This is a genomic window from Aquisalinus luteolus, assembly GCF_009712425.2.
Taxonomy (GTDB): Bacteria; Pseudomonadota; Alphaproteobacteria; order Caulobacterales; family Parvularculaceae; genus Aquisalinus; species Aquisalinus luteolus.
Genome location: NZ_VCJR02000001.1, coordinates 1,206,897 through 1,320,581, shown reverse-complemented (window position 1 = coordinate 1,320,581; position 113,685 = coordinate 1,206,897). Strand labels below are relative to the sequence as shown.

At 59.5% G+C, this 113,685-nt stretch carries 112 protein-coding genes and 2 tRNA genes (1 of these 114 cut by a window edge); 49 read left to right on the top strand and 65 right to left on the bottom strand.

Going from position 1 to position 113,685, the window contains the following annotated elements; genetic code table 11:
• On the bottom strand, window positions 1-2,559 hold the 5' portion of the coding sequence (gene gyrA, locus FF098_RS06195; protein WP_229714523.1) for a DNA gyrase subunit A. 225 nt of this gene lie to the left of the window's left edge; only the first 2,559 of its 2,784 coding nucleotides appear in the window; it begins with the start codon at window positions 2,557-2,559; its stop codon lies off the left edge, out of view.
• Window positions 2,560-2,705: 146 nt separating this feature from the next.
• Between gyrA and FF098_RS06190 the strand changes: the two genes are divergently transcribed.
• From FF098_RS06190 to FF098_RS17840, 4 genes are all read left to right on the top strand, one after another.
• Window positions 2,706-3,311 (top strand): superoxide dismutase family protein, encoded by a 606-nt coding sequence (locus tag FF098_RS06190; RefSeq protein WP_155138491.1) that lies wholly within the window; start codon window positions 2,706-2,708, stop codon window positions 3,309-3,311.
• A gap of 14 nt (window positions 3,312-3,325) precedes the next feature.
• Window positions 3,326-3,748 (top strand): DUF1801 domain-containing protein, encoded by a 423-nt coding sequence (locus FF098_RS06185; protein WP_155138490.1) that lies wholly within the window; start codon window positions 3,326-3,328, stop codon window positions 3,746-3,748.
• Window positions 3,749-3,780: 32 nt separating this feature from the next.
• The gene (locus tag FF098_RS06180) at window positions 3,781-4,176 is read left to right on the top strand and encodes a secondary thiamine-phosphate synthase enzyme YjbQ (RefSeq protein WP_235925588.1); all 396 of its coding nucleotides are present in this window, start codon (window positions 3,781-3,783) and stop codon (window positions 4,174-4,176) included.
• 100 nt (window positions 4,177-4,276) lie between these two features.
• Entirely contained in the window at window positions 4,277-4,408 is a 132-nt protein-coding gene (locus tag FF098_RS17840) for a hypothetical protein (RefSeq protein ID WP_268235254.1), read from the top strand.
• Between the two features lie 6 nt (window positions 4,409-4,414).
• On the opposite strand, the gene FF098_RS06175 is transcribed toward FF098_RS17840, so the two are convergent.
• A complete protein-coding gene (locus FF098_RS06175; RefSeq protein ID WP_155138486.1) occupies window positions 4,415-4,645 on the bottom strand; it encodes a hypothetical protein in 231 nt (76 codons plus the stop codon).
• Between the two features lie 62 nt (window positions 4,646-4,707).
• Window positions 4,708-5,196: a single-stranded DNA-binding protein gene (gene ssb / locus FF098_RS06170; protein ID WP_155138483.1), complete on the bottom strand. Its 489-nt coding sequence runs from the start codon at window positions 5,194-5,196 to the stop codon at window positions 4,708-4,710.
• 248 nt (window positions 5,197-5,444) lie between these two features.
• Here ssb and FF098_RS06165 point away from each other — a divergent pair, with 248 nt between their 5' ends.
• Window positions 5,445-6,290 (top strand): sulfotransferase family protein, encoded by an 846-nt coding sequence (locus FF098_RS06165; RefSeq protein ID WP_166426355.1) that lies wholly within the window; start codon window positions 5,445-5,447, stop codon window positions 6,288-6,290.
• Window positions 6,291-6,448: 158 nt separating this feature from the next.
• Window positions 6,449-9,361: an excinuclease ABC subunit UvrA gene (uvrA, locus tag FF098_RS06160; protein WP_155138479.1), complete on the top strand. Its 2,913-nt coding sequence runs from the start codon at window positions 6,449-6,451 to the stop codon at window positions 9,359-9,361.
• A 29-nt stretch (window positions 9,362-9,390) separates the two neighbouring features.
• Here uvrA and FF098_RS06155 read toward each other — a convergent pair whose 3' ends face one another.
• From FF098_RS06155 to FF098_RS06140, 4 genes are all read right to left on the bottom strand, one after another.
• Entirely contained in the window at window positions 9,391-9,768 is a 378-nt protein-coding gene (locus tag FF098_RS06155) for a hypothetical protein (protein ID WP_155138476.1), read from the bottom strand.
• Window positions 9,769-9,791: 23 nt separating this feature from the next.
• Window positions 9,792-10,058: a UBP-type zinc finger domain-containing protein gene (locus FF098_RS18025; RefSeq protein WP_166426421.1), complete on the bottom strand. Its 267-nt coding sequence runs from the start codon at window positions 10,056-10,058 to the stop codon at window positions 9,792-9,794.
• A gap of 8 nt (window positions 10,059-10,066) precedes the next feature.
• Window positions 10,067-11,053, bottom strand: coding sequence for a hypothetical protein (locus FF098_RS06145; protein ID WP_155138474.1), 987 nt, complete (start codon window positions 11,051-11,053; stop codon window positions 10,067-10,069).
• 62 nt (window positions 11,054-11,115) lie between these two features.
• Complete coding sequence (locus tag FF098_RS06140) at window positions 11,116-12,156, bottom strand: hypothetical protein (protein ID WP_155138472.1); 1,041 nt, start codon at window positions 12,154-12,156, stop codon at window positions 11,116-11,118.
• Between the two features lie 197 nt (window positions 12,157-12,353).
• On the opposite strand from FF098_RS06140, the gene trmFO reads away from it, so the two are divergent.
• Window positions 12,354-13,787 (top strand): methylenetetrahydrofolate--tRNA-(uracil(54)-C(5))-methyltransferase (FADH(2)-oxidizing) TrmFO, encoded by a 1,434-nt coding sequence (gene trmFO, locus FF098_RS06135; protein ID WP_155138470.1) that lies wholly within the window; start codon window positions 12,354-12,356, stop codon window positions 13,785-13,787.
• Window positions 13,788-13,791: 4 nt separating this feature from the next.
• On the opposite strand, the gene FF098_RS06130 is transcribed toward trmFO, so the two are convergent.
• Window positions 13,792-14,238 (bottom strand): YiiD C-terminal domain-containing protein, encoded by a 447-nt coding sequence (locus tag FF098_RS06130; RefSeq protein WP_155138468.1) that lies wholly within the window; start codon window positions 14,236-14,238, stop codon window positions 13,792-13,794.
• A gap of 138 nt (window positions 14,239-14,376) precedes the next feature.
• Here FF098_RS06130 and FF098_RS06125 point away from each other — a divergent pair, with 138 nt between their 5' ends.
• Entirely contained in the window at window positions 14,377-15,093 is a 717-nt protein-coding gene (locus FF098_RS06125) for an endonuclease III domain-containing protein (RefSeq protein WP_155138466.1), read from the top strand.
• Window positions 15,094-15,099: 6 nt separating this feature from the next.
• Here FF098_RS06125 and FF098_RS06120 read toward each other — a convergent pair whose 3' ends face one another.
• The 4 genes from FF098_RS06120 to yajC are packed head-to-tail and all read right to left on the bottom strand — an operon-like array spanning window position 15,100 to window position 18,994.
• On the bottom strand, window positions 15,100-15,951 hold the full coding sequence (locus tag FF098_RS06120) for a squalene/phytoene synthase family protein (protein WP_155138464.1): 852 nt from the start codon (window positions 15,949-15,951) through the stop codon (window positions 15,100-15,102).
• A 3-nt stretch (window positions 15,952-15,954) separates the two neighbouring features.
• Complete coding sequence (secF, locus tag FF098_RS06115; protein ID WP_155138462.1) at window positions 15,955-16,962, bottom strand: protein translocase subunit SecF; 1,008 nt, start codon at window positions 16,960-16,962, stop codon at window positions 15,955-15,957.
• Window positions 16,963-16,978: 16 nt separating this feature from the next.
• Complete coding sequence (gene secD / locus FF098_RS06110; RefSeq protein ID WP_155138460.1) at window positions 16,979-18,592, bottom strand: protein translocase subunit SecD; 1,614 nt, start codon at window positions 18,590-18,592, stop codon at window positions 16,979-16,981.
• A 57-nt stretch (window positions 18,593-18,649) separates the two neighbouring features.
• Window positions 18,650-18,994, bottom strand: coding sequence for a preprotein translocase subunit YajC (gene yajC, locus FF098_RS06105; protein ID WP_155138458.1), 345 nt, complete (start codon window positions 18,992-18,994; stop codon window positions 18,650-18,652).
• Between the two features lie 145 nt (window positions 18,995-19,139).
• Between yajC and FF098_RS06100 the strand changes: the two genes are divergently transcribed.
• Together FF098_RS06100 and FF098_RS06095 are read left to right on the top strand one after the other, a co-directional pair.
• Window positions 19,140-19,508: a DUF4345 family protein gene (locus FF098_RS06100; RefSeq protein WP_155138456.1), complete on the top strand. Its 369-nt coding sequence runs from the start codon at window positions 19,140-19,142 to the stop codon at window positions 19,506-19,508.
• Between the two features lie 100 nt (window positions 19,509-19,608).
• Window positions 19,609-19,968, top strand: coding sequence for a hypothetical protein (locus FF098_RS06095; RefSeq protein WP_155138454.1), 360 nt, complete (start codon window positions 19,609-19,611; stop codon window positions 19,966-19,968).
• Window positions 19,969-19,971: 3 nt separating this feature from the next.
• Here the strand turns inward: FF098_RS06095 and FF098_RS06090 are convergent, their stop codons facing one another.
• On the bottom strand, window positions 19,972-20,457 hold the full coding sequence (locus FF098_RS06090) for a YajQ family cyclic di-GMP-binding protein (protein WP_155138452.1): 486 nt from the start codon (window positions 20,455-20,457) through the stop codon (window positions 19,972-19,974).
• A gap of 98 nt (window positions 20,458-20,555) precedes the next feature.
• Here FF098_RS06090 and FF098_RS06085 point away from each other — a divergent pair, with 98 nt between their 5' ends.
• The gene (locus FF098_RS06085; RefSeq protein WP_155138450.1) at window positions 20,556-20,729 is read left to right on the top strand and encodes a DUF1328 domain-containing protein; all 174 of its coding nucleotides are present in this window, start codon (window positions 20,556-20,558) and stop codon (window positions 20,727-20,729) included.
• 51 nt (window positions 20,730-20,780) lie between these two features.
• On the opposite strand, the gene FF098_RS06080 is transcribed toward FF098_RS06085, so the two are convergent.
• A complete protein-coding gene (locus tag FF098_RS06080; RefSeq protein WP_155138448.1) occupies window positions 20,781-21,245 on the bottom strand; it encodes an acyl-CoA thioesterase in 465 nt (154 codons plus the stop codon).
• Window positions 21,246-21,502: 257 nt separating this feature from the next.
• Between FF098_RS06080 and ctrA the strand changes: the two genes are divergently transcribed.
• Window positions 21,503-22,198 (top strand): response regulator transcription factor CtrA, encoded by a 696-nt coding sequence (gene ctrA / locus FF098_RS06075; RefSeq protein WP_155138446.1) that lies wholly within the window; start codon window positions 21,503-21,505, stop codon window positions 22,196-22,198.
• Between the two features lie 71 nt (window positions 22,199-22,269).
• Here the strand turns inward: ctrA and FF098_RS06070 are convergent, their stop codons facing one another.
• Together FF098_RS06070 and FF098_RS06065 are read right to left on the bottom strand one after the other, a co-directional pair.
• Entirely contained in the window at window positions 22,270-22,671 is a 402-nt protein-coding gene (locus FF098_RS06070) for a response regulator (protein WP_188544066.1), read from the bottom strand.
• Between the two features lie 107 nt (window positions 22,672-22,778).
• Window positions 22,779-23,432, bottom strand: coding sequence for a histidine phosphotransferase family protein (locus tag FF098_RS06065; RefSeq protein WP_155138442.1), 654 nt, complete (start codon window positions 23,430-23,432; stop codon window positions 22,779-22,781).
• A gap of 279 nt (window positions 23,433-23,711) precedes the next feature.
• Between FF098_RS06065 and FF098_RS06060 the strand changes: the two genes are divergently transcribed.
• Window positions 23,712-25,463, top strand: a complete 1,752-nt coding sequence (locus tag FF098_RS06060) for a M23 family metallopeptidase (RefSeq protein WP_155138440.1) — start codon at window positions 23,712-23,714, stop codon at window positions 25,461-25,463.
• Window positions 25,464-25,513: 50 nt separating this feature from the next.
• On the opposite strand, the gene FF098_RS06055 is transcribed toward FF098_RS06060, so the two are convergent.
• The 4 genes from FF098_RS06055 to clpB form a co-directional block, all read right to left on the bottom strand.
• The gene (locus FF098_RS06055) at window positions 25,514-26,329 is read right to left on the bottom strand and encodes a DUF1206 domain-containing protein (RefSeq protein ID WP_155138438.1); all 816 of its coding nucleotides are present in this window, start codon (window positions 26,327-26,329) and stop codon (window positions 25,514-25,516) included.
• Between the two features lie 60 nt (window positions 26,330-26,389).
• Window positions 26,390-27,046, bottom strand: coding sequence for an O-methyltransferase (locus FF098_RS06050; RefSeq protein WP_155138436.1), 657 nt, complete (start codon window positions 27,044-27,046; stop codon window positions 26,390-26,392).
• Window positions 27,047-27,052: 6 nt separating this feature from the next.
• Complete coding sequence (locus FF098_RS06045; protein WP_155138434.1) at window positions 27,053-27,259, bottom strand: hypothetical protein; 207 nt, start codon at window positions 27,257-27,259, stop codon at window positions 27,053-27,055.
• 67 nt (window positions 27,260-27,326) lie between these two features.
• The gene (clpB, locus tag FF098_RS06040) at window positions 27,327-29,981 is read right to left on the bottom strand and encodes an ATP-dependent chaperone ClpB (protein WP_155138431.1); all 2,655 of its coding nucleotides are present in this window, start codon (window positions 29,979-29,981) and stop codon (window positions 27,327-27,329) included.
• A 158-nt stretch (window positions 29,982-30,139) separates the two neighbouring features.
• Here clpB and FF098_RS06035 point away from each other — a divergent pair, with 158 nt between their 5' ends.
• The 3 genes from FF098_RS06035 to FF098_RS06025 all read left to right on the top strand — a co-directional run bounded on the left by FF098_RS06035 (window position 30,140) and on the right by FF098_RS06025 (window position 33,199).
• Window positions 30,140-31,114 carry a DUF4003 family protein gene (locus tag FF098_RS06035; protein ID WP_155138430.1) on the top strand — a complete coding sequence of 325 codons (975 nt, stop codon included), beginning with the start codon at window positions 30,140-30,142 and terminating at the stop codon, window positions 31,112-31,114.
• A gap of 71 nt (window positions 31,115-31,185) precedes the next feature.
• Window positions 31,186-32,124: an alpha/beta hydrolase gene (locus FF098_RS06030; RefSeq protein ID WP_155138428.1), complete on the top strand. Its 939-nt coding sequence runs from the start codon at window positions 31,186-31,188 to the stop codon at window positions 32,122-32,124.
• Window positions 32,125-32,248: 124 nt separating this feature from the next.
• Window positions 32,249-33,199 carry a hypothetical protein gene (locus FF098_RS06025; RefSeq protein ID WP_155138426.1) on the top strand — a complete coding sequence of 317 codons (951 nt, stop codon included), beginning with the start codon at window positions 32,249-32,251 and terminating at the stop codon, window positions 33,197-33,199.
• Window positions 33,200-33,216: 17 nt separating this feature from the next.
• Here the strand turns inward: FF098_RS06025 and FF098_RS06020 are convergent, their stop codons facing one another.
• The 6 genes from FF098_RS06020 to FF098_RS05995 all read right to left on the bottom strand — a co-directional run bounded on the left by FF098_RS06020 (window position 33,217) and on the right by FF098_RS05995 (window position 37,421).
• The gene (locus tag FF098_RS06020; protein ID WP_155138424.1) at window positions 33,217-34,011 is read right to left on the bottom strand and encodes an SDR family oxidoreductase; all 795 of its coding nucleotides are present in this window, start codon (window positions 34,009-34,011) and stop codon (window positions 33,217-33,219) included.
• 78 nt (window positions 34,012-34,089) lie between these two features.
• Window positions 34,090-34,923, bottom strand: a complete 834-nt coding sequence (locus FF098_RS06015) for an AraC family transcriptional regulator (RefSeq protein ID WP_155138422.1) — start codon at window positions 34,921-34,923, stop codon at window positions 34,090-34,092.
• A gap of 91 nt (window positions 34,924-35,014) precedes the next feature.
• A complete protein-coding gene (locus FF098_RS06010; protein WP_155138420.1) occupies window positions 35,015-35,467 on the bottom strand; it encodes a DUF1178 family protein in 453 nt (150 codons plus the stop codon).
• Window positions 35,464-36,306 (bottom strand): carbon-nitrogen hydrolase family protein, encoded by an 843-nt coding sequence (locus FF098_RS06005; RefSeq protein ID WP_229714522.1) that lies wholly within the window; start codon window positions 36,304-36,306, stop codon window positions 35,464-35,466. Before FF098_RS06005 ends, FF098_RS06010 begins: the two co-directional genes overlap by 4 nt.
• Window positions 36,303-36,569 (bottom strand): glutaredoxin 3, encoded by a 267-nt coding sequence (gene grxC / locus FF098_RS06000; protein WP_155138418.1) that lies wholly within the window; start codon window positions 36,567-36,569, stop codon window positions 36,303-36,305. Before grxC ends, FF098_RS06005 begins: the two co-directional genes overlap by 4 nt.
• A gap of 24 nt (window positions 36,570-36,593) precedes the next feature.
• Entirely contained in the window at window positions 36,594-37,421 is an 828-nt protein-coding gene (locus FF098_RS05995) for a ComF family protein (protein ID WP_205967398.1), read from the bottom strand.
• Between the two features lie 88 nt (window positions 37,422-37,509).
• Between FF098_RS05995 and FF098_RS05990 the strand changes: the two genes are divergently transcribed.
• Window positions 37,510-38,436 carry a methyltransferase domain-containing protein gene (locus tag FF098_RS05990; RefSeq protein WP_155138415.1) on the top strand — a complete coding sequence of 309 codons (927 nt, stop codon included), beginning with the start codon at window positions 37,510-37,512 and terminating at the stop codon, window positions 38,434-38,436.
• Window positions 38,437-38,443: 7 nt separating this feature from the next.
• Here FF098_RS05990 and FF098_RS05985 read toward each other — a convergent pair whose 3' ends face one another.
• The 3 genes from FF098_RS05985 to FF098_RS05975 are packed head-to-tail and all read right to left on the bottom strand — an operon-like array spanning window position 38,444 to window position 40,167.
• Complete coding sequence (locus FF098_RS05985) at window positions 38,444-38,626, bottom strand: Flp family type IVb pilin (protein ID WP_155138413.1); 183 nt, start codon at window positions 38,624-38,626, stop codon at window positions 38,444-38,446.
• A gap of 38 nt (window positions 38,627-38,664) precedes the next feature.
• Window positions 38,665-39,075: an 8-oxo-dGTP diphosphatase MutT gene (gene mutT / locus FF098_RS05980; RefSeq protein ID WP_166426420.1), complete on the bottom strand. Its 411-nt coding sequence runs from the start codon at window positions 39,073-39,075 to the stop codon at window positions 38,665-38,667.
• A gap of 51 nt (window positions 39,076-39,126) precedes the next feature.
• Window positions 39,127-40,167, bottom strand: coding sequence for a peptidylprolyl isomerase (locus FF098_RS05975; RefSeq protein ID WP_166426354.1), 1,041 nt, complete (start codon window positions 40,165-40,167; stop codon window positions 39,127-39,129).
• A gap of 181 nt (window positions 40,168-40,348) precedes the next feature.
• Between FF098_RS05975 and secA the strand changes: the two genes are divergently transcribed.
• On the top strand, window positions 40,349-43,333 hold the full coding sequence (gene secA, locus FF098_RS05970; RefSeq protein ID WP_155138407.1) for a preprotein translocase subunit SecA: 2,985 nt from the start codon (window positions 40,349-40,351) through the stop codon (window positions 43,331-43,333).
• 4 nt (window positions 43,334-43,337) lie between these two features.
• Here the strand turns inward: secA and FF098_RS05965 are convergent, their stop codons facing one another.
• Complete coding sequence (locus FF098_RS05965; RefSeq protein WP_155138405.1) at window positions 43,338-43,709, bottom strand: thiol-disulfide oxidoreductase DCC family protein; 372 nt, start codon at window positions 43,707-43,709, stop codon at window positions 43,338-43,340.
• A 187-nt stretch (window positions 43,710-43,896) separates the two neighbouring features.
• On the opposite strand from FF098_RS05965, the gene uvrB reads away from it, so the two are divergent.
• The 4 genes from uvrB to FF098_RS05945 all read left to right on the top strand — a co-directional run bounded on the left by uvrB (window position 43,897) and on the right by FF098_RS05945 (window position 49,841).
• Entirely contained in the window at window positions 43,897-46,152 is a 2,256-nt protein-coding gene (uvrB, locus tag FF098_RS05960) for an excinuclease ABC subunit UvrB (RefSeq protein ID WP_155139434.1), read from the top strand.
• Window positions 46,153-46,410: 258 nt separating this feature from the next.
• On the top strand, window positions 46,411-47,301 hold the full coding sequence (locus FF098_RS05955) for a lipid-binding SYLF domain-containing protein (RefSeq protein WP_166426353.1): 891 nt from the start codon (window positions 46,411-46,413) through the stop codon (window positions 47,299-47,301).
• 144 nt (window positions 47,302-47,445) lie between these two features.
• Window positions 47,446-48,135 (top strand): hypothetical protein, encoded by a 690-nt coding sequence (locus tag FF098_RS05950; RefSeq protein ID WP_155138401.1) that lies wholly within the window; start codon window positions 47,446-47,448, stop codon window positions 48,133-48,135.
• A 917-nt stretch (window positions 48,136-49,052) separates the two neighbouring features.
• Window positions 49,053-49,841 carry a hypothetical protein gene (locus FF098_RS05945; protein ID WP_155138399.1) on the top strand — a complete coding sequence of 263 codons (789 nt, stop codon included), beginning with the start codon at window positions 49,053-49,055 and terminating at the stop codon, window positions 49,839-49,841.
• A 179-nt stretch (window positions 49,842-50,020) separates the two neighbouring features.
• Here the strand turns inward: FF098_RS05945 and clpA are convergent, their stop codons facing one another.
• From clpA to FF098_RS05925, 4 genes are all read right to left on the bottom strand, one after another.
• Complete coding sequence (clpA, locus tag FF098_RS05940) at window positions 50,021-52,351, bottom strand: ATP-dependent Clp protease ATP-binding subunit ClpA (RefSeq protein WP_155138397.1); 2,331 nt, start codon at window positions 52,349-52,351, stop codon at window positions 50,021-50,023.
• A 48-nt stretch (window positions 52,352-52,399) separates the two neighbouring features.
• Complete coding sequence (gene clpS / locus FF098_RS05935; protein WP_155138395.1) at window positions 52,400-52,789, bottom strand: ATP-dependent Clp protease adapter ClpS; 390 nt, start codon at window positions 52,787-52,789, stop codon at window positions 52,400-52,402.
• A 165-nt stretch (window positions 52,790-52,954) separates the two neighbouring features.
• Window positions 52,955-53,374, bottom strand: a complete 420-nt coding sequence (locus tag FF098_RS05930; protein WP_155138393.1) for a DUF1499 domain-containing protein — start codon at window positions 53,372-53,374, stop codon at window positions 52,955-52,957.
• A gap of 190 nt (window positions 53,375-53,564) precedes the next feature.
• Window positions 53,565-54,047: a phasin family protein gene (locus tag FF098_RS05925; protein WP_155138390.1), complete on the bottom strand. Its 483-nt coding sequence runs from the start codon at window positions 54,045-54,047 to the stop codon at window positions 53,565-53,567.
• A gap of 305 nt (window positions 54,048-54,352) precedes the next feature.
• On the opposite strand from FF098_RS05925, the gene FF098_RS05920 reads away from it, so the two are divergent.
• Complete coding sequence (locus tag FF098_RS05920; protein WP_166426352.1) at window positions 54,353-55,795, top strand: D-alanyl-D-alanine carboxypeptidase; 1,443 nt, start codon at window positions 54,353-54,355, stop codon at window positions 55,793-55,795.
• A 96-nt stretch (window positions 55,796-55,891) separates the two neighbouring features.
• Window positions 55,892-59,182, top strand: coding sequence for a toll/interleukin-1 receptor domain-containing protein (locus FF098_RS05915; RefSeq protein ID WP_166426351.1), 3,291 nt, complete (start codon window positions 55,892-55,894; stop codon window positions 59,180-59,182).
• 3 nt (window positions 59,183-59,185) lie between these two features.
• Here FF098_RS05915 and FF098_RS05910 read toward each other — a convergent pair whose 3' ends face one another.
• The 3 genes from FF098_RS05910 to FF098_RS05900 all read right to left on the bottom strand — a co-directional run bounded on the left by FF098_RS05910 (window position 59,186) and on the right by FF098_RS05900 (window position 60,782).
• Window positions 59,186-60,322: a hypothetical protein gene (locus FF098_RS05910; protein ID WP_155138384.1), complete on the bottom strand. Its 1,137-nt coding sequence runs from the start codon at window positions 60,320-60,322 to the stop codon at window positions 59,186-59,188.
• A gap of 90 nt (window positions 60,323-60,412) precedes the next feature.
• Window positions 60,413-60,486: transfer RNA gene (locus FF098_RS05905), tRNA-Gly, on the bottom strand.
• A gap of 211 nt (window positions 60,487-60,697) precedes the next feature.
• Window positions 60,698-60,782: transfer RNA gene (locus FF098_RS05900), tRNA-Tyr, on the bottom strand.
• Between the two features lie 139 nt (window positions 60,783-60,921).
• On the opposite strand from FF098_RS05900, the gene rlmB reads away from it, so the two are divergent.
• Window positions 60,922-61,743, top strand: coding sequence for a 23S rRNA (guanosine(2251)-2'-O)-methyltransferase RlmB (gene rlmB, locus FF098_RS05895; RefSeq protein WP_155138382.1), 822 nt, complete (start codon window positions 60,922-60,924; stop codon window positions 61,741-61,743).
• 64 nt (window positions 61,744-61,807) lie between these two features.
• Here rlmB and FF098_RS05890 read toward each other — a convergent pair whose 3' ends face one another.
• Entirely contained in the window at window positions 61,808-62,332 is a 525-nt protein-coding gene (locus FF098_RS05890) for an EF-hand domain-containing protein (RefSeq protein WP_155138380.1), read from the bottom strand.
• 206 nt (window positions 62,333-62,538) lie between these two features.
• The gene (ndk, locus tag FF098_RS05885) at window positions 62,539-62,961 is read right to left on the bottom strand and encodes a nucleoside-diphosphate kinase (protein WP_155138378.1); all 423 of its coding nucleotides are present in this window, start codon (window positions 62,959-62,961) and stop codon (window positions 62,539-62,541) included.
• 138 nt (window positions 62,962-63,099) lie between these two features.
• Here ndk and FF098_RS05880 point away from each other — a divergent pair, with 138 nt between their 5' ends.
• The 8 genes from FF098_RS05880 to FF098_RS05845 all read left to right on the top strand — a co-directional run bounded on the left by FF098_RS05880 (window position 63,100) and on the right by FF098_RS05845 (window position 70,032).
• Entirely contained in the window at window positions 63,100-63,513 is a 414-nt protein-coding gene (locus tag FF098_RS05880) for a DUF4870 family protein (protein ID WP_155138376.1), read from the top strand.
• A gap of 64 nt (window positions 63,514-63,577) precedes the next feature.
• Window positions 63,578-65,491, top strand: a complete 1,914-nt coding sequence (locus tag FF098_RS05875; RefSeq protein WP_229714520.1) for an ABC-F family ATP-binding cassette domain-containing protein — start codon at window positions 63,578-63,580, stop codon at window positions 65,489-65,491.
• Window positions 65,491-66,153, top strand: coding sequence for a tRNA (guanine(46)-N(7))-methyltransferase TrmB (gene trmB / locus FF098_RS05870; protein ID WP_155138374.1), 663 nt, complete (start codon window positions 65,491-65,493; stop codon window positions 66,151-66,153). Before FF098_RS05875 ends, trmB begins: the two co-directional genes overlap by 1 nt.
• Before the next feature lie 122 nt (window positions 66,154-66,275).
• The gene (locus tag FF098_RS05865; protein ID WP_166426350.1) at window positions 66,276-67,355 is read left to right on the top strand and encodes a GGDEF domain-containing protein; all 1,080 of its coding nucleotides are present in this window, start codon (window positions 66,276-66,278) and stop codon (window positions 67,353-67,355) included.
• Between the two features lie 108 nt (window positions 67,356-67,463).
• Window positions 67,464-68,705: a bifunctional alpha/beta hydrolase/OsmC family protein gene (locus tag FF098_RS05860; protein WP_155138370.1), complete on the top strand. Its 1,242-nt coding sequence runs from the start codon at window positions 67,464-67,466 to the stop codon at window positions 68,703-68,705.
• 39 nt (window positions 68,706-68,744) lie between these two features.
• Window positions 68,745-69,041, top strand: a complete 297-nt coding sequence (locus tag FF098_RS05855; RefSeq protein ID WP_155138368.1) for a chorismate mutase — start codon at window positions 68,745-68,747, stop codon at window positions 69,039-69,041.
• The gene (locus tag FF098_RS05850; protein ID WP_155138366.1) at window positions 69,038-69,574 is read left to right on the top strand and encodes a PaaI family thioesterase; all 537 of its coding nucleotides are present in this window, start codon (window positions 69,038-69,040) and stop codon (window positions 69,572-69,574) included. Before FF098_RS05855 ends, FF098_RS05850 begins: the two co-directional genes overlap by 4 nt.
• An 11-nt stretch (window positions 69,575-69,585) precedes the next feature.
• On the top strand, window positions 69,586-70,032 hold the full coding sequence (locus FF098_RS05845) for a PaaI family thioesterase (RefSeq protein ID WP_155138364.1): 447 nt from the start codon (window positions 69,586-69,588) through the stop codon (window positions 70,030-70,032).
• Between the two features lie 13 nt (window positions 70,033-70,045).
• On the opposite strand, the gene FF098_RS05840 is transcribed toward FF098_RS05845, so the two are convergent.
• Both FF098_RS05840 and FF098_RS05835 read right to left on the bottom strand, forming a co-directional pair.
• A complete protein-coding gene (locus FF098_RS05840) occupies window positions 70,046-70,519 on the bottom strand; it encodes a hypothetical protein (RefSeq protein WP_155138361.1) in 474 nt (157 codons plus the stop codon).
• Between the two features lie 50 nt (window positions 70,520-70,569).
• Window positions 70,570-71,019, bottom strand: coding sequence for a DNA polymerase III subunit chi (locus FF098_RS05835; RefSeq protein ID WP_155138359.1), 450 nt, complete (start codon window positions 71,017-71,019; stop codon window positions 70,570-70,572).
• 201 nt (window positions 71,020-71,220) lie between these two features.
• On the opposite strand from FF098_RS05835, the gene FF098_RS05830 reads away from it, so the two are divergent.
• The gene (locus FF098_RS05830) at window positions 71,221-71,847 is read left to right on the top strand and encodes an outer membrane protein (protein ID WP_155138356.1); all 627 of its coding nucleotides are present in this window, start codon (window positions 71,221-71,223) and stop codon (window positions 71,845-71,847) included.
• Between the two features lie 71 nt (window positions 71,848-71,918).
• On the opposite strand, the gene FF098_RS05825 is transcribed toward FF098_RS05830, so the two are convergent.
• A complete protein-coding gene (locus FF098_RS05825; RefSeq protein ID WP_155138354.1) occupies window positions 71,919-73,403 on the bottom strand; it encodes a leucyl aminopeptidase in 1,485 nt (494 codons plus the stop codon).
• A gap of 201 nt (window positions 73,404-73,604) precedes the next feature.
• On the opposite strand from FF098_RS05825, the gene FF098_RS05820 reads away from it, so the two are divergent.
• The 6 genes from FF098_RS05820 to rsmA all read left to right on the top strand — a co-directional run bounded on the left by FF098_RS05820 (window position 73,605) and on the right by rsmA (window position 81,689).
• Window positions 73,605-74,747 carry an LptF/LptG family permease gene (locus tag FF098_RS05820; protein WP_155138352.1) on the top strand — a complete coding sequence of 381 codons (1,143 nt, stop codon included), beginning with the start codon at window positions 73,605-73,607 and terminating at the stop codon, window positions 74,745-74,747.
• Window positions 74,747-75,841, top strand: coding sequence for an LPS export ABC transporter permease LptG (gene lptG, locus FF098_RS05815; protein WP_155138349.1), 1,095 nt, complete (start codon window positions 74,747-74,749; stop codon window positions 75,839-75,841). The genes FF098_RS05820 and lptG overlap by 1 nt, the downstream gene beginning before the upstream one ends.
• 105 nt (window positions 75,842-75,946) lie before the next feature.
• Window positions 75,947-78,223 carry an LPS-assembly protein LptD gene (locus tag FF098_RS05810; RefSeq protein ID WP_166426349.1) on the top strand — a complete coding sequence of 759 codons (2,277 nt, stop codon included), beginning with the start codon at window positions 75,947-75,949 and terminating at the stop codon, window positions 78,221-78,223.
• A gap of 153 nt (window positions 78,224-78,376) precedes the next feature.
• Window positions 78,377-79,711 carry a peptidylprolyl isomerase gene (locus FF098_RS05805; RefSeq protein WP_166426348.1) on the top strand — a complete coding sequence of 445 codons (1,335 nt, stop codon included), beginning with the start codon at window positions 78,377-78,379 and terminating at the stop codon, window positions 79,709-79,711.
• Between the two features lie 26 nt (window positions 79,712-79,737).
• Window positions 79,738-80,850 carry a 4-hydroxythreonine-4-phosphate dehydrogenase PdxA gene (pdxA, locus tag FF098_RS05800; RefSeq protein WP_229714519.1) on the top strand — a complete coding sequence of 371 codons (1,113 nt, stop codon included), beginning with the start codon at window positions 79,738-79,740 and terminating at the stop codon, window positions 80,848-80,850.
• Window positions 80,847-81,689 carry a 16S rRNA (adenine(1518)-N(6)/adenine(1519)-N(6))-dimethyltransferase RsmA gene (rsmA, locus tag FF098_RS05795; protein ID WP_229714518.1) on the top strand — a complete coding sequence of 281 codons (843 nt, stop codon included), beginning with the start codon at window positions 80,847-80,849 and terminating at the stop codon, window positions 81,687-81,689. Before pdxA ends, rsmA begins: the two co-directional genes overlap by 4 nt.
• A gap of 12 nt (window positions 81,690-81,701) precedes the next feature.
• Here rsmA and gmk read toward each other — a convergent pair whose 3' ends face one another.
• The 11 genes from gmk to FF098_RS05740 form a co-directional block, all read right to left on the bottom strand.
• The gene (gene gmk, locus FF098_RS05790; RefSeq protein ID WP_155138342.1) at window positions 81,702-82,352 is read right to left on the bottom strand and encodes a guanylate kinase; all 651 of its coding nucleotides are present in this window, start codon (window positions 82,350-82,352) and stop codon (window positions 81,702-81,704) included.
• Window positions 82,353-83,258 (bottom strand): YicC/YloC family endoribonuclease, encoded by a 906-nt coding sequence (locus FF098_RS05785; RefSeq protein WP_155138340.1) that lies wholly within the window; start codon window positions 83,256-83,258, stop codon window positions 82,353-82,355.
• Entirely contained in the window at window positions 83,248-84,267 is a 1,020-nt protein-coding gene (mltG, locus tag FF098_RS05780) for an endolytic transglycosylase MltG (RefSeq protein WP_229714517.1), read from the bottom strand. Before mltG ends, FF098_RS05785 begins: the two co-directional genes overlap by 11 nt.
• A 53-nt stretch (window positions 84,268-84,320) precedes the next feature.
• Entirely contained in the window at window positions 84,321-85,619 is a 1,299-nt protein-coding gene (gene fabF, locus FF098_RS05775; protein WP_166426419.1) for a beta-ketoacyl-ACP synthase II, read from the bottom strand.
• 152 nt (window positions 85,620-85,771) lie between these two features.
• Window positions 85,772-86,008 carry an acyl carrier protein gene (locus FF098_RS05770; RefSeq protein WP_155138334.1) on the bottom strand — a complete coding sequence of 79 codons (237 nt, stop codon included), beginning with the start codon at window positions 86,006-86,008 and terminating at the stop codon, window positions 85,772-85,774.
• A 140-nt stretch (window positions 86,009-86,148) separates the two neighbouring features.
• Window positions 86,149-86,886, bottom strand: coding sequence for a 3-oxoacyl-[acyl-carrier-protein] reductase (gene fabG / locus FF098_RS05765; RefSeq protein WP_155138332.1), 738 nt, complete (start codon window positions 86,884-86,886; stop codon window positions 86,149-86,151).
• Between the two features lie 22 nt (window positions 86,887-86,908).
• Entirely contained in the window at window positions 86,909-87,844 is a 936-nt protein-coding gene (gene fabD, locus FF098_RS05760; protein WP_155138330.1) for an ACP S-malonyltransferase, read from the bottom strand.
• Window positions 87,845-88,119: 275 nt separating this feature from the next.
• Entirely contained in the window at window positions 88,120-89,091 is a 972-nt protein-coding gene (locus FF098_RS05755; RefSeq protein ID WP_155138328.1) for an acetyl-CoA carboxylase carboxyltransferase subunit alpha, read from the bottom strand.
• Between the two features lie 162 nt (window positions 89,092-89,253).
• The gene (gene bla / locus FF098_RS05750) at window positions 89,254-90,141 is read right to left on the bottom strand and encodes a subclass B3 metallo-beta-lactamase (RefSeq protein ID WP_155138326.1); all 888 of its coding nucleotides are present in this window, start codon (window positions 90,139-90,141) and stop codon (window positions 89,254-89,256) included.
• A 107-nt stretch (window positions 90,142-90,248) separates the two neighbouring features.
• Entirely contained in the window at window positions 90,249-91,229 is a 981-nt protein-coding gene (locus FF098_RS05745; RefSeq protein WP_155138324.1) for a site-specific tyrosine recombinase XerD, read from the bottom strand.
• Complete coding sequence (locus FF098_RS05740; protein WP_155138322.1) at window positions 91,222-92,949, bottom strand: hypothetical protein; 1,728 nt, start codon at window positions 92,947-92,949, stop codon at window positions 91,222-91,224. The genes FF098_RS05745 and FF098_RS05740 overlap by 8 nt, the downstream gene beginning before the upstream one ends.
• Before the next feature lie 281 nt (window positions 92,950-93,230).
• Between FF098_RS05740 and FF098_RS05735 the strand changes: the two genes are divergently transcribed.
• From FF098_RS05735 to FF098_RS05720, 4 genes are read left to right on the top strand one after another with little or no spacing between them, the layout of a single operon-like run.
• Window positions 93,231-93,803 carry a shikimate kinase gene (locus FF098_RS05735; protein ID WP_155138320.1) on the top strand — a complete coding sequence of 191 codons (573 nt, stop codon included), beginning with the start codon at window positions 93,231-93,233 and terminating at the stop codon, window positions 93,801-93,803.
• 4 nt (window positions 93,804-93,807) lie between these two features.
• Window positions 93,808-94,920: a 3-dehydroquinate synthase gene (aroB, locus tag FF098_RS05730; protein ID WP_155138318.1), complete on the top strand. Its 1,113-nt coding sequence runs from the start codon at window positions 93,808-93,810 to the stop codon at window positions 94,918-94,920.
• Window positions 94,920-96,188 carry an HlyC/CorC family transporter gene (locus FF098_RS05725; protein ID WP_155138316.1) on the top strand — a complete coding sequence of 423 codons (1,269 nt, stop codon included), beginning with the start codon at window positions 94,920-94,922 and terminating at the stop codon, window positions 96,186-96,188. The genes aroB and FF098_RS05725 overlap by 1 nt, the downstream gene beginning before the upstream one ends.
• A gap of 15 nt (window positions 96,189-96,203) precedes the next feature.
• A complete protein-coding gene (locus FF098_RS05720; RefSeq protein ID WP_155138314.1) occupies window positions 96,204-97,508 on the top strand; it encodes a TCR/Tet family MFS transporter in 1,305 nt (434 codons plus the stop codon).
• Between the two features lie 14 nt (window positions 97,509-97,522).
• On the opposite strand, the gene FF098_RS05715 is transcribed toward FF098_RS05720, so the two are convergent.
• Window positions 97,523-98,881 (bottom strand): glycoside hydrolase family 27 protein, encoded by a 1,359-nt coding sequence (locus FF098_RS05715; RefSeq protein ID WP_155138312.1) that lies wholly within the window; start codon window positions 98,879-98,881, stop codon window positions 97,523-97,525.
• A 99-nt stretch (window positions 98,882-98,980) separates the two neighbouring features.
• On the bottom strand, window positions 98,981-99,244 hold the full coding sequence (locus FF098_RS05710; protein WP_155138310.1) for a BolA family protein: 264 nt from the start codon (window positions 99,242-99,244) through the stop codon (window positions 98,981-98,983).
• Window positions 99,245-99,343: 99 nt separating this feature from the next.
• Here FF098_RS05710 and FF098_RS05705 point away from each other — a divergent pair, with 99 nt between their 5' ends.
• Entirely contained in the window at window positions 99,344-99,991 is a 648-nt protein-coding gene (locus FF098_RS05705) for a J domain-containing protein (RefSeq protein ID WP_155138308.1), read from the top strand.
• A gap of 94 nt (window positions 99,992-100,085) precedes the next feature.
• On the top strand, window positions 100,086-101,078 hold the full coding sequence (cobS, locus tag FF098_RS05700; RefSeq protein WP_155138306.1) for a cobaltochelatase subunit CobS: 993 nt from the start codon (window positions 100,086-100,088) through the stop codon (window positions 101,076-101,078).
• Window positions 101,079-101,084: 6 nt separating this feature from the next.
• Here cobS and FF098_RS17835 read toward each other — a convergent pair whose 3' ends face one another.
• On the bottom strand, window positions 101,085-101,219 hold the full coding sequence (locus FF098_RS17835) for a hypothetical protein (protein ID WP_268235253.1): 135 nt from the start codon (window positions 101,217-101,219) through the stop codon (window positions 101,085-101,087).
• A 150-nt stretch (window positions 101,220-101,369) separates the two neighbouring features.
• Here FF098_RS17835 and FF098_RS05695 point away from each other — a divergent pair, with 150 nt between their 5' ends.
• Together FF098_RS05695 and FF098_RS05690 are read left to right on the top strand one after the other, a co-directional pair.
• Window positions 101,370-103,184: an ATP-binding cassette domain-containing protein gene (locus FF098_RS05695; protein WP_155138304.1), complete on the top strand. Its 1,815-nt coding sequence runs from the start codon at window positions 101,370-101,372 to the stop codon at window positions 103,182-103,184.
• Between the two features lie 23 nt (window positions 103,185-103,207).
• The gene (locus tag FF098_RS05690) at window positions 103,208-104,179 is read left to right on the top strand and encodes a Gfo/Idh/MocA family protein (protein WP_155138302.1); all 972 of its coding nucleotides are present in this window, start codon (window positions 103,208-103,210) and stop codon (window positions 104,177-104,179) included.
• Window positions 104,180-104,240: 61 nt separating this feature from the next.
• On the opposite strand, the gene FF098_RS05685 is transcribed toward FF098_RS05690, so the two are convergent.
• The 7 genes from FF098_RS05685 to FF098_RS05655 all read right to left on the bottom strand — a co-directional run bounded on the left by FF098_RS05685 (window position 104,241) and on the right by FF098_RS05655 (window position 111,441).
• Window positions 104,241-104,579 carry a P-II family nitrogen regulator gene (locus tag FF098_RS05685; protein WP_166426347.1) on the bottom strand — a complete coding sequence of 113 codons (339 nt, stop codon included), beginning with the start codon at window positions 104,577-104,579 and terminating at the stop codon, window positions 104,241-104,243.
• Between the two features lie 171 nt (window positions 104,580-104,750).
• On the bottom strand, window positions 104,751-105,032 hold the full coding sequence (locus tag FF098_RS05680; RefSeq protein ID WP_155138300.1) for a hypothetical protein: 282 nt from the start codon (window positions 105,030-105,032) through the stop codon (window positions 104,751-104,753).
• 154 nt (window positions 105,033-105,186) lie between these two features.
• Entirely contained in the window at window positions 105,187-106,755 is a 1,569-nt protein-coding gene (locus tag FF098_RS05675) for a glycosyltransferase family 39 protein (RefSeq protein ID WP_155138298.1), read from the bottom strand.
• A gap of 1 nt (window position 106,756) precedes the next feature.
• The gene (gene gatB / locus FF098_RS05670) at window positions 106,757-108,256 is read right to left on the bottom strand and encodes an Asp-tRNA(Asn)/Glu-tRNA(Gln) amidotransferase subunit GatB (protein WP_155138295.1); all 1,500 of its coding nucleotides are present in this window, start codon (window positions 108,254-108,256) and stop codon (window positions 106,757-106,759) included.
• Window positions 108,257-108,346: 90 nt separating this feature from the next.
• Entirely contained in the window at window positions 108,347-109,018 is a 672-nt protein-coding gene (locus FF098_RS05665; RefSeq protein WP_155138293.1) for a hypothetical protein, read from the bottom strand.
• Between the two features lie 54 nt (window positions 109,019-109,072).
• Window positions 109,073-109,684 carry a class I SAM-dependent methyltransferase gene (locus FF098_RS05660; protein WP_155138291.1) on the bottom strand — a complete coding sequence of 204 codons (612 nt, stop codon included), beginning with the start codon at window positions 109,682-109,684 and terminating at the stop codon, window positions 109,073-109,075.
• On the bottom strand, window positions 109,681-111,441 hold the full coding sequence (locus tag FF098_RS05655; protein ID WP_155138289.1) for an FAD-dependent oxidoreductase: 1,761 nt from the start codon (window positions 111,439-111,441) through the stop codon (window positions 109,681-109,683). The genes FF098_RS05660 and FF098_RS05655 overlap by 4 nt, the downstream gene beginning before the upstream one ends.
• 143 nt (window positions 111,442-111,584) lie before the next feature.
• Between FF098_RS05655 and FF098_RS05650 the strand changes: the two genes are divergently transcribed.
• Window positions 111,585-112,568, top strand: a complete 984-nt coding sequence (locus tag FF098_RS05650) for a malate dehydrogenase (protein ID WP_155138287.1) — start codon at window positions 111,585-111,587, stop codon at window positions 112,566-112,568.
• A 62-nt stretch (window positions 112,569-112,630) separates the two neighbouring features.
• Here the strand turns inward: FF098_RS05650 and FF098_RS05645 are convergent, their stop codons facing one another.
• Both FF098_RS05645 and FF098_RS05640 read right to left on the bottom strand, forming a co-directional pair.
• The gene (locus tag FF098_RS05645; RefSeq protein ID WP_155138285.1) at window positions 112,631-113,275 is read right to left on the bottom strand and encodes a hypothetical protein; all 645 of its coding nucleotides are present in this window, start codon (window positions 113,273-113,275) and stop codon (window positions 112,631-112,633) included.
• Between the two features lie 113 nt (window positions 113,276-113,388).
• A complete protein-coding gene (locus tag FF098_RS05640; protein WP_155138283.1) occupies window positions 113,389-113,592 on the bottom strand; it encodes a hypothetical protein in 204 nt (67 codons plus the stop codon).
• Between the last annotated feature and the right edge of the window lie 93 nt (window positions 113,593-113,685).

Below are 113,685 nucleotides of genomic sequence, written 5' to 3'. Positions count from 1 at the left end.
GAAGGACGCTGCAACACGGCCATTGCGGTCATTGGTGACGATGGCAATGAGCCCTTTGCCGCCGCGACCGGAGGTGCGGTATTCATACGACGAAGACCGTTTGCCATAGCCATTGCGCGTGACGGTCAGGATGAACTGCTCTGCCGCGCCAAGCGCAGCAATGCGTTCTGCCGACAGGCTGGTTTCCGGCAGGTCAGCATCCTCATCCGGCGCCCCTTCCTCTGTCTCCTCTCCAACCGCACGGCGCATGGCCGCAGCATGCTTGAGATAGGCCCGTGCCTCTTCCGGCGACGCATCGGAGCCGCGCAGGATCGCCATGGAGATGACCTGGTCCGGCCCGAACCGCTCTCCATCTTCGAGCCGGATGCCGCGAACACCGGTCGAGTTACGGGACGAGAACACACGGACGGCATCGACCGGAAAGCGGATGCAGTTCCCGTTCGCGGTCGTCAGCAGCACGTTATCGTCCTCGCGACAGACCTGAACGCCGACGATCGAGTCGCCTTCGTCCAGCTTCATCGCAATCTTGCCGTTGCGGTTGATCTGGGTGAAGTCGGACAGCTTGTTCCGGCGCACATTGCCAGATTGCGTTGCGAACATGATGTCCATCTGCGCCCAGTCGTCCTCGTCCTCCGGCAGGGGCAGGATATTGGTGATCCGCTCATCCTGCGTCAGCGGCAGCAGGTTGACGAAGGCCTTGCCACGCGAGGTCGGCGCGCCTTCCGGCAAGCGCCAGAGCTTCAGCTTGTAGACGATGCCTGTCGAGGAGAAGAACAAAAGCGGCGTATGCGTATTGCCGACGAAAAGCTGAGCGACGAAATCCTCGTCCTTCATCTTGATGCCGGCGCGCCCCTTGCCGCCACGGCGCTGTGCGCGATAGGTCGACAGCGGTGTGCGCTTCACATAGCCCTGATGGGTAACGGTGACGACCATGTCCTCACGGGCGATGAGGTCCTCGTCCTCCATCTCGAACTCGGCCTCGAGGATCTCGGTCCGGCGCGGCACGGCGAACTGGTCTTTCACTTCAGCCAGTTCTTCCTTGATGATCGTCAGCACACGGTCGCGCTTGCGCAGGATGTCGAGATAATCCTTGATCTTCTCGGCAAGGCCTTTCAACTCGTCGCCGATCTCGTCACGACCGAGAGCGGTCAGGCGTTGCAGGCGCAGGTCGAGGATGGCCTTTGCCTGAACCTCAGACATTTTCAGCGTGCCGTCTTCCTGGATCGAGTGGCGCGGATCGGCGACAAGGGCGACCATCGGCGCGATGTCCTTGGCCGGCCAGTTACGCGCCATCAGCTCTTCCTTGGCCGTGTTCGGGTCCGGTGAACGGCGGATAAGCGCGACGATCTCGTCGATATTGGCAACGGCTATTGCAAGACCCGCAAGAATATGGGCGCGGTCACGAGCCTTGTTCAGTTCGAACTTGGTGCGCCGTGTGATGACCTCCTCGCGGAAATCGATGAACGCCTTCAGCACGCTGCGCAGATTCATCGACTCCGGCTTGCCGCCATTCAGCGCCAGCATGTTGTAGGCAAAGCTCGTCTGCAGCTGAGACTGCTTGTAGAGATTGTTCAGCACGACATCAGGCACGGCGTCGCGCTTCAACTCGATGACGACGCGAATACCCTTGCGGTCCGATTCATCGCGCAGGTCGGCGATGCCCTCGATCCTTTTTTCGCGGACCATCAGGGCGATCTTCTCGATCATCATCGCCTTGTTCACCTGATAGGGGATCTCATGCACGATGATCGCCATGCGGTCCTTGCGCACTTCCTCGATCGTCGCCTTGGAGCGCATGATGACGGAACCACGGCCCGTCATTAGCGCGGTGCGTGACGCCGCCTGGCCCATAATGTAGGCACCGGTCGGAAAATCAGGCCCCGGAACAAGTTCAAGCAGCTCGCTGTCCGCCAGGTCCGGGTTCTCGATCAGCGCGGTTGTTGCATCGATGATCTCGCCCAGATTGTGCGGCGGGATATTCGTCGCCATGCCGACGGCGATACCGCCTGCACCATTGACCAGCAGGTTCGGAAAGCGCGCCGGCAGCACGACCGGTTCTTTTTCCTTGCCGTCATAGTTTTCCTGGAAGTTGACCGTCTCGCGCTCGACATCCTCTAGAATGTATTGCGCAGGCTTGGCCATGCGCACTTCGGTATAACGCATTGCAGCCGGCGAATCGCCGTCGATGGAGCCGAAATTGCCCTGCCCGTCGAGCAGGGTCAGCCCCATGGAGAAAGGCTGCGCCATACGCACCAGCGCGTCATACACAGCCTGGTCGCCGTGTGGGTGATACTTACCGATCACGTCACCGACGACGCGGGCGGATTTCGAGTAAGGCTTGTTCCAGACCTGCCCGTTATTGTGCATCGACCAGAGGATGCGCCGGTGAACGGGCTTCAACCCGTCCCGTGCATCGGGGATCGCGCGCGAGACGATCACGCTCATCGCATAGTCGAGATAGGACCGGCGCATTTCATCTTCGATGGAAATGTGGCCGATGCCGTCGCGGGGCGGTTTGTCCCCTTTCAACGGGTTGTTTTCGTCGATTTCGTCTGTCACGGATTACCTTGTGAGAATCACGAGTTCATTGGGCATTCTGCTTAGCACTATCCCCCCCACAGCCGCAAGCTTGCGGGGCGTGGAACCCGTGGCCAATCAGTGTATTATCAATTCAAATCGGGAATTTAAGAAGGAGACCCAACCCCATGATTCTTCGCAACAAATCGTTTCGCATTCTCAGCATGGCCGCCGCCATGGCAATGTTGGCGGCCTGCGGTGGACAGGAAAGTTCAGGCTCTGTGCCAAGTGAACCGCTCCTGGGCGACCTGGGCGGCGATTACAGCACTGATTTCGTCAATGCCGAGGGCGATACGGTCGGCACGGTAGCCATTGTCGACGGGCCGAATGGCGCGCTGTTCAAGGTCGACCTCGAAGGCCTGTCGAAAGGTTGGCACGGCATCCACCTGCACCAGGTCGGCGACTGCTCCGATGGCGCCGATGGCTTCAAGGCGTCCGGCAGCCACATCAATCCTGATGGGAACGAGCACGGCCTTCTGAACGCAAACGGTTACGAACGTGCCGACATGCCGAATATCTATGCCGGAAACGATGGCCGCGCCACGGCATCCTTCTTCAACTCCTATGTACGCGTCACACCGGGCGAGGAAGCCGCCGCCGTGGTCGGGGCCGGTGCGATCCTGATGGATGCTGACGGTTTTGCCATGGTCGTTCATGAAAGCCCGGACGACCATATGACGCAGCCGATCGGCGGAGCCGGTGCCCGCGTCGCCTGCGCAGCCTTTTCGCGATAGGCGGAGAGCTTTTCATGAGCAAGGGCGAGAACAAGACCAAACCGACAGGCGATGACGTTATCGCCTGGCTGGAGGGTGTTGATAACGAGACCCGCCGAAAGGACGCCTTCACCCTGCTCAAGGTCATGCAACGGATCACCGGCTGCGAGCCGGTGCTCTGGGGCCCCTCAATCGTCGGGTTCGATCAGTACCACTACACATATGACAGTGGCCGGGAGGGCGACATGTGCCTGACCGGCTTCTCGCCACGCAAGGGAAACCTTGCCATCTACATCATGGGCGGGTTCGAAGGCCGCGATGAGATGCTGGAGCGGCTCGGCAAGCACAAGACCGGCAAGAGCTGCCTTTACGTCAACAAGCTCAGCGATATCGATATGGCCGTCCTGGAAGAGATGATCGAGAAAGATGTCGCTTACATGCGAGAGAAATATCACTGATGGAAGAGATTAGCAGACAGGCAACAGGCCGATTGAGTGTAGAGACGCGCGGCCGCTCCATGCAGGATGTCAGCCGGCGCATTGATGGCTGGCTTGCAGAGCACAATGCAGGCAACGGCCTTCTGACCGTCTTTATCCGTCATACTTCCGCGTCGCTGACCATACAGGAAAATGCCGATCCTGACGTCCAGGCCGATTTGCTGGATGCCCTGTCTCACCTTGCCCCCGCCGACCGCCGCTGGCGGCACGATGCCGAGGGACCCGACGATATGCCGGCCCATGTAAAATCCGTGCTGACCGATGTTTCCCTCTCCATTCCGGTCATGAATGGCCGTATGGAGCTTGGCACCTGGCAAGGCCTCTACGTTGTCGAACACCGGGATCGCGGTCACAACCGCACGCTGACCCTTTGTTATCAGGGCAATTGAGCTTTCTTCTAAAATCTATCGGAATTAAATCAAAATGCGGAACTCTCGCCAGCTGCCGGGCGTTTTATAAACAGTTTAATATTCAGGGGAGGAATTATCCATGAGACCCGTCATAATCGTATTGCTTCTGATCATCATCGCCGGTGGCGCGTGGTTCCTGTATCAAGACAGCCAGAAAAGCGAAGTCGAGATCGAATTCTCTGACGAGGGTATTTCCATCGAGGAAAACTGATCGCCTTTAGCTGAACAGGCTGGCGAGAAAATAGATCGTCAGAAGCGGTATAACGATCACAAAAATCAGCTGAGCACCCAATTCAACGAATGCCTGGATTTCATACATCCATTGCGGGGTCGGGTCGCCCTGATCGAGCTCCGGGTTGTAAAACCGGTTCTTCGCGAGACGCTCTTTTTGCGTCTCGCCTTCCAAGATGAGATCGCATTCATCTTCAGGAGTTTTGTCTTCAGGCATTCATCTCTCCCGGCTCAGCCTTTTCAACGTAAGGTATCCGCCGGGAGATCGCCAACTCAACCCTAGAACGGGATTTCGTCATCGAGCTCGAAGGAGCGGCCGGAATCCTGATTGCCGCCCATGTCGTTATCGCGGCCACGGCCACCGCCTGAAATCTGCTGGCCGTAACCGCCGCCACCGCCGGCCCCGGCACCCTCGCCACGGCCATCGAGCATGGTCAGGTTGGAGTTATAGCCACGCAGCACGATCTCGGTCGTGTACTTGTCCTGACCGTTATTGTCCTGCCATTTGCGGGTTTCCAGCTGGCCTTCCAGGTAAACCTTCGAGCCTTTTTTCAAATAGTTCTGGGCGACACGCACCAGCCCTTCGGAGAAGATGGCCACGCGATGCCACTCGGTTTTCTCGCGGCGCTCACCGGTGTTCTTGTCTTTCCAGTTCTCGGATGTCGCGACGGAGAGGTTGCAGACGGAGCCGCCATTGGGGAACTGGCGTACTTCCGGGTCGGCCCCCAGATTGCCCACGAGGATCACCTTGTTTACGCTGCCAGCCATACACTAATCTCCTGCAAAATTCTGGTAAACTTGAAATTCTGGACACCCTAACAGGCGTCGCTCCACGCCCCCCATCACTGGTTTTCCCCACTCGGCATTTTTATGACGCCGCAGTGTCTGGGGAGACGATTTCAAGCTCAATTGTTCACATAATGTTCTCGCTGTCAATATCGGGTTGTTAACCGAATCCTGAGAGGGTTCGAGCCGTTATGAGCGTGACACAAGCAAAGATTACAACCGAGCCCAAAATGCCTCTTGCCCGCCCCTTGCCGGACTTTGCCGTCATCGGCGCGATGCGCGCCGGGACGACGACCCTTCAGAAGATGCTCGCGACCCAGCAAGGCATATGCCTGCCCGCTATGAAGGAGACGGATTACTTCATCGCGTCCAAGAACCACCACCGCGGTGCCGGATGGTATCAGGGCCGGTTTGACGACCGGCTGGCGCTGTGCGGTGACATTTCACCCAATTATGCCAAGCGGGACGTCTTTCCCGAGGCGCCCGCCCTGCTGCATGAGACCAACCCCACCGCGCGGCTGATCTATATTGTCCGCGACCCGGTCGCCCGCGCCCTGTCGCAATACAACCACGCCTGGCTGACCGGCTCGAACATGCCGGAGCCCACTGCCCTGATCGATAGCGATGCAGGCAACCACATAATCAACACCAGCCGCTATCACTGGCAGCTTCAGCCCTGGCTGAAGCTGTTTCCGGAAGACCAGATCCTGATCGTCGATTTCGACGACCTGGTCAGGCAACCGCAGACCGCCCTGCCCGCCCTGGGCCGTTTCCTTGACGTCGACTTGAACTCCTCCACGCTGGAACAGTCCAACTCCAGCGCCGAGCTTGGACGCATGCCCGACTGGTGGATGGGCGTGAGAGAAAGCGCCTTCGGCTCACAGCTGCGCGCCATGCTGCCGGGCGGTCTCGCCGGAAAGATCAAATCTCTTGCCGCGGGATCAGGCACGGCTGAAGGCCGCAAGCCACCGAGCTTCCCTGAGCCGGTAATCGTCGCCCTGCGAGAAGTGCTTGCGGGCGATGCCGCGGCCCTGCGCCGGGACACGGGTCTAGCTTTCAGAAACTGGTCTGTTTGAGACTTCGCACCCCCGAGCGTTGCAAGAGGTTCGCGGCTCTCTTACATCCGAATGACATATGACCGGGCAGCATAATGCGTTCGCCTTATGTTCTTGCTGTCAATCGCGACTCCATGCTCTATCTCTTCGATAGAACACCAATCCCGAAAGCACATTGAATGTCACTGAAGTCGATCCGCGTATCTGGTGCGCGTGAACACAATCTCAAAAACATCACCGTCGAGCTGCCCCGCGACAAGCTTGTGGTCATCACCGGCCTGTCCGGCTCCGGTAAGTCCTCCCTCGCCTTCGACACGATCTATGCCGAGGGCCAGCGCCGCTATGTCGAAAGCCTGTCGGCCTATGCCCGCCAGTTTTTGGAGCTCATGCAGAAGCCCGATGTCGACCAGATCGACGGGCTGTCGCCGGCGATTTCGATCGAGCAGAAAACGACCTCGCGCAACCCGCGCTCGACGGTCGGCACGGTCACGGAAATCTACGACTATATGCGCCTGCTCTGGGCCCGTGTCGGCATCCCCTATTCCCCCGCCACCGGCCTGCCGATCACCTCGCAGACGATTTCCGAGATGGTCGACCGGCTGATGGAGGAAGGCGACGGTGCCCGGTTCTACCTGCTCGCCCCGCTCATCCGTGGACGGAAGGGTGAATACCGCAAGGAATTCGCCGAGCTGCAGAAGAAGGGCTTCCAGCGTGTGCGTGTCGACGGCACTTTCTACGACATTGCCGATGTACCCGCCCTCAACAAGAAGCTGAAGCATGATATCGACGTCGTCGTCGACCGGATCGTCGTCAAGGAAGGCGTCGAGAGCCGGTTGGCCGAAAGTTTCGAAACCGCCCTCGACCTCGCAGACGGCATCGCCATTGCCGAAAGCGCCGACAAGAAGGATGAGAATGGCGAGCCGGTGAAGACCACCTTCTCGGCCAAGTTCGCCTGCCCGGTTTCCGGCTTCACGATCGAGGAGATCGAGCCGCGGCTGTTCTCCTTCAACAACCCGTTCGGTGCCTGCCCGGCCTGCGACGGCCTCGGCACGCAGATGTATTTCGACCCGGACCTCGTGGTGCCGGAGAAAGACCGCAAGCTGCGTGAGGGTGCCATTGCCGCCTGGTCGAAGACGCAAAGCCCCTATTACACCCAGACGCTGGAGGCACTGGGCAAGCAATACAAGTTCACCATCAATACGCCTTTCAACAAGCTGACGGCGAAGCAGCGCGACATCATCCTCTACGGCACCAAGGGGGAGGATGTGCGCTTTATCTATGATGACGGCCTGCGCCGCTACGAGACCGTGAAGCCGTTCGAAGGCGTCATCCCCAATCTCGAACGCCGCTGGCGCGAGACGGATTCAAGCTGGGTGCGCGAGGAGATGGAAAAATTCCAGTCCCGCACCCATTGCGATGCCTGCAACGGCCAGCGCCTGAAGCCTGAAGCGCTCGCGGTAAAGATCAACAAGTGCAACATCTCAGATGCCGCCGAGCTGTCGATCAGGCAGGCCGATGCGTGGTTCAATGCGCTCGACAAGGTGCTGACGAAGAAAGAGATGGAGATCGCCGGGCGCATCCTGAAAGAGATCCGCGACCGGCTGCACTTCCTCAACAATGTCGGGCTGGAATATCTGACCCTGTCGCGCAATTCCGGCACGCTGTCCGGCGGCGAGAGCCAGCGTATCCGCCTCGCCTCCCAGATCGGCTCTGGCCTGACCGGCGTTCTCTACGTGCTGGACGAGCCCTCCATTGGCCTGCACCAGCGCGACAATGAGCGCCTGCTGGAAACCCTCCGCCGGCTGAGGGACCTCGGCAACACTGTCATCGTCGTCGAGCACGACGAGGATGCGATCCGCACCGCCGACCATGTGCTCGATATCGGCCCCGGCGCCGGTGTCCATGGCGGCGAGGTAATCGCAGAGGGCACGCCTGCCGACATCATCAAGAACAGGAAATCACTGACCGGCGATTATCTTTCCGGGCGCCGGGAAGTGCCGATCCCCGACAAGCGCCGGCCCATCGATCCGAAGCGGACGATCAAGGTGGTTGGCGCCAGCGCCAACAACTTGAAAGATGTAACGGCGGAATATCCCATCGGGCTGCTGACCTGCGTCACAGGTGTTTCCGGTGGCGGCAAGTCGACCCTGACCATCGAGACGCTCTACAAGGCCGCCTCGCGCAAGCTGATGAAATCCAAGGAAGTGCCCGGCGCCCATGAGGCGATCGAGGGGCTGGACCAGCTCGACAAGGTCATCGATATCGACCAGTCGCCAATCGGCCGCACGCCGCGTTCCAACCCGGCGACCTATACCGGCGCGTTCACACCGATCCGCGACTGGTTCGCCGGCCTGCCGGAGGCGAAAGCCCGCGGCTACAAGCCGGGCCGCTTCTCCTTCAATGTCAAGGGCGGTCGCTGCGAGGCCTGCCAGGGCGACGGCGTCATCAAGATCGAGATGCACTTCCTGCCGGACGTATTCGTGACCTGCGATGTCTGCCACGGCAAACGCTATAACCGCGAGACGCTGGAAGTGAAATTCAAGGACAAGTCCATCGCCGACGTGCTCGACATGACGGTCGAGGAAGGCGCCGAGTTCTTCAAGGCCGTGCCGACGATCCGTGAGAAGATGGACACGCTGGTGCGTGTCGGCCTGTCGTACATCAAGGTCGGCCAGCAGGCGACGACCCTGTCAGGTGGCGAGGCGCAGCGCGTCAAGCTGGCAAAGGAATTGTCTAAGCGCGCCACCGGCCGCACGCTCTACATCCTCGACGAGCCAACCACCGGCCTCCACTTCGAAGACGTCCGCAAGCTGATGGAAGTAATCCAGGAACTGGTCGAGAGCGGCAACACCGTCGTCATCATCGAGCACAATCTGGAGGTCATCAAACAGGCGGACTGGCTGATCGACCTCGGCCCGGAAGGCGGCGATGGCGGCGGCGAGATTGTCGCGACCGGCACGCCAGAGGATGTGGCGAAGATCAAGGGATCGTATACCGGCGAATTCCTCAAGCCCATCCTTGAAAAGAAGACGGCCAAGCCTGCGACTAGGAAATCAACGAAGAAAACCACTCGCAAGCGCAAGGCCGCCTGACGGTTGAACCAGCCTGATCTGACAGGCAGTCAAGCCAGCACTGTTTGCTGTTGCCTGATCGCTTCGATGAAAGCGTCGGCCTTGTAGCACCGAAATGTATATGTCCGCTCGCCATCGGTCATATCGACAATCTGCATGCCGATGGACTTGCGCCTCTCTGCTGTCTTTATAGACGAGACAGGCACTGACCAGCGTAGGGACTGGCCACCACGATGCAGGATGACATTCGCATCGTTCGGCTCGAACATCACGCTATCGGATGTCAGCCTCACGCGACCACCGACCCATGTGCCGCCAAAGGCAACATGGAAAAGCCATACGACGATATTCGCCGGAAACGGCACCCTGGCTTCAGCGGAGACAAACAATGAATTTGCCATCCGCTCCTCGATAATTGTCTCGCTCAATTGTCTCTCCCCCGGAATCCGGCTCAGGCCGGCCTCACCGCCGCTTCGTCCTCATAGCACCATGACCAATGCTCTCCCGGCTCCATCGAAGTGATAATCGGATGATCCTCTGTGCCCGCATGGGCGCGAGCATGTTTGCTGGGCGAGGAATCGCAACAACCGACATGACCACAGGTACGACAGTATCGCAGATGCACCCAGCGCCCGCCTGTCTTCACACAGTCCTCGCAGACAGCACCCTGTTTGTCGCTTTCCTCTGGAGCCGGTAATACGATGGCATCCTGATGGATGCAGATGGTCACGCTTCCAGTCCGCCAGAGCCAGTTTCGCTATCGCCACCTTCCAGCCACAGCTTGCGATAGATGCTGGAAGCAAAGGCGACCTGCACACCAAGCATGAAGGCGGCAATCGCCATATTCACGGCAAAATCGACAATATTGTAAACGGCCGTGAGCAAGCCGAAACTGACAACCGTGACGATCATCTGAATGACGAGTGTCAGCATGCCATAGATCAACTGCAGGGCAACGAAGCCCAGAACCATCATGACATAGGCTCCTAGGATTACCCAGAAATTGCCCTTCGTCATGCTCCACGACGACAACAGCATCAGCCGGTTTTCGCAGGCGGTCGCTGCCATGAATGGAGCGAGACGCGTCAGTATCGCGATCGACAGGATCAGGGTAATCAGCCACCCGAGGAAGAAGAACCCGAACAGCGCGCCAATTGCAGACGGGTCCGGATCGTAACCGACATTGCCTGTGTCGAAATCCATATTCTGGAAGACGGCAATCATCTCGCCGATACCTTCCATCGCCTGCGGGTTGAGGGCGTAGGCGACGCCGAAGCCGATGCCCCAAATGATGTATTGTATGACGGAGAAAATGAGGCTGGCGATGACCAGGCGCCACATCGGGCCGTCAAAGCGCAGGTTGAACCAGCCACCCGGCTCCTCACCCAGGCCGACAAGGCGATAGAGACTGGTCATGCCGCCCATAAGGGGCAGCATGAGGACGAGGCTGGCCAGATAAAGAATGAAAACACTCATCCAGAAATTCGTCCGGAATACCAGGTCAAGAAACCCGTCGATATTGTCCGGTTCCGACATCCCGCCATCAGCCATCTCGATGATGGCCTGAAAGTCAATCAAGCTCAGTGCAATGATGGTGATCCCTACAACCAGAATAATGTATGGCAGCAGGACGCAGCGAATGATGGTCCAGAAGCGGCTGACGCCAAACTGGAATGATTCATTCAGGACGCTTGTCAGCGACAATTTGGTCATGATTTCTCCTCCGAACCCTATGGGAGACATTTTATAGGGCGATCCGTCGAGTTAGGCGAGACCTAGTCGCTAGCCAATCCCGATTGCCGAACAAGACTGCCGCCCAGCCCGGCGATGATGCCAAACACGAAGCAGAGGAAAGCGAGGTTCAGCACGATCCGGATGACGACCCATATCCACTCGATCAGGTCGAGTATCCATTGCCAGTCCTGCCCCATCGTACCCATCAAACCGTTGGAGGAGAAGACCAGCGAGTACATCGCCCTCAGTGCCGTCGCAGTCAGCGGCAGGACATAGACGTTCAGGATGTAGGTGACGATGAAAATGGCAATGCCCAGCACCATGAGCCCGCAGGCAAGCTTTGCCGCATTCCAGCTGCGCGTCAGCATCCAGGATGCCTTGATGGAGTTGTAACTGTCGGATTTCTCCCTGACACCGGCAAAGAACGGGACAGCAAAGAAGCGCAAGCTGAAATAGAGCACCGCGACGATCGCAATAACCTGCAGAATGCCTTTCAGCACGGCAAAGCCGAAGCCGCTTTCGAGGCCGCTCACGATCTGGATCGAATGCAGGCTGTCAGCATCGGGAAAGACTGCATATTTGGTGTTCAGCGCTTCGGCCACATAGGAGTCGATGAAGAAGATCGAAACTGCTACCGGCATCCAGAGAAGAAGGAAAATACTGCCGATCGTCAGTAATGTCGCGCCGAGAAACTTGAAATGGCGCGGGCCTATATGCAGCACGACAGAGCGGTGCGACGGCTCGATACCGCGCGCGCTATAGCGGAGCAGCGGGACGAGGAAAGAAGCGTACATCAGCGTCGTGAAAACATAGGAGACAATCTGCAAGGCCAGCATGGTCGAAAAATGCTGCTGCCACAGCAATGCCTGCTGTTTGGCAATACCGGCAGCCGCGTCCGCCAGGGAGATATCGGTGATCGTGATCACCCGCCCGTTGAGGATGGTCAGCAGCACATAGGGCATGAGCAGCGACATCAGGATGATCAGCAGGATCGGGAACCAGGCCAGACGGGAGATCAGCGAAAAGCGGTGGATCGCAAAGCCCCACGCATCGGTGACCGACCTGTAGAAGTTGATACGCATACGCCCCGGACCCCACTCTTGCCTGTACGGCTTCATTACCCCAATAGCCCGGATACCCGGGAAAGGCGGCCCCAACCGCCTCAGGAACAGGAGCCTAACATGAAACGGGCAGCGCACAAGCAGATCGGGCCAGCGCCCACCGGAAGCGACCAGATCAGGTGTTCACAACAGGGCCCGACTGGCCTACATCAGCGCACATGAAACAGATCCATATCATAGGCGGCGGTCTCGCCGGTTCCGAAGCGGCCTGGCAAGCGGCAGAAATGCTACGCGAGGCCGGTCATACGACTGAAACGGCCAGGGTCACGATCCACGAAATGCGCCCGGTGAAAAAGACCGAGGCCCATTCCACCAACGGCCTCGCCGAGCTTGTCTGCTCGAATTCCTTCCGCTCCGATGACGCGACCCAGAACGCTGTCGGCCTGCTGCACGAGGAAATGCGCCGATGCGGCTCGCTGATCCTGCGCTCAGCCGATGCCAACCAGGTCCCCGCTGGCGGCGCGCTTGCCGTTGACCGCGATCATTTCTCAGGCGCCGTTACGAAAGAGATCGAGGCCCATCCGCTGATCGAGATCGTGCGCGAGGAAGTCACCGGCCTGCCCCCGGCAGAATGGGAAAATGTGGTCATCGCCACCGGCCCTCTCACCTCCATGGCGCTGGCGCAGGCCGTGCATGCAGTTACGGGCGAGGAGGAGCTGGCCTTCTTCGACGCCATCGCGCCGATCATCTACAAGGACTCGATCAATTTCGACACCGCCTGGTTCCAGTCACGCTACGACAAGAAAGGCCCCGGCGGCGACGGTGCCGACTATATCAACCTTCCGTTTACGGAGGAAGAATATGAGCGCTTCATCGACGCGCTGATCGAGGGCGAGAAGACCGAGTTCAAGGAGTGGGAGAAGAACACCCCCTATTTCGAGGGCTGCCTGCCGGTCGAGGTGATGGCCGAGCGCGGCCGCGAGACCCTACGCTTCGGCCCGATGAAGCCGGTCGGCCTGACCGATCCGCGCACCGGCAAGCGCCCCCACGCCGTCATCCAGCTGCGCCAGGACAATGCGCTGGGCACGCTCTACAACATGGTCGGCTTCCAGACGAAGCTGAAGTACGGCGCCCAGAAGGATGTGTTCAAATGCATCCCCGGGCTTGAGAACGCTGAGTTCGCGCGTCTCGGCGGCATTCATCGCAACACCTTCATCAACTCGCCGAAGCTGCTCGATGAAACCTTCCGCATGAAGAAGGCCGACCATTTGCGCTTTGCCGGCCAGATCACCGGCGTCGAGGGTTATCTGGAAAGCGCCGCCACAGGCCTTCTCGCCGGACGTTTCGCCGCGCTGCAGGCGCTGGGAGGCGATGTAACATCTGCCCTGCCACCGGAAACCTCGGCCCTCGGTGCCCTGCACCGGCACATCACCGGCGGGCACCTGTCCGATGGCGCAGGCTCCAAAGGTGCGTTCCAGCCGATGAACGTCAATTTCGGCCTGTTCCCGTTCATAGAGACGCCGAAGCAGGATGCCGACGGCAACCGCATAAAAGGCAAGGAAAAGGGCTTTGCCCGCAAGCGCGCGCTCTGCGCCCGGGCGCTGGCCGATGTCGATGCGTGGCTCGGTGCCGGTCAGGCAGCAGCGGAATAGGTCGCTACAGTTTCTTCACGGACCAGTCTACGGACATGGCGGCGACTTCCTCGCCCGTTTCATCCATGATGGCCACGGAGACGGTGAACATCACCTTGCCATCGGCAGCCAGCCGGTCACGCAGCACATCGCCGCTGTCGCTGGTCTTCGCCGTCGCGGTCAGGTCGCCCTTGGCGATCTTGAGATAGCGAATGGTCGCCTGTGCCGCGAGCGGGCGGATGCTCATGAGCTGTTCGGCAAAGGTGCCGGAGCTGGCCCCGCCCGAGACCGTCTCGCCGAGGGTGAACATCGCGCCAGCATGCATCGTGCCGATATGGTTTTTGATCCCGTCGTTAAGCGCCAGCCTGCCTGCCGCGCTGCCATCGCCCACCTCTGTCAGCTCCACGCCCAGTTCACGGGCAAAGGGCACCATGTTCACCATCGATGCCTTGACCATTTCGCGTGCGTCCATCTCAATTCTCCCGATTTGTTTAGGCCAGCTAGGATCGCCCTGCAGATATTGGCAAGTGTCGCAAGCAGTCGCCCGGACAAGAACATAAAAAGAACACTTGACATGTTCCGCCTATGTTCTCATATTCGGATCATGCAGATGAGTCTCACATTCGCCCGCGACAAGCGCTTGCCGGACATGCTGGACCGGCTATCCAAGGCTTGGCCAAGCCCGGCGAGGCCCAATGCCGAGCCGCTGTCCCAGCTTGTTTTCATGGTGCTGGTCGGCGGCACGCCGACGGCGGTGGCCCTCGCTGTTTTCCAGCGGCTGCGGCAGCGCTTCCGCAATTGGGGCGACCTGCGCGATGCCGATCCTGACGTGCTGTTGCCCGTCCTGCGCGGTGTTGAACGCGCGACGGACAAGGCGACGACCCTGCCGCGCATGCTGCAGGCAATCGAGACCAAACGCGGGGAACTTGACCTTGGCTTTCTGGAGCAGTGGAATTCGGATGAAGCGATGACATGGCTTTGTGCCCTGCCCGGCGTCGATGCGACCATTGCCGCGGCGACGCTCAGCTTCTCCACCCTGCGCAAGACGGTCGCCACGGTCGATCAGGAGAGCGCTCGCCCCGTGCGCCGGCTGCGGCTGGCACCGGAAGGAACGCCGATCTCGGCTCTAGATCGCCATATCATGGAGCGGATGCCCGCAGACTGGAAAGCATCTGAGCTGAACCGTCTCTATCAGGGGCTGACGAAACTTGCCGACAAGATCTGCCATCGCGGCAAGCCGGACTGCAAGCATTGCCCGCTCAGCGATCTGTGCCCGACGGCGGCAACCCGCACAGCAACGATCCTGACCTTCCCCGGCAGCGCCTAGATCGAACTAGACCGTGCCGGTCAGGATCGCTTTCGTTACGCGAGCCTTTCGGCCAAAATCCGCGAAGCGGGAAACAGTCAGTGCACGATCACGATGCAGTTTTTCTGCTGCTTTCAGGTGAACCGGTATCAGCGCCGCATGGGCGATGGCCGGCATCAGGCTCGGCGGCAGGCGCTTCGTACCCTTGCGGTTATGGCGATACTCGTCGAGGAGATAGAGCCGTAGCGCATCGTCTTGCTCATCATCTTCGCAAAAAGTCGCCAGCCTTTCGCTCATCGTCGCGATTGGCCCGCCTTCAGCCTTGCTGCGATCGCCTGCACCCTGTGGCCCCATCTGTCGTGATACGGCAGCAATGGCTTCAAGGTGGCGGATGACGAGTTGGTCCTTGGCCGGAATGTCCTCACCTGCGAGAAGCACCGCTGCAGCCAGCGCGATACTGCCATGGCTGGCAGACGCCTTGCCGACTGCGCCTTCGGGCGAGGAATAGGCCTCGCCATCGAGGAACCAGCCGATCCCGTCGATGGCTTCCTCCATCAGCGCCCGCACACCGCAATTCCTGCCATCCGACAGCACCACGGACAATGCCTCGGCCACCGGGTGAACCCGGACAGCGCCACCGGAGAATATCTCCTCCAGCGCCTCGCGCCACCATTGCTGGCGGATCGCGCCGAGCGGAGGTTCGGACACGGTCGCCGGAATGCGGTGGATTTCTGCTGCAAAGGCATAAAGCGCCATCAGCCTGTCGCGCTCATCAGCGGGCGCAAACTGGGCCGAGAGAACCAGGTCGGGCGATGCCCTCGCCGCTTCATCGCGGCAATAGGCAATATTGTCCGTATAACGCTCTTCAGGCCCTGACACGGATCAGCTTTCGGCCTTCGACCAGTCCCGTTTGACGCCAGTCAGCTGCAGGATCGGCGAGGCAATGAAAATCGAGGAATAGGTACCGATGACGATGCCCCAGATCATGGCGGCGGTGAACCCGCGCAGCACCGCACCACCGAAGATGAACAGGGCGATCAGCGCCAGCAGGGTCGTGCCGGAGGTGATGATCGTGCGCGACAGCGTGTCGTTGATCGACAGGTCCAGCACTTCGGTCAGCGGCTTCTTCTTGTACTTGCGCAGATTCTCGCGAACGCGGTCATAGACGACGACGGTGTCGTTCATCGAGTAACCGACAATCGTCAGCAGTGCGGCGATGATCGACAGGTCGAAATCAAGCTGGGTCACCGAGAACATACCGATCGTCAGGATCACGTCGTGTACCAGCGCGACGATGGCACCGACGGAGAACTGCCACTCGAACCGAACCCAGATATAGATCAGCATCAGGACGACAGCGATCATGACCGCGCGAGTGCCGGCTTGCACAAGCTCCCCGGATACCGTCGGGCCGACCACGTCGATACGACGCTCCTCGATGTCTGCACCGAGTTCTTCGATCAGGACGCTTTTGACGCAAGCCGTCGCGATCTGGTTGGCGATCTCGGCATCGTCACCACCAATACCTTCCGGCGCGTCGTCGAGGCAGCGCTGGGCAAAACCGTCCGTACCCGTTTGCAGCTCGATGGTCACGACGATGCCATCCTCACCGCCGCCGATGGCACCGATCTCCTGTGCATCGACACTGCCTAGCCCCAGATCGCCCGTAGCATTACGGACCTGAGTCAGGTTTTCGATCGTGAAGGTCTCGCCCGGAGCCGGGCCGACCTCGATCACCGACCCGCCGCGGAAGTCGATACCGAAATTGAGGCCAATCATGAAGAACGCGACGATCGATGCGATGATGCCAATCACGGAGGCGCCGAAGGCCGCCATGCGCACATTCATGAACGGGACGTGAGTATTATCGGGGATCAGTTTCAGGCCCATGACGATCTTTCCGATTCTAAAGGCTGAGTTGCTTGTTGCGGTTGGCCAGCACATAGCGCCCGGCCAACAACCGCGTCAGGAAGTATGCGGAGAAAACGGATGTAACGACGCCGATGGCAAGCGTCACGGAGAACCCGCGCACCGGCCCGGAGCCGAGATAGAACATCACGGCCGCGGCAATGAAGGTGGTGATGTTGGCGTCGATGATGGCGCTGAGAGCCTTCTGGTATCCGGCCTCCACAGCTTGTACGGCTTTCTTGCCGGCGGCGACCTCCTCCCTGATCCGTTCGAAGATCAGGACGTTGGCATCAACGGCCATACCGATGGTCAGCACGATACCGGCAATCCCCGGCAGGGTCAGCGTTGCGCCGAGCAGTGACAGCGCCCCGGCGATCAGCAACACGTTGGCGATCAGGGCAATGTCGGCATAGATACCGAACCGGCCATAATAGACACCCATATAGACGACGACGAGGAAGAAGCCGAGGATCAGCGCTTCGGCACCGGCCTTGACCGAGTCAGCGCCCAGGCCTGCGCCAACGGTACGCTGTTCGATCGTCTGCAGCGGTGCCGGCAACGCGCCGGAGCGGATCAGGACGGCTAGGTCGTTTGCTTCCTGCGCGGTAAAGCTGCCGGTGATGCGGCCCGAGCCGCCGATGATCGGCGAGATGATGTTCGGAGCGGAAATAATACGCTCATCGAGCACGATAGCGAAACGCTCGCCGACATTCTGGCGGGTCGTATCTGCAAAGCGTCTTGCACCGCGGGAGTCGAACGAGAAGTTGATCTGGAAGGAACCGGCTGATTCCTGGTCAGGCCCGGCCGATGCCGTCTGCACCATGTCACCGGTAATGACAGGCGTTTCTTCCAGCACCAGGAAGGGCGATGGATCGTCTTCCGTTGGCAGCATGATCCGGCGTGGCGGCAGAAGGCCATTCTGCGCGTCGGCGAGTGATACTGTGGGATCCACCATGTGGAAGGATAGCTGGCCGGTTCGGTTGATGACGTCCTTCAGCGCTTCTGAATCATTGTCGCCGGGAACCTGCACGACCAGGCGGTTCTCGCCCTGCTTCATGATCAGCGGCTCACGGGTGCCGAGGGCATCGATCCGTCGGCGGACAACTTCGATGGAATCATCGACAGCGGCTGCTGCATAGAACTCACGAGCTTCCTGCGTCAGTTCGAGCGTAATGGAATTGCCCTCGCGCTGCACGGAAAGGTTACGACCGAAACCACCACCAAGCGGGCCGCCAAGGGGCTGGGACAGGGTGCGCAGGCGATCCAGCGCATCATCGACCTCGGCTTCATTTCGGATCTCGACGATAATCGTATCGCCTTCACGGCTCGGCCCGGAGAAGGTTATGCGATCACGGCCGCCAGCGGTCCCGCCGCGCAGCTCACCGCGAATATCGCCCAGCAGGTTGTTCAACCGGTCATCGAGGACTTTCTGCGTATCGACCTCCAGCAGCAGATAGCTGCCGCCCTGAAGGTCGAGGCCGAGCGTCGTGCGCGTCTGCATGAAGCCCGGCGGATTATTTTCCTCGGAGAAAAAGTTCGGCACGGTGAAATAGGCACCGGCCAGAACGATCAGCAGCATGAAAGCAGTCTGCCAACGGTTGAACTGTAGCATAGTGGAGGTTCCCTGCCCTCTGGCCGACCGGGCACCACCGTGCCCGCCAGCGTGGTGTTATTGTTTTTCGGCGGGCTCTGTCTTGGAGCGGACGTCGGAAAGCGTCGCCTTGATCACCTTGACCTGTACGCCTTCGGCCAGTTCGACCATGACCTCGTCCGTGCCTTCGACGACTTTCGTGACCTTGCCGATCATGCCGCCTGCGGTCACCACGGTGTCACCACGGCGCACGGCGCTGACCATTTCCTGATGCTTCTTGCGCGCCTGCTGCTGCGGGCGGATCAGCAGGAAGTAGAAAACGACGATGATCAGCAGGAAAGGCAGGATATTGGCAAGAAGGCCGGGGCCGGAAGCCGGGTCTGCGGCCTGGAACATCACGGCAGTGGCGGTCGTGAGCGTCATGGATGGTCTCCTGAAGGCAGGCATTCTGCCTGAAACTGAATGAAGTTCGGCGATATATAACGATTGATGGCAGCGATGCAACGTGCCGTTTTACCACGCCCGGCCTATATGAGCAGAAAACGCCAACGCCACGGAGCCTCCGCCCATGCTTTTCGTCACTATCATCACCTATGCCATGTTGATCGCCACCGCCTTTTTCGGGGTCATTGGCTGGCTGCAGCCGCGCAAGACCATGGAAATGCTGAAGTTGCAGACGGTCGGCGGCCATACAGACGGGCTGTCGGAAGTGCGCGGTGCCTCCGGGGCCCTGTTTATTGCCATCGCGGTGGCGGCGATGATCTGGGGCGGTGTGGCAACGGCGATGGTTGGCATCGCCTATGCCGGTGCCGGACTGGGGCGGATCACTGCGATCATCGCGGACAAGGCCGGCTCGCAAACGACATGGATTTTCTTTGCGGTCGAAGTGACCTTTGCGGTCTTTCTGATCTGGGCAGGCCTTTTCGCCGGAGCCTGAACTCGAGCTCCGGACAATTATTTACCTCACCTTAACAGCCAGCCGTCCATGAATTGAGGTTGGACCGGTCATTCAGAGATGCAGACCGGAAAATGAGGCTATGCAGGATCTGGCGTATCTTTTCAGTATCGGCTTTTCGGGCAGCGACCTGGCACGTGCCCTGTGGATCGGCCTGCTCTTCTCCCTGTTTGCCTCGCGCAAATTCCCGGCCTGGCGCGTGACCATTTTCGCGTTCGTGCTGGACCGGGTTTGGCCATTCCTTGCAATGAGCTTTGCCGGCATGGGCAACGACATCGTTCTGGATTCCATCATCGCGACGATCCTGCGCGTGCCAGACGATGCCGCCTATTACATTATCCGCTATCTCGGGCTGATGGGGCTCATTTACCTGGGCTATCACGTCCGCCGCTTCCTCCATGCAGGCAAGCCGCAGGAACCGACAAACGCTTATCCCTACTGATGTCTAGTCGCGGAAGTTCTTGTACTGCAGCGGCTGTTCGATGCCGAGACCTTTGAGGAAGGCGATTACCTCCTGCAGGTCGTCCCGCTTCTTGCCGGTGACGCGCAGTTCCTCACCCTGGATGGCGACCTGCACCTTCATCTTGCTCGCCTTGATCTCCTTGACCAGTTTCTTGGCGAGTTCCTTGTCGAGGCCCTGCTTGACCAGTACCTTCTGGCGCACGGATTGTCCTGCTGCCGGCTCGACCTTCTGGTAATCCAGCTGGCCCGGCTCGATGCCGCGCTTCTGCAGATTGCCCTGAAGGATCTCCTGAACCTGTTTTCGTTTCAGGTCGTCATCGGCATTGATGGTGATGACACCATCTTCATGCTCGACAGTGGATTTCGATCCCTTGAAGTCGTAACGGGTACTGATCTCACGGGTGACATTGCCGATCGCGTTATCGACTTCGGACAGGTTGGCTTCGGATACGACGTCGAACGACGGCATGGGTCACACTCCTCATACGTATTATACATCTGCAAAATTCAGGAACTGACCTTCTCTTACAGTGTTTTTTGATCGTATAGCAAATCAAGGAGGCTCCCATGTTAGGATGGGCTCTTACTTTCTTTATCCTGGCGATCATCGCCGCTTTTCTCGGCTTCTCCGGTATCGCCGGTGCGGCTGCCGGGATCGCTCAGATCCTGTTCATCGTGTTCCTGATCCTGCTGGTCGTCTCGGCCGTCGCATCCGCTGTCCGCGGTCGTCCACCGGTATAAAGAACCCGACACTTGCACTGAAAAAAGGCTGACCGTCTGGTCAGCCTTTTTTTATGAGCCGAGGTCATCCGGCGGCGCATAAAGGTGGGCGTATTCGGCCGGCATCCTCGCAGGTTTACCGCTCTTTATGCTGATGGCAACGAATTCCGTCTCGCCCGCGACGAGTAATTGTCCATCACTCATCCGACGCATCTCGATCGCCCTTATCATGCGCATGCGCCCGTCATTGCGGGCAATCCAGGTACCGACGGCGACTTGGTCCCCAGCAAGGGCTGACGCATAGTAAGTGTACTCATGATGTCGCACGACGCAGCCGACACCGATCCGCTCATAGGCAGCATAGTCCAGGCCCAGCGCATCCGAATGCGCCCAGGCACAATCCATCGCCCAGGCGATGTACCAGGCATTGTTCACATGCCCGAACATGTCGATATGTCTTTCTTCAGCAGTCAGTTCGATCGCATGCTGCACGGGCCCCCGCCAGAAACCCTTTCGGGTTTTAAGTTCGTCATTCATCTGTCGTGAAACTCCATGAATCAGCCTAACCCTCTTTTTCCGGACTATGGTAAAGCCCGGGGCGAAAAGGCCAGTAATTTCAACAGTCAGCGATTAAGGCGTGTTACGCGCACCTTAAATTTCTGTGGCAATAACAAGGCAAAAGCTAACGGCGTTAACATTTACGAAAGTAAATTATCGCTAACCTAGCTTTCGGTAACCATAACAGGGCGGCTTCAAGGGGAAGACGTCTCGGTGAAAAACCAGGAGATGTGGCAATGCGCGTATTGCTGATTGAAGATGATGGGGCGACAGCACAGAGCATCGAGCTGATGCTGAAGTCCGATGGATTTAATGTTTACACCACCGACCTGGGCGAAGAAGGCGTCGATCTCGGCAAGCTGTATGATTACGATATCATCCTGCTCGACCTGAACCTGCCTGACATGACCGGTTTCGATGTGCTGAAAAAACTGCGCGTCTCCAAGGTCAACACACCGATCCTGATCCTGACGGGTCTCGGCGACACCGAAAACAAGGTGCGCGGTCTCGGCTTCGGTGCCGACGACTACATGACCAAGCCGTTCCACAAGGACGAGCTGGTCGCCCGTATCCACGCCATTGTCCGCCGTTCCAAGGGCCACGCCCAGTCGGTCATCACGACCGGCTCGCTCACCGTCAACCTCGACGCCAAGACCGTCGATGTCGGTGGCCAGCGCGTACACCTGACCGGCAAGGAATATCAGATGCTGGAGCTTCTTTCATTGCGCAAGGGCACGACCCTGACCAAGGAAATGTTCCTCAACCACCTCTATGGCGGCATGGACGAGCCGGAACTGAAGATCATCGACGTCTTCATCTGCAAGCTGCGCAAGAAGCTCGCCCTCGCCACGGATGGTGAACATTATATCGAAACCGTCTGGGGCCGCGGCTATGTGCTGCGCGACCCGGCAAGCGAAGCCGGCGCCGCTTGAGGCTTCTCATTCCTGAATCAAAAAGCCCGGCCTTGTGCCGGGCTTTTTTGTACCTGAAATCTGGAAAATTCTCAGGCCATGAGCCGCATCTCTTCCATGTCGAGCTTCTCCTGCTGGTCGATGAGACCGAGCACGCCGCGAACATCGCGTTTGTCATAGGGCTTGATCATGTGAAACCGCGCGCCCGCCGCTTTAGCGAGCGCAAATTGCTGGGCGTCGTTTTCCATCGCGCAAAGAACGATATGCGGCGCGTCGGCGATATCCGCCTCGGCGGCACCGCGCAGAAAGTCGAGCGCGTCCAGCCCCGGCAGGTCCCAATCAAGAAAGACAATTTCAGGCTGGGCCGCAATCATTACGTCGAGCGCTTCGGCAGCATTGCCTGCCTGCAGGGTATGATAACCCGCCGCCTCGACAAGCTGGGTCAGGATGTGACGGACGGTTTCGGAATCTTCGACGATAAGGCAGGTCTTCACCCTAAACTCTCCCATGTGGTCTCACACAGGTGTCAGCAATACAGTAACCAGTTTGAAGAAGCTGTTAATCGCGCACTTATAAATTGAGTGACCTTGGGTGAGGATGGCTACTCGGCCGCATCCCGCACTTCCCAGGCCGGGAATGTCGCCAGCAACACGACTTCTTCCTCGGAGACCGCCTGTCCACGGATCTTGCCGCCGGTCGCTTCGGCGATCATGCCCGCCAGATATGCCGGCGTCATCTTCGGCTCCAGCCCTTCTTCCTCGGCAGCAAATGCGGACAGCAACTCCGGCTTCAGTTTGGCCTTTGGCCCGGTGGCGCGAATGACAAGCTCGCCGACATGACCGCTGACCGTAACCTTGCTGCCTGCACGCGGTACGCAATCAGCCATCATCAGCGTGATGTTCAGCACAGCCTTGACGAAATCCTTTGGTACATGGCCGCCCGGCAATTGCCAGTCCAGATCAGGCTTGATGAAGCTGAAAACCGGGATCATGACGCGCTTGCCATCATCCAGATCGATCTCTGCGCCATAGGCACTGCCAGCGCCGAACGCCAGACGGGCGAAATCCAGCATGGCAATCGACTTTTCAGCCGAAAGCTTGATGAGCTTGCGCGCCTCCGCCTGCATGACCGGATCGTCTTCGGTCTCCATCACCTCCAGCCCCGTACCCATGGCGCCGACCGGATTGATCAGGTCATGGCACAGCCTTGACGAGAGAAGTGAGGCAAGAGCGAGAGGGTCGGTTGCAATACTCATGGCAATGGTCCTTGTTTGTCGGCTTCTTTGTGAGTTGATTCTGGCGTTTTGCGCATTCGCTATCCAAAAGTTCCCTCGTTAACGGACATTTAATTGACAGCTCGCGCTCACCATGCAGACTGTGAGAATGTATCAGCTGGACCGGGGACTTGGGTGGTCCGTCTGTTGCATGTCGGGGGGGAACGCGTAGTTAGTTCCTCATGGGGTAGGTAATTGGTGGTAGAACAATCTGATTCTCGCTTCCTGGCGACGAACGGCAGGGTTCAAGACGACGACGGAATGGTATGGCTGGCAGGTTTTGCGCTGGCTTTTTTCGTGATTGCCTTGTGCTTCGTCAGTATGGGCTTCTTGCGGACAGACCTGAAACAGGCTGGTTCCGTGCGCACTCCCTCTCCTTCTGTTTCCAGCCAGGATCTGTCTTCATCCTTCCGCGCCGCTCAGAATATCGATGAGCAATCCGGCGCCGCCAGCGAGGCAAAACGCCCTGGCATCACGGTCGTCTCCCGCAGCGTGAGTGACATTCTGTCCGGGAAAGCATCCCGTACCGCGCCCGCAACCACAGAGACATCCCAGCCAGTATCGGCAGCGATATCCGCAGCAGCAGAGCCAATCGTCAAGGAAATGCTGGCGACTGTCGCCCTTGCCCTGCCGGTTGTACCCCGCCTCAAACCGGAGCCTTTGCCTGAACTGGCGAGCGTCACCCCGACCGGCAACATGCGCGTCGTACCGACACCAATCGACATGAACGCGGCGTGGCTGGCGGACAATATCCGTCTCGGCTTCGCCCACGAGAATGATTTTACCGGCGGCCTCACACCTATCTTTACCGCGTCCGAGCGCGAAGCACCGCTGCCTGATGCACCGGCTGCCGGCAATGTCATTCGCCTTAAAAGCGGCGAGAGCTTGTCTGAAGCGCTGGACCGCCTGCAGGTCCGCCCTGCAGATCGCGCTGCGGTTATCAAGGCCCTGTCGGCTGAGACCGACGTGCGCGCCATGCGTCCGGGCACACAGATCGAGGTCTCCCTGATCGACCCGCAACTGACGGTTTATCAGGAAGCGGCCCTGATCGGTCATCCTGAGCTCGGCCCGGGAAAGGCACTGCGCTCCCTGACCGTCCAGTCGAGCAATGATCGTCGCATCGAAGTACAGCGCGATGCTGCGGCCCAGTTCACGGCCCGCACGATCCTGCCGCGCACGCAGAAGCGCTATGCGACCGTCTCTGGCACCATCACCGACAGCCTGTTCGCCAGTGCTGCGCGGGAAGGCATGCCCCATGCGATCGCGGCCCGTCTGTCGAACATGTTCCTGTACGACATCGATTTCCAGCGGGAGATCCATTACGGCGACGAATTCGAAGCCGTATATGAAGTCTTCTATGACGACCAGGGCCGTATCGTTGAATATGGCGAAGTTCTCTTCGGTCGCATGAGCTGGCGCGGTGGCAAGGACGAGCGGGGCTATTACCGCTTTGACGATGGCAGCGACATCAGCTGGTTCGACGCCGATGGTGCCAGTGCCCGCCGCCTGCTGATGAAAACCCCGATCGAGGGTGCTCGCATCACCTCCTCTTTCGGCATGCGCAAGCACCCGGTTCTGGGCTACACCAAGGGTCATAAAGGCACGGATTTCGGTGCCACCACCGGCACACCGATCATGGCCGCCGGTGATGGCGTGATCGAACGCGCAGGCCCGTTCTCCAGCTATGGCAACTATGTGAAGATCAAGCACTCCGCCGGATATGAGACCGCCTATGCTCACCTCAACGGGTTTGCCAAGGCCATCAAGGCCGGCACACGGGTGCGCCAGGGCGACATCATCGGCTATGTCGGTTCGACCGGTCGCTCCACCGGCCCGCACCTTCATTACGAGGTTCTCTACAATGGTGATCAGGTCAATCCGATGACTATCAAGGTCGCCGATGGGCGCAAGCTGGATGGCAGCGACCACGCCGCCTTCACCATCGAACGTGACTGGATCGAGGCAATGCGCGCCAAGGCCCGCCCGGTTACCTTGGCGATGAAGCAAGGTTGATATTCACTTCAATGATTTTTTTAAAAGGGCCCGCCGACAGCGGGCCCTTTTCATATGCTGGCCAGGCTTTTCACATCATCGCTTTCCAGCCTGGGCACGATCCTGTAGCCGGCATAGACAAAGCAGTAGGTTGAAAACCCGATGAGGCCGATACCGGTCACGAACAGTATGATCCGCCCGAATGCCTGTCGTTCGAGCATCGCCAGTGCCTGCTCCAGACCGATCGCCTTTTCGGCATCGATGGTCACACCCGCCCAGATCAGCATACCGGCGATCAGCAGCAGGACGAAGCCGTGTGACATGAGCCCGAACCGGACATAGGGCATCAGTATCTCAGTCACATTGCTATCGCGGATCTTATCTTTCCATTTCGAATGACATGCCTTGATCGCCAGATAGATCGCCACGGCACCGGTGGTCAGCCCCGCACCGACGACAAGGAGCCAGCCACCCGGATAATCCATTACCATTTCACTGGAATTCTCAGCCCCGTTTCCTCCTCCTGAAGAAACGCCGAAAACAATCATCAGCGCTGTAAACCCCAACACTGCGTGGGTAGCGCCGGACATGAACTGACCGAGCCGGTTGCCGATCCCGGCAGCATCGTCACCTTCATCTTCCAGATCTAGCAACGCGTCGATTGCACGCCAGATAGCATAGGTGAAAAGACCGGTAGCGACGAGGCTAAGCAACATCTTGCCGAAGGGCTGACCGGCCAGATAAGCCAGTGCACCACTGGTGCCTTCCGCCTCCCCGCCATTTATCGCGGCGAAGGCGGCAAGAGCGCCGATGATCAGGTAAACCATGCCTCTGGCGGCATAACCGATGCGCATGGCCCAACCAAGGACCTGATTGTGAATGTCCATACTGTCTCGCTCTATCCGAATAGAAAGACAGACAAGTGTCAGGGGTAGTTCCGGGTGGGACTATCTCACGCGCGCAAGTGCCAGCCCGTCATGGCCCTTGATGCCGACTTGCTGGAGGATCACCGCCTCGACGGAAGGCTCAGCCGCCAACAGCGCGTTGAACCGCGCCGCACCCTCGGCAAACTCGTCCTGCGGGTCCAGCACCTCGCCCTTGCGCACGACATTGTCCCCAGCGATCAGCGTGCCAGCCCGCGACAGCTTAAGCATTTTGGGCAGATAATCCGGATAGCCCGGTTTCTCCGCGTCCAGAAAGATCAGGTCGAAGGGCGCAGCCCCCTCGGCGATCATGCCTTCCAGCGTCTCATGCGCATCGCCGGTGATAACCTCGACCTTGTCCGCCACACCCGCCTTCTCGATGTTGCGCCGCGCGACACCAGCATGGTGCGGATCGAATTCCAGGGAAACAAGTTTACCGTCTTCCGGCAGCGCCCGCGCCATCCAGATCGTCGAATACCCGACCAGCGTGCCGATCTCCAGAATGCGGGATGCACCAGTCAGCTTCGCAAGGAGATAGAGGAACTTCCCCTGCCCGCCGGAAATGCGGATATCGGGAATGATACCATCCGTCGAGGACGCGGCAGCAGCGCGCAAGCCATCATCTTCTTCAATGAACAGCCCATCGATATAGGCATCGACCCGTTCGAAAATATCCGCCATCAGTTCTTACTTCTTTCCGGCCTTCTTCATCTCTTCGAGCACCGACTGGATATAGCTATCAAGATCGACATCGCCCGAGACCTGTCCTTCCAGCCGTGTACGGACGAGGTGGGGGAGTTCCTCCGGCTTGATGCTGCCGCTCGAAGACACTGTCGCACGAATGATATTGCGGATCGCCTCTTCCTTGTCGGGCTGCCATTTATTGTCGCTCATCTCACTCTCCTTTGCATATTCATATAAACGAAGAGCGGATGATTGCCCACCCGCCCTTCAGTTTGAGTCAGTTCAGCATGGTCGAACTTGGCGGCTGGTCCGCCCCCGGCATCGAAGCCGACCCAAGCCCATGCAGTTCGCGGCTCAGCAAGGGCCTATCATTCAGGGTCAGACCATTATTATCGACGGATAGCTTCAGCGTCTCGCCATCCCTGACCTCGCCGGACAGGATCAGCTCAGCGAGCGGGTCCTGAACCTTTTTCTGGATCACCCGTTTCAATGGCCGCGCCCCGAAAGCCGGGTCATACCCCGCCTCGCCCAGCCATTGCCGCGCGGCATCGTCCAGCTCCAGCGTGATCTTGCGATCTTCCAGCAGCTTCTTCAGGCGCGCAATCTGGATATCGACGATAGACGCCATCTGCGCCCTTTGCAGGCGGTGGAACAGGATGATCTCGTCGAGTCGGTTCAGGAATTCCGGCCTGAACGCGGCCCGCACCGCATTCATAACCTGATCGCGCACGGCCCCTGAATCCTGTCCCTCAGGCTGGGCGGCAAGATATTCGGAGCCGAGGTTGGACGTCAGGATGATCAGCGTATTGCGGAAATCCACCGTACGCCCCTGCCCGTCGGTCAGGCGGCCATCGTCCAGCACCTGCAACAGCACGTTGAAGACATCCGGATGCGCCTTCTCGATCTCGTCGAACAGGATGACCTGATAAGGCCGCCTGCGGACGGTTTCGGTCAGCACGCCGCCTTCCTCATAGCCGACATAGCCCGGAGGCGCGCCGATCAGGCGGGAAACGGCATGTTTTTCCATGAATTCCGACATGTCGATCCGGGCAATCGCCTGGTCATCATCGAACAGGAAGCCAGCCAAGGCCTTGGTCAGTTCAGTTTTGCCGACGCCGGTCGGGCCGAGGAACAGGAAGGAACCCATCGGCCGGTTCGGGTCCTGCAGACCGGCCCGCGCACGCCGCACAGCGGCAGAAACCGCCCCGACCGCCTCGTCCTGGCCAATGACCCGGCCATGCAGCGCCTGCTCCATGGACAAGAGTTTCTCACGCTCGCCTTCCAGCATCTTGTCGACCGGCACGCCCGTCCACTTGGAAACGACGGCAGCGATATTCTCCGCATCCACCACTTCCTGAACGAGACTGTCCCGCTCACCGACCTCCTCGGCAGCCTGAAGCTTTTTCTCCAGCTCCGGGATGGTGCCGTATTTCAGCTCGGATGCCCGGCCGAGGTCGCCCCGGCGCTCGGCATCGACCAGTTCCTGCCGCGCCTTGTCCAAGGCTTCCTTCACTTGTGTCGCAGAGGCCAGCGCCTCCTTCTCGGCAGACCAGCGGGCGGTCAGCTCGGCAGAGCGTTGTTCGAGGTCTGACAGTTCCTTCTCCAGTTTTTCCAGCCGGTCTTTCGATGCGGCATCACCTTCCTTTTTCAGCGCTTCGCGCTCGATCTTCATCTGGATGATCTGGCGGTCGAGAGCGTCCAGCTCTTCCGGCTTGGAATCGACTTCCATGCGCAGTCGAGAGGATGCCTCGTCGACGAGGTCGATTGCCTTGTCCGGCAGGAACCGGTCGGTGATATAACGGTTCGACAGGGTCGCAGCCGCAACGATGGCCGTGTCGGAAATTCGCACGCCGTGGTGCAGCTCGTATTTCTCCTTCAGTCCACGGAGTATGGAGATCGTGTCAGCCACGGTCGGCTCGTCCACGAACACGGCCTGAAAACGGCGGGCAAGGGCCGCATCCTTCTCGACATATTTGCGGTATTCATCAAGTGTCGTTGCGCCAACGCAATGCAGCTCACCGCGTGCAAGCGCGGGCTTCAACAGGTTGGAGGCATCCATCGCGCCATCGGCCTTGCCGGCGCCGACCAGCGTGTGCATCTCGTCGATGAACAGAATGATCTGGCCTTCGGCGGCGGTGACCTCGTTCAGCACGGCCTTCAGCCGCTCCTCGAACTCGCCACGATATTTCGCGCCAGCGATCAGAGAACCCATATCGAGCGCCAGAAGCGATTTCTCCTTCAGGCTTTCCGGCACATCGCCATTGACGATGCGCAGAGCGAGGCCCTCGGCGATCGCGGTCTTGCCAACGCCCGGCTCCCCGATCAGCACGGGATTGTTCTTGGTACGGCGCGACAGCACCTGCATGGCACGGCGGATTTCCTCGTCACGGCCGATGACCGGATCGAGCTTGCCGTCTCGCGCAGCCTCCGTCAGGTCCCGGGCATATTTCTTCAGCGCATCATAGGATTGCTCGGCAGACGCATTGTCAGCCGTGCGGCCCTTGCGCAGTTCGTTGACGGCGGCATTGATCTTCTGTGGGTCAGCGCCCGCATTTTTCAGGATTTTCGCTGTCTCGCCCTCCAGGCCGAGCGCCATCAGGACGCGCTCCGTCGTAACGAAGCTGTCGCCGGCCTTCTTGGCCATCTCCTCTGCCTTTGCAAACGCCTTGGCCAGCGGCTGCGACAGGATGAGCTGCGCGCCGCCGCCCTCGACCTTGGGCAGGCGATCGACACGGTCGTTCACGGCTTTCAGGGCGTCTTCAGGGCGCCCGCCGGCCTTGCGGATAAGATTGGAGGCGAGCCCTTCCGGGTCATCGATCAGGGCCTTGAGCATATGCTCCGGCGTGATCTGCTGGTGGCTCTCGCGCAGCGCGATGGTCTGCGCAGCCTGTATGAGACCGCGGGCGCGGTCGGTATAGTTTTCGAAGTTCATGGTTCTGACCTCATCTTGAGCATCAATATGGAATGGGCATCCCGTCAGCGGCAATACCCGTGTGACTTGTAAATGGGGGCTGTGCGGGCCCTGTTCAAGGAACCGGGATGCTTGAAAATCAGCCTTGTCATACCGATGTATAATAAGGAGGAACGATAATGATCGACGAACAACGTCTGCAAAAATTCTTTGCCCTGAGACCTGCGATCAAGGACATGCTGAAATGGAATTCAGCCGGGCCTGTACGCGATGCTGTCGCCCTGGCGGCGCTCGATCTAGAAGGGTCGCCGGAAGAAATTGCAGAACGCCTGCGTGAACCAGCACAAATCCTGAAGCAGAACCACAGCAGGCTGCAGCTACTGCGCCAGCCGGTCCGCTACGCCGTTGCCGCCGTGTTGCTTCACCAGAATATCGACCCATTACTTCTGACCCAGAACATCGCCGACAGCCGCGAGCGCTGGAAGCAGGTCGGCCTGCGCCGCGGATCGCCCTATGAAGGTGCATCCCACCTCATCCTGCATCTCGGCAAGGAGGGCAGTGCGCAGATGCCTTTCCTCAGCTCACTGAAAAATGCATTTGACGACCTGAACAAGCGCCGCTGGTGGCATGTCGGCACCCGCACCCTGCCCCCGCTGGCGCTCGCCTTGCAATATCGTAGTGACGCCGCCTCGGCCGCCGACCAGATGTATGGCGCAATGAAGGAAGAGAAAGGCCTTCATGGCCGCCATACGATGGAAGCTTCGCTGATGGCGACGCTCTCGCCGGGCTATCCTGCTGACACGGCTCGCCAGATCGCTGCTTTGCGTGGTGCCCTGAAAGAGCGCAAGATACCCGACGCGCCAGCGAATATTACCGGCCTGGCGTTTGCCAATCTCATGACCCCTGACCCGAACGAGTTTGCCGATACCGTCCAAGCCGTGCGCGAGCGCTTCAAGCAGGAGAAATTCGGCTCGACCAATCGCGCCCTCCTTGCCCTCGACTATGTCACGGCGGAGCGTTTCCGCACCTCCGACCTGCCGCAGGCGAAAATTGCGCCGATCCTGATGGCAATCCAGGCCTATCAGCTGGTCCTGCAGCAGCAGGCGGCGATGGCTGCCGTGATAGCAGGCGGGGCCGCGACGGCGGCGAGCTGATATTCACGAACACTACTTACCGTGCTAGCTTTCCATAAAAGGCGCTGAGAACGCCACTCGGGAGGATACACATGAAGCTCATCTCTTTTCTGGCGGCGGCTGCCCTTGTACTGGCAACACCTGCTCTCGCACAGGATGATTATCCGTTCACATCGGATTCCCTCGTTCAGGAGAATATCGCGGAAGGCGACCTCAAAGGCCCGTTCGAGTTCCATAGCGATATTTTTGAAAACACAGTTCGCCAATACTGGGTCTATGTTCCCGTTGGTTATGACGCCTCCGAGCCGCCGAACCTGCTCGTCTTCCAGGACGGCCAGCGCGCGACCAATCCGAACGGCTCTCTGCGCATCCCGACTGTCCTCGACAATCTCATCGCCGCCGGCGACATCCCGCCGACCCTCGGCGTGTTTATCACCCCGGGCAATCTCGGCGAGGCCTATCCGGACGATCTCGGCATGAGCAATCCCAATCATCGCTGGCAGGAATATGACCAGCTTGATGACGATTACGCACGCATGCTGACGGAAGAGTTGCTGCCTCATATCGCCGAAGACTATGCCTTCAGCAACGACCCTGCCCGGCGTATGATCGGCGGCACCTCGTCCGGTGCCATCGCCGCTTTCACCGTCGGCTGGCACATGCCGGAGGAATTCGGCAATATCATCAGCTTCATCGGCAGCTACACGTCCATCGCCTATCGACCGGAACTGGACATACCACTGGAGCATGGCGGCGAGATTTATCCGACGCTGATCCGAAAGCATGACATCCGCCCGCTGAAGATCTTCCTGCAGGATGGCTCCAACGACGTCGATAACGAACACGGCAGCTGGTTCCTCGCCAACCAGCAGATGCTGGCCGCGCTGAACTATGCCAACCGCCATGCGGATGAAACTGGCGATACCGGCCCGCGCTATGTCGTCGAGCATGAATGGGGCACGGGCGGCCACTCCGACCAGCATGGCGGCGCGATCTTGCCCGACGTGTTGCGCTGGTTCTGGGGAGAGTAAGCATTCACCCGCGAATCAAACGTGGGCTGACGTTTTGACTTGGGACTATTTACAGTTAACGCGCCTGCAAACCTTGCCTCTCTGTCGAACACATGTTTTCATTCGTGGGCAGAGGGGAATATTCATGACCAACGATACAAAGCTGAACCGTTTCATCGCCCTGCGTGCTGCGATGAAAAAGGAAATATCATGGTGGGCTGGCAACTATTTTCGTGATGCCGCTACGCTTCGCGCGCTGGAACTGGAGGGCGAGCCTGAGGAGATCATTTCCCGGTTACGCGATCCAGCGAAAATCCTCAAAAAGAACAACAGCGGCTTGCCGATTCTGCAAAAGGAAAGCCGCTATCACCTCTCCGCGGAGGTGCTGTTAAACGACCGTGATCCACAAACTTTCACCGCCGCGATGAAGGCCGGCAAAAGCGACTGGAAAAAAGCCAGGCTGAAAAAAGACAGCAACTGCATGGGTGCCGCCCTAGCCGTGATGCTGCTGAGTGATAAGGCAAGCATCGATAGTCATGACCTTCAGGCACTCAAGGAAGCCTATGACCGCCTCGCAAAGAATCATCGCTGGAGTATCCGGCCCAATATTCTGCCACTTCTTGCCTTCGCGATGCAGGTCAATCCTGATGCCGCTGACTTTGCCGATAGCATCATCCCGAAGATGAGAGCCGCACCCAATCTCGGTAAGATACTTGTGATGCAGGAAGCCATAGCAGCCTCAATGACGGGACTATCCGCCGATGAGGTAGTCGCCAGGATGAGTGCTATCGTTCATGCCCTGAAGGAGCGAAAGTTCGACAGATCAGTCCCTGATATGCCCACTGTCGCGCTCGCCACTGCGCTCGACGTAAGCCCTGAAGATCTGGCGGCCGAGGTGATGCAGGCAGTGCCGATGCTTGAATCAGGGTTCTTCAACAAGTGGGAACATCATCACACGGCCCTGCAACTGGTCATCGCAGATCACTTCTCGAGAATGGATAACCAGCTCAGCGCCATTGCCCCGTTCACACTGGCGATGATCACCTATCTCGGTGCCACAGCGGGCGGGGACGGCGATGGTGGCGGTGGCGGCTGAGCCACCTTCCCTCTTGGCTACATGCCACCCATGCCGATCAGCGTGCCGCCATCGATGGTGATGTGCTGGCCGGTCATCCACTTGCCTGCATCGGACGCAAGGAACACGGCAGCCCCGGCGATGTCGTCCGGCTCGCCGAAGCGACGCATGGGCAGCTTGCCGGCGATGAATTCCTCCGTCTTCGGATCCTTCCACAGCGCCTCGGCGAAATAGGTCTTCACGATACCCGGCGCAATGCAGTTCACGCGGATATTGTCCGGGCCATATTCCACCGCGAGGTTTCTGGCGATCTGCAGGTCGGCAGCCTTGGAGACGCCATACATGCCGATGCCGGGATTGCCGACGAACGCCGAGATCGACGAGATGATGACGATGGCGCCGCCGCCGCGCTTCTTCATCTGCGGCAGCACCATGTGCGACAGGAAGTGGTTCGCCTTGATGTTGCAATCGAAGATCTTGTCGATCTGCTCCTCGGTGATGTCCTTCGACGCACCGAAGGCCGGGTTCACCGCGGCGTTGCAGATCAGAATATCGACATCGCCGAAGACCTCGTTGGTTTCGTCGACCAGCTGCTGAAGGTGCTCGCGATGGGAGATATTGCAGGCGACCGCATGGGCAGCCTTGCGCCCTTCTGCCTCGTTGATCGCGTCTGCGACTTCCTGGCAGGCATCGATCTTGCGCGACGAGACAACGACATTGGCACCATGTTGGGCAAGACGCTTGGCAATAGCTTCTCCAATGCCCCGTGAAGCCCCGGTGACAATGGCATTCTTGCCGCTCAGGTCGAACAGCGTGTCGCTAAAATTGCTCATGGTGTGCGTCTCCTTTGATCAGTGACGCACACCATCATGCGCGCGGCCCCGACAGGCAAGGCCGCGATGCAGTTGGACTCAGCCTTCCACAGGTATCCAGAGTTCTATCTCGCCATTGCCGGTCATCGGGTCGAACCGGTCATCGACCAGTTCGAACTGCGGTGCCCGCACCATGGTGCACCCTGCATCGGTCAGGCCGTGGTTGAAGATCGCCATCCACGTCCCGCCGATACCGGTGATATGCCCTTTGTGCAGGAACACGGCATAGCGCTGTTTCTCGATGCGCAAGGTGTCGAACTCCGGCGGCAGGTCGTCGGTATGGCTGACCTCGACGGCGGTCATGTAATCGATATTGCCTTCGTCATCGCCGCCAGCGACGACGCCATAGGTGGTCGATCCGACCTGTCCGCTGATATGGCCAAAATGGGGTGCCATCTTCTGCCATTGAGACGGGATACCCGCCATGTTGCCAGAACGGTAATGCTGTTTAAGGCCGGCAACGGTAAAAGCGTCGCGCGTTTCGAAGCGCGGCGGTTCAAGGGTCTTTGATTGTGTCTGTTGCATTCTGATGGGCTCCACGAGGGTCAGGGCTGAGGTCGATCGGGCGGCGCGGACCTGTTCCGGCGCCATGCCGAACTGGTCGCGAAACGCCCGGGTGAATGCCTCATGGGAGCCATAGCCGGCCTCCAGAGCGACGGCGATAATGCTTTCCGCCCCGTCTGCCAGCACCCGGGCCGACTCGGTCAGCCGTCGGCCACGCACATAGCGCATGACGGACATGCCGGTCGAAAGGCTGAAGCCGCGGGCAAGGTGATATTTCGACAGACCCACCGCATCGGCAACCATGTCCAGCGTCACCTCTTCGTAGAAGCGATGCTCGATATACCAGATAGCGCGTTCGATAGGCTGCATGACTTTACCTCTCCGCATAAAGCCCCTGAGTGGTGCCTCATTGCAAAAGCATAGCCTTGATCGAAATTGCGGGAAGGCGGATTTTCTCCGCCTAGTTCATCTTCTTCTTGGCTTCGTCGGGCGACAAGACATCCGGCAGAGGCGCGATCTCGACACCTTCATCGATCAGATCGCTGACTTCCTGCTGGGTGGCCTCGCCATAGATGCCGCGCTCTTTCGTCTCGCCGTAATGGATGCGGCGGGCCTCCTCAGGGAAGCGCTTGCCGACATTGTCGAAGTTCTTCTCGACATAATCGCGGGCCCGTTTGGCCGCCTGCATGTAGTCGCGCTTGAACGCCTCGATGCGTTCGTCGTTTTTCGCCGAAGACGACAAAGAACCCGAGCGGGCAATCGCCGGGGCCATCAGCGCCTTGGAGACTTCCGACGAGCCACAATGCGGGCATTCGAGCAGCTCCTTCTCAGCCTGCGCGTCATAGTCAGCGCTGTTGCTGAACCAGCCTTCGAACTCGTGCGCCTGATCGCATTTCAACTGATACTTGATCATAGTCCCTTGATATTGTTGATCTCGAACGCTTGTTCAAGCCCAAGGCTCGGAATGCGCTGGCGCACCTTGGCCACCTCATCAAGGTCGATATCGGCCAGTATGACGCCCGGTTCGTCATCCGGCTTCTCGGCTATGATCTCGCCCCAGGGAGCAATGATCATGGAATGACCCCAGGTCTCCCGGCCATCTTCATGGGTGCCACCCTGCGCCGCCGCCATGACGAAGGCACCGTTCTCGATGGCCCGGGCGCGCAGCAACGGCTCCCAATGGGCCCGGCCCGTCTGGCGGGTAAAGGCGGCTGGCACCGTCAGCACCTGTGCGCCGGCCTGAGCCAGCGAGCGATACAGCCGCGGGAAGCGCAGATCGTAGCAGATCGACAGGCCCACCTTGCCGAAAGACGTCTCGACGACTTTCGCCTCCAAACCCGGCTTGTACACGTTGGATTCTTTCCAGCTTTCGCCATCCGGCAAGTCGACATCGAACATGTGGATCTTGTCATAGGTGGCAATCTGCTCACCGTCCGGCCCGAAGAAATAGGTTCGGTTCGCCGCGCGGCGGGACGAGAAATCCTTGTCCAGCGCCACCGCGCAGGAACCGATGATCAGATGCACCTTAAGCTCTTTTGACAAGGCGCTGAAAATACTGATTTCTTCGAGTTCTTCCTCGTATCCCAGATGATCAAACATACGCCGTGGTTTCCGGTCGACGACATTGGTCATCTCCGGCGTCAGTATCAGTTCCGCACCCTGCCCGGCGGCCTCGCGGATCAGCGCACTGGCGACATCGGCATTGTCCGGCCGCGACAGGCCGGAGCGCATCTGTATGCAGGCTGCCTTCAAGCCGCATCTCCCTTCAGCAACTGGTCGAGCTTGCCGTCGCGCTCCAGCGCCATCATGTCATCGCACCCGCCGACGTGGACATCCCCGATGAAAATCTGCGGATAGGTGCGCGCGCCGTTCGAGCGCTGCAGCATCTCCTCGCGCTTCTCCTTGTCGAAGGCGGCAGAAATATCGTTTATCTCGGCGCCCTTCTTCTTCAACAGCGAAACCGCACGGGTGCAATAAGGGCAAAGCGGCTTGGTATAGATCGTCACTGGCTGCATCGAATACTCCTTGGTCTCGTGCGGTTATATGGCGCCGATTCCCTCCGGCACAACCCGGGCCAGGACCAGCGCATCGACCCGTTCCGCCCCGGCCCGTTTTAGCACCCGTGCGCAGGCCTTCAACGTCGAGCCGGTTGTCAGAACGTCGTCGATCAACACGACATGGGCCCCCTTTACTAAATCCCTGTGTCTGGGCGTAACGCGAAAGGCCCCACGGACGTTCCGCTCGCGCCCCTTGGCCGACAGCCCCTGCTGACGCGGCGTTGCCCGCTGGCGATGCAGCAAGTCGAGACAGAGGTCGAGGCCGCAAGCCTTGCTGATTGCACTGGCCAGAACGCCGGCCTGATTATAGCGGCGGGAAATCAGGCGTGTCCTGTGCAACGGCACGGGCACGACCAACGCCCCATCAGTCAAAACGTCCCGCCCTGCCTGAACGATCAACCGTGACAACCCGCCGGCCATGTCGAGCCGATCTGCATATTTCAGGCGCAGCGCAAGTTGGGCACTGAGGTCATCATAGCGCAAGGCACAACGAACATGATCGAGCCCCTTGTCGAACACGATCGCGCCCGGGTGTTCCTCACCGGCTATGCAGGCCGCGCACAGATCCTGCCCCGCCACCTGGGCCTCCCAGGGCAGGCCACAGGCGCTGCACATCGGCGCGGCGATGAAGTGGAGCTGCTGCCAGACATTTGCGCTCAGATCACCATGGTTCCCGACAGGTTCGCCAGTCAGCAGGCATTGCGGCGGCATGACAAGGTCGGCAACTCGGCGCGAGGCTGATGCTGCATGGCCATACAGCACGCCCAGCGCTGTCTTAATCCGTACATCTTGCTGATCGCCGTCGCTCACATACCCTCCACCTCCCAGATTGGCATGCAACGGGGTTTGCGGGAAGGATCGTCTTGGCCCTTTGCCAGCCTTGGTCTAGATAGCGCCAATGACCAATGGGCACCTCACACCAAAAGCCGGACAACCGGCCCAGCCGCCAGCCATCTTCGATCGCACTTTGTTGCGCCAGCGCCAGGACCGCGCGTCGAAGGCATTTGCAGACCATGACTTCCTCCACCGCCATATTGCCGAGGATGTTATCGACCGGCTTGAGACCATCATACGTACCTTCCACCGTGCCGCCTTTCTGGGGCCGGGTGCGCATTACATCACCGAGGCACTGACGCCAGCCAGCGATGTCAGCCATGTGGTATCCGGCGCTTTCTCACCGGCCATGGCGAGGCTTGGGACCGATGGCGCACCGCGCCTGACAGCGGATGAGGAAGCCCTGCCCTTTGCCGACTCCTCGCTTGACCTCATCGTGTCCATGATGGCGCTGCAATCAGTGAACAAGCTGCCGGAAGCGCTGGCCCGGATGCGCGCGGCCCTTCGTCCCGATGGCCTGCTGATCGCGGCCTTCCCGGGCGAGCGCTCCCTGCATGAACTGCGCGACAGCCTGTACCGGGCCGAGAGCGAAATCACCGGCGGCGTCAGTCCACGCCTGTCGCCCTTCACGGCGATCAAGGATGCCGGCGGCCTGATGCAGCGCGCCGGACTTGCACTTCCAGTGGCTGACCTGATCCGCCTGCCAGTTACCTATAGAAATCCGATGACCCTCCTCGCTGACTTAAGGGGCATGGGTGAAACCAGCGTCCTGACCGGTCGGCGAAAGCAGACCCTGCGCAAGGACGTGCTTGTCCGGGCAATGGAAATCTATGCCGAGACGTGGCCGGCCGATGGCGGGGGTGTCACGGCGACATTCGAGATAGTCATGCTGACCGGCTGGGCACCCCATGCCTCGCAGCAAAAGCCGCTCAAGCCCGGTTCTGCGAAGGCATCACTGGAAGATGCTGTAAAATCAGCTGAAAAAGACTGACTTTTCGTCAGATGGCCTCGTCGATATCTGTATCGATGTTATTCCACATGGTCTCCGAGGAATCCGCAATCGCGTCGAAAATGATGACGAGTGTCGCACCGATGATTGTCAGGATCAGCGTATATTCGATCGCGGATGTGCCAGTCTCATCCACGGTAAAACGGGTTAAAACCGAGCAGAAACGCTGCATAGTATGTTGAACGACCTCGGCCAATGACTGCATTCCCTCTACAACATGTCTCTCAACTGGGCGGCCAGCGGAATATCCGCCGGGGGCAATTTATAATCCGACAAGCGGTCAGCCCTGACCCAGGACAATGACTGGCCTTCAGCGCCACGCGGGATGCCTTTCCATTTGCGGCACACGAATAATGGCATCAAAAGGTGAAAATCCTCGTAACTGTGGGAGGCGAAAGCGATCGGTGCGAGGCAAGCCGTTTCCGTCTCTATGTCCAGCTCCTCCCTGAGTTCACGGATCAGCGTTTCCTCAGGTGTTTCCCCTTCTTCGACCTTGCCGCCAGGAAACTCCCAATATCCTGCCATCGACTTTCCCTCTGGGCGTTCGGTCAGCAGGATTCTCCCGTCGCGATCGACAAGAGCACAGGCGGCAACAAGCAATATCTTCTTCACGTCTACGATCCCATTCTGCGGCAGCTGAATTTACAGCCGTTTAAATATCGGGGTGAAATTTTAGTTTCTCAGCGTCGCCGGATCACGCGTCTCGACAGGCGCTGGCGGCAGGCTGCCGGGCTCTATAACTTCAACCTTGGAGCGCTCGCGCAGGTCTGCCACCGTCGTATCGATGGTGCGCAGGCGCAGGAATTCCATCAACTCGTCTTCCAGCTGGCTGTAGGCAGGTGGTGTAATACGCTGGCGCCCCTCGACCCTCAGGATGACCCAGCCGGCTTCCGTCTGGAATGGCAGCGTATAAAGGCCCGCCGACAGCGACCCCGCCTGGTCGGCATAGCCTTCAGGTAGCCGGTCCAGAGACCGGTAGCCGAGATCTCCGACGCTGGCAGCAGACTCCGCAATCGAGTTATTGGCGATCAGCTCCTCGAAAGGCAGGCCGGCATTCAGGGAAGCCGATATGTCCATCGCCGTCTCGGCGTCAGCGACCACCAGCTCACGCAGACGGATCTCCTCGCCACTGGCCATGCTGCGCCGCTGGGCCTGATACAGCTCCCGTGCCATTTCTTCGGTCACATTTTCCTCGACTTGGCTTTCCAGGAAGGCAGCGGCGAGGATGCGGTTTCTTGCCGCGGTAAGCTTGGCCCTCACCTCCGGATCGGAGACAAGGCCCTCATCTGATGCTGCGCGCGCCAGTAGCGTCTGGTCGATAGCGTCCTCGACTAGTCCGCGCTCGATGACTTCTTCTGCTGTCAGGCGCTCGTCAGCCTGCAACTTGCCATCCTGGCGTGCGAATTCGAGGACATCATTCAACCGCATGGTTTCCGTCCCGATCCGGGCAACGATCGGGTTGGGTACGGCTGGAATGTCGCCATTGCTCGCCATTTCCTGCTCACCTGCCTCAGAGAAACCGGTCCTCAGCGTATCCATTATCCAGAACGCGCCGAACAGCAGTACCAGCGCAAATGCCGACAGGAAGACCGCGCCATCCTTGCTGACCAGCCACCGGCGAACCTTGCGGGCGCTGCGCCCTGTATACCTGAAGAATATGGTCACGCCCTTCCACACCAGGAGGGGGAACCACATCGGCGATCCGTTCTTCATCTTGTCCTTCATCTTCCCAATACGGACACCTGTCCGGAGGGCCGGCCGTTCCTGCTTCGTTGACACCGGGAGAGGCCCTGCTTATGTGACGACCATTGTGCCTTTACCGGCTCTTGCCGGTGTTATGCCACTTATTTTATTACCGGCAGGTTCCGCCACCGCTCAGAGGGTATCAGTTTTTATGGCTATTCTGGACATTGCTAAGAAGGTTTTCGGCTCGTCGACAGAACGCAGGCTGCGGCCCCTGTACCGCAAGGTCGAGCAGATCAACCAGCTGGAGCCGGAAATCAGCGCCCTGTCCGATGCGCAGCTGAAGGAAAAGACCGAAGAATTCAAGAAGCGCCATGCCAATGGCGAAACCCTGAAAAGCCTGCAGATCGAGGCCTTTGCCGTCGCCCGGGAAGCTGCCAAGCGCGCGCTGGGCATGCGACCCTTCGATGTGCAGTTGCTCGGCGGCATGGTGCTCCACAATGGCGATATCGCCGAGATGAAGACCGGTGAAGGCAAGACCCTCGTCGCCACCTTGCCCGCCTATCTGAACGCGCTGACCGGCAAGGGTGTACATATCGTCACCGTGAACGATTACCTCGCCAAGCGTGACGCCGAATGGATGAGCCGCGTGTTTGCCCATCTCGGCCTGACCACCGGCGTCATTCACAACGAGCTGAATGACCAGCAGCGCCGCGATGCCTATGCCTGCGACATTACCTACGCGACCAATAACGAGCTCGGCTTTGACTATCTGCGCGACAACATGAAATCGTCGCTGGAGGAAATGGTCCAGCGTGGCCACCACTATGCCATCGTCGACGAGGTCGACTCTATCCTGATCGACGAGGCCCGCACGCCGCTGATCATTTCCGGGCCGACCGACGACAAGTCCGAACTTTACAAGAAGATCAACGAGATCATCCCGAAACTTGAAGAGGAAGATTACGAGATCGACGAGAAGCAGCGGCAGGTCACGCTGACCGAGGAAGGCAACGAGCACATTGAAGATATGCTGCGCGAGGCCGAACTGATCGAAGGCGAATATCTCTACGATGCCCAGAATGTCACTGTCGTCCATCACGTCCAGAATGCCCTGCGCGCCCACAAGATGTTCACCAGGGACAAGGACTACATAGTCAAGAACAACAAGGTCGTGATCATTGACGAGTTCACAGGCCGCATGATGGAAGGCCGCCGCTGGTCCGACGGCCTGCACCAGGCTGTCGAGGCGAAGGAAGGTGTCGACATCCAGCCGGAGAACGTCACCCTCGCCTCGATCACTTTCCAGAACTACTTCCGCCTTTACGACCGCTTGTCCGGCATGACCGGTACGGCACTGACGGAGGAATCCGAATTTGCCGACATCTATGAGCTGAACGTGGTCGAAGTGCCGACCAACAAGCCCATCGCCCGCGATGACATGGATGACGAGCTCTACATCACGGCGGAAGAGAAATACAAAGCCATCGTCCGCCAGATCATCGACTGCGTCGACCGCGGCCAGCCGGTTCTCGTCGGCACGGCCTCCATCGAGAAATCGGAGCTGATCTCGCAGCTTCTCTCCAACAAGAAGTTCTTCAAGCAGCTGGCCAAAGACACTTTGCGTTATCTGGACGATATGAAAGAAGGCAAGCACGACGACGAGATCGCCGAGGTCAAGCGCCTGTCCAAGGTTTATGAGGACTATTCGCGTCGCCCGGTGCCGATTCCGCACAACGTGCTGAACGCCCGCTTCCACGAGCAGGAAGCCGAGATCATTGCCCAGGCCGGCGTGCCAGGCGCTGTAACTATTGCCACCAACATGGCCGGTCGCGGTACAGATATTCAGCTTGGCGGTTCCGTCGACATGGAGCTGATCAAGGACCTTGAGGAAAGCGACGACGAGGAAACGATCGCCCGCAAGCGCGAGGAGATCGCTGCCCGGGTCAAGGAACAGAAGCAGAAGGCGCTGGATGCCGGCGGCCTTTATGTTCTTGCCACGGAACGTCACGAAAGCCGCCGTATCGACAACCAGCTGCGCGGGCGTTCCGGCCGTCAGGGCGACCCCGGCGCTACGAAATTCTATCTCTCGCTCGAAGACGACCTGATGCGCATCTTTGGCACGGGCATGGAGAACATGCTCAAGCGCTTTGGCATCAAGCCGGATGAATCGATCGAGCACCCGTGGTTCACCAAGGCGGTGGAACGGGCCCAGCGCAAGATCGAGCAGCGCAACTTCGACATTCGCAAGAACGTCCTGAAATATGACGATGTCATCAACGACCAGCGCAAGGCGATCTTTGAACAGCGCATCGAATTCATGTCGTCCGAGAGCGTCAACGACATTATCGACGATATGCGCGTGCAGCTGGTAAACGACCTCGTCGCCGCGCATATTCCGCCAAACTCCTACGCCGAGCGCTGGGACATTGACGGCCTCGACAAGGAGCTGAAAGAGCTGTTCCTGACGGAGTTCCCCGTCCATGACTGGGCCGCAGAGGAAGGCGTCGCCGATACGGAAATCCAGGAGCGGCTGCTCGACGCTACCGCCGAGCTTTACGTCAGGAAGGAAGAAGACCTCGTCGCCATTGCGACCGAGAAGGGTCTCAACGATCCGGAGAACATGATGCGCCGGGTCGAGAAGTCGATCCTGCTGCGGACGATCGACAATAACTGGCGTGAGCATATCCAGCAGATCGACCATCTTCGCTCCATCGTCTCTTTCCGGGCCCTTGGCCAGCGCGATCCGCTGAACGAGTTCAAGACGGAGAGCTTCACCCTGTTCGAGCTGCTGCTCGACGGCCTGCGCCGTGACGTGACGGCCTCGCTCATGGGTATCCAGATCCAGGTCCGCGAAAATGCGGCGACGGGTCCGGCCCAGACCGACCAGGCGCGCAAGATGCTCGAGCAGCTGGCCGCCCGCCGCAAGCTGGACGCCTCCAAGCTTCAGGCCTCGCATATCGATGCCTCGACCGGCGAGAACGATGCCGGCGGACCCGGCGGCGGGAACCCTGATGGTCCGCGCCACTTCCCGACCTATGGCAAGGCTCTCGCGCAAGCACCGTCTGTTGCCCGCCAGGGTGCTGCCGAGATTGACCCGAAAGATCCGGAAACCTGGGGCCGTGTTTCGCGCAACGCGCCCTGCCCCTGCGGTTCGGGCAACAAGTTCAAGCATTGCCACGGCAAGACCGCCTAGGCCTTCATTGCATCTTCCCGGCCAGCCATTGCAGACCGGGACGCATTTTCAGGAAGCCATCATAGAGCCGGTCGAGCAGCCAGCGGCTCGCGACATTGCTTCCCAGTGGCCGCAGCCATACCAGCCATGGCACCCTGCTCCACGCCTCGGTGAAAGCCCGGGCCCCTTCGACGACAGAACCATCGGGCAGGCGGGCATGGAAACGCGCCATCAGCCTCGACCGCGAGATATCGCAGCTGGGTGCCGCGTCTGGTGGTGAGACATCCTCGAAGCAAATGGCGTCAGCCTGCGCCAATCGGCGCAGCAGTCCGATTTCGCGGACACAAAGTGGGCAGGCGCCATCGTAGAAGACGGTAATATCGGGATCACTCTTCATCGCTTCATTATATACCCCGTATTGACGGCAGGAGGATAAGGCAGATTGTCCGGCATCTCCCGTTCTCCCCTTGTTCCACACGCCGCTGCGCCCTACATTCCGCCTCATGGCTGACAGTTACGACACCCCCGACACCCTCCCTGAAGGCACCGGCTTCAACGAGGCGATTGAGACCTATCACCAGCGCATGGCGCCGTCGCTGTGGACACCCCACCGGCCCGAACGCCCGGCAAAGAGCCAGGGCGGGAAGCGCTTCGAGGTGGTCTCCGACTATGAACCGGCGGGCGACCAGCCGGCGGCGATTGCCGAACTCGTCAAGGGCGCACAGGAGGCCGGTGAGCAGGACCAGGTGCTGCTCGGCGTCACCGGCTCGGGCAAGACCTATACCATGGCCAAGGTGATCGAGGCATGCCAGCGCCCTGCGCTGATCCTTGCCCACAACAAGACCCTCGCCGCGCAGCTCTATAATGAGTTCAAGGCGTTCTTTCCCAACAACGCCGTGGAGTATTTCGTCTCTTACTATGACTACTACCAGCCGGAAGCCTATGTTCCGCGTACGGACACCTATATCGAGAAGGAATCCTCGATCAACGAACAGATCGACCGGATGCGACACTCTGCGACCCGGGCGCTGCTGGAGCGCGACGATGTGATCATCGTCGCGTCGGTCTCCTGCATCTACGGTATCGGCTCGGTCGAGACCTATACGGCGATGACCTTCTCGCTGGAGGTCGGCCAGACGATCGAGCGCAAGACGCTGCTCGCCGACCTCGTCGCCCTGCAATACAAGCGAAACGACATGGCCTTCGTGCGCGGCTCCTTCCGCGCCCGCGGCGACGTCATCGAGATCTTCCCTGCACACTACGAAGACCGCGCCTGGCGCGTCTCGATGTTCGGCGACGAGGTCGAGGAGATCACCGAGTTCGACCCGCTGACCGGTCAGAAGACGGACGATCTGGAAACCATCAAGCTCTACGCAAACTCCCACTATGTCACGCCACGCCCGACCCTGATCCAGGCGATGGAAGGCATCCAGAAGGAGCTGGAAATCACCCTGCCGATCCTGAAGGCCGAGGGCAAGCTGATCGAGGCCCAGCGGCTGGAACAGCGCGTCCAGTTCGACCTTGAGATGATGCAGGCTACCGGCTCGTGCAACGGCATCGAGAATTATTCCCGCTATCTCACGGGCCGCAAGCCGGGTGAGCCGCCCCCCACCCTGTTTGAATACGTGCCTGACAATGCGCTCCTCTTCATCGACGAGAGCCATGTGACCGTGCCGCAGGTCGGCGCCATGTTCCGGGGCGACTTCAACCGCAAGCGGACGCTGGCCGAATACGGTTTCCGCCTGCCGAGCTGTATGGATAACCGCCCGCTGAAATTCGAGGAATGGGATGCGATGCGTCCGCAGACCACCCATGTGTCGGCCACCCCCGGCAAATGGGAGCTGGAGCGCACCGGCGGCGTCTTCACCGAACAGGTCATCCGCCCCACCGGCCTGATCGACCCGCCGGTAGAGATCCGTCCCGTGGCGAAGGATGGCTTCAGCCAGGTCGATGATGTCATCGACGAATGCAAGCGGGTCGCCAAACAGGGCGGCCGCGTGCTCGTCACCACACTGACGAAACGCATGGCCGAGGACTTGACCGAATACATGCACGATCAGGGCGTACGCGTGCGCTACATGCACTCCGACATCGACACGCTGGAGCGGATCGAGATCATCCGCGATTTGCGCCTCGGCACCTTCGACGTTCTCGTTGGCATCAACCTGCTGCGCGAGGGCCTCGATATTCCCGAATGCCAGCTTGTCGCCATCCTCGATGCCGACAAGGAAGGCTTCCTGCGCTCGGAGACCTCGCTAATCCAGACCATCGGCCGGGCGGCGCGCAACGTCGACGGTCGCGTTATCCTGTATGCTGACAACATGACCGGCTCGATGGAACGGGCCATGGAAGAAACCAAGCGCCGTCGCGAGAAACAGATCGCCCACAATGAAGAGCATGGCATTACCCCGACATCGGTAAAGGCAAAGATCGCCGAAGCCATGAACTCCGATGACGAAGGAAAGAAAGCGGCCTATGGCACATCCTTCGTCGGCCAGAACATGACCAGGAGCATCGCTGGCTTTGCCGAGGATGGCGAGGAATTCGAACCCGGCGGCAACCTGCGCAAGCACCTCGAAGCGCTGGAAGCCCAGATGCGCGAAGCAGCAGGCAATCTGGAGTTCGAGGAAGCGGCCCGCATCCGCGACGAGATCAAGCGCCTGCAGGAAGTGGAAATGACCATCTCCAACGACCCGATGGCGCGCCAGTCTGCGATGGAGGAAGCCGCGACCCGCAACTCCAAGGGCCGCATCACCAAGTCCGAAGGCACCGTCAGCACCCTGACCTCGACCCCCAAAGGGGCAAAAGGCCAGAAAAGACGGCGGCGCAAAGGGCCATAGAGCGAACGATTTGTGATGTTTTAAAGGCAACCGGGTGGCACAGCTGCCTGGTTCTTTTATGCATGACCAACACCTCTCCATAAGTGGTTGATCATAAGGCCATTCCAATAAACGGGCATAAGTTCCTTCCCAAAAATTACCATTCGATGAAGGATCGGTAATTCCTCCGTACCGAACCTGTCTTCACGAAAATCGTTACCCTTCCGTCGGTCGTCGATGACGAGGACCGTGTCCAACGTAATGAGATGGAGGTTTGAGATGACCAAGATGATGAAAATGTTTGCCGCTGGTGCTTCTGCCACTGCCATGGCCTTTGCCGGTATCGCCGCAAATGCGCAAGACGATATCAGCGAGGCTGAAGAAGCCGCGACCAGCGCAGAACAGCTGAACCAGATCCAGCTGGCGCAATATCGCGACAATGATCGTATGGCGATGAATACCCAGACGACCACGCAAACCACTACCCGGACAAATCAGGATTGGGACAGCGACAGTCAGGACATGGAGAAAGACTGGTCCGCTGACGCCGCCACTGAAACCGAGTGGAGCGAGAAGAAGATGAAGTGGGACGCTGCGGCTCGTGCAACGCTTGATGAGTGCATCGCGCTGTCCGAGGCCTGTAATGTTGCCTCCAGCAACGCCGCCGGCATCCTCGTATTCCCTGAACTGACCTCCGCCAGCTTCATTGCCGGTGGTACGGGCGGTAAAGGTGTACTGATGGTCGATGGCCAGCCGCAGGGCTATTACCAGCTTGCAGCCGGTTCGCTGGGCTTCCAGGCCGGTATCGAGCAGGTCAGCCAAGTCATGACGTTCAACACCGAGAACGCGCTTGAAGACCTTACCGGCGATGCCGAATGGCGCACAGGCGCTGACGCCAAGGTGACCGTGATCAACGCTGGTGCCCAGGCCAAAGCCGTTGCCGATGGCGACCTTGACCAGCTTGGCGAAGTCAGCGCCATCACGTTCAATCAGGAAGGTTTTGCCGGTGGCATCTCGCTGGAAGGCATCCGCATTGCCGAGGTAACCTATGAAGACCAGAACGGCATGTTCGGTGACGACGATACCGACTGGACCGACGAACCCGTCATGGACGACATGGATGACATGGACGCCATGAACGAAGACCTTGAAGAAGACACTGGCATGTAATTGCCTGTCATCTGACAAGACAAGCCCCCGGTTCTGCCGGGGGCTTTTTTGTGCGCTATAATTTGATCGTTCCTGCTCAAGATCCCGATGGAAAATTCCTGCGCTTCAGGCAAAATATCGCTGACCAATTCAGGCAGGGATTCCATGACACGTCAGCTCCTTTTACTCGGTACCGTGATTACCGGTCTTTCTTTCGGCATCTCCAGTCAGGCCCAGACGGATATGGAGACCGGCCCTGAAGCACTGATCATGAGCTGGCACGAGCTATATGCACAGAACCCAGACGCTACGCCGATCACGCTCAAGGAGTGCAAGGACACCGGCTATTCCGCCAGCTGCACCTTCGATACCGGCATCCCGATGGTGCAGATGAGCGTCGAAGTGCCGGTCGAGGAGGATGAGATCGCCTTCCGCTTTGCCCGGCTGATGAAGGCGGGCGACAGCGTCGAAGACACGAACTCCGTCGTCCCGGCCATGCTTGCGGATTTCACGGACCCGGCTCTGGAGGTGCTGGGCTGGACAGGCGGCGACGAGGCGGAGGCATCGACCGAGATGAGTGCCGCAATCCGCGAGGACAGCCTTCCCGCCCTTCAAACGCTGGGTCCGGACAATGACGACATCCTGACCGACCATAACTGGGCGATTGTCTCCGGCAATTTCAGGCCGATGGCGAGTTTCCATATAGCCAGCTATTCGCTGAAGATCCTCGCCGACGGGCCGTATCTTTACGATGAGGCAATTGCCGAGGCGCGGACCGACAAGCAGCTGAAACGCGCCGCCGAGAGGCTGAAGGCGACTGCAGAGACGATGCAAGGGCAAGTGAAGAAGGACTAGCTGGTTTTTTCCTACCCTCCGGCCGAGGGGTGTTTCACCGGTGTCGATCTGTCAAGGGCGGCTTTGCCGCCGCGAAGCGGTTTCACCCTTGACTGATCGCCACCGGTAAAACGATTGCTCACCAAGCCTGTAAGGCAGACTCTGCCTTACAGGCATTGGCTGACTATTTATCTCTCCCTCCCCCTCCGCCCCTTCGGGGCACCTCCCCCGTAAACGGGGGAGGAATGGCATCGTACGGAATCCGAAGTGCTCGTTCGGCGAAGCCGGCGATGGGGGGCATGCACCGAAACCGCCGCCACTCTGCGAGTGCGAGCGCATAAAATCGATCCGCCTTCGCCAAGGCTACGGCGAGGCAAGGAGGGGGCCCGTGGAAGCGCTACCGGCTCCATAAGCAAAAATCTAAGTGTAGGTAGCCTCACGCTCCCACGGCGGTGATCTGGTGCCGGGACGATACGCGTCTCTCCGGTCCAGCCTGCCAAGGACTGGAACACCGCTCCGGCGGACGATGCGAAGCTTGCGCACACCCTCGAGCGCCGCCGGAAACCTGATGGGATGGCGCGGCCCCGCCGGTCACGGCGCCACCTCCATCCCCTGCCCCGATCCGCACCGGGACGATTGCGAGCATAGGCGGGTTGGGTAGCGCGGGGATAAGTTTTCCACAAATGCACCTCTCACGGTCCATCTGAGCGGATCAATATACTGCCACCAAAGAATTTGCGCCCGCCAGACAAAATTATAAGCTATTGTTATTTATATGTTTTTACATTTTTCGGATCGTTCTCTTTTGTTCTTTCCGCATTTTTGGCGCATCTCTGGCGCAAAAAAGCCGGTCATGACCGGCTTTCGCAATATTTTCTCATTAAGTATATTGACCCCACGACCGGATAAACCTTATATGATCATCGAAAGGAATAGTTATGACCGACGACGACCATAGCTCCAACGAGGACAGCGACGGCTCAGAGAAAAGAGCCCGATCTACAATTAGCTTTCCTTACAATGATCTGGATTCTGCCACGGAAGTAGCTCGAGCAATATTTAGTACAGGGGGACAAAGCTGTGAAAATGAACAGTTAGCGGGTGTACTAGATGTGTCAGCTCGCGGTGGAGCGTATAGGGCGCGCCTCTCGCCACCCAGAATTTTCGGGCTAATTGAAGTTGAAAGAGGTGGCGTCAGGCTTACACAGCTTGGAATGAATATTCTTGATCCGCAAAAGGATCAAAAAGCTCGCGTCGATTCTTTCCTGAGCGTTCCCCTCTATCGCCAAGTGTATGAAAGCTATAAGGGCAGGATGCTTCCAAAAGGTACTGCTCTTGAGGAAGAGTTTGTCCGGCTAGGCGTCTCGCCAAAGCAAAAAGATAAAGCGAGACAAGTTTTTGAGCGATCAGCAAGACAAGCAGGTTTCTATTGGGCCGGTGCTGATCGGCTTACTTTACCGATAATAAAAGATGGTCCCAAAGACACTGATGATCACGGCTCTACAAAAGACGAAAAAGCAGACGATAGAAAGGACGATTTTTCTAGTGAATTTGAGCTCCATCCTTTCATCGAAGGTTTGCTAAAGACCTTACCCAAAACTGGTGAACAGTGGGACCATGCAGCCCGAGTGAAATGGCTGAAACTAGCCGCCAACGCTTTCGACCTAATCTATACCGGCGAAGGTACTATCGAGATAAAAGAAATAAAAAGCACCGACAATTTCTAATACTGTCGGTGCTCTAAAATTGGGGGAAAGTGGTTGCTGCATAAAGCAGGTCGCTTACCGCTTTCTCTCCTATCCCCCGTCCAAAGGGGTGATGTGAGTAGCGGGGAAGGAGTGTCCAAAACCCTTCCCCGTTATGCTATCTTATATACTTTGCTTAAAAATCAGTCAAAAGCGTTTCACTACCGTTCGACCTTGGCCTCTTCGACCTTGCCGTTGCCTTCGCCCGGCTCGACCGATTCAGGGTCTTCCGGGATGTATTCGAAGGCGAGCTTGCCGGGGTCTTTGGCGTCGACCAGTACACGGACGATACCGCCCTTGCGCAGGGACCCGAACAGGATCTCGTCGGCGATCGGCTTCTTGACATATTCCTGGATGGTGCGGGCCAGTGGCCGTGCGCCCATCTCCTCGTCGAAGCCGCGCTCTGCGAGCCAGCGGGTCGCCTCTTCTGACAGTTCGAAGGTGACGTTGCGGTCGGCCAGTTGCGCCTCCAGCTGGAGGACGAACTTGGCGACGATGCGGTCGATGATCGGGGCCGACAGGCCGGCGAAGTTGATGATCGCATCGAGGCGGTTGCGGAATTCCGGGGTGAACAGGCGGCGGATCGCCTCGCCCTGCTCGCCGGACTTCTTGCCCGCGCCGAAGCCGATGGCGTTCTTCGTGGCATCGGCCGCGCCCGCATTGGTCGTCATGATGACGATGACATTGCGGAAATCGATCTTCTTGCCATGGGTGTCGGTCAGCGAGCCATTGTCCATGACCTGCAACAGGATGTTGTAGATTTCCGGGTGCGCCTTCTCGATCTCGTCGAGCAGCACGACCGAATGCGGGTGCTGGTCGACGGCGTCGGTCAGCATGCCGCCACCCTGTTCGAAGCCGACATAGCCCGGCGGTGCGCCGATGAGGCGCGAGACCGTGTGGCGTTCGCCATATTCAGACATGTCGAAGCGGAGCAGTTCGACGCCCATCATGGAGGCGAGCTGCTTGGCGACTTCCGTTTTGCCGACGCCGGTCGGGCCCGCGAACAGGTAGGAGCCGATGGGCTTGTCCGGTTCGCGCAGGCCGGCACGGGACAGCTTGATCGCGGCCGATAGCTGGTCGATCGCCTCGTTCTGTCCGTAGACGACGCGCTTGATGTCGTCCGGCAGGGAGCGCAGGCGCTCCACATCGTTCTTGGAGACCGACTTGGCCGGAATGCGGGCCATGGTGGCGACCACATCCTCGATCTGTTCGACGCCGATGGTCTCGACACGGTCCTCCGGCTTGAACAGCATCTGGCGGGCACCGGCCTCGTCGATCACGTCGATCGCCTTGTCCGGCAGCTTGCGGTCGGTCATGTATTTCGACGCCAGTTCGACGGCGGTCTTGATCGCCTCGTCGGTGTATTTCAGCTTGTGGTGATCCTCGAAATAGGACTTCACGCCGCGCAGGATCTCGATCGTATCGTGTACGGACGGCTCGGTGATGTCGATCTTCTGGAAGCGGCGGGCAAGGGCCCGGTCCTTCTCGAAATGCTGCTTGTATTCCTTGTAGGTCGTGGAGCCCATGCAGCGGAAATTGCCGTCCTGCAGTGCGGGCTTGAGGAGGTTCGAGGCATCCATGGCCCCGCCAGACGTCGCACCCGCACCTATGACGGTGTGGATCTCGTCGATGAACAGGACAGCACCGTCCATTTCGGTGATCTGTTTCAACACGGCCTTCAGCCGCTCCTCGAAGTCGCCGCGATAGCGTGTGCCGGCGAGCAGCGCGCCCATGTCTAGGGAATAGATGACGGCGTCTTCGAGGACTTCCGGCACGTCGCTCTCGACGATCTTGCGGGCGAGACCTTCGGCGATGGCGGTCTTGCCGACGCCGGGGTCGCCGACAAGGATGGGGTTGTTCTTGCGCCGGCGGCACAGCACCTGGATGGCACGTTCGACCTCGCGCTCGCGCCCGATCAGCGGGTCGACCTTGCCCTTGCGGGCCTTGTCGTTGAGGTTGATCGTATAGGCCTCGAGCGCATCCGGGCCCTGGCGGGTCTGGGTGTCGTCATCGTCGTTGATGCCCGATGGCGAGCGCGATTCGTTCATGGCCGGGTTCTTCGACAGGCCGTGGGAAATGTAGTTGACCGCGTCATAGCGGGTCATGTCCTGGGCCTGGAGGAAATAGGCGGCGTGGCTCTCGCGCTCGGCAAACAGGGCGACAATGATGTTCGCGCCCGTCACTTCGGAGCGGCCGGAGGTTTCCACATGGATGAGCGCACGCTGGACGACCCGGTGGAAGCCGGTGGTGGGCTTGGCCTCGTCGAGATCCTCGACGACCAGCTTGGCGAGGTCTTCTTCCAGATAGTCGATGATGTTCTGGCGCAGGAGCGCAATGTCGACCGAGCAGGCCTTCATGACGCCGATCGCGTCCGGGTCTTCGGTCAGGGAAAGCAGGAGGTGTTCAAGGGTTGCGAGCTCGTGCTTGTGCTCGCTGGCAATGGCTATGGCGCGATGGATGGTTTTTTCGAGATTTTCACTGAAAGCGGCCAAAAGATACTCCGTGGGGTTTGGTACTGTCTCTACTATGTGGGTACGCCGTTAATCCTTTTCCATGATGCACTGGAGCGGATGCTCGTTGCGCCGGGCCAGCTCAAGCACTTGTGCGACCTTGGTCTCCGCTACCTCGAAGGTGTACACGCCGCAAATGCCGACGCCTGTCTGGTGCACATGCAGCATGATCCGAGTCGCTTCCTCGCGGCCCTTTTTGAAGACCGCCTCGAGGAGCCAGATCACGAACTCCTGCGGTGTGTAATCGTCGTTCAGAAGAATGACCTTGTAAAGAGCCGGACGGGCGGGTTTGACGCGCGTCTTCGTGACCGTGCCGGTCTCGCGGCCCGGGTCCCCTCTTCCCGGATCATCATGGCCGGGATCATCGGGGTCGTTGTCGGCCAAGCGGATGGCAAGTGTGGCCGGAAAGGGTTTGGACATCTGGAATTTCATCGCGCGGCAGTCTGACATTTCAAAGTCTGGCATGATCTGAGTGAAGAAGGATCTAGTCTAACGGGGATTTCAGCACAGATCAGCCATAACCGGCCAACACTGTCCGTTTTGTGTTCCGGGGACCAACCCCCGCACGCGATAAACTGGGCCTGTTCAGTTATTTTTCAAGAGCAGCCGGCGCTCAAGGTCGGCAAGCCAGCCCATGACGCGCTGCCTGTTCACGCCGAAATCGAAATAGCCGAATTTCGCCTGGCTGTGCATCAGGACACGGGTCACGGGCAGCGCCTCCGCCCCCACATCCTCGGCGACGAATCGCACGGTGATGATATCGGGGAAGTGCAGGAAGCGTGTGCGCTGGACATATTCGCGCTGCCAGCCATCTGTTGAGCGGCCTGTTTCCTCCAGGCGGGGCTGTTCGGCGATAATGCTGTCCCAGACCTCGACGACCTGCGCCAGAGGCACTTCAAAAACCGGCGCGGTGACATCAAACCCCGCCTTGGGGCAGTACTCATCGGTACAGGCGAGGAAATTGTTTGGCCTGGACGGGCGGGAGAAGGTGAAGAAATCGATCATGGGCGTGCCTTTCGGGGGGGCCTTTCAGGGATGAGGCGGGTTGCAGGCGAAGGCGGCGGAGGCCCTATTGGTTCCTCCGCAACCGGTAGACGCGGATGCGAAAAGCCCGGCTGCAGGATGAACAGCCGGGCTTCGTGTACGCTACAGCGGTAAGGTCAGGCCATCCCCTTGATAGCCTACCAATCTGTCATCAGACGCGGAAGGACTGAACCTTCTCGACCATCGCGGTATAGCGGCGGCTGAGCGGCTCGGAGCAATCCTTGGCCGTCGCGATCCACATGTCGGAAAGCTTGTTCATCTGGGAGATGTTGGCTTCGAACGCGGAGCGGACGTAGTCGGTCTGGGCTTCCATGAAGTCCTGCGGCGTCTTGGCAGAAGAAATGGTCTTCATCTGCTCGACGGATTTCTCCATGGAGGATTTGGCGTAGTTGGCCTGCTCGGTCGCAATGTCCTCGAAGCCTTTGGCAAAGGTGGACGCGGAAGCGACGACGGCTTCGACGTTCTCCTTACCGAATTCGCCGAACTCGGCCATGCCCTTGGACATTTTTTCCATGTTTTCTTTCATGGTTGCCGAGGCTTGCGTGCTGTAATCTTTCATCTTCTCTTCGAATTTCTTCGCCATGTCGTTTGCGGCGTCGACAGTTTCTTCTTGAGCTTTCTTGGCTGCACTCATGATGGATCTCCTTTAAGTTCTGTCCCGTATGATACACACGGGATTAACCCGCTATGCCTATGTTGCACTGCACAAGATGGTGGAATTGGGGGCTAATGTCAAGAGTGTTTTGTGCAGCGCACAAATTTAATCATGAGTAGAAAATCGCAGACTCATGGTGTTTTGGTAAACAGATACTTAACCGGTTGTTTACCCAAATAGAAGAAAATGTAACCTGACATTGCAACTGTGATAATGTATCGTCTGCTGTAAATCACTAGGCAAGGGTATTGGGTAAAGCTTCAGACAGGGTTAGCATGAAATTTATGTCGATAGGTAAGTTGTGTTCAGTCGCCGCATTGGCAGTCGTGATGATGGCCTTTGCGCCCGTGTCGCCAGCCAGCGCCAACAGCAAGTATGCTGCTCTGGTGATCCATGCGGATACTGGCGACATACTGTTCGACAGATATTCCACCCAGAAGCGCTATCCAGCCTCTCTCACCAAGATGATGACGCTGTACATGCTGTTCCAGGAACTGGAAGCCGGCAATGTGGAGCTGGACACGAAACTCAAGGTCAGCAGTACGGCAGCCGCCATGCCCGCCTCGAAGCTGGGCGTCACGACCGGCTCCACGATCACTGTTGAAGAAGCCATTCATGCGCTCATCATCAAGTCCGCCAACGACGTTGCCGTTGTCGTTGCCGAGAAGATCGGCGGCAGCGAGAGCAAATTCGCCCGCATGATGACAGAGCAGGCCAATTCCATGGGCATGCGATCGACCACATTCCGGAATGCTTCCGGCCTGCCCAACTCCAGCCAGGTGACCACGGCGCGCGACCTCGCGATCCTGTCTCAGCGCGTGGTTCAGGACTTCCCGCAATATTACCACTTCTTCGGCGACACCTCATTCACCTGGAAGGGCAGCACCATCAAGGGCCATAACAGGCTTGTCGAAAGCTTCGATGGCGCTGATGGCCTGAAGACCGGCTATACCCGCCTGTCCGGCTACAACCTCGCCACGACCACCATGCGCGGCGACGACCGGCTGATCGGGATCGTGCTTGGCGGCCGCTCCAGCTACACCCGTGACGCCCACATGAAAAAGATCCTCGACGATGCCTATGAGGCGATCGAAGCGACACCGACACTCATCAGCGCCCTGCATCGGGAGAAGCCTGAACCGAACCTGAAGCCGACGACACTCGCTAAACTGGGCGGTACCTGGCCGAAGCAGACGACAGAACCCGACAGGCTGGAAATCCTCGCCTCTGCTGACATGGGGACCGTTTCCGGTTCCCCGGCCCTGCAGGCCCAGCTGAAAGAGAAAATCGAGTCCGGCGACTGGAAAGACAGCGACGGCCTGACAACGGCTGACGATCTCGGCGAAATGATCAATCTCAGCGATGCCGACAAGCTCAACACCGCCGCCCTGCGTCTCGCCACGGCTGAGGAAGACGACATCAATATCGGTGAAGGCGACATCGACTATGCCAGCCTCAGCCGCGAACGCCGCTGGTCGATACAGACCGGTGCCTATCGCGATGCCTCGCTCGCCAGTACTGAAATGGTCAACACCAAGACCGTCATCGCTGGCGTCGCCGATATTCTCATCAACGAGATTTCAGAAACGACATCTGCCGGCAAGCCGATCTATCGCATCCGTTTCAACGGTATGACTGAGGACGAGGCCCAGAAGGCCTGCAAGGCGGTGATCAAGGAAGGTGGCGACTGTTTCACGCTGGTCAATCCGGCCATGTCAGGCACCTGATCGGGATTTCCTGCACAGCTGGCATTTTAAAACACATGAAAGGGCTGCTAGGCAGCCCTTTTTCTTTGTGCCATGCTTCCTTTGGGGAGTGGGGCAATGGACTACAGATATCGCGCTTTCATCAGCTACAGCCATGCCGACCACGGCTGGGCCGTGTGGCTGCACAAGGCGCTGGAGACCTACAAGGTTCCAAAGCAGGTCATCGGCCTGACGACACCCGTCGGCACGGTGCCGAAAAAGCTTGGCCGCGTCTATCGTGACGAGGCCGAGGAAGGGGCGGCATCGGAGCTGGGCCCACGGATCGAGGCAGCGCTGGAGACGTCCGATGCGCAGATCATCATCGCCTCCCCCAAATCGGCAAAATCACAATGGGTCGACAAGGAAATCCGCAAGTTCAAGTCGCTGGGTCGCGAGACGCGCATCTTCGTGCTCATCGTCGATGGCGAGCCCCACGCGAAGGACCCTGCGCAAGACTGCTTTCCCGATGCGCTGAAATGGAAGGTCGGACCGGACGGCAACCTTTCCGACGAACCTGCAGAACCGCTCGCCGTCGATGTGCGCAAGTTCGGCAAGCACGATGCTCTGGTGCGCATTGCAGCTGGCATTCTGGGGCTCGGTTATGATGACCTGAAACAGCGCGATCTGCAGCGCCAGCGTGCCGCCCAGCGGCAGGCGCAGGCGCTGTTTGCTGGCGCCCTGACCCTGTTCACCGGTGCCATTGTCGCCGGTGCGCTTTCTATCGGCCAGACGAAGATCGTCGCAGACCGGGAGTCGCTGTTGTTCGCAGATCGCGCCCGGCAATATGCCGAAGCCGGTGACGAGCGTCGCGCCCTGCTCTGGGCTGTCGGTGGCCTGCCAGATGACAGTGTGCTGATCAAACCGGATGATGGGCACGCCCGGGCGCAATTTGCCAGATCGTTCAACACGCACCTGACCCTGCCGACACAGGTCATGGCGGCAGATTTCTCCAGTGACGGGTCGCGCGTCGTGACGCTGAATGAACACTGGGAAAACTATGATAGCCCGGAAGAAAAACCGCCATTCTATGTCTGGGATACGGCAACGGGCGACTTGCTGTTCACTCTCGGAGAAGGCGTGTCAGGCCCGAATTACGGCAGCGACGCCCCGGCCTTCAGTGACGACGACACGATGATCTCGGGCTGGGATGGTGGCGCCTTGAAAATCTGGGATGCAACGAGCGGTGAGGAAATATCGAGGCTTGAAGAGCCGCTATACTCTCCGGTCATGATGCCGGACAATGAGCGCTTCCTGGCTCAAGACGACGATAGCCAACTCGTTCTCATCAATTTCAGGACTGGAGAGCGCACTGAACTGACTGGCCACGACGGCTATATCCTCTCCTTCGGCACGGACAGATCAGGCAGCACGATCTTCAGCGTCGCAGAAGACGGGAGGGCAATCATCCGTGAGGGAAGTACCGGCGATATAGAGACGGTCATCGAGGCCTCCTCCATCGAAAGCCTTCCTTCAGGCGATTATTTCAACGAAGCGATGATCTCTGCCGATGGCTCGACGCTGGTCACCAAGTTGGAGAGCACGGGTATTTTCATCTGGGACACCGAAACCGGCGGCTTCAAGGGAGAAGTATACGCGCCGTTCGGGGCCGTTTGGCCGATATCGATATCTGAACAGGGCGACCTGCTGCTCTATCGCGATGGCGTCGGCGTACACCAGCATTTCGTGAATTACGGTTACAGCAAACAGTTCGAGGGAGCCTACAGCACGGTACGCGATGCGCGCTTCCTGCCCGGCGAGCGCGAAGTACTGATTGTCGACACCTATGGCGATGCGGGCATCTGGTCTTCCAATAAGGACAACGAGGCATCCGTCGGCGAGTTCTTCGAGCTGGGCATGGTCAGGCCGGCTTTCAAAAATGATGTCGAGGTTCGGGAGGTGAGCTCGCTCATCGCCGACAGCTATGACGATACGGGGGGTATTTATTTCGACGATGAAATGCGCTTTGCGTTGGTCGCAAATTACGATCCACCGGCTGTGCTGTGGAAGATAGACAAGGATCGACCCGAAAAATTCTTCGATGGAGGCGACGTAACGGCCAAATCCATGGCTTGGCACCCCAATGGCCTGAGCCTTTTACTGCGGGGAAATTTCGGTGAAACCCTTATGGTCGATGCTGTTACCGGAGAGCCCCTGTGGATACTGCCCGCAATGGCGCAAAGCGAAATATTCAACGATACGATCCGTGCAGAGATCAGTAATGATGGCAAAAGTGTCATCCATCAGGATCAGTCAGGACGGCTTCTGGTTGTGGATGCAGAAACCGGAGAGACACGTCATGCGCTCGGCCATCCCAGCCCTGTGAAATTTGCATCGTTCGCTGCTGACGGTCTCACCCTCCATTCCTATCACGAGGATGGGCAGTTTATCTCCTGGAATGTCAGGTCTGGCGAAAAAGTTCTGAATTGGGCGACCGGCGACTATTGGGGTCGCATGCAACTGAGCCGGGACGGAAGTCACGTCATGCTTAGTGACTACACCGAAGCCACAGTTTACGATACCGCCAGTGGACAGGCCCTGTCGACGATCTCTCACCCCTACAAGGAAGAGAGCGGGAGGCTTACCAGCCTGGAAATCAGCCATGCAATTCTCAGCCCCGATGGCCGTCATGTGCTGACCAGTACGCGCGATTTCAGGGAAGCCTATCTGTGGAATGCCGATACCGGTGCACTGGTTCATCGCCTCGGCCCGATGGCCGGTGAGCCAAATGTATTGGCGTTCAGTGCCGATAACCGATACGCCGTCATCGGCGGGGACTTCAATGATCTGTCCGTACGCGTCTGGGACATACAGACCGGCAGACTGTTGAATACTTTCTCAGAGCTTGATGGCGAGATCATGAAGCTCTCCTCCAGCCCCGATGGACGACACTTGCTGGCTACCTCCTGGCAGGGCAAGGGCATGATGCGCGACATGGAGACCGGTCAGTTGATCGTGAAATTTCCAGGCCATGGCAAGCCTTATTCCGCGGCGGGGTTTGCGCCGGACGGTAGCCGGTTCGCCACGCTGGACCTTGAGGGCAATCTCCATATCTACGACGCCAGGCAAGACCTGACGGCCCTGTCCTCAAGCGAGATGCGCAAAATGGGATGTGCCCAGATCGAACAGCAGGGTGTCGATCAGTTCGATATTTCATCCCCTATCCTGGAAGGCATGGGTGCCGGCAGACAGCCTCTCACCAATCCCTGCGACAGACGCGGCATGCTGAGCACTGACTGGTGGGGCCCGACGATGCAGAACTGGTGGAACACGCTTTTCTCACCCTCGGGAGAGACCGAAACCGTTGCAAGGGCGGAAGATTTCCTGCTTTTCGATGCGACCGTACCGATGGAAAACGAAGGCACAGAATAAATATCAGACCACGAACCGGGCGCGGGCATTGGTATAGAGGAAGTCGACCATCTCGAGGAACGCCGTCTCCTCTAGGTGGATGGCAGCTTTCAGCCGTTCGCCCACATCACTTGACGTGGTGAAGGTCTTCTCAACGGCCTCGACCCGGCGCTGGTAATCGACGGTGCGCTGGATTTCACGCTCAGGCTGCAGGCCCTCTTCCACCGCCTTGATGCAGACGGAAAACAGCAGCGAGAGGACGGCCAGCACGCCTGCGGCGATCGGGAACAACCCGGTGATCCCGACGAGGATAAAGATCAGGGCGGCGGCGTTGCAGGCAAGGCCTATGACGATCGTGCTGGAGGACAGGAATTTCAGCCGCCTTGCCTGAACCCGTGGATGGACCCAGAACTTGCCCTCTTCCTCAAGCTTGTAGCGGTTATATTGCAGCTGCCCCAGCACGCGCAGGCGGTAGTAGGCATCGAGCAATTGCTCAACTGCCGGGCTACTCTGTACCGTGCTGACTTCACCGATGTTCTTTTTCCAGGACGGTTCAAGCCAGACCGGCGGGCCGGGCATATCGTCATTGATGAGTACATCATAAGGCGTTGCAGGATTGATGGCGATGTAAGATGAATATTCCGCGTCGATCTGGTCGATAAAACTCGTCTGCAGGCGACCATAGGCGATCTCGCGCTGTCGCAGCCAAGTGGCCCTTCCCTCTTCATTCCCCGCTGCATCAGCTAAATCAGAGGCATGAGCGATCATGTACTGATAGTTCCACTGGCGCAGGCGCTCCGTTACCAGACGATTCTGTAGCCAGGCCCGCTTTGCCTTGCCGGTCAGTACGCCGACATTGCCGAGAAAGATCGCCGCGGTACCGGCAAACAGGCCAATGACGGCCATCACCGTCAGTATGACGCCGGAAAGACCAAGGACAGCATCGGACAGGCAGAAGGCCGGTTCCGTCAGGGCGATGACGAATGAGAAAAACGTCATGCCGATGACGAACAGGCCGAGAGCCCTTACCCGCGTCTTCAGCGCCTTGCCCGCCGCATCGAACCGCCTGAAGTCGATCTGCAATTGCTCGTTATGGAGGGCAAAGAACAGGTCCGGATATTCCAGCGCCGCCTGATGGCGCTGTTTCTCGTCGATCAGCAATTCATCGTTGAACCGGAACTGAATGACGGCCTCTCCCCCTGCCCGTCACGAAGAATGACCGGTTTTCAGCATTATTGGCAAGCGAGAAACTGGAGCGGGTAGCGGGAATCGAACCCGCATATTCAGCTTGGAAGGCTGCTGCTCTACCATTGAGCTATACCCGCCTTCGCTGCGCTTCGGCGGGGCAAGCCCGCGCTGTCACAGCGAGCACCTTGGATACGAAGGTGTGGCGGCGATTGCAAGGGGGATTTGGGTGTGGGGGCTTGGAGCAAACGATATTTGGAGAGCCAGTCCGTAGGGCCCCTGCCGAGGCATCCAAAATCTAGATTTGATCCACTGGATCAAATCTTTTGCCTTCAGCAAACCGATTTTGAATGGTGGAGGGGGCTGGATTCGAACCAGCGTACGCTATGCGGGCAGATTTACAGTCTGCTGCCTTTAACCACTCGGCCACCCCTCCACAGGGCTCACGAGATTACCGTGTGCGGTAAAGAGCAGGCGTTATAGAAACGACTCGGGGACCTTGCAACACCTAAGCTGCCCTACCGGAATGTTTTTTCGTGCTTTTCCTGCCCATTGCACTCCTGTATGGCGTCGCCATGAACAATAAACGCCCCTCTTCCCGCAAGCCATCCTCCAAACACAGCCAGAGCGGCGGTAAACCGCGTCCAAAGAAAGGCCCGCCGCATCGCCATGAGCGCGAGCTGGACGAGGATCGCCCGGTCTGGCTCTATGGCCGCCATGCCGTTGCCGCCGCCCTGAAAAACCCCGAGCGCAAGATCCACCGGCTGGTCGCGACCCTGAATGCGGCCCAGTGGCTGAAAGATCAGGGTATCGAGGCAACACCCGATGACCTGAAGCCTGACGCCATTGACGGCATGCTGCCGCCCGGCTCGGTCCATCAGGGCCTTGCCGCCTATATGGACGAACTGCCCCGCGCGCGGCTGAAAGAGACCTGCCAGCCGGTCGAGGGTGAAAAACGTCCGGTAATCGTGCTCGACCAGGTGACGGATGTGCACAATATCGGCGCGATCTTCCGCACTGCCGCGGCCTTCAACGCCCGGGCAATCATCGTGCAGGAGCGACGCACGCCCCCGCTTTCCGGGGCGCTTGCCAAGGCCGCCGCTGGTGCCGTGGACATCGTGCCCTGTGTTCAGGCCGTCAATATCGCGCGCTCGCTGGAGGCGCTGAAAGAGATGGGATACTTCTGTGCCGGCCTCGCCGGGGAAGCGGACACGCTGGTCGCCGACATGCCAAAGGACAAGCCCGTCGCTCTCGTTATGGGGGCCGAGGGGGCGGGCCTTCGCGAGCTGGTCGGCCAGACTTGTGACATGCTCGTGCGCATTCCGATCGCGGCGGAGATGGAAAGCCTGAACGTATCGAACGCCGCCGCCATCGCGTTGTACGAAACAGGCCGATAAAAAAAGCCCGCCTCAGCGAGGCGGGCAGTTTTGAGGGTATCCAAGTAGGGTAGTCAGGGTAGGATCAGCTGACCGAAGTCTGGAAGCGCGCGATATTCAGCGTGTAGACCTCAAGTTCAGGACCGCTCAGACGGCCATCTTCGTTGAAGTCGACTTCGGCAAAATCATTCAGCTTTGCAGCAATCCACTCGCGACGATCCATCGCGCTGTCGGAGCCGGCAAAGGCATAGAATTCATTGCGGGCGATCGCATCGATCGTTGTCTGCTCATAAGAGGCCAGACGACCCGTCGCTTCATTTGGAAGCGTGATGTGGAAGGTCTGACGGCCGTCGATTGCGACCACGCCGTTGAAACGGGACAGGGATGCATTCACCACAGCCTGGGAAGCGTATTCGTCAATCGAGATCAGGCCGTCGCCATTCACGTCGATCTTGTCGAACATGTTGTCGGCGTTCAGGCGAGCATCTTCGAGAACGATTTCGGTGCTTTCAGCGCCGAACTGACTCGGCACAACATAAGTGCTGGCGAAGCTTGCGGCACCGAATCCGGTTGCGGCGATGCCCAGTAATACAGCAGTTGTACGTTTCATGACCTTTACTCCTTGTTCCCATAAATAACGGTCTGATGCCGATATTTGTTCCCCGCATCGTCTTTTTCGCGACGTGATACAGGTCTTTTCAGGGCAAATGTGGCTTCTTTTTGCACATGTGGGAAAGAAAGAGGCAGCCTGAAAGGCTGCCTCACGAAACTGTGTATCCCAGTGTTCATGCGGGGTTCAGCCCGCAAGCATCTGATTTAGCCGACGATTTCGTCGTCAGAGAAGAAAAAGGCGATCTCGTCTTTCGCCGTATCCGGGCCATCGGAGCCGTGAACCGAGTTTTCGCCGATGGATTCAGCGAATTCAGCACGGATCGTGCCCTCTGCGGCGTCAGCCGGGTTGGTGGCGCCCATGATTTCGCGGTTGCGGGCAACGGCATTCTCGCCTTCCAGAACCTGGACGACAACCGGGCCGGACATCATGAATTCAACCAGTTCGCCGAAGAACGGACGCTCTTTATGGACAGCGTAGAAGCCTTCTGCCTGTTCCTGGCTCATATGGATGCGCTTGGATGCAACGACGCGCAGGCCGCCCTCTTCCAGCTTGGAAATGATCTTGCCGGTGATGTTGCGGCGCGTTGCGTCCGGCTTGATGATCGAAAAAGTGCGCTCGAGGCCCATGGTTCGGTATCCTTGTACAGTGGAAAGAAATTGGTGTCGCGGGCCTATAGCAATGGGGAAGCGGCCTAGCAAGTCCTGCCGGACCACTCTATATAAACTGATACAGACAGAGGGCGTCAAAACAGGAATGAGAGAAACATGAGCGATTTATCCGCTTCCCAAGGCTCTTCCCGCGATGACTCCGTCCAGATGCCCATCGTCATTTATGTGCTTTATCTGGTCGGGTTTTTCACGATCATCACGCCTGTGGTGGGCCTGATCCTCGCCTATGTCAGCAAATCACGTCCCACGACCTGGCTCGACAGCCATTATGACAATGCCATCCACGTCTTCTGGAAAGGCATTCTCTACATGATCCTGTCTGTGGTGATCATCTGCCTGTCTATTCCCTTTTTCGTTCAGGAACAGATCCTGCCCGGCGTTCTGGTTGCGCTTATCGGTGCCCTCGCCTCACTGGGCCAGCTCGTCTGGTATATCGTGCGCTGCGTAAAGGGCATCATGATTGCCTCCGACAGGCGGGCCTATCCGGACCCGGAAAGCTGGGGTTTCTGACCCACGCCTCATTCGCTGCGAAAGGGATTTATTCCGCTCGCGCTAGCGGCTATGACCCTCGCCCATGATGCTGCATATCAACGACCTGACCTATCGCATTGAAGGGCGCGTGCTGTTCGACCAAGCAACGGCGGCGATCTCCGATGGCTGGAAGGTCGGGTTCGTCGGGCGCAATGGCACCGGCAAGTCGACCATGCTGAAGCTGATCCGCGAAGAGATCTCGCCAGATGACGGCTCGCTCTCCCTGCGCAAGGGTCGGCGCATCGGTTCGGTCGCGCAGGAAGCGCCGGCGACGAAGGATTCGCTGCTGGACACAGTGCTGATCGCCGATGCCGAGCGCACCGCCCTGCTCGCAGAAGCAGAAACCGCGACCGACCCGATCCGCATTGCCGAAATCCAGACACGCCTCGCCGATATCGATGCCCATTCAGCCGAAGCGCGCGCGGCGATCATCCTGTCGGGCCTCGGTTTCGATCACAATGCGCATGCCCGTCCGTGCTCTGACTTTTCGGGCGGCTGGCGCATGCGGGTCGCCCTTGCTGCCGTCCTGTTCTCAGCCCCCGACCTCTTGCTGCTCGATGAGCCGACCAACTATCTCGACATGGAAGGTGCGCTGTGGCTGGAGAGCTATATCCGCCGCTATCCGTATACGGCGCTCATCGTCAGCCACGACCGCGGCCTCTTGAACAGCGCGGTCACGCATATCCTTGCGCTGGATCAGGGCAAGCTGTCCGTCCATAACGGCAATTACGACACCTATGAGCGCCGCAAGGCGGAACAGCGGGCAGTGGCAATGGCGCAGGCGACCAAGCAGGAAGCTGCCCGCCGCCACATGCAGGCCTTCGTCGACCGGTTCAAGGCGAAAGCTTCGAAAGCCAAGCAGGCGCAGTCACGCGTCAAGATGCTGGAAAAGATGCAGGAAATCTCGATCCCGATCGAGGAGCGCACGATCCCGTTCCACTTTCCAGATCCCAAACCGCCCATGGCGCCGCCAATCATCCGCGTGGTCGAGGCCGACCTTGGTTATACGGAGGGCCAGCCGGTGTTGCGCGACGTGAACCTGCGCATCGACCAGGACGACCGGATCGCAATCCTCGGCGCCAACGGCCAGGGCAAGTCGACGCTGGTCAAGGCAATCTCGGGCCGCTTGCCCGCCCTTGCCGGCAATATCTACAAGTCGAAGAAGCTGCGCATCGCCTATTTCGCCCAGCACCAGATCGACGAGTTGAAGCCGAAGCAATCGCCCTATGACCATGTCCGCGCGCTGATGCCGGACGGCACGGAAGCGGAAGTGCGCGCCCGCACGGCGCAGATCGGGTTCGGGCCGGACAAGGCCGATGTGCTCGCCGAGAAACTGTCGGGCGGTGAAAAAGCGCGGCTCCTGTTCGGGCTCATTACCTTCGAGGGCCCCCACCTGATGATCCTCGACGAGCCGACCAACCACCTCGACATCGACTCGCGCGAGGCGCTGATGCTGGCGCTGAACGAGTATCAGGGTGCGGTCATACTAATCACCCACGATGCACACCTCGCAGAGGCGGTCGCCGACCGGCTGTGGCTGATCAAGGATGGCAAGGCCGCACGGTTCGAGGGCGACCTGTCGGATTATCGCGACCTGATCCTCGAGGCCAACCGCACCGAGAAATCAGAAAAGAAACCGGCAGATACCAGGCCGGTGATCAACAAGGCCGACCAGCGCAAGGCCGCCGCCGATATGCGCAAGGCCCTCAGCCCACTTAAGAAGAAATGCGAAGAGCTGGAAAAGCTGATGGACCGGCTGCAGGGTGACATCGCGAAGCTGGACGAGGCCCTGGCGGCGCCAGGCCTGTTCGAAACGGATATCGACAAGGCCACACAACTCTCCAAAGATCGCGCCCGCGCGGTCGAGGCGCTGGGACAGGCCGAGGAAGACTGGCTCACCGCCAGCGAAATCTACGAAAACGCCAAGGCCGAAGCCGAGCAGGCCCTGCCCGGCTGATGACGGCTTCATCCTCCCGCAGAGTTACCTCAAACCAGTCTGGTATTCACGACGACCTGCAAGCGCGGGTTCTACGATATCGGGATACGGATTTTCGCAAGCCGCCAGCCATCCATTCCCGCAAGGCATTCGACACGCTGAACGCAATAAGGGCCGCGCATCGGGGTATACCCGTCATTCTTGATTCCGGCTGCGGCACGGGCGACAGCACGAGGGCGCTGGCAGAGCGTTATCCGGACCACCTTGTCATCGGCATCGATCGGTCTTTCGCCCGGCTGACGCGGGAGCGCGAGCCGCTACCCGCCAATGCGAAGCTGGTGAGGGGTAACCTCATGGATATCTATCCCATGATGGCCGGAGACAGCTGGCAGCTGGCCCGGCACTACCTGCTTTATCCCAACCCATACCCAAAGGCTGCGCATCTGACCCGGCGATGGCATGCCTCACCGGTGTTTCCTTCAATCCTGGCGCTTGGCGGCATGATTGAGTTGAGAACAAACTGGCGGATATATGCGGAAGAATTTGCCCATGCCCTGACGGTCTATAACTGCGAAGCGAGTCTGGAAGAGGTACTCGCAGTCAGCAATCCGTTAACACCCTTTGAGAGAAAGTATCACGCCAGCGGCCACCGGCTGTGGCGCGTCGTGGCTCGCAACCCCTGATCTGTGACTTTCATTGAATTACTTTAAAATACTGCATTTCATGGCAGCCATTAACCAATTTCCCATCAATTTCCCCGATTATCAGGACAATGAGAAAAAGCACGATTGTGCGGGGGATCTTGATGAGCCAGACCGAAAATACAAAATACACAACGCAGGTCGCGACGGATGACGATTATTCGCACAGCGTCCAGGTCGCCAGCGAGGTGTTCGACCTTGTCGCCCGTTACATGACACCGCCAAAGCCGAAGACGTATGAACTCTGGTATTCCTACGCCTCCCGCGACAACGAGGCCCTGCGCGAGGATGTCGAGGACATCCTGCGCAAGAGCGGTACGCTGAGCGAATACGATATCGACCAGATCCTGTCGGAATATCGCGACAACGAGAAAAGGATCGTCCAGGCGCAGGATGCCATCGGCAAGCACTTCGACAAGGAGTTGTCGAACATCCTCCACATGATGGAGACCAGCGCGGACCGGAGCCAGGATTATTCAGACAGCCTCGGCGAGGCGAACGAGATCCTGCCCGGCCTGTCCGATCCGGCAAAAATCCGCGATCTCGTGCAAAAACTGATCCTGCGCAACAAGGAAATGCAGGTCCAGACCGAAGCGCTGAGCGAAAACCTCAACCGCTCGAAAGACCACATCCAGTCGCTGCGCGACGACCTTGCCGACCTGCGCGCCCGCAGCCTGAAAGACCCGCTGACCCAGGTCGGCAATCGCGGTTTCTTTGACGCGACGCTGGCCCATGAGATCGCCTCGGCCAAGGCCGCCGGCCATGACCTCTGCCTCGTGATGACCGATATCGACCATTTCAAGAAGGTCAACGACGTGCACGGACATGTCATCGGCGACTGGATCCTGAAGGATTTCGCCGCAATGATCTCGTCCTCCATCAAGGGGCGGGACTCCGTCGCCCGCTATGGCGGCGAGGAGTTCGGTATCGTCCTGCCGATGACCGATGTGCGCGGCGCAAAAGCCCTGATCGAGAGCATCCGACGTCAGTTCGAAGGCAAGGAACGGATACTGAAAACGACCGGCAAGCCTATGGAAGCGGTTACGGCTTCCTTCGGTATCGCCAGCCTCAGCGAGAGCGACGATGCGCTCAGCCTGCTCAGCCGCGCCGACGAGAAGCTGTATGAGGCCAAGCGCGGCGGCCGCAACAGGACCGTCACCGACGAGCTGTCTCACTCAGCCTGACAGCGATGCCTGACAATTGTATCCAGAGCCCCGCACGAGCGGGGCTTTTTCTGTTCATAGTCCCTATATGACCGATAGCAGCCAGATAGCAGCTAGGAGAGGCACGCCATGGCAGGCAATATCGTCAAGCACACTTTCACCGGCGCATCGGGCGCGCAGCTCTCTGCCCGTCTGGACATGCCCGCTGGCAGGGTCGAGGCCTATGCGCTGTTTGCCCATTGCTTCACCTGCTCAAAGGACCTGACGGCCTCGCGCAAGATTGCCGAATCGCTGACGGCTTCGGGGATTGCCGTCCTGCGGTTCGATTTCACCGGGCTGGGCAGTTCGGAGGGTGATTTCGCCTCCACCAATTTCTCCCTGAACCTCGCCGACCTGAAGAGCGCGGCTGATTACCTGCGTGAGCATTATGAAGCACCAAGCCTGCTCGTGGGACATTCTCTGGGCGGGGCCGCCGTCATCGCCGTCGCGGCGGAGATACCGGAGGTAAAGGCTGTCGCCACAATCGCTGCCCCCGCCGACGCTACCCATGTGACGGAGAATTTTGCCGGCAAGCTCACCGAGATTCGAGAGAAAGGCGAGGCGCAGGTGAGCCTTGGCGAGCGGCCGTTCACGATCAGGAAGCAATTTCTCGATGACCTCGACCGGCATGATGTCGAAAAGAGCGCCGCGTCCCTCGACCGCGCCCTGCTCATCCTGCACTCGCCGATCGATGCGACCGTTGGCGTCGACAATGCACGGCGCCTGTTCGAGGCGGCACGCCACCCGAAAAGCTTCTGCTCACTCGACCAGGCCGATCATCTGCTGTCGGACAAGCGCGATGCCGCCTATGCCGCGACTGTCATCTCGGCCTGGGCGACCCGCTATATCGGTACCCGCGACCCGATGCCGGAAGAACAGGAAGAAGATGGCTTCGTCGAGCTGACCGAAACCGGCCATGGCAAGTTCCAGAACGCGGTCAAGGTCGGCCCCCACGGCATGCTGGCAGACGAGCCAACCAGTGTCGGCGGCCTCGGCACGGGCCCGACGCCTTACGAGTATCTCTCCATCGCGCTCGGTGCCTGCACCAACATGACGCTGCGCATGTATGCCGACCACAAGGATATACCGCTGGAGAAAGTCTCGATCCGCGTACGCCACGACCGCAAGCATATCGATGACTGCGAGCACTGCACCGAGGACGACCGTGCCATGGGCACCCATATCGACCATTTCGAAAGGGAGCTGACCTTCACCGGCGACCTCGACGAGGCGACCCGCAAACGCCTGCTGGAAATTGCCGACAAATGTCCTGTTCACAGAACCCTTGAAAAAGGAGCGAAAGTGCTCACAAAGGAGGTTCGTGAAGCATAAAGCGCCAAACCCCGAAAACGGGCAGGAGAAGGACAGGACATGAGCAAGGCACCGCAGGACTGCAAGGACATGGATGAAGTACGCATTGAGATCGACCGCCTGGACGCGGCAATCGTCGATCTGATGGCCGAGCGCTGGGGCTATGTCGACCGTGCCTGGCAGCTCAAATCCAAGCCCGAGGAAGCAACTGTACCCTGGCGTATCCAGCAGGTGATCGATCGTGTTAAGCAAAGGGCCGATGAAAAAGGCCTGCCCCCGTCGCTGGTGGAAGCCCTGTGGCGCCAGCTGATCGGCTGGGGCATTCAGTATGAAGAAGAAAAACTGCGCAATCCATGAATGACACGCCTGCCCCCAATACCAAAAAGCCGGACAATCAGAAACTCGAAATAGGCGACGACCTGCCAGACTTCATCCTGCCGATGATGGAGGCGTCGCGCCAGTTCATCCAGAACGAGCACAATCTGTTTGCCCGGCTGAAGACGTTTCGGCCGACAAGGATCATGCGCGGTCAGGCCGATTTCAGCATCACCGTGCCGGCGGACTTTTCGGAAGGCGCCTCTGCCTCAGGAGAACGGGTCATTCATGGCGGCATCTTCACCATCCTGCTCGATACGATCCTTGCCTATACGGTTTGGACGCGCCTCGACCAGTTCATGCCGATCGCGACGATCAATCTGAAAACGGACTATCTGGGCCATGCGGAACCGGAACAGGCGATCAAGGTGATGGCCCATTGCGAGGGCATCGCCGACGATGTCGCCTTCTGCTCCGGCAAGGCAGTTTGCGCCGAAACAGGCGATGTAATTGCGCTCGCCGAAGGCACGTTCATGGTCGGCACCAAGGGGCGGTCCTCCGCCTCGCGGCTGTGAGGGAGGCGACGATGGCAAACGGCGTTCCCGAGTTGAGCCCCGATGCGCTGGAGCGCATTCAGAATGATATTGCCAGCTCCGGCATGAGCCAGTGGCTCAATATCTCTGCGAGAACCGAGGGCGATGCCCTCACCTATCGCCTCGGCTTTGCCGAAGGGCATATCGGCAATCCGATCATCCGCGCCCTGCACGGCGGCGTCATCTCCTCCTTCCTGGAAAGCTGCGCGCGGCTGGAACTCATCGCCCGCCTCTCGCCGTCTGTGCGCCTGCGCACGACCAGCGTCCACACCAGCTATTTTCGTTCCTCAAAGGCAGAAGACATGCTGGCGCGGATATCCCTGCAGCGTGTCGGGCGCCGTTTTGCCTTTATCGAGGCAACCGGCTGGCAAGGCGAAGAGGACAATATCGTCGCCCGATCTGCCATCGGCATCCGCGTGATGCGAACCGACGAAGACTGACCCCGGCGGCGCGCTACGGACGGTCCATCCATTGACTTTTTGGCTCATAAGCCAGCAGGTCGAGCCGGTTGTTCATCGTCACGATGCGAAAATGCGTCGGCTCTGATGGTACGGTTTTACACCAGGATGACCCCCGAACCTCCACAAACGGATAGGGCCGGTCCTGCCCTTCATGTACCGGCATCGCCTCGTCATCCGTTTCCCATGCCGCGGGATGAGCGCCCTGCTCTACCGTGCTGAAGGCCAGCGCCTCGATGAAGTCGAATGTCAGGCGCAAGTAGTGGTCATCAGCGACAACTTCCCCGGCGCCCTGCAGGGTCCCGTGTATCGGATTGTCAGCGGCAAGGTCATCGAGATCAGGCTTTTCCAGATAGACCGCGCGCGGCAGGAGGTCGATCACCAAGGCGTCGGCCATATAGTGTAGACGCATCGTCACCAGGGGTCGCTTGATTACGCCATGCTGCGTGACCGGTACCAGTGTTTCCATATTCTACCCCCTGCTTTCGATCAGTATGCGCTCTTGAAACCGGTCAACCCCTATCCCTGCTTCTCCCACCGGCCGTTCTCGCTCTGACGCCAATAGGTCGCGTCATGCCCGGCGCCTTTGACCTTTTTCCAAAAGACCCGCGCCGCTGCAACGGCATCCTCATCGCTGCCATCAAAGATCCTGATGCAGCGTGTCAGATTTTCTATCTGGTCCGGTTCGGTTTCCGCTCCCTCAACGAGAAACAGGATATCGCGCTCCCCGCCGGTTGATTCGGTCTCCGTAATGAAAATCGGGTGGTCAGTACCGTCACCATCGGCGCCATGGGGCAGGAAACTTTCGTCCGTATAGGTCCAGAGAAAATTATTTATCGTGTCCGCCATGTCACGGGTACTTGTGGCAACGAGGACACGCCAGCCACGTTCGAGCGATTTCTCGAGCAGATCCGGCAGAATATGCTCAAGCCGCGCCCTCTCCAGATGATAAAAAAGCACTTCTGTCATTCTGGTAATGATCCCCATGCGGAATTAATATTTATCACGGATGCGAGAGGATGATTTTGCCCCTTTAAAACCACAATTCGCCCCCCACTTATCGCTTCGCTGCAGGCCACGAGGGTCGTGACCTGGCGAGACCGGACGCCATGCGGGCGACGCTATTGACGCCGGCCTTCAACACGAAATCATAATGAGGAGGGACAATAAATGTCTCTGAAAAAAATCGCACTTTCTACTTCCGTTCTGGCTGCCATCGCATTTGGCGGCTCCGCTCTTGCACAGGATAGCGGCTATTACATTCAAGGTCACGGTGGCGCGAACTTCATCGTTCAGGACGATGCCGAACTGATGATCGATGGTCTCGGTGATTTCTCCGGCAGCTACGACGCCGACACCGGCTATGTCCTCGGTGGCGCGCTCGGTAAACATTTCGGCAACGGCTTCCGCAGCGATATCGAACTGACCTATCGCTCCAACTCGATTGGTGACTTCGAAGCTGAAGGACAGACGTTCGAAGCCGATGGCGACCTTTCCTCGCTCGGTGTTTTCCTGAACGGCTATTATGACTTCGCCGTCGAGAACAGTGCTTTCGTTCCTTACATCGGCGCTGGCCTCGGCTATGTGAATGTCGATGCTGAAGACGAAAACGAAGGTGTCTTCGGTTACCAGTTCAAGGGCGGCGTTGCCCGTCCGGTTGGCGCGAGCGGCGGCCTGGTCGGCCTTGAAGCCAGCTATCTGGGCACCAGCGATGTCGAATTCGACGTCGACGGCGATACGCTCGAAGTCGACTACGGCAATACGAGCCTGCAGTTCTTCTACCGTCACGCCCTGTAATCTACCCCCCCACCCGCCTACAGGCGTGATGAAGAAAGGCCCGGGATTTTATCCCGGGCCTTTTTTATTCCTTATGCCTCGTAATTGGCGCGGATGAATTCATCCAGCAACCGCACGCCATAGCCTGTGCCGCCTTTTGGTACTATCGGCGTCTCCTTCTCAGTCCACGCCATACCGGCGATGTCGAGGTGGGCCCACGGCACGCTGTCATCGACGAACTGCTTCAGGAACGCTGCTGCCGTCGACGAACCGCCCTCGCGCCCGCCGATATTCTTCATGTCGGCGATAGGCGACTTGATCATCTCCTCATGGGCCTTGTCGACCGGCATGCGCCAGACCCGGTCACCGGTCACCTTGCCGGCGGCATCGAGCTTGGCGACCATGTCGTCATGGCGCGAGAAGACGCCCGCATATTCATGGGCAAGCGAGATGATGATCGCCCCCGTCAGGGTGGCGAGGTCGATGATTGCAGACGGCTTGAACTTCTGCTGGGCATAGGTCAGCGCGTCGGCGAGGACGAGGCGACCCTCGGCATCAGTATTCAACACCTCGATCGTCTTGCCGGACATGGAAGTCAGTACATCGCCCGGGCGGATTGCATTGCCGTCAGGCATGTTTTCGACGAGACCGAGAATACCGATGACATTGGCCTTGGCCTTGCGCCCGGCGAGCGCCGCCATGGCCCCTGTCACCGCACCGGCACCACCCATATCCCATTTCATGTCGCCCATGCCCGGTCCCGGCTTCAGCGAGATGCCGCCAGTATCGAAGCACACGCCCTTGCCGACGAAGCAGACCGGTGCCTGTGATTTCGGGCCGCCCATCCATTTCATGATGGCGAGCTTGCTCTCTTTGACCGAGCCCTGTCCGACACCGAGCAGCGAGCCCATGCCGAGCTTCTTCATCTGCGCTTCGCCGAGCACTTCGACCTTCACGCCAAGGCTTTCCAGTTCCTTGCAGCGCTGGGCGAAGCTCTCGGGGTAGAGAATGTTGGCCGGCTCTGAAACAAGATCACGAGTGAGGAAGATGCCGTCCGCGATTTTCTCCAGATCGGCAAAGGCGGATTTCACTGCAGCGGATTTGGCACTGTGGAAGGCAATCTTCGTCAGGGCCGGCAATTCGGATTTTTCCGCCGTGGTGCGGTATTTGTCGAAGGAATAGCTGCGCAGGCGCGCACCGAAAGCGACGCGGGCGGCAAGGCCGGCATCATCATCGGCGAACCCGTCGAGGGCAAAGACCAGTGCCTTTTCGCCGTCGCGCAGATATTTAGCAACTACACGGCCACCGAGGGCCTCAGCGGCAAGCAGGTCCAGTTCACCGCGCTTGCCGGCACCGATGAGGCAGACCGCGGAATTGTCGAGACCTTTCGGGCTCGGGATCTCCAGCAATTGCCCGGCCTTGCCTGAAAAATCCCGCGCTTTCGTCGCGCGGGTCAGCGCGCCATCCGTCTTGCCGTCCAGATCGGTAAAAACTGCTGGCGGCTTGCCGTCGGCAAAGACTGGCACGACAATGATGCCGGCTTTCGGCAGGGCGGCCTTTGAGAAAGTGATGTTCATTGAATACTCCCTTTTGAGTGGTGCGTGTAACACGGGGAAATGGTCGGATGAGATTGATATGTCTCAATTTTTCGTAAGGTACAATTTCCTGTAAGGTATGATGTGGCTTTCTTTGCCTTCAAGATCAAATATGCTAGCGAACAGGAGGGGATAGGCGTTATGTGCGTCATCTGTCCGCATAACGGCTCTTAAGGAACACTCGTGTCACAACTCGACCGATATCTCTTTTCGCAGAGTATCAAGCCATTGATGCTGATCACCCTGTGCGTGACCGCGATCGTGTGGCTGACACAGATCCTGCAACGCGTCGACCTGATGGTCGAGGATGGCGGCACGCTTAGCGCCTTTCTCAAGGTAACGGTTCTGATCATCCCCAACCTGCTTGCGGTGATCACGCCCTTCACCCTTTTCGCGGCAGCGCTCTTCATTCTCAACCGGCTGAAGGGCGACAGCGAGATGGCGGTGATGTCGGCTTCCGGCGCGAGTACCTTTCGCGTCGCCCGCCCCCTCCTCGCCCTCGCCGCTCTCGGCACGGCGTTCAGCTTCTACCTCAATCTCGACCTGATGCCGCGCAGCTATCGTGTGCTGAAGGATACGGTCCAGAGCGTTCGCAGCGACATAGCCAAATCCCTGATCCGCGCCGGTGAATTCACCACCGTCGTCGATGGCCTGATGGTCTATGCGGAGGAAGTGCGCCCCGGCGGGCAATATCTCGGCATGCTGATCTATGACGAGCGCAACCCGAATCGCCCGACCACCTATATGGCTGAGGCTGGCCTGTACCGGAACACCGTTTTCGGGCCGCGCCTGCATCTGGCACGCGGCAATTTCCAGACGCCCGACAACAGCGGCAAGGTCAATGTCACCGGCTTCACGGAAACCGCCGTCGACCTGACCCAGTATCAGCAGTCCGGCGGGCCCGGCTATCGTGAGCCCACGGAGCGATACATTTCCGAACTGCTATATCCGGACATGAGCGTTCCCTACGACATCCAGGAGGAAGGCGTCCTGAAGGCCGAAGGGCATGCAAGGCTGTCCAGCCCGTTCTATAATATCCTCTTCGTGCTCATCGCCATGCTGGCGCTGATCAAGGGCCCGTTCAACCGGAACGGCTATTCGCGGCGCATCCTCTATGCGTCTGGCATTGCCATTTTCCTACGTGTCATCGGGTTCACTCTCGAGAACGCGGCCGCAAGCGCACCGGTCATGAATATCGTACAATATGTGCTGCCGATCGGCGGCAGCATCATCTGCCTGGCGATTCTTGTCGGCCTGCCCCGTTTCGGTCTGCGCACCTCGAAGCGCAACCTGACCAACAGGATCTACCTGAGGAGAGCGAACTGATGCCCAGATTTACGCTCTACCGCTATCTCAGCCTGCGCACGCTGACCGGTGTTCTCGGCCTGCTGATCATCCTCGCCTCCATGACCATCCTGATAGACATGATCGAGAGCCTGCGTGAGGTCGAGAGAATCCAGAATGCCGGCATCGGCTTTGCCGCCCAGCTGACCCTGTTGCGTGCGCCGAAACTGGTGCTGACGACCATGCCCTTCATTTTCCTGTTCGGATCGATGTGGGCTTTCTACCAGCTCAACAAGCGCTCTGAAGTCGCGGTGATGCGCTCCGCAGGCCTTTCCATCTGGGGCATTATCCTGCCATCGGCGATCCTGGCGATCGTGACCGGCATCGCCGTGCTGACCTTTGCCGACCCTGCTGCATCGCGCATGTCCAGCCAGGCAGAAACGATCAAGAACGAGATTCGCGGCAAGAGCGCGAACCTGATCCGTGAACTGAATGGCGGCATCTGGTTGCGCCAGCGCAATGATGACCAGACGCTGATCCTGCATGCGTCCAGCTATGATGCAGACAACAATTTGCTGCGCGATGTCGTTCTGTGGAAGCAGACCCTCGAGGGGGTCTTCCTTGAGCGCTGGGATGCAGAAACAGCCGAAATCCAGGACAAGCGTTACGTTCTGAACGATGCGCGCCTGCGCACCCTCGAGGGGCAGGACCGGCAGGTGCGCGAGACCCAGATCGTCGAATCGCAGTTCTCGATCGACGACCTGCGAGAAGACATCGCCAAGCCCGAGACCATGTCCATCTGGGCGCTGCCGCGGTTTATCGAGCTCGCCCGCGATGCCGGCCTGCCGACGGTGAAATACGAATTGCGCTATCATGACCTGCTGGCGCTGCCGATAAAGCTGCTGGCGATGGTGCTCATCGCCGCGTCTTTTTCCATGAAGCCGGTTCGCTCCGGAGGCACGGTCAGGCTCGTTCTGTGGGGCATTGCGGCGGGCTTCCTGCTATTCATCTCCGCCGAGATTTCCAATGCTACAGCCGAAGCGCGGCTGGTTCCGGTTGTTCTCGCCGCCTGGGCACCCGTTTTCATAGCAGGGCTGCTGGCGCTGACTTTCCTGTTCAACACGGAAGACGGCTGATACCGCGTAATAAATTGGACTGTTGCTGCGATGCATTATAAGTTTGGGGCTAAGAGTATGGCTTTTTCTACAGGCCTTGTGAAAGGGCGCAGAGGGGGATCACTGTTGCAGATTTCACGTAAAGCGTTACTGGCGGGACTGGCTGGTGGCATGGCCATCACGGCGGTTTCCCATGCCCAGCTTGCCCCCTCCGGGGAAGAGGAACGTGTCGTGTTCGAGGCGGACATCGTCACGCGCCAGAGCACGGACAGCCCCGTCATCGCCGAGGGTAACGTAAAGGCCTATTACGGCGAGCGCTTCATCACCTCTGATCGTATCGTCTATGACCCGGCGACGGATATCGTCACGGCCATTGGCAACGTCGCCATCACCGAGGCGGACGGCCAGACCTATTTTGCCGATGATCTCGTGCTGACCGGCGACATGGCCGATGGCGTGGTGAATAACTTCTCCGCGCTGCTGGAAGATGATTCGCGGCTTGCCAGTGCGACGCTGGTCAAGGAAGGCGACCAGCGCAACATCCTCAATCGTGCCGTCTACACCGGCTGCGATGTCTGTAAGGAAGACGGATCACCCAAGACCCCGTCATGGCAGGTAAAGGCGCTGAAGGTCGTTCAGGATAAGGAAGAGCAGGTCATCCGCTTCCGCAATGCCTTTTTCGAGGTCAAAGGCGTACCCATTCTGTATACGCCCTACATGCAGATCCCCGATCCGTCGGTCAAACGCCAGAGCGGCCTGCTGGCCCCATCCTTCGGCTCCACGACCACGCAGGGTGCCTATCTGGAGATTCCATATTATTGGGCGATATCTGATTATCAGGACTTCACCTTCTCGCCGAAATTCATGGAGGATCAGGGTGTCCTTCTGCAGGGCGAATACCGCATCAATAACTGGCGCGGCGGCACGACGATGCAGGCCGGCATCATCAACGCGAACGAGGACAGCGAGTATTTCATCTCCGGGCGCGCATCCGGCAACACACCGGGCACCCGTTTCCACTTCTTCGGCAAGGGCTATCAGAATTATGCCGAAAACTGGCGTGCCAGCTATGATGCCAGCTATGTCTCGGACAAACGCTATTTACGGACCTATGATATCAGCAGGCGCGGCGAGCTGGCAAAGGATGCCGAGCTTTTTAGGCCCGACCGCCTGAACAGCGAGTTCAAGCTGCAGCGACGTACGGATACCTCCCTGTTTGCCGTTGAGGGGCTGGCTTTCCAGTCCCTGCGCAACAACGAGGATAACTCATATGCAGCCCAGGGCCTGCCTCGTATCCGGTATGACGGTGTTTTCGATACGCCGGGGATCGGCGGGCAAACGACCCTGAGTGGCCAGTTCCTGTCGCTTTACCGCGAGAACGGCCTCGATTCCTACATGACCAATGTGTCGGCAGATTGGGAGCGCCGCTTTACCACGTCAAACGGTCACCTGTTCAGGGTCTTTGGCGAGTTGCGGGGCGATATCCACAATTATCAGGACCTGGAAGCGGGCAATGAAGTCTGCAACATGACCAATCTGAGTCTTGCCGCCTATCAGCAGTGCATCGATACATTTCCGATCCCCGAGGACGAGGATGGCACGACCGTCGGGCGATTCCTGCCGACAGCTGGCGTCGAGTGGTCCTACCCGCTCGCCAAGCAGACAAGCAATGCAACTTATATCATCGAGCCGCGGGTCCAGCTGATCGCCAGCCCGGAGGCTGACTATATCGATGAAATCCTCAACGAGGACAGCCAGTATTACGAGTTCGATACGACAACGCTGTTCACCGAGAACAAGTCGGCCGGCTATGATATCTGGGAAGACGGCCAACGCGCCAATATCGGCCTGTCTGCTGCCGCCGTTTTCAATAATGGCCTGTCCGTCAACGGGGAAATCGGCCAGCAATTCCGTAGCGAGGAAAGCTCGGTCTATTCGGCTTACGGGCTGCAGACGGGCCTCGGCGACACCCAGTCCGATATCGTCGGCTCCTTCGGGGTATCGTGGAAAAACTACATCAACCTGGATAACTCGTTCCGTCTCGACAAGGATGACGGCACGGTTCGCCGCGCCGAAACTCAGTTGAGCGGTGCCTATTGGCGTTTCAGCGGCTCGGCGAGCTATCTGAAGGTGCAGCAACCTGACCTTACCGGCCTGAACCAGGAAGAAGAGTTCGTGAACGCAGCCCTGACCTACAATGTTACGGATCAATGGGCAGTATCGGCGAGCGCGATCCGCGATATCACGGCCGATGAGAACACCAGGGAACAGCTGGCCCTTATCTATTCGGACGAGTGCACACGCATTATCCTGGCCTATCGCAACGATCCGCGTCGGGATCTCGGATTCGACTTCGACAAATCGATCTCGATCAAGGTTGAACTGCTCGGCATCAGCAACTGATCCACGATCAGGCCATATTGATGCCTTGGTTAACAGCGATGATGTCAGAAGGCATGTTTACACGAAGCATACGGCAATTTAGCTTGTGAAATGCCGATATAACGTTATCGTCTCGAGCCAAAAGGGCGGGAGATGAAAGGGTCTGTTTGTTTCATGATCAAGAGTTCGCAGTTGAAGAAATCCGGTCTGTTCAGCGGTGCGGCGAGTGCGCTGGCACTGATGTGCGCGGGCCTGTCGCTGCCTGCCATGGCACAGAACGAGAGCCAACAAGCCCAGCAGCAACCGCAGATCCAGGCGCTGGAATCAGTGGCTGCCGTTGTTAACGACAATGTCATTTCGACCTTCGACCTGCGCCAGCGCATCCAGCTGATCGCGCTGACATCAGGCGGCCGCATTCCCGAATCGGCAATGGCTCAGGTTCAGGCCAAGGCGCTGCAGGACCTTATCGAGGAACAACTGAAACTGGCAGAGGCCGAGTCCATCGATTTCGATGTTGATCCGGGTGAAGTCGAGCAGGAACTGGCTGCCATCGCCGCGAACTCCGGCAATTCCGTCCAGCAACTTGAGCAGGAGCTGAACGCGGTCGGCATCTCCATCGACACGCTGCGCCGTCAGATCCGCACCCGGCTGGTATGGCAGCAGCTGGTTGCCGGGCGGTATTCAAGCCGCGTACGCATTTCCGATTCTGAAATCGACGCCGTCATGACCCGTCTTCGCGAGGAAAGCCAGGACGAGCAATATCTCGTTTCCGAAATCTGCCTGCCGGTGCGCGAGAATTTCACAACGGCCCAGATCGAACAGGCCGGTATGCAAATCATCCAGCAGATGCAGCAGGGAACGCCGTTCGAGGCGATGGCCCGCCAGTTTTCGGTCTGCTCCTCTGCTGCCAATGGCGGCGATCTCGGCTGGCTGAGGGCCGGCGAGATGGAACCGGAGCTGGGCAATGTGGTGCGCCAGATGGATGCAGGCAATGTCTCTCGCCCCATCGCCCTTGATGGCACGGTCCGCATCCTCGCCGTGCGCGAAACCCGCGAAGCGGCACAGCAGGGCGTGAAATCCTACGAAGTTGGCTATGTCAGCGCCCCGGCCAGTATGAGCCGCGAGGAAGTGGCTGAGGTCTCCGCCAAACTTCCCCAGACCAATATCTGTGCCGGCGATGCGCTCAGCATGGATCTGGGCAAGGGCATCGATTTTGAACTGTTGCCGATGATCCCGGCCAGCCGGATGCAGGAACCCTTCCGGGCACCGGTAGAACAGCTGGACCGCAATGAAGTGACAGAGCCGATCCGCTCTGGCGATTCCTGGCACGCCATCATGCTGTGTGCCAAGGATGACGGTCTCGGCCTGCCGTCCCGTGCCCAGATCGAAGACCGACTGTTCGCACAGGAACTCGAGCTGATCGGCAGGCGCTATCTTCGCGATGTCGAACGGGATTCGTCTGTGCAGATCCTGCTCGGCAATGAGGGGGCCCAGAACCAGAACGGCTAAGGCCAAACGGTTGAAGGCGCATACTTTTGGAAAAAGACACGGCAGGCAAGCCCCTACCCCTCGCCCTTACCATGGGCGAGCCGGCAGGCATTGGCCTCGAAATCACGCTGAAGGCATGGCACCACTTCGCCACCAGCTACACACCCGGATCGCACCATTTCTTCCTGGTCGACGATCCGGTCCGCGTGGCAAAGGCGTTGCGCCAGCTTGGCTCGCCAATCCGCATATCCACGATCGGTGACCCGGCTGAGGCCGACGACGCCTTCAGGAAAACCCTGCCGGTCCTGCCACTGGACATGGAGCCCCTGCCCGCAGACACAGCCACTGTCTTCGGCAAGCCCGACACGTCCACGGCGCAGGCGGTGATCACGTCGATAAGGCAGGCGGTGGAACTGGCACTGGAGGGTAAGGTGGCAGGCCTTGTCACCAACCCGATACAGAAGAAGACCCTGATCGACAGCGGCTTTTCCTTTCCAGGGCATACGGAATATCTTGGCGAGCTGACAAAGGATGTCGCCCTGCCAGGCCAGGGTCTCGTACGCGGTCCGGTCATGCTGCTGGCTGGTGATACGCTGCGTGTGGCACCTATTACGGTGCACACACCTTTGGCGAAAGTACCCGAGGAGCTGACGACGCAGCGCATCGCCGATGTCGCCATTGTCGTGGCGCAGTCGCTGGTGCGTGATTTCGGCGTGTCAAAGCCACGACTTGCCGTCAGCGGGCTGAACCCCCATGCGGGCGAAGGCGGCGCGCTCGGGCTGGAAGACGATCATGTCATCGCCCCGGCCATTGCCTGGCTGCGCCAGCATGGCGTAGACGCCTTCGGCCCCCTGCCTGCAGACACGATGTTCCACGAGGAAGCGCGGGCCCAGTATCACGCCGCGATCACCATGTATCACGATCAAGGCCTGATCCCGGTAAAGACGATCGCATTTCACTCGGCGTCCAACATCACACTCGGACTACCGATCATCCGTACGTCGCCGGACCATGGCACCGGCCTCGACATCGCCGGGCGAAACATTGCCCGGCCCGACAGCCTGATCGCCTCGATCCGCATGGCGAACCTGATGGCTGCCCGGCGGCAGGCCTATGATGCCGCATTGACCAGTAGGCCTGACGGCGGAGGTACCTCGTGAGCGAGTATCCGGGTTCGGCCCTGCCGCCCTTGCGTGACGTCATCGAACAGCACGAGCTTGGCGCGAAAAAGGCGCTTGGCCAGCACTTCCTGCTCGATCTGAACATCACCCGAAAGATCGCCAGGCTTAGCGGTCTCTCTCAAAGCGAGACGGTTGTCGAGATCGGTCCCGGACCCGGTGGACTGACACGGGCGCTGCTCGAAACCGGCGCCGACATGATCGCCATAGAGCGCGACCGGCGCTGCATCGGCGCGCTGGAAGAATTGAAACCCCATTATGCCGGCAAGCTGCTGTTGATAGAGGATGATGCGCTGGCCGCCGACGAGCCGGCCCTGCTCGCGCTGAACGGCGTGCGCGGCACGGTGCGCCTCGCCTCAAACCTGCCCTATAATATCTCCACCGAGTTGTTGATCAAATGGCTGAAGGCGAGCCCCCGCTGGTGGACGTCGATGACGCTGATGTTCCAGAAGGAAGTCGGCGACCGCATCCTCGCACAGCCGGGGTCGAAGACCTATGGCCGACTGTCGGTCATCTCGCAGGCGATGTCGAAACCGGAAAAGGGTTTCGTGCTGCCCGCCCGCGCCTTCACCCCGCCGCCGAAGATCGATTCGATCGTCCTCAACTTTACGCCGAACCCGGACATTTCAGTCGATCCGCTGGTGCTGGAAAAGATCACCGCTGCCGCATTTTCCCAGCGCCGCAAGATGCTGCGCTCATCGCTGAAGGCGATCTTTGGCAGTGACGTCGAGGCGAAGCTGGAGGAAGCGGGTATTCCGTCAACGCGTCGAGCGGAGGACGTGCCGGTCAGAGGTTACGTGAAGCTCTGCGAACTGGTCTGAGACGGCCGGACCCTAGTCCTCACCCTCGATAATTGCCTTGACCTTGGCGCCCAGTCCGATCTGGCGGGTGCGTTTCAATCGCTCTGCGACAAGGATCGACTGCAGAAGGGCCTCGGATTCATCGAGCTCGTAGTTCAGCACGACATAATCATATTCCGCCCAGTGAGAGATTTCGCTGTCGGCCTTGGCCATCCGTGCGGCAACGACCTCGGCGGAGTCCTGCGCGCGCTTGTGCAGGCGCCGCTCAAGCTCGTCACGCGATGGCGGCAGGATGAACACCTTGACGAGATCGTCACGAGCGATCTCGCCGAGCTGCTGGGCGCCCTGCCAGTCGATGTCGAACAGCACATCCTTGCCGGAGGATAACGCCTCCTCGACTTGCGCCTTCGGCGTGCCGTAGTAGTTGTCGAATACCTTGGCTGATTCCAGGAACGCGCCATCCTTGCGCATGCTGAGGAATTTGTCCTCGTCGATGAAATGATAGTCGACACCGTCAGTCTCGCCCGGTCGTGGCTTGCGTGTCGTTGCCGAAACCGACAGCGACAAGTCCGGATCTGCCTGCAGCAGCCGGTTGCACAGCGTCGTCTTGCCGGCCCCTGACGGGCTGGAAACGACGAACATGAGCCCCCGGCGGGGGATGCGATTGACGGCAGGACTTTTCATTTACTCGACATTCTGGATCTGTTCGCGCATCTGGTCGATGACGGTTTTCAGTTCGAGGCCGACCTGTTTCAGCTCGATGGTCTGGGCCTTGGAACACAGCGTGTTGGCCTCGCGGTTGAACTCTTGCACGAGGAAATCGAACTTGCGCCCGATCGGCCCACCCTGGCTCATGAGCTGGCGAGCCGACGTGATATGAGACTTCAATCGATCCAGTTCCTCGCGCACATCGGCCTTGACGGCCAGCAGGGCGATTTCCTGCGCCAGCCGCTCCTCAGGCAAATTGTCCGCCTGCAAATCCTTCAGCTGGTCTTTCAGACGCTGGCGGATCGTCTCGGTGCTCTGGCCTGCAATGTCTGCGGCCTGCGCGGTCAGCGTTTCAATCGTGCCGACATGGCCGTCGAGCACTTCGGCGAGCCGGGCGCCTTCTTCGCCCCGCGCCGCGACCAGCGCTTCCAGTGCCGCCTGGAAGCTCGTCGTGATCTCGACGCCAAGGGCGGCAGCGTCATCGTCGCCGAGAGTCTTTTCCTCGGTGACGAGCACGCCTTTCAGCGCCAGCAAGCCATCGGCAGTTGGCGGTGCGCAATCGGTCAGATTGCTGACCTTTTCCGCCGCTTCGATAATTGCAGCGAGGGCATCCTCGTCCAGGCGAGGGCGCGCCTCCGGCTGGTCGGACTGCAACTGAAGGTTCAGCATGACCGAGCCACGGTTGATCAGTGTCGGCACCAGCGCCCGCAAGTCAGCCTCGAGGAAATCCAGCATGGATGGCAAGCGCAGCTTCACGTCGAGACCGCGATTATTGAGGCTGCGGCATTCCCACACCCAGCGCCAGGACTGCTCACCCTGCTGGTGCGCGCCATCGACACGGGCAAAGCCGGTCATGCTGTTCAGGCTGTTCTTATTGGGCATTGGCGCGTTCCCGCTCGATCCGCCGCCATTTCGCGACATTGGCATTGTGTTCGGCGAGGGTCGAGGCAAAGGCGTGCCCGCCCGTCCCATCGGCAACGAAAAAGATATAATCCGTGTCAGCCGGGTTCAGCACCGCAGCGATAGACGCTCGGCCCGGATTGGCAATCGGCGTCGGCGGCAAGCCGCGAATGACATAGGTGTTGTAGGGTGTCTCGCCACGCAGTTCCGACTGGCGGATACCACGGCCAAGCGGTTCACCGCCGGTCAGGCCATAGATGATGGTCGGGTCGGATTCCAGCCGCATGCCGCGCCTCAGGCGGTTGACGAAAACGGACGCGACCAACGGGCGCTCTGCCGCTACGGCGGTTTCCTTCTCGACGATTGAGGCAAGGATCACCGCTTCTTCCTTGGTCTCGAAGGGCAGGTCTTCTGCCCTCGTCTCCCAGAGGAGATCGAGCACTTCGTCATGGGCATCCATCATCCGCTGGATGAGTTCGTCGCGCGTGTCGCCGCGAGGAAAGGCATAGGTTTCCGGCAACAGGTCGCCCTCGGCGGGCGCCAGGGTGACCTCGCCCTCCAGCACATCATTGCCGTTGATCAGTGCCATGATCATGTTGGTTGTCAGACCTTCCGGAAAGGTGATCAGGTGCATGTAAATCTTGCCGGAGACGATAGTGTCGACGATGTCGAGCACGCTCGCGCCCGCGGGGATCTCGAACTCACCGGCGCGCAGGCGCGTATCGGCCGAACGCACCTTAGTGGCTATAAGGAAGTACTCCTCGCGCTTGATAGCGCCTTCCTCGACCAGCATCGCTGCGATGTCCGTCACGCCCATGCCCGGCTTGACCCAGATGACGCTATCGTCGGCAAGCGGCCCGTCAGAGGAAATTTCCTTCTGGATGTAATAGGCCAAGGCCGCGATAGCCGCGATCGCGATCAGCGCCAGGATGAATATGGTGCGGATGGCCGCGCCGATGGCCCCGCCCCGCTGGGCCTGTCGGCGTTTCACTGAATTCGGTTTTCCGGTCATGTCCCTGGCGCGTTGCCCCCGCGTTAAACGACTCACACCCTGCGGAAGATAACAGATGCGTTCGTACCGCCAAAGCCAAAGGAGTTTGACAGGACGGCATTGATTTCCTTCTCGACCTTGGCATTGGCGGCAAGGTTGATCGGCGTATCGACAGACGGATTGTCCAGGTTGATCGTCGGCGGGGCGACATTGTCGCGCATGGCGAGGATCGAGAAGATCGCCTCGATCGCACCGGCCGCACCAAGCAGGTGGCCCGTGGCGGATTTGGTCGAGGACATGACGAGGCCATCGGCATCATCGGCGAACAGGCGCTCGACGGCGCGCAGCTCGATCTCATCGCCTTTTGGTGTCGAGGTGCCATGGGCGTTGACGTAATCGATATCAGACGTGGTCATGCCGGCCCGCTCCAGCGCCATCTTCATGGCGCGGTAACCGCCGTCGCCATTCTCCGCTGGCGCGGTGATGTGATAGGCATCGCCGGACAGGCCGTAGCCGACGATCTCGCCATAGATCTTGGCGCCGCGTGCCTTTGCATGCTCGTACTCTTCGAGAATGACAATGCCTGAGCCCTCGCCCATCAGGAAGCCGTCGCGGTCGCGATCATAGGGGCGCGAGGCTTTCTTGGGCGTGTCGTTGAAACCGGTCGTCAGCGCCTTGCAGGCGGTGAACCCGGCAATGCCGAGGCGGCAGACCGGCGCTTCGGCACCGCCCGCGACCATGATGTCAGCATCGCCGAACTGGATCAGCCGGGCCGCATCGCCAATGGCGTGCACGCCCGTGGCGCAGGCCGTGACGACAGAATGATTCGGACCTTTGAGCCCATGGCGGATGGAGACCTGGCCGGAGACGAGGTTGATCAGGCTGCCCGGAATAAAGAACGGGGAGACACGGCGCGGGCCTTTCTCATGCAACGCAATCGTGGTGCTCTCGATCAGGTTGAGCCCCCCGATACCCGAGCCGATCATGGCACCGGCGCGTTCCTTCTCGGCATCGGTCTTCAGCTCGATCCCTGCATCTTCCAGCGCCATGTCGGTCGCCGCGAGACCATAGACGATGAAATCGTCGATTCGACGGCGCTCCTTCGCGTCGACCCAGTCATCGGGGTTGAAAGTCAACTCGCCGGCATCGGCTTCACCGCCGCCATTGCCATTGGCCTGCGGGATTTCCGCTGCGATCTTGCACGGCAGGTCGGAGACGTCGAATTTCTCGATCCGGTTGGCACCGGCCTCGCCATTGAGGATCCGCTGCCAGACACCATCGATGCCCTTGCCTTTTACCCCTGAACCCAGCGGGGTAACCAGCCCCAGACCAGTGACCACGACACGTCTCAGCATAAATCCTCCGGCTTGTTTCCGGCCAATAAACAGGACCGGCGCGGCTGCGTCACCTTAAACCGGTGCGCCCGCAAAGAAAAAGCCACCATGAATGTCCCTGTGGCGGGAGGTCATGATGGCTTTCGAACTCTCATCGGTCGGTGGCGACCTTAAGCGTTGTTCTTTTCAATATAAGCAATGGCGTCGCCGACGGTCTGGATCGTTTCGGCGGCATCGTCCGGAATTTCAATATCGAATTCTTCTTCAAACGCCATGACCAGCTCGACAATATCGAGGCTGTCTGCGCCCAGATCGTCGATGAAGCTCGCCTTGGGCTCGACCTTTGCAGCGTCGACATCAAGGTGTTCAACGGTGATCTTCTTAACGCGTTCAGCGATATCGGACATTCTTTGCTCCTTCTTTTGAGTATCACACTGCCGGACACCCAGCGGTTTATTCTATTAACGCCCGGACTGTTCCTGCAGTTCGTAACCGACAATTGCGCGATAGGGCAAATTGTTTTCGAAAGCAACCGAAACAAAATGCACTAGATCATTACCATACCGCCATTAACGTGAATGGTCTGGCCGGTAACGTAGCCTGCTTCCTCCGACGACAGATAGACGACGGCGGAAGCAATATCCTCTGGTGAGCCCATCTTGCCGGCTGGAATCTTGCCGTAAATGGCTTCTTTTTGCTGGTCATTCAGCGCATCGGTCATCGCGGTGGCGATAAAGCCCGGGGCGACGCAGTTCACGGTGATCCCGCGGGTCGCCATCTCCTGTGCCAGCGATTTCGACATGCCGATCATGCCCGCCTTGGAGGCAGCGTAATTGGCCTGGCCGGCATTGCCCATGACGCCAACGACCGAGGTGATGCCGATGATTCGGCCGAATCGCTTCTTGGCCATACCGCGCAGGCAGGCCTTGGCCAAGCGGTGATAAGCCGTCAGGTTGATGCGCAGGACATCGTCCCACTCCTCTTCCTTCATGCGCATGAACAGCTGGTCGCGGGTGACACCAGCGTTCGACACCATGATATCGAGCGAGCCCATCGCCTCGCTCGCCTGTCCCGGCAACGCATCGACGGCTTCAAGGTCAGAAAGGTTGCAAGGCAGCACATGCACACGCTCACCAAGCTCCTTTTCCAGTCCTTCAAGCTTTTCGGCTCGCGTGCCGGAGATGGCGATGGTCGCGCCTTGAGCGTGAAGCGCCTTGGCAATGGAGCCACCAATGCCTCCCGTAGCACCTGTAACCAGAGCTGTTTTTCCAGTCAGATCAAACATTTATAGCGCCTTCCTCAAGCTCTTAAAGTGACTTGTATTTCTCGATATCGTCCGGTCCGCCGATGGAAATAGCGTCCGCGTCGCTGGCGATTCGCTTGACGAGACCCGCCAGCACCTTGCCAGTGCCGATCTCGATAAACTGGTCGACGCCCTCGCTGCGCATGCGGGTAACGCTCTCGGTCCAGCGTACGCGGCCCGTAACCTGTTTGACCAGTAGCTCGCGGATGGCGTCCGCATCGACAGTCGGCTCGGTCGTGACATTGGCGATGACGGGGATGGCCGGCGCCTTGATGTCAGCATTCTGGAGAGCCTCTGCCATACGCTCGGCGGCGGGAGCCATCAACGTGGAATGAAATGGCGCGGAGACAGGTAGCGGCAGGACGCGCTTGGCCCCTTTCGCCTTCAATGCGTCGGCAGCGGCCTCGACTGCAGGCTTTTGACCGGAAATGACGACCTGGCCCGGTGCGTTGTCGTTGGCGATTTCGCAGACACCGTCTGACGCCAGCCCGGCGAGTACGCCCTCTACATCGTCAAGGCTCAAGCCCAAGACAGCGGCCATGGCGCCTTCGCCAACCGGTACGGCAGCTTGCATCGCCTCGCCCCGGATTCGCAGGAGGCGCGCTGTATCGGCAAGGCTGAGCGCGTCAGCAGCGCACAGGGCAGAATATTCACCAAGGGAGTGCCCGGCAACGCAGGCGGCATCCTCGATCTCGAGGTCCGCTTCGCTCTGCAGCACCCGGAACACGGCAATGGAATGGGCCATCAGGGCGGGCTGGGTATTGGCGGTGAGCGTCAACTCGTCGGCGGGACCTTCCCACATGATCCGGGAGAGTTTCTGGCCAAGGGCCTCATCAACTTCCTCGAACACATGCTTTGCGACCGAAAAGCTGTCAGCAAGATCCTTGCCCATACCAACCGACTGGGACCCCTGTCCGGGGAAAATGAATGCCTTTGCCATAATCGATTCCTTCCTCATGGGTCTTAGGACTGCCCGGCTGAAGGTGCAAGCGCCGAGGCAATGTCAGCCTTTATCACATGATGATGCGAAGCGCGCGCACCGCCGCAACAGCGAAAGCCAAGTGACTGTTTCAATGTGTTTTTCAGTGATCGGTACCGGCACGAAAACCTGCGCTCAAAAGGCCATCAGGCCTCGTCAGCGGAGAATTTCCTGACAGATTACCTGAAGAACGCCCGACAAGGCAGGCTTGTCTAACCTGAACCTGTTAGTTGGGGCTAAGCGAGACCGACACGACCGATATTGAGGAATTTCTCACGGCGCTGCTTGCGCAGCTCTTCCGGCGACAGGTCTTCCAGATCATGGATTGCATGCTCCACCGCATCGCCGAGGCGCTCGATGGTCGCCTTCACATCACGATGGGCACCGCCCAGCGGTTCGGAAATGATCTGGTCGATAACACCGAGTTCCAGCAAATCGGAGGCGGCGATTTTCATCGCTTCTGCGGCATCCGGCGCCTTGTTGTCGCCCCGTGCCTGGGCATCGCGCCAAAGGATCGAGGCGCAGCCTTCCGGCGAAATCACCGAATAGATCGAATGTTCCAGCATCATGACGCGGTTGCCGGCGGCAATGGCCACGGCCCCGCCGGAGCCGCCCTCGCCCACAATGACGGAAATCAACGGCGAGCCAAGCCCAAGGCATTTCTCGGTGCAGGTAGCGATGGCCTCTGCCTGGCCGCGCTCTTCCGCGCCAAGGCCGGGATAGGCGCCCGCCGTGTCGACAAGGCTGACGACCGGCATGTGAAAGCGCTCTGCCATTTCCATCAGGCGGATCGCCTTGCGATAGCCTTCGGGGCGTGCGGAGCCAAAGTTGTGCTTCAGCCGGCTCTCGGTATCGCGCCCCTTCTCATGGCCGATAAACATCACGGAACGCCCCCGAAAACGGGCCGGGCCGCCGACAATCGCCTCATCCTCACCGAATGACCGGTCGCCGGCAAGCGGCGTGAAATCCTCGGTCAGCCCCTCGATATAGTCGCAGAAATGCGGGCGCTGGGCGTGGCGAGCGACGGAGGTCTTCTGCCACCGCGTCAGGTTGGAATAGGTGTCAGAAAGCAGTTTCTGCGCCTTGACCTCGAGCCGCGAGATCTCGTCATTCACATTGACGTCCGCGCTTTTCTCCATGCCGCGCAGGTCTTCAATACGGCTTTCCAGTTCGGCGATCGGTTTTTCAAAATCCAGATAAGTGCGCATACTCATACCCGCGGGGTTTAGAGGGGTTTCGTTACGATGGGCCTAAGATGCCCGCCTGTTCACTACTTAGGTAAGCCAATGCGACGGGAATGCCAAGTTTCGACCGCCCGGCACAGGAGGAAATATCAATACAAATCAAGCCATTCGGCGGATCGGAGGCGATCAGTTTCCGCCTTGTTCGTCGGTGAGGCGCCTGTTCAGGCGCTGCTCTATGGCATCGGCATAGCCGCGGCAGGCGGCAGGATCGGCGAGGTTCCCTGCCAGTAAGCGCTCCCGCATGCTGCTGGCCGTCGGGTGCGGCGTCAGCAGCAAGGTGCACTCCAGCGCCCTGACTTTCTCGATCGCCTCGCGATAGGCAGCCAGATAGGCCGGATGATCTGAAAAGCGGTAGTCGTCGGCACTGACCGGCGACATGCTGTCGGCGTAGACGATCGTCTGGCAGGCCTCGCCCTCGCAGCTCTGCCACTGCCAGCTCATCGCCCCTGCTGTATGGCCGGGTGTCGAGACAGCGGTGATGGCAATCCCTCCAAGCTCGATCACGTCGCCATCTTCTACGATGCCATCGACGCTGGCGGCGGGAAACGGCTCATGCATACCATATTGGGGATCTGTTGCCGCATCCTCCCCCGTTTCAAAAACCGTTGCGGCGGCGGGTGACGCCAGCAGCCGAGCGCCGCTGCCTGCCTGCAGGGCAGCAATCCCCGCCACATGGTCGAAATGCTCATGGCTGTAGAGCAGGATTTCGATGTCTGAGATGTCGAAGCCCAGCGCCTCAATATTCGCAGAGATCAGTTCTGCCCCCGCTTCCGTTCCGCCATCGATCAGCACATGACCTTCATCGCCAGCGATCAGGATTGCGCCGATACCACAAGTTCCCACGTAAAAGGTATTGCCGAAGACCCTGAAAGGCGGGCCGGGCTTGTCCCACTCGTCCCAGTCCTCGCAGGCCTGCACCCAGCTCTGTCCTGAAGTCTCATCGACCGCAACAGTTGCTGGTTCGGAATTGCCCATGGCGGCGATCAAGCCGGCCCAGAAGAGTGCTGACATCATTTTTCCTGAAATATCCCTGTGTTGGCGGCTTGGTGATCAATGCCATTATCATCTTGTGCTGCCACGGCAGAAATATGGCTGGTCCGGAACACCGGAAGCAGTCCGGATCATTTTTTCGCCAGGGGGTGCTTCTCCAGGACCAGCTTTCTAAGGCGCTCCTGCTGCACATGGGTATAGATCTGCGTCGTCGTGATATCGGCATGGCCCAGCATCTGCTGGACAGCCCTGAGGTCGGCGCCCCCTTCCAGCAGATGGGTGGCAAACGCATGACGCAGTACGTGAGGCGATACACCGGATGGCGGCACGCCAGCGGCGACGGCGAGGTCCTTGAGCAGTTGCGCGAAACGGGCGGCTGTCAGGTGCCCGGTCTTTCCGCGCGAAGGAAACAGCCAACGCTTGAACGGCCCCTCCCCATCCGGCAGCGTCAAACGCCAGCCTTCACGCAGCCACGCCTGGGCAGCGGCCATGGCCGGGTCGGACAACGGCACCAGCCTCTCCTTGTCGCCCTTGCCGATGACAGACAGAAAAGGCTGGCCCTCGCGGATCGCCGATTTCGGTAGGCCGACAAGTTCCGACACCCGCAGGCCGGTGGCGTAGAGGATTTCAAGCAGGGCAACGAGGCGCAGGGCTTTCGCCCGTTCCACACCATCTTCAGCGGCTGCCACCGCATCGCTGGCAGCCTGCAGCAGCGCGTCGACCTGCTCACCGCTAAGCACTTTCGGCAGGGGGCGGACAGTCTTTGGCCGGTCGACAGTTTCCATCGGGTTGTCGGCACGCAGCTTCTCGCCATAGAGGAAGGCATAGAACTGCCTGAGGGCGGAAACGCATAGCGCCTGTGTCGCCGCGGCGGTGCCGGAGGCCTTCAGCCCCTCGACATAGGAGCGAATATCGTCCGTATGCGCCGTTGAGAGCGTTTTCTTGCGCCGTTTCAGAAACGCTGCGACGCGATCGAGGTCGCGCCCGTAATTGCGGATCGTGCGAGGGCTGGCGCCACGCTCGACCAGCATCATTTCCAGAAAGGCTTCCTTGTGGGCCAGGCTTCGGGCCGTGCCGATTCCACCATCGCCCGCATCGGAGGTATTATTCATCGCCCGGTTTGACACGCGGCGTGATGCGCGACTGGGGACCGGTCGCAGGTGCGCCATTGGATTCCACCGGGACGACAGTCGGACCAAAATCATCGAGCGGCCGTGCATCGGCGATGGCTGTGATCACCTGACCAAGGCTCGCCTCGAAAGCGAGTTCGCCCTCGATATCTATCGTGCTGAGGATTTCTTCAGCATCCACCATGAGCGTTTCCCGGATAGATCCCAGAGGCCCGTTGCCCGTGCTGGTATGTGCAAGGATGAGCCATGACAGCGCGGCAGCGCCTTCCGCTTCGCCGCGAGCATTGTTGAGGCTGACGCGAACGAGATCGGGGATCAGCTCGGCGGCAATCGCCCTGTCCGTCGACCACTCGGTTTCCATCGGCTCGATAGTGATGCCGTTCTGCTCGGCAATGCGTGTCGCCAGGGACGGGTCACGCAGGTTGAGCAGCGATGCCAGCATGCCGGCCTCATCAACGCCATCGGGATTGCTCTGGTCGGTTGTAAGGGCACCGATCCATTTGCGCGTCAGGCTTTCATTGCGGGCGACGATGCCTGTCAGTGCGTATTCCATGGCATAAGGCGTATAGTTGATCACAACCTCGACCTCATCGGCCATCGGCGCGAACAGCTTGGCGAGGACGGTAAACTCTTCAGCCGTTTGCGCTGACTGCAGCGCATCGCCGATCAGCGCCGTGCGATCTATGGTGAATTCCGGCGCTGTCATTTCCGCAGCGGCGCGCCAGACGAGCAGCGGGGTCAGCGGGTCTTCAGGCCGTGTCTCAAGCGCTTCGCGGGCCGTTGCGATCTGCTCCGGCGACAATTGCAGCGACTGGACGAGGCTGCGGGCATCGGACGGACGCAGAATGCCCAAATAGAGCCCCTCGCGGATAGCATAGGTGCGCGCGTCGAGGCTGGCAGCCGGATCATTGGCGACAGCGCGCAAGATATTGCCACTCACCCCTTCCAGCTGGTCAGGCGTGAACGATGCGCCAAGCTGACGGGCCGCGACATAGTCGAAACCTGTCTGCGGTGCAGCGAAACTGTCCGGCGTTCTGCCCGTGATCAGCGCCGTGAACAGCTGACCCTCGCTGCCATCGAGCGCTGCCTGCTCGCGCAACAGACCGAGCGACAGGTCTGCGGCGGCGGTCTCGCCATTCTGGACATAGCAAAGCAGGCGCAACTTCAGCCAGAACGGCTCACTGCGACCGGTCTGCAGGTTAGCGCCGCGGCGGCAGGCGGTGGCGAGATCGCCATTCAGCATGTCGGCATAGGCGACGGCCTGGGCCAGTTTCGGCTGGCGCGACAGGCCCCCGGAAAGCTCGGCCAGCGAGGCGGCCTCTTCATAGAAGCCGGCATCGGCGAGTGTGCGCAGCTTGATGACCGTCAGGTCTGTCGTCGCCCCCTCGGGTCCCGGACCGGCGGAGAGGAGCACACGGCGCAGCAGGTCCAGTTCGGCCGGATTGGAGTAAACAGTCGGCACTGCCTGCAACAGGAATGCGACATCATCAGCTTGCGTGCCCCGCCAAAGGCTTGAGGACAGGGCCCCGGTCGACGGCGTCAGAGAGCCGATATCGAACGTGTTCTGGCCGAATTCGGCCGTCTCGACCGCCACCGGCCCGATATCCTGGATGGTCTGGGCTGCGGCAGCGCTGACAGCAGCGCTTGCAAAGGCAGAAAGAAAGAAGGCCGGAAGCGCCTTACGGGTCAGGTTGCGGGGCATTGAGATCAATCTCCTGCTCAATCATTCTCGTGTTGGGCGTACGGCTAGCGCCCATGACATACAGAACTATCAAGGTCATGATGAACAGCACAAACAAAAACATGAAGAAACGCAAAGTCTCATCTCCTGATCGCCATTGCCGTCCTGACAGGTCGGTACCCTAGCCCTGTTTCATACGAGGGTGACAGGCCAAGGTGACAGGAAAAAGGCGCAATGATCCTGCAAACTTGGCTTCGCGCCCCGATCACGGCTGGCAACGGGCGCCGGTTTCGGATAAAGCCATGCCGGTTATGTCAGATTCTGCCGCTAACGCACCGAAATATGGAGAGATTCCGCAAAAAACCATCGTCCTCGTGGGCATGATGGGCGTTGGCAAGACAACTATCGGACGCAAGCTCGCCGAGATGCTGGATGTCCCCTTTTTTGACGCCGATCACGAGATCGAAAAAGCCGCGAACATGTCGGTCAGCGATATCTTCTCAGAACTGGGCGAGGCCTCCTTCCGCCAGGGCGAGCGCCGGGTGATCCGCCGCCTTTTGAAAGGCCCGCGCCACGTGCTGGCGACCGGGGGTGGTGCGTTCGTTGACGAGAAGACGCGGCAGCTGGTCAAGGAGACGGCCATCTCAATCTGGCTGCAGGCCGATATCGATGTGATCCTCAAGCGCACCGGCAAGCGTGACACCCGCCCTCTCCTGAGAGATGGCGATCCGCGCGAAACGCTGTCCCGCCTTCTGACCGAACGCGAACCCTATTATGCTGAAGCCGACCTTGCCATTGTCAGCAAGGACGGCCCGCACAAGGTCACCGCTGACAGAATACTGGACGAGCTGGCAAAACTGGGCCAACAGGATTGATACTATGCAACAGGCAGGAACAGTACGGGTGGGCCTTGGCGGGCGCGCCTATGATATTCTTATCGGCACAGGGCTGATCGCCAATGCAGGCGAGCATATCGCGCCGCTATTGCAACGCCGCAAGACAGTGATCGTGACCGATGAACATGTCGCCGCCCTGCATGGGCAGGCGCTGATGGCTGCCCTAGCGAAAGACGGCATCGCGGCGGAGATGATCACCCTGCCCGCCGGCGAAGCGACCAAGCGCTTCGAGATGCTGGAAAGCCTGACCGAGCAGCTGCTCGCGCTGGGCGTCGAGCGCAAGGACGCGATCATCGCGCTTGGTGGCGGCGTCATCGGTGACATCACCGGCTTTGCCGCCTCGATCCTGCGCCGTGGCTGCCGCTTCATCCAGATTCCGACCAGCTTGCTGGCGCAGGTCGACTCATCCGTAGGCGGAAAGACGGCGATCAATGCAAAGGCCGGCAAGAACCTCATCGGCGCCTTCCACCAGCCGGTGCTGGTGCTGGCCGATACCGATGTGTTGCATACCCTGCCCGAGCGCGAGTTGAAGGCAGGCTATGCCGAAATCGTCAAATATGGCGCCCTCGGCGATTTCGAGTTCTTCGAGTGGCTGGAGGAGCACGGCACCGCCCTGCTCGCCGGTGACGACGATTTGCGCCGCGAGGCGGTGACGCGTTCGGTCAGTGCCAAGGCGCGTATCGTCGAAGAAGACGAGACCGAAGGTGGCGTGCGTGCGCTCCTGAACCTGGGCCACACATTCGGCCATGCGCTGGAAGCGGCGACCGGTTACTCGTCCACCCTTCTCCATGGCGAAGGCGTTGCCATCGGCATGGCCATGGCGTTTCGTTTCTCGGCCGAGGAAGGCCTGTGCCCCGGCCAGGACGCCAGCAGACTGGAAGCACACCTGACCGCCTGCGGCATGCTGCCCGATATCACCACCCTCGCCGGTGTGCGAGAGGCTGGACCGGAAGGACTGCTCAAACTCATGTATCAGGACAAGAAGGTCGAGGATGGCAGGCTGACACTGATCCTCGCCCGTCGCCTTGGCGATGCGTTCATTGCCAAAGATGTCGAGCCCGACAAGGTTACACGCTTTCTGGAGCGCTATTTCTGATGGAACAGGTACTACCAACTTCCCTTATCATTTTTGGCCTGCTGCTGATGTCGGCTTTCTTCTCCGGCTCGGAAACGGCGCTGACCGCAACCTCGCGGGCGCGGATGCGGTCAATGGAGGATCAGGGCTCGAGCGCCGCCGGCGCGGTCAACAAGCTGATCAGTGACCGCGAGCGGCTGATCGGTGCGATCCTGCTCGGTAACAACCTCGTCAACATTCTCGCCTCCGCACTGGCAACGAGCATGTTCATCTCGCTCTTCCCGGAAGGCCCGGGCGAGGTCTATGCGACCATCGTCATGACCATCCTCGTCCTGGTCTTCGCCGAGGTAACGCCCAAGACCGCAGCTATCGCGAGACCGGAAGCCATCGCCATGCTGGTCGCCCGGCCGATGCGCCTCGTCGTGACCCTGTTTGCACCTGTCACCGCCATCGTGCAGTGGATCGTGCGCTCCTCGCTGCGCCTGTTCGGGCTCGACGTGTCGCGGCAGGCGGATGTACTCTCGGTCAGTGACGAGATCAAGGGCGCTCTCGACCTGCACCACGAGGAAGGGCAGATCGACAAGGAAGCGCGCGACATCATCCGCGGTGCGCTGGAGCTAGACGACATCCGGGTCGAGGAGATCATGCTTCACCGCAAGCAGATCGAGATGCTGGATGTCGATCAGCCGGTCGACGAGATCGTCAGCTTCATGATGAGTTCGAACCATACACGCATTCCGCTGTGGAAGGACGACCCGGACAATATCGTCGGTGTGCTGCACGCCAAGGACCTTCTGCGCGCCCTGTGGAGCGTGAAGATGGACACAAGCCAGATCGATATCGCGGCGCTGGCCATGGAGCCTTATTTCGTGCCTGAAACGACGACGCTGCAGGAACAGCTCGACGCCTTCAAGCTGACCCAGCAGCACTTTGCCCTGATCGTCGATGAGTATGGCGCGCTGATGGGCCTTGTCACGCTGGAAGATATCCTCGAGGAGATCGTCGGCGAGATCGAGGACGAATATGACGAACCGCTACAGGGCGTGCGTCCGCAGGCAGATGGCTCGATCTATGTCGATGGCTCCGTCACGATCCGCGACCTCAACCGCGCCATGGACTGGCGCCTGCCCGACGAAGAGGCCGTGACCATTGCCGGCCTCGTCATCCATGAAGGCCAGTGCATCCCCGATGTCGGCCAGATCTTTTCCTTCCACGGGTTTCGCTTCGAAGTGCTGAAGCGCCGCCGCAACCAGATCACGGCGCTCAAGGTCACTCCGCTGGAGCAATAGGACACACCCCTTTTCATGGCCCTCTTTTCCCGCAAGCCGGGCAGGTATGCACTGGCCTTCCTTTTCGTCACGGTGCTGCTCGACATCATAGGCCTCGGAATCATCATTCCGGTGATGCCGACACTTCTGACGGAGCTGACCGGCAAGTCGGTGTCGGAGGCGGCGCCCTATGGCGGTGCGCTATTGTTCGTCTATGCCGTGATGCAGTTCTTCATGTCGCCAATCCTCGGCGGACTGTCTGACAGGTTCGGCCGCCGCCCGGTGATCCTGTTTTCCCTGCTTGGCTATTCGATAGACTTCCTGCTCATGGCGTTGGCACCGACATACTGGTGGCTATTCCTGGGCCGTGCCTTGTCCGGTGCTTTCGCGGCAACCTTCGCGACCGCCAATGCCTATATCGCCGACATCTCGCCGCCGGAGAAACGAGCGGCGAATTTCGGCCTGCTCGGTGCCGCCTTCGGTCTCGGCTTCATCATCGGGCCCGGCATTGGCGGCTGGCTCGGCGAGATGGGCACGCGCCTGCCTTTCTTTGCGGCGAGCGCGATCATCTTCGTCAACTTCGTATACGGCTTTTTCGTGCTGCCAGAGACCTTGGCCGAAGAGAACCGCCGGCCCTTCTCCTGGGCCCGCGCCAACCCGTTCGGTAGCCTGATACAGGTCGCGAAATACCCGATCGTGATCGGCGTGCTCGTGACCTATTTCGTGATGCAGTTCGCCCACAACTCCCTGCCCGCGATCTGGGCCTATTTCACCGAATGGAAATATGGCTGGTCACCAGCCGAGGTCGGCACATCGCTGATGTTTGTCGGCGTCCTCGCTGCCGTGGTGCAAGGCGGACTGACGCGGAAAATGATCCCGATCATCGGCGAGCGACGCGCGGTGCTGATCGGCGCAGCCTCGATGATCGCGTCTTTTGTGGGTTACTCCCTGCTCGCGCCGACGGGTGTCTGGGTCTATCTCTGGCTCGTCATCGGCGCGCTCGGCGGCTTCATGATGCCGGCGATGCAGGGGCTGATGAGCCGGGCGACCCCGTCGAACGCACAGGGCGAACTACAGGGCGCCATCGCCTCGGTCATGTCGATCACCATGATGACCTCGCCGCTGACGATGACGCTCCTGTTCGAATATTTCACCGGCAGTGGTGCGCCGGTCGAATTTGCCGGTGCGCCTTTCCTTGCCGCCGCCATCCTGCTTGCCCTCGCCATGATCCCGTTCTGGATCACCATGCAGAAGGCAGACCTGAGGGCCCGTGGCGAGAAGGCGGCACAGGACGCCGGGGCAGCAGACAATGCCGCCCCGAATGCCGACACAAGCTCCTGATTTCAGCTAAAACCTCAGACCGCTGAAATTTTGTAAAGCGCACTCGCGTGACTGCGCAGCTCCTGCGAAATGGAATCGCTTATGGTGGATGTCCTGCCGGACCAAAGCTCCGTCACCCGCGCGGTGTCGGGCGCACCCAGCGCCTTCAGCGGCTGCTCTATAGGCCTCGACCACTGGTGCAGGTTGAACAACGCGGCATAGATATCGCCCTCGGGCGATTCAGCCCGCCAGACGATCTGATCACCATTGTTCCACAGCTGCATGTTGTTGTGGGAGTGCTGGTTGACGGCGATGACATCGCGATTGGTCAGCAGGCGCAGCGTGTTATCTTCCAGGTCGCGAAGATCGCCGCCCATGATCAGTGGCGAACGGGCGATGGCCCACAGCGTCATCAGCGTCTGTTGCTCATCGCGCGTGAACCGGCTCTTGCGGTCGCCCAGCGCCAGCGTGCCGAGCGGCAGCATGTCGGCATCCGGCCACGCCCCCGGGCGGCGGAAGCCGTTCCAATTGTGCAGGCGCTCGAACTGGTCATGCAGCAATTGCCAGTCGTCCCAGAAATCGTCGGAGATGCGCCAAAGCTGCGCATATTTCTGTGCGTGGGCGCCCCATTCGATATTGGTCTCGCCCGGCGACAGGCTCAACACCATCGGGCGACCGGTCGCATCCATAGCCGAGCGGATCGCCTCGACCTCATCCCAGTGATCCTCGTAAGGACGGCTGATATCGTCGACCTTCACATAGTCGACGCCCCAGTCGGCGAACATCTGGAAGACCGAATTGTAATAGGCCTGAGCACCGGGCTTCGACATATCGACACCATACATGTCGCCATTCCAGGTGCAGATCGACAGCGGATTGGCAATGTCGCGGGCGGTATATTCCGTACCCAGAACCGGCAGGTCCTTGTCATAGGCGATCCGCGGGATGCCGCGCATCAGGTGGATACCGAACTTCAGGCCGAGGCCGTGGATGTGATCGGCGAGTGGCTTGAAACCTGCCCCGCCCCGCGCTGACGGGAAGCGATTAGGCGCGGGCTGCAACCGTCCGTACCCGTCCATGGCGAGTTCCGCCTGGTCGCGATAGGCATAGCCGGTTGCGTTCGGCTCATACCACTGGATGTCGACGGTAAAGACGTCATAGCCATAGGGCAGCAGCTTGTCTGCCATCACCCTGGCGACATCTTTCGCCTGTTTCTCGGTAATGGTAGTGGCAAACGAGTTCCAGCTGTTCCACCCCATTGGCGGTGTTGGCGCGAGCAAGTCACCGCCGGAAGCAGTCTGTGCCCGTGCACTCGTTGAGCCCTGTCCCAGAGCCGTCAGCCCGGCGGTTCCCGCGACCGCGCCAAGCAGCGCGCGCCTGTTCAATGTCGACATGATTTCCTCCTCTTTGTTTCCGATGATTAGAGCGAGGAAGCGGCTATCAGATCAACGGTAGTTGGGGTGGCCTACAATCGATTTCAGATTCAGCACCACTCAGGACGGTGTGTCCGTCACCATAGTCAGCGCGTGGACCGGCCCGGCGAGTTCTTCGGCGAGAATTTCATTCACCATCTTGTGACGCTGCAGGCGGGTCTTGCCCTCGAAGGCGGCGGCAACGATTCGCACGCGGAAATGGCTCTCGCCGCCCTCCGGTGCACCGGCATGCCCCTTGTGGAGGTATGACTGGTCTTCTATCTCCAGCTCGGTGGGCGAAAGCCCAGCTTCCAGCTTGGTTTTCAGGGTTTCTGCAACGCTCATATCATTATCCTTCCGGCAAAAGAAAACTGCTGAGAAAGCCACTTACTGCCCTGCAAGTCAAGACTGTTTTATCGCCCGCAAAACACCCATAATCCGCCAATGCCAAAGAGTTACGAATACAAGCCCCGTATGGGCTTCGATATCCGCGCCAAGCCGACCAAGGGCGGGCGCACTGCGCGCAAGTCATGGGCCAAGCAGGACGTGCGCACCTGTGACCATCCGGAGTGCGAAAATCCGGCCGAAGTGCGCGCACCGAAATCGCCAGACCAGCTCAATGAATTCTTCTGGTTCTGCCCGGTCCATGCCCGCGAGCATAACAAGAACTGGAATTTCTTCGAAGGCAAGAGCGAGAGTGAAGCCCAGAAGATCCGCGAGGCGGCCCGCTATGGTGACCGTCCGACATGGGAGATGTCCAAGAACTCCCGCGCTGCTGCCGCTGCCCGCGCCTCCGTCGGTGACGAAGCCGTCATCAACGATTCCCTCGGTGTCTTCGCCCAGAGCCCGGATGCGAAGATCGACCGCGAGGCGGTAATGCGCGAAGGACGGCGCCTGACCAAGCTGCAGATCAGCGCCTTCAAGACGATGAACCTGCAACCAAACTCTTCAGCTTCCGATATCCGCAAGCGCTATGCCGAACTCGTCAAGCGCTTCCACCCGGATTCGAACGCAGGCGACCGTGGCGCGGAAGAGCAGCTGCAGGAAGTCATCAAGGCGCACCAGATCTTGAAAAAGGCGAATTTCGTCTAACTACCCTATCGACACCTGACTGCGCTGAACCGGCACCTTGCATAGGCGCCCGGTTTGCGTGATGTTGCGCTGCATTATTGTTGAAGAGAGCCTTATGACGTCGATCGATACCAACGCCAGTTTTGCTGAAAGCCCTGACATCACCGTCTCCGCCAAGGAGATGTTCGGTGTGCCGGTGGACATGACTGTGCCGGCCTTTTCCGAGGGTAATGAATATGTGCCCCCGCGCGACGAGACCTATCGCTTCGACCCGGAAACGACGCTGTCGATCCTCGCAGGCTTTGCCCATAACCGCCGCGTCATGGTGCAGGGTTATCACGGCACCGGCAAATCGACCCATATCGAGCAGGTCGCCGCGCGCCTGAACTGGCCGTGTATCCGCATCAACCTCGACAGCCATGTCAGCCGGATCGACCTGATCGGCAAGGACGCCATCGTGGTCGAGGACGGCAAGCAGATCACCGCCTTCCGCGAAGGGCTGCTGCCATGGGCGTTCCAGCGCCCTGTCGCGCTCGTCTTCGATGAATATGATGCCGGTCGCCCGGATGTGATGTTCGTCATCCAGCGAGTGCTGGAGGCCGAGGGTCGCCTGACCCTGCTCGACCAGAACCGCGTCCTGTCACCGAACCCCTATTTCCGCCTGTTCGCGACGACCAACACGATCGGCCTCGGCGACACGACCGGGCTCTATCACGGTACGCAGCAGATCAACCAGGGCCAGATGGACCGCTGGTCGATCGTCACCACGCTGAACTATCTGGAACATGACGAGGAAGCGGCGATCGTGCTCGCCAAGCTGCCGAGCTATGACAGCAAGGAAGGCCGGGAGAAAATCTCCGCGATGGTGCGTGTCGCCGACATGACGCGCAATGGTTTCATCAATGGCGACATCTCGACCGTGATGAGTCCGCGCACGGTCATCACCTGGGCGCAGAACGCTGAAATCTTCCAGAATATCGGTTATGCATTCCGGGTAACGTTCCTGAACAAATGCGATGAGCTGGAGCGACCGACGGTGGCCGAATTCTATCAGCGTGCCTTTGGCGAGGACCTGCCGGAAGCGGCTCACCAGCTAGGCATCAGCTAGCTTTCGTCAGAACGCCGCTATCAGGTACAGCCCCAGCGGGATCGCAACGAGGACACCGATGAACACCAGCCCGACGAGGTCAAGCGAGGGCTCTTTGTGATAATCGTCTGAACCGATCTTGTCGTGATGCTCATTGAACATGGCCAAATCTCCTTGCGGCATTACAACCCACGCGCCGCCTCGATGCTCATGAAACACCACGAAATGGGCATTTCTAAGGCTTTGACGGGGCCATACCGCGCACGCTAGAAGGCCGGACCTCCGCCGTTTTCTATCTAGTCAGGCAAAACCATGACGCCTCCCCTGCTCACCCTTCGCGATATCGCCCTGACCTTCGGCGGCACCCCGCTGCTGACGGGGGCCGAGCTGTTCGTGCAGGAGCGCGACCGGCTATGCCTTGTCGGGCGCAACGGCTCGGGCAAATCGACCCTGCTGAAGATCGCGGCTGGCCTTGTCGAGGCAGACAGCGGCGAACGCATGATCAAGCCGGACGTGACCGTGCGCTATCTGGAACAGGAGCCGGATTTTTCCGGCCATGCGACGATCCGCGACTATGTCGCCGCCGGGCTGACGCCGGGCGATGAGGAATACCGCATCGATTACCTGCTGTCCGAACTGGGCCTGACCGGCGAGGAAGACCCGGCAAAGCTTTCCGGCGGCGAGGCAAGACGCGCCGCGCTCGCCCGCGTCATGGCGCCTGAGCCTGACATCCTGCTGATGGACGAGCCGACCAACCATCTCGACCTGCCGGTCATAGACTGGCTGGAAGCCGAACTGAAAGCCACCCGCTCCGCCGTCGTCCTGATCAGCCACGACCGCCGGTTCCTGGAGAACATCACCTCACGGACGATCTGGCTCGACCGCGGCCAGACGCGCGAGCTGAACCAGGGTTTCGGCGCATTCGAGGAATGGCGCGACACGGTTCTGGAACAGGAAGAACTGGAACAGCACAAGCTCGACCGCAAGATCGTGCGCGAGGAACACTGGGTCACCTATGGCGTCACCGCCAGGCGCAAGCGTAATGTGCGCCGCATGAAGGAACTCGGCGAGCTGCGTGCCCAGCGCCGCGAGATCGTGAAAGTCCAGGGCGGGCCGAAACTCGCTGCCAGCGAAAGCGGCCAGTCCGGCAAGCTGGTGATCGAGGCCGAGCACCTCGCCAAGTCCTATGGCGGGCGCGACATTGTGAAGGACTTCTCTATCCGCATCCAGCGCGGCGATCGTATCGGCCTCGCAGGCCCGAACGGTGCCGGCAAGACGACGCTGCTGAAAATGCTGATCGGCGAGCTGGCGCCCGACAGCGGGTCGATCCGTATCGGGACCAATCTCGATGTCATCACTCTCGACCAGAAACGCGACAGCCTGAAGCCGGAAACGCGGCTGATGGATGCGCTGACCGGCGGGCGCGGCGACATGGTCTCTGTCGGTGGCCAACAGAAACACGTGATGAGCTATCTGAAGGACTTCCTGTTCCAGCCGGAACAGGCGCGCTCGCAAATATCTGCCCTGTCCGGCGGCGAACGCGGCCGACTGGCGCTGGCGATTGCTCTCGCCCAGCCCTCCAACCTGATGGTGCTCGACGAGCCGACCAACGATCTCGACCTGGAAACCCTCGACCTTTTGCAGGAAATGATCGCCGCCTATGAAGGCACTGTGCTGCTCGTCTCCCACGACCGGGATTTTCTCGATCGCACGGTGACCGCGACTATCGCCCCTGAAGGCGACGGCACGTGGCGTGTCTGGCCCGGCGGCTATACCGACATGATGCGCCAGAAGCGTGAGATGCCGGTGCGCGAAGCATCAGTATCGGAAAAACCTGCCGACAAGCCGAAACAGGACAAGGCTTCTCCGCCGCCACAGCCGCAGAAGAAGGCGAAACTGTCCTACAAGGATCAATACGCGCTCGATACGCTGCCCGGCGAAATGGAGAAGCTTGAACAGGACATTGCCGCCTATGAGAAAGTGCTGGCCGATGCCGACCTGTTCATGAAGGACCCGGACAAATTCAGACAAGCAACGCAGGCGCTGGAGGCAGCGCAGGCGAGCCTCGCCGAGAAGGAAGAGCGCTGGCTGGAACTGGAAATGATGCGCGAGAGCCTCGAGGGCTGAGCGCCAATGCCAAGGAGACAGGAATGCTGAGAATCGGACTGCTGGGCGCGTCGAGAATCGCCCCGACAGCCCTCATCCCGCAGGTCGCAAAGCGTGATGACTGCAAAATCGTTGCCGCCAGCTGCCGCGATGTCGAGCGTGGCGAGGCCTATATCCTCGAGCATGCGATCGAGCGCTGCGAAACGAGCTATGAAGCGCTGGTCGAGGCCGACGATATCGACATCGTCTACAACGCCCTCCCCCCGAACCGGCACAAGGACCTGACCATCCGTGCCCTGAAGGCCGGCAAGCATGTGCTGTGCGAGAAGCCGTTTGCGATGAACGCGGCAGAGGCGCAGGAAATGGCTGATGCGGCCTCGACAAGCGGCACAGTGCTACTCGAAGCCTTTCACTATCGCTTCCACCCGGCGTTTGAGCGCGTGCTGGACATAGTGCGCGACGGCCGCCTCGGCACGCTGCGCGAGATGGAGAGCGTCTTCACCGTCACCATCCCCAACCGCGATGGCGAGCTGCGTCATGATCCGGCACTGGGCGGCGGTTCGCTGATGGACCTTGGCTGCTACTGCCTCCACGCCCTGCGCTCCATTGCCGGGGGCGAACCGGCGGTCGAACGTGCCGTGGCCGAAGACAATGGCAAGGGCGCGGATATGGGCATGGAGGCATACCTCACCTTCCCGGGCGGCGTGTCGGCGCACATTCATTCCTCCATGCGCGAGGATATCGAGTTTGAGGCGAGCGTGAAGCTGACCGGCGAGAAAGGCATCCTGCATTACGCAAACTTCGTGCACCCGCACAAGGGCCACCAGGTCACAATGCGCGTGCACGGTCAGGATGATGTCGAAACCGTCGATGGCGATACGACCTACGACCACCAGCTCGACCATTTCATCCGCCTGGTGAAGGGGGAAGCCGAACCGGTCCTGCCCCCGTCCGATGCGGTCGCCAACATGGCGCTGATCGATGCGATCTACGCCGCTGCGGGCATGGACCGATAAAAGAACAGCGCCGCCGGTTGCCCGGGCGGCGCTGGTAAAACCCTGTCTGAAAGGGTGCTCTTTACAGAGCGGATTCGTCGACTTCGCCAGTCCGGATGCGGACAGCTTTTTCAAGATCGACGACAAAGACCTTGCCGTCGCCAATGGAGCCGGACCCGGCCGCCTTGACCACCGCCTCGACCACCTGGTCGGCAATGCCGGCAGCAACGGCGATTTCCAGCTTCAGCTTGGGGATGAAATTCACCTGGTATTCCGTGCCGCGATAAACCTCGGCATGGCCCTTCTGGCGGCCATAGCCTTTTACGTCGCTGACGGTCATGCCCTGAACGCCGACCTTGCCAAGCGCGTCGCGCACTTCATCCAGTTTTTGCGGTTTGATAATTGCTGTGATCAGTTTCACTGGCCTCACCTTCCGGTTCGCATTTGAAAAACAGACTTATAGCCTGTTCGCCCGGGAAGATAAAGTGCCAGCCTTTTATATTTTCATAGCATTTAATGGCGCACGACCGCCCCAAAACCGGCCTTTTGCCCCGCAAGCTTGCCCTAATCTGCCTTTCGGGCAGAACAGGCCTTAGAGAGACATAGCGCCCTGGCGGTTGGACAGCCATTCGCGCGCCATGCGCTGGGCTTCGGCGACCTGGTCAGTGGTCATCTCCAGCAGCAATTCCTTGCGATAGAAACGCGCATCGGGATTGCCCTTCATGGCGGACAGGTTGAACCATTTATGCGCCTTGACGATATCATAATCCTCGGCGCCCGGTGTGGATGCCTCCAGGCCCAGACGATACATGTCGTCGGCGCTGAGCAGTTTTTCGGCCCCTTGCAGGGTATTCGGTGTAATGCTGATGGACATTTTGCCCCTCTCCTTCTTCCAGACAGTGTGGTCGAACAGGCCTAATGCCCGTTAACCACGCCGACTATGTCAGGATCAGGGTGAAGATCACGTAAACGGCAAATTTATGGTTTGTTTACGGAGTTTTTAGAAGCCGTTAAGGATTGAGACGCCCTCACGGCCATGGTTTGTCCGTACAGAAATTACCGTAAAACGGATCTGTTTCAGGCACCGGCGATATGCCCCATTGCGTGCTACGCCAACCATTTGAGCGAATCGGATGCTTCCATGGCGCATCGACGATGCGTGTGCCGGGCGCCTCGGAAATGGCCCTGAACCGGTCCTGCACCGGCTGGCCGAGCAGTTCCTCCGACCAGACGAAGTAACAGGTGCGCCCCTGTTGTGTATCGATCGGATTGTAAAAAAGCAGGTTGATGGAGCGCACATGGGCGTCCGGCAGCAGGCGGCGCAGATTGCCCGCCGTATTCTCCTCATAGGCGATATAGATGCCGTCCTTTTCGAAGCCTTCTTCCTCGATGGCACTTTCCAGCGCATCATAGGGCACCCAGCGCCAGCACTCGTCACAGACCGGCGGGCCTGCCCAGCCGACATTGACGACGCGCAGCACAGCCATCACCGCGACCGCCCCGATCAGCATTTTCACCCATGTTCCATCGCCTTTTTCCGCAACAGCAACGCGGACCCGCGCCATCATCCAGAAAAAGCCCGGCAGGAAGAACGGCACGACATAGCGCTCGGTGACGTTGGAAACGCCAAGCAGCAACACCCCGGCAAGAATGACAGCGATGCTGGCGAGAATGGACCGCCTGCAAAGCTGCAAGAGCGGGTCACTGACTATCGCTGTGCGGGTGAACGCCTTGCGGGCGATCACCGCAACGATGAGCAGAAAAGGCACATAGAAGGACAGGATGGCACCGATCGCGTTCCCCAGTCCCTCGCCGACCCGTTCCAGATGACTGCCATTGAGGCCCAGCTTCGAGCCGGCATAGAGCTCCAGCAATTCACGGTGAGCGTTCAGCCAGATCAGGTGGGGCAACAGAAGAAGGATCGCAATGACGACAGAGGCACCGATGCGCCAATGCAGCATGATCCTACGCATGTCGCGATCTAGCAGGATCGGGATGCCGACGGCCACGAGAAAGCCTGCAAAATTGTACTTCGCCATCAGGCCCAGCCCGACCGACGCCCCGAAGATGAGGTAATCCGCCCACCGCTTTTCCTGCAGCAGCCTGATCAGTGCCCAGAAGGAAAAGCAGGTCGCGGCAATGGCCACCAGCGAATGGGTGAACGCCTGATGATAGTTCCAGCCGATCTGGTAGAGCAGCAACGCGGAAAAAACGGTGATCGCCGCCCAGCGCTGGCCCGCCGCATCACCGCCGAACAGCCGTCGCCCGGCAAGGAACAGGAAGCCAGCCGAAAAGACCAGCAGCCCGTATTTGACGATCAGGAAGGAGACGAGCCCCGGCCCCGTCAGTTGCTGGACCAGCGTCAGCGACCATTCGAACAGGGGCGGATTGTCCGGCAGGTATCCCCAGCGCAGCTCCTGCGTGAAGACGTTTTCCTTCGGGTCGTCCATCGCCAACTGGAACCCGGCAATGAGACGGATCAGCGAATGGACGAGACCATAAAGCGCGGTGAGGACGAGGACACCGGGCAGGGAAAACGGCTGGAATCCCTTTTCCGGGCTTTTTGCGGGCTTTGCCCCCTCGTCCCGCGCCAGCATCCTATTCGACGCCCAGCTTGGCCTTCAGGATGTCGTTGACCGCCTGCGGGTTGGCCTTGCCGCCGGTCGCCTTCATCACCTGGCCAACGAACCAGCCCATGGTCTTGGGCTTTTCCTTCACCTGAGCGACCTGATCCGGATTGGCGGCGATGATGTCGTCGACGACCTTCTCGATGGCGCCGGTGTCGGTCACCTGTTTCAGGCCGCGCTTCTCGACGATCTCTGCCGGGTCACCGCCCTCTTCCAGCATGATGGCGAAGACATCCTTGGCGATCTTGCCGGAGATGGTCTTGTCGGCGATCAGGTCGATCAGCCCGCCGAGCTGGTCGGCGGAAACCGGCGAGTCGGATATGTCGCGGTCCATCTTGTTCAGGGCACCGAAGAAATCGCCCATCACCCAGTTGGCCGCCATCTTGCCATCGCGGCCCTTGGCGACCGCCTCGAAGAAATCAGCCTTCTCCCGATCCATGGCGAGGATCGTGGCATCATAGAGCGGCAAGCCATACTCCTCGACGAAGCGGCGCTTCTTCTCGTCGGGAAGTTCAGGCAGCGTCGCGCGGATTTCCTCGACCCACTCGTCGGAAAATTCCAGCGGCAGCAGGTCCGGGTCCGGGAAATAGCGATAGTCATGCGCGTCTTCCTTGGTCCGCATGATCCGCGTCTCGCCGGTCGCGACATTGAACAGGCGCGTTTCCTGGTCGATCTGGCCACCAGCCTCCAGCACCTCGATCTGGCGACGCGCTTCATAGTCGATGACCTGGCGCACATAGCGGATCGAGTTGACGTTCTTGGTTTCCGTCCGTGTACCCAGATGCTTGAAATCGCCGGTCTCCAGGAACTTCTCATAGCCACCGGCGCGGCAGACGGAGACGTTCACGTCGGCCCGCATCGAGCCCTGCTCCATGTTGCCGTCGCAAGTGCCGAGATAGCGCACGATGGTGCGCAGCTTGGAGAAATAGGCCGAGCCCTCTTCCGCGGAACGCATATGCGGCTTGGAGACGATCTCCATCAGCGCGACGCCGGAACGGTTCAGGTCCACATAAGACTCTTTCGGCGCGAGATCGTGGATCGACTTGCCCGCGTCCTGCTCCAGGTGCAGGCGCTCGATCCCGACCTTGATCACTTCGCCGTCGTCCAGCTCGACCTCGATCTCGCCTTCGCCGACGATCGGGTCCTTGTACTGGGAAATCTGATAGCCCTGCGGCAGGTCCGGGTAGAAATAGTTCTTCCGGTCAAAGCGCGACCAGGTGTTGATCTTGGCGTTCAGGCCCAGACCGGTCTTGATCGCCTGCTCCACGCAATAGCGGTTGATGACCGGCAGCATGCCCGGCATCGCCGCATCGACGAGCGAGACATTCTCGTTCGGCCCGGCGCCATATTCGGCCGACGCGCCAGAGAACAGCTTGGCATTGGAAGACACCTGGGCGTGGACTTCCAGCCCGACAACGACTTCCCAGTCGCCGGTTGCGCCTTGCAGGACTTTACGTGGTTGAGCAGTCATTCGATTTCGTTTCGGTGAAGGAGTAATTGCAATCCGCGCAAACTAGCCGAACCGGCACGCGATTCAAGCCATGAAACGGGATTGGCCGCGCTAATTGTCCGAGGCCAACGCCGCTTCCAGCTTTTCGAGCGGGTCCAATATATTGAGCGAAGGTTGGGTGCCCGAAAAACAGGAATCAGCGAGATTGTGTGCGATCTCTGCCAGATATCCCGGTTTCGTAGCCTCGTCAGGCGAACGGGTCGTGCCGACCATGCCTTTTCCGGTTTTCATGGCGAATAGATAATTGGTTCCATCAAGCCCTACATGAGGTGGTTCAAGCTTGTCGTCATAGGGATACTTCGTCCGGCGAAGCATTTCAAACCAGACATCCAGCAAACGCGATCCCATATCCGGCGAGAGAGGCACCTCACAGCTTATGATCGGGATCTCAGGCAGCGATTCATTCAATTCTTCTCTTTCCCCCAGCGCCTCACGATAGTCGATCCATATCTGCTTTTCCGGTGTGGCACCGACGATCGAATAGTCGCCTCCGGACATTTTTATGCTGACGGCGAATTCCTCGGAGAATGAGGGGATAACCAGCGCAGTAGCAAAAACATATCTATCAGAAATTGCTGGCGAAAGAGACTGCCGGATGAGATTACCGTACTCGTCATGCCACTTAGGGTTATAGATAGAACCCACAGGCTCGAGATGATCTCCGGCATGAGCCATCGGAAAGGTGAAAAAAGCAAATAGAGCAATCAAGGCCGGAATACGCATTCGCCAAGCCTAATGTAAAAAAGCCCTCTCTCAAACTCTAATGATCTGCAGGCACTATTTCCTTTTCAGCGCCACGGCCAGTTCCGCCTTGCCGCCTAGGCTGGGGTGCGGGAAAGCCTGCGGCTCTGCATCAGGCCACGCCCAGCTCTCCTCCCCGAACAGCGCCCTCATTTCATCCATGTCGCAGCCATAGGGCGGGCCGCCGCGCTCTTCCTTCTGCATGAACAGGGCGAGCAGATGGCCGCCGGGGGCGATCTGCTCGAACGCAGCTTTCTCATACTCTTCACGCTTGCTCGGGTGGATCGCGCAGAGAAACGTCTGCTCGTAATAGAGATCAACGGGGCTGTCAGGGCGGAAGGCCAGTGCATCGCCGGTGACGAGGGTGCCGGTCAGCCCGGCCGCCTTGAACTGCGTCCACTGCCAGACGATGGCGCTCGACGCATAATCAACCGCGCTCACCTCCAGCCCGAGACTGGCAAAGGCCAGCGGCTCGAGCGAGCGCCCGCAGCCGGGCACATAGACGGATTTTCCAGAAGCAATCAGACCGGCGTCGAGCCACATCGTGAAGGCCGGGTGCAGCTCGCCCCGCTCCCATGGCGCATCGTCTGCCTTGAAGCGCTCCTCCCAGTCGACGGGCTTGCGGTCTTCCGATTCAGCTTCGCTCATGCAGTCTCTTTTTCCGGCTCGGCTTCAGCCCGCTTCGTGCGCAGCTCCGCCAGCACCTTGTGAATATCGGAGACGCAGACAGAGCCCTCGCCCACCGCCGAAGCGACCCGCTTGACCGATTGCGAGCGCACATCGCCGACGGCGAAGATGCCGGGCCGTGAGGATTCGAACGTAAAGGGCTGGCGTTCGCACGCCTCGCCCCCCTTGATCTTCTCCCATGCAATGCCCGCATCGCGCCCGGTGATGATGAAGCCTTTTTCGTCGAGGGCGAGGCAGCCTTCCACCCACGCCGTGTTCGGCACGGCGCCGATCATCAGGAAGATGTGGCCGATATCCCGGGTCGTGACCTCGCCCGTTTTACGATGCTTCCACTCAGCTTGTCGTAACGCCTCGTCGCCCTCGATATGGCAAAGCTCCGTATTCTCATAGAGCGTGATGCCGGAAGAGGCCTTGATCCGCCCGACGAGATAGTCCGACATCGTGTCGGCGACGTCTGCCCGGCGCACCAGCATGTGCACATGTTTCGAATGCTGGGCGAGATAGACCGCCGCCTGCCCGGCGGAATTGCCGCCGCCGATGACGACGACCTCGGTGTCCGTACACAGACGCGCCTCCAGCGCCGTTGCCGCGTAATGCACGTTCTGGCCGTCATAGTCCGACAGATTGTCGACATCCATGGAGCGATAGCTGGCGCCGGACGCGATCACTACCGTACGGGCCTGCACCCTTTCGCCGCTTTCCATTTCGATCGTATAGGGATGATCGTCGCAATGCAGCGCCTTCACACAGTATGGCACGGCCATGACCGCGCCGAATTTCTGCGCCTGCACGAAGGCCCGCCCCGCCAGCGCCTGACCGGATATGCCGGTGGGGAAGCCGAGATAGTTCTCGATCTTGGAGGATGTCCCCGCCTGCCCGCCCGGCGCCATATCCTCCACGATCAGCGTCGACAGCCCCTCGGAGGCGGCATAGACCGCCGCCGCCAGCCCGGACGGCCCGCCGCCGATCACCGCCGTGTCGTAGATCTCGTCGTCCTTGAACTCATGGCTGATGCCGAGGAAATGGCCAAGCTCCAGCAGGCTTGGGTGACGGATCATGGAGTCGCCCTTGCCGATGACGACCGGCAGGCATTGCGGCGACAGGTTCAGGCCCCGCATTACCGGTTCGGTCTCGGCGTCGTTCTCCTCCAGCGTCAGCACCTTCACCGGATAGCCATTGCGGCGCAGGAAACGCTCGATCTGCAGCATCTGGCTCGCGCCCTTGTTGCCGATGACAATGACCGCGCCCTGCTCATGCTCCATCAGCGCGACATGGCGCAGGATGAAAGCCCGCATGATGATCTCGGCGAGGTCCGGCAGCGCCGTCATCATCTCGCGGAATTTCTCGCGGTTCAGGCGCAGAACCTCGCCATCCTCGCCCATGCGGCCGGAAACCAGGACCTTCCGGTCATTGAACAGGTCAAGCTCGCCAGTAAATTGATGGCGGCCATGGCGGGTGAAGACATGGTCATCGCCCCGCCCCTGATCATCGAAAATCTCGACCTCGCCTGACAGCATGACGAAGAAATCGACCGTGCGGTCGCCGCGGGTAAACAAGGCAGCGCCCTTCTCCACCTTCTCGACAGAACCATAGGGGCGGATGCGGTCGATCTGCTCGTACGTCAGGACAGGAAATGTCTGCTCCCGTCGCGCGTATGGGTCGGTCGGGCTCTGGCCGGTGGGGTCCTGCTGGCCCGGGGACCCTTCAGTGTCTGCCATGTCATCTCTCCTGCTTGTCTTTCTAGATAGCCTTGACGGGAGGGCACGGCAATCACACTACATTGGCCTTCTTGATCACCAGCCCCATTGGGCCTATGCCATGCGCACGGAATTCTACCGCAACGCAATAAGAGGAAATCATCATGAAAGCACCAGTCCGCGTCGCCGTTACCGGCGCAGCCGGCCAGATCGGTTATGCGCTCCTTTTCCGCATCGCTTCGGGCGACATGCTCGGCAAGGACCAGCCGGTCATCCTGCAGATGCTCGAAATCACCCCGGCCTTACCGGCGCTGGAAGGCGTTATCATGGAGCTGAACGACTGCGCGTTCCCGCTGCTCGCCGGCACGGTCGCTACCGACGACCCGAATGTCGCGTTCAAGGACGCTGACTTCGCCCTGCTCGTCGGCGCGATGCCTCGCAAGCAGGGCATGGAGCGCAAGGACCTGCTGGAAGCCAATGGCGGCATTTTCGGCCCGCAGGGCAAGGCGATCAACGATCATGCCTCCCGCGACGTCAAGGTTCTGGTCGTCGGCAACCCGGCCAACACCAACGCGCTGATCGCCCAGCAGAACGCGCCTGATCTGGACCCGAAATGCTTCACCGCCATGGTCCGCCTCGACCACAACCGCGCGATGAGCCAGCTGGCCGAGAAGACCGGCGCCCATTCGACCGACGTGAAGGGTATCACCATCTGGGGCAACCACTCCTCGACCCAGTATCCGGACCTGCACCAGGCGACGGTCAACGGCAAGCCGGCCCTCGATCAGGTCGATCAGGACTGGTACGAAAACACGTACATTCCGGAAGTCCAGCAGCGCGGCGCCGCGATCATCAAGGCCCGCGGCGCGTCGTCTGCGGCCTCCGCTGCCTCCGCCGCAATCGACCACATGCGCTCCTGGGCGCTGGGCACGACGGATGGCGAATGGATCTCCATGGGCATCCCGTCAGACGGCTCCTACGGCATTGAGCCGGGCGTCATCTATGGCTATCCGGTGACCTGCAAGGGTGGCAAATACGAGATCGTCCAGGGCCTCAAGATCAACGACTTCTCCCGCGCCCGCATGGACGCGACAGAGAAAGAGCTTCGCGAAGAACGCGCCGCCGTCGAAGGCCTGTTCGCGAAATAAGCTCTGTTTACAGAGTAAGATGACAAAGCCCGGCGGTAACCTGCCGGGCTTTTTTTTAAGGCTTATTCGGACGGCACCAATTTTCTTTCCTCTGCCACCCCTTCAGCCTGAAGAATGGACAGGATCGCCGGGATAACATCGAACGAAATATCCGTCATGTTATGCTTTGAGGAGTCCTGAGGATGCAGCTTTACATTCTCGAACCGTTTCAGGTTTTCCGCCTGGTATGTGTCGCTCGGCTCGCCCTTTGGATAATACAAGTGAACGTTCAGTTTCGGCTTCTGTTCGTCCATATGGACACCCAGATCACGCCGGCTGTCGTCAAGGATCACCTCATCCATCACCCCAAGTATCTGCGCACCGCGCGGATCGATCTCCCTGCTGGCAAGGCTCACATTGGTAAAGGACGAAAACCCGATGAAGCATGACGCGCCAGCATAGATACTGTGCATCAATCCGCCATATCCGCCACCTGATGCTCCGATGGCAATAGTGTAATCGTTGCGGCCGGTTTCAGCCTCTACATGCTTGCGAAGGCTCCCCTCCTCGGGAAATTCCAGGCTGCTGTTGACGAGCATATTCAGCCGAGACCCTGAAAACACGTCGACCGTAAAGCCGTGCTCCTTCAGCAGGGCTACGACCTTTTCAGCATTGTGGCTCAACACTTTCTTGCTGAAGCCGGTAAAGATAAAGGCATGCTTCTTCATACAGGGACCCCCACCGATAAGCTACTAGCCCCTGACGTCGTGAAACTGCTAACGATGCAGGGTTCGATGCGGGAAACTACTACAGGATGGGGCGTATAGGATATAAAATAAGTTTATTCCTCAAAAGATTCGGGCATCGGCATCTGGCAGATTACCTCCGCGCCGAAGCCGCTGGTATCTACCGTCAGAACACCATCGGGGTAACAGAACTCCTCCGCCCCTGCCCGCGCGCGGCTGTCGAGAAAGAAGTCAGCGCCGAGATAGGCGATCACGGCGATGACCAGTATGCCGATGAGTATTTTCAGCGTCCGGTTCATGATGTCTCTCCCTCTTATTTGCCTGCCCTGAGCATTTAACCCTGAACTCGCCACTCTTGTCATCCCGGGACTGCTCAAACATCACCCCGTGAC

Excerpts from the sequence above, each read along its gene's own strand:
- FF098_RS06190 (WP_155138491.1), top strand. The coding sequence starts at position 2,706 with ATGATTCTTCGCAACAAATCGTTTCGCATTCTCAGCATGGCCGCCGCC.
- FF098_RS06185 (WP_155138490.1), top strand. The coding sequence starts at position 3,326 with ATGAGCAAGGGCGAGAACAAGACCAAACCGACAGGCGATGACGTTATC.
- FF098_RS17840 (WP_268235254.1), top strand. The coding sequence starts at position 4,277 with ATGAGACCCGTCATAATCGTATTGCTTCTGATCATCATCGCCGGTGGC.
- FF098_RS06175 (WP_155138486.1), bottom strand. The coding sequence starts at position 4,645 with ATGCCTGAAGACAAAACTCCTGAAGATGAATGCGATCTCATCTTGGAA.
- ssb (WP_155138483.1), bottom strand. The coding sequence starts at position 5,196 with ATGGCTGGCAGCGTAAACAAGGTGATCCTCGTGGGCAATCTGGGGGCC.
- FF098_RS06165 (WP_166426355.1), top strand. The coding sequence starts at position 5,445 with ATGCCTCTTGCCCGCCCCTTGCCGGACTTTGCCGTCATCGGCGCGATG.
- uvrA (WP_155138479.1), top strand. The coding sequence starts at position 6,449 with ATGTCACTGAAGTCGATCCGCGTATCTGGTGCGCGTGAACACAATCTC.
- FF098_RS06145 (WP_155138474.1), bottom strand. The coding sequence starts at position 11,053 with ATGACCAAATTGTCGCTGACAAGCGTCCTGAATGAATCATTCCAGTTT.
- FF098_RS06140 (WP_155138472.1), bottom strand. The coding sequence starts at position 12,156 with ATGCGTATCAACTTCTACAGGTCGGTCACCGATGCGTGGGGCTTTGCG.
- trmFO (WP_155138470.1), top strand. The coding sequence starts at position 12,354 with ATGAAACAGATCCATATCATAGGCGGCGGTCTCGCCGGTTCCGAAGCG.
- FF098_RS06130 (WP_155138468.1), bottom strand. The coding sequence starts at position 14,238 with ATGGACGCACGCGAAATGGTCAAGGCATCGATGGTGAACATGGTGCCC.
- FF098_RS06125 (WP_155138466.1), top strand. The coding sequence starts at position 14,377 with ATGAGTCTCACATTCGCCCGCGACAAGCGCTTGCCGGACATGCTGGAC.
- secF (WP_155138462.1), bottom strand. The coding sequence starts at position 16,962 with ATGGGCCTGAAACTGATCCCCGATAATACTCACGTCCCGTTCATGAAT.
- secD (WP_155138460.1), bottom strand. The coding sequence starts at position 18,592 with ATGCTACAGTTCAACCGTTGGCAGACTGCTTTCATGCTGCTGATCGTT.
- yajC (WP_155138458.1), bottom strand. The coding sequence starts at position 18,994 with ATGACGCTCACGACCGCCACTGCCGTGATGTTCCAGGCCGCAGACCCG.
- FF098_RS06100 (WP_155138456.1), top strand. The coding sequence starts at position 19,140 with ATGCTTTTCGTCACTATCATCACCTATGCCATGTTGATCGCCACCGCC.
- FF098_RS06095 (WP_155138454.1), top strand. The coding sequence starts at position 19,609 with ATGCAGGATCTGGCGTATCTTTTCAGTATCGGCTTTTCGGGCAGCGAC.
- FF098_RS06090 (WP_155138452.1), bottom strand. The coding sequence starts at position 20,457 with ATGCCGTCGTTCGACGTCGTATCCGAAGCCAACCTGTCCGAAGTCGAT.
- FF098_RS06085 (WP_155138450.1), top strand. The coding sequence starts at position 20,556 with ATGTTAGGATGGGCTCTTACTTTCTTTATCCTGGCGATCATCGCCGCT.
- FF098_RS06080 (WP_155138448.1), bottom strand. The coding sequence starts at position 21,245 with ATGAATGACGAACTTAAAACCCGAAAGGGTTTCTGGCGGGGGCCCGTG.
- ctrA (WP_155138446.1), top strand. The coding sequence starts at position 21,503 with ATGCGCGTATTGCTGATTGAAGATGATGGGGCGACAGCACAGAGCATC.
- FF098_RS06065 (WP_155138442.1), bottom strand. The coding sequence starts at position 23,432 with ATGAGTATTGCAACCGACCCTCTCGCTCTTGCCTCACTTCTCTCGTCA.
- FF098_RS06060 (WP_155138440.1), top strand. The coding sequence starts at position 23,712 with ATGGTATGGCTGGCAGGTTTTGCGCTGGCTTTTTTCGTGATTGCCTTG.
- FF098_RS06055 (WP_155138438.1), bottom strand. The coding sequence starts at position 26,329 with ATGGACATTCACAATCAGGTCCTTGGTTGGGCCATGCGCATCGGTTAT.
- FF098_RS06050 (WP_155138436.1), bottom strand. The coding sequence starts at position 27,046 with ATGGCGGATATTTTCGAACGGGTCGATGCCTATATCGATGGGCTGTTC.
- FF098_RS06045 (WP_155138434.1), bottom strand. The coding sequence starts at position 27,259 with ATGAGCGACAATAAATGGCAGCCCGACAAGGAAGAGGCGATCCGCAAT.
- clpB (WP_155138431.1), bottom strand. The coding sequence starts at position 29,981 with ATGAACTTCGAAAACTATACCGACCGCGCCCGCGGTCTCATACAGGCT.
- FF098_RS06035 (WP_155138430.1), top strand. The coding sequence starts at position 30,140 with ATGATCGACGAACAACGTCTGCAAAAATTCTTTGCCCTGAGACCTGCG.
- FF098_RS06030 (WP_155138428.1), top strand. The coding sequence starts at position 31,186 with ATGAAGCTCATCTCTTTTCTGGCGGCGGCTGCCCTTGTACTGGCAACA.
- FF098_RS06025 (WP_155138426.1), top strand. The coding sequence starts at position 32,249 with ATGACCAACGATACAAAGCTGAACCGTTTCATCGCCCTGCGTGCTGCG.
- FF098_RS06020 (WP_155138424.1), bottom strand. The coding sequence starts at position 34,011 with ATGAGCAATTTTAGCGACACGCTGTTCGACCTGAGCGGCAAGAATGCC.
- FF098_RS06015 (WP_155138422.1), bottom strand. The coding sequence starts at position 34,923 with ATGCAGCCTATCGAACGCGCTATCTGGTATATCGAGCATCGCTTCTAC.
- FF098_RS06010 (WP_155138420.1), bottom strand. The coding sequence starts at position 35,467 with ATGATCAAGTATCAGTTGAAATGCGATCAGGCGCACGAGTTCGAAGGC.
- grxC (WP_155138418.1), bottom strand. The coding sequence starts at position 36,569 with ATGCAGCCAGTGACGATCTATACCAAGCCGCTTTGCCCTTATTGCACC.
- FF098_RS05990 (WP_155138415.1), top strand. The coding sequence starts at position 37,510 with ATGACCAATGGGCACCTCACACCAAAAGCCGGACAACCGGCCCAGCCG.
- FF098_RS05985 (WP_155138413.1), bottom strand. The coding sequence starts at position 38,626 with ATGCAGCGTTTCTGCTCGGTTTTAACCCGTTTTACCGTGGATGAGACT.
- FF098_RS05975 (WP_166426354.1), bottom strand. The coding sequence starts at position 40,167 with ATGAAGAACGGATCGCCGATGTGGTTCCCCCTCCTGGTGTGGAAGGGC.
- secA (WP_155138407.1), top strand. The coding sequence starts at position 40,349 with ATGGCTATTCTGGACATTGCTAAGAAGGTTTTCGGCTCGTCGACAGAA.
- FF098_RS05965 (WP_155138405.1), bottom strand. The coding sequence starts at position 43,709 with ATGAAGAGTGATCCCGATATTACCGTCTTCTACGATGGCGCCTGCCCA.
- uvrB (WP_155139434.1), top strand. The coding sequence starts at position 43,897 with ATGGCGCCGTCGCTGTGGACACCCCACCGGCCCGAACGCCCGGCAAAG.
- FF098_RS05955 (WP_166426353.1), top strand. The coding sequence starts at position 46,411 with ATGACCAAGATGATGAAAATGTTTGCCGCTGGTGCTTCTGCCACTGCC.
- FF098_RS05950 (WP_155138401.1), top strand. The coding sequence starts at position 47,446 with ATGACACGTCAGCTCCTTTTACTCGGTACCGTGATTACCGGTCTTTCT.
- FF098_RS05945 (WP_155138399.1), top strand. The coding sequence starts at position 49,053 with ATGACCGACGACGACCATAGCTCCAACGAGGACAGCGACGGCTCAGAG.
- clpS (WP_155138395.1), bottom strand. The coding sequence starts at position 52,789 with ATGTCCAAACCCTTTCCGGCCACACTTGCCATCCGCTTGGCCGACAAC.
- FF098_RS05930 (WP_155138393.1), bottom strand. The coding sequence starts at position 53,374 with ATGATCGATTTCTTCACCTTCTCCCGCCCGTCCAGGCCAAACAATTTC.
- FF098_RS05925 (WP_155138390.1), bottom strand. The coding sequence starts at position 54,047 with ATGAGTGCAGCCAAGAAAGCTCAAGAAGAAACTGTCGACGCCGCAAAC.
- FF098_RS05920 (WP_166426352.1), top strand. The coding sequence starts at position 54,353 with ATGTCGATAGGTAAGTTGTGTTCAGTCGCCGCATTGGCAGTCGTGATG.
- FF098_RS05915 (WP_166426351.1), top strand. The coding sequence starts at position 55,892 with ATGGACTACAGATATCGCGCTTTCATCAGCTACAGCCATGCCGACCAC.
- rlmB (WP_155138382.1), top strand. The coding sequence starts at position 60,922 with ATGAACAATAAACGCCCCTCTTCCCGCAAGCCATCCTCCAAACACAGC.
- FF098_RS05890 (WP_155138380.1), bottom strand. The coding sequence starts at position 62,332 with ATGAAACGTACAACTGCTGTATTACTGGGCATCGCCGCAACCGGATTC.
- ndk (WP_155138378.1), bottom strand. The coding sequence starts at position 62,961 with ATGGGCCTCGAGCGCACTTTTTCGATCATCAAGCCGGACGCAACGCGC.
- FF098_RS05880 (WP_155138376.1), top strand. The coding sequence starts at position 63,100 with ATGAGCGATTTATCCGCTTCCCAAGGCTCTTCCCGCGATGACTCCGTC.
- FF098_RS05875 (WP_229714520.1), top strand. The coding sequence starts at position 63,578 with ATGATGCTGCATATCAACGACCTGACCTATCGCATTGAAGGGCGCGTG.
- trmB (WP_155138374.1), top strand. The coding sequence starts at position 65,491 with ATGACGGCTTCATCCTCCCGCAGAGTTACCTCAAACCAGTCTGGTATT.
- FF098_RS05865 (WP_166426350.1), top strand. The coding sequence starts at position 66,276 with ATGAGCCAGACCGAAAATACAAAATACACAACGCAGGTCGCGACGGAT.
- FF098_RS05860 (WP_155138370.1), top strand. The coding sequence starts at position 67,464 with ATGGCAGGCAATATCGTCAAGCACACTTTCACCGGCGCATCGGGCGCG.
- FF098_RS05855 (WP_155138368.1), top strand. The coding sequence starts at position 68,745 with ATGAGCAAGGCACCGCAGGACTGCAAGGACATGGATGAAGTACGCATT.
- FF098_RS05850 (WP_155138366.1), top strand. The coding sequence starts at position 69,038 with ATGAATGACACGCCTGCCCCCAATACCAAAAAGCCGGACAATCAGAAA.
- FF098_RS05845 (WP_155138364.1), top strand. The coding sequence starts at position 69,586 with ATGGCAAACGGCGTTCCCGAGTTGAGCCCCGATGCGCTGGAGCGCATT.
- FF098_RS05840 (WP_155138361.1), bottom strand. The coding sequence starts at position 70,519 with ATGGAAACACTGGTACCGGTCACGCAGCATGGCGTAATCAAGCGACCC.
- FF098_RS05835 (WP_155138359.1), bottom strand. The coding sequence starts at position 71,019 with ATGACAGAAGTGCTTTTTTATCATCTGGAGAGGGCGCGGCTTGAGCAT.
- FF098_RS05830 (WP_155138356.1), top strand. The coding sequence starts at position 71,221 with ATGTCTCTGAAAAAAATCGCACTTTCTACTTCCGTTCTGGCTGCCATC.
- FF098_RS05825 (WP_155138354.1), bottom strand. The coding sequence starts at position 73,403 with ATGAACATCACTTTCTCAAAGGCCGCCCTGCCGAAAGCCGGCATCATT.
- lptG (WP_155138349.1), top strand. The coding sequence starts at position 74,747 with ATGCCCAGATTTACGCTCTACCGCTATCTCAGCCTGCGCACGCTGACC.
- FF098_RS05805 (WP_166426348.1), top strand. The coding sequence starts at position 78,377 with ATGATCAAGAGTTCGCAGTTGAAGAAATCCGGTCTGTTCAGCGGTGCG.
- gmk (WP_155138342.1), bottom strand. The coding sequence starts at position 82,352 with ATGAAAAGTCCTGCCGTCAATCGCATCCCCCGCCGGGGGCTCATGTTC.
- FF098_RS05785 (WP_155138340.1), bottom strand. The coding sequence starts at position 83,258 with ATGCCCAATAAGAACAGCCTGAACAGCATGACCGGCTTTGCCCGTGTC.
- FF098_RS05770 (WP_155138334.1), bottom strand. The coding sequence starts at position 86,008 with ATGTCCGATATCGCTGAACGCGTTAAGAAGATCACCGTTGAACACCTT.
- fabG (WP_155138332.1), bottom strand. The coding sequence starts at position 86,886 with ATGTTTGATCTGACTGGAAAAACAGCTCTGGTTACAGGTGCTACGGGA.
- fabD (WP_155138330.1), bottom strand. The coding sequence starts at position 87,844 with ATGGCAAAGGCATTCATTTTCCCCGGACAGGGGTCCCAGTCGGTTGGT.
- FF098_RS05755 (WP_155138328.1), bottom strand. The coding sequence starts at position 89,091 with ATGCGCACTTATCTGGATTTTGAAAAACCGATCGCCGAACTGGAAAGC.
- bla (WP_155138326.1), bottom strand. The coding sequence starts at position 90,141 with ATGATGTCAGCACTCTTCTGGGCCGGCTTGATCGCCGCCATGGGCAAT.
- FF098_RS05745 (WP_155138324.1), bottom strand. The coding sequence starts at position 91,229 with ATGAATAATACCTCCGATGCGGGCGATGGTGGAATCGGCACGGCCCGA.
- FF098_RS05740 (WP_155138322.1), bottom strand. The coding sequence starts at position 92,949 with ATGCCCCGCAACCTGACCCGTAAGGCGCTTCCGGCCTTCTTTCTTTCT.
- FF098_RS05735 (WP_155138320.1), top strand. The coding sequence starts at position 93,231 with ATGCCGGTTATGTCAGATTCTGCCGCTAACGCACCGAAATATGGAGAG.
- aroB (WP_155138318.1), top strand. The coding sequence starts at position 93,808 with ATGCAACAGGCAGGAACAGTACGGGTGGGCCTTGGCGGGCGCGCCTAT.
- FF098_RS05725 (WP_155138316.1), top strand. The coding sequence starts at position 94,920 with ATGGAACAGGTACTACCAACTTCCCTTATCATTTTTGGCCTGCTGCTG.
- FF098_RS05720 (WP_155138314.1), top strand. The coding sequence starts at position 96,204 with ATGGCCCTCTTTTCCCGCAAGCCGGGCAGGTATGCACTGGCCTTCCTT.
- FF098_RS05715 (WP_155138312.1), bottom strand. The coding sequence starts at position 98,881 with ATGTCGACATTGAACAGGCGCGCGCTGCTTGGCGCGGTCGCGGGAACC.
- FF098_RS05710 (WP_155138310.1), bottom strand. The coding sequence starts at position 99,244 with ATGAGCGTTGCAGAAACCCTGAAAACCAAGCTGGAAGCTGGGCTTTCG.
- FF098_RS05705 (WP_155138308.1), top strand. The coding sequence starts at position 99,344 with ATGCCAAAGAGTTACGAATACAAGCCCCGTATGGGCTTCGATATCCGC.
- cobS (WP_155138306.1), top strand. The coding sequence starts at position 100,086 with ATGACGTCGATCGATACCAACGCCAGTTTTGCTGAAAGCCCTGACATC.
- FF098_RS17835 (WP_268235253.1), bottom strand. The coding sequence starts at position 101,219 with ATGTTCAATGAGCATCACGACAAGATCGGTTCAGACGATTATCACAAA.
- FF098_RS05695 (WP_155138304.1), top strand. The coding sequence starts at position 101,370 with ATGACGCCTCCCCTGCTCACCCTTCGCGATATCGCCCTGACCTTCGGC.
- FF098_RS05690 (WP_155138302.1), top strand. The coding sequence starts at position 103,208 with ATGCTGAGAATCGGACTGCTGGGCGCGTCGAGAATCGCCCCGACAGCC.
- FF098_RS05680 (WP_155138300.1), bottom strand. The coding sequence starts at position 105,032 with ATGTCCATCAGCATTACACCGAATACCCTGCAAGGGGCCGAAAAACTG.
- FF098_RS05675 (WP_155138298.1), bottom strand. The coding sequence starts at position 106,755 with ATGCTGGCGCGGGACGAGGGGGCAAAGCCCGCAAAAAGCCCGGAAAAG.
- gatB (WP_155138295.1), bottom strand. The coding sequence starts at position 108,256 with ATGACTGCTCAACCACGTAAAGTCCTGCAAGGCGCAACCGGCGACTGG.
- FF098_RS05665 (WP_155138293.1), bottom strand. The coding sequence starts at position 109,018 with ATGCGTATTCCGGCCTTGATTGCTCTATTTGCTTTTTTCACCTTTCCG.
- FF098_RS05660 (WP_155138291.1), bottom strand. The coding sequence starts at position 109,684 with ATGAGCGAAGCTGAATCGGAAGACCGCAAGCCCGTCGACTGGGAGGAG.
- FF098_RS05655 (WP_155138289.1), bottom strand. The coding sequence starts at position 111,441 with ATGGCAGACACTGAAGGGTCCCCGGGCCAGCAGGACCCCACCGGCCAG.
- FF098_RS05650 (WP_155138287.1), top strand. The coding sequence starts at position 111,585 with ATGAAAGCACCAGTCCGCGTCGCCGTTACCGGCGCAGCCGGCCAGATC.
- FF098_RS05645 (WP_155138285.1), bottom strand. The coding sequence starts at position 113,275 with ATGAAGAAGCATGCCTTTATCTTTACCGGCTTCAGCAAGAAAGTGTTG.
- FF098_RS05640 (WP_155138283.1), bottom strand. The coding sequence starts at position 113,592 with ATGAACCGGACGCTGAAAATACTCATCGGCATACTGGTCATCGCCGTG.